This window comes from Nitrospira sp. Nam80, assembly GCF_965152575.1.
The window spans coordinates 686,013-797,996 of record NZ_OZ224216.1; the positions used below are offsets into that span (position 1 = coordinate 686,013).

Consider the following 111,984-nt stretch of genomic DNA (forward strand, 5'->3'; position numbering starts at 1 on the left):
TCACGGACCTGACGGACCTGGTGAAATCCTTCGGACTGCCCGCCGCATTTGAAATTGCAGGCGGGATTCCGTCGGATGCCATTTTAAGCTGCGCCCTGCGATCTCACTGCGATCTCATCGTGATGGGAACCCATGGCCGGCGGGGGCTATCGAGAATCCGGTTCGGCAGTGTGGCGGAAGCCGTGCTGCGGCGCGCGGCATGTCCCGTCCTGACGGTAAAAACGCCGAAGTTTGCGCCGGGCCATCGTCGTGTAGTGCCGGAATCGATAGCGGAATCGTAACAAGTCGGGGCAATGGCCTCGATATTTCGGGGCGGGAGACGGCGTTCAACGCCCGCTCGGCGAAGGAGTGAAGCCATGGAGCAGCGGGATATCTACATTACGGAATTCGATTTGAGCCGATTGAAGGAACTCGTGAATGTCGGCATTTCGTTCAAAGAGCGCGATCGGGATTATCTGGAGAGCCTGCGCAATGAACTGGACCGTGCCCATGTGGTCGAGCCGACGGCCATTCCCCACGATGTCGTCACCATGAATTCGCAAGTCCGGATTGAAGACATGGACACGGGTGAGCAAAATATCTATACGCTGGTCTTCCCCTCCGATGCCAGAATCGCCGAACGCAAAGTCTCCATCCTGGCGCCGATCGGGACGGCGATGCTTGGGTGTCGCGTAGGCGATACGGTGGACTGGCCGGTCCCGGCCGGCACCCGGAAGGTCCGCATCAAAGAAATCCCCTACCAGCCTGAGGCCGCAGGACACTACGACTTGTAGACGGGGTCATATAGCTGATGGCTTATGGCTAACAGCACGAGCAAAGAGACCTCGCGTTGCTCGTGCCACACGCTATTTGCATCTGCTCTCGTCCGCCTGTGGTGTCCTGCGACAGCCGACCTGTGAGTTCTGGGGTTATTGTCCTCACTATCGTTTGATTTGCCTCCCGCAGAACTTCCTGAAATGACCGACTTATGGAGAGTTACCGCCGCCGGATGATTCGGTCCGGTTGGCACAGTAGTCGCATCTCATATAGGCGAAGCAATGTGTGACGCGGACCGGCGGAAAGCGAGCATGAGATGCGGCGCGATGGCGCATGAAATCCCAGAAGCTGTGCGTTGGAGTCGCCATCCTTTGGGTGGTGATCGTGGCCCTCATCGGATGGTTCTTTGTCAAAGGCTGGACGGCGCAGAGTACGGACGGTCGGACGGAAATTCTCTTGTCGCCCTCGGAGCGCGACCTCATTTTGGCCGAAATGCGGGACCTGTTGAAAGCGGTCAGCGGAGTCGTACAGGGGGTTGGTGATTCATCGGAGGGACAAGCCGGTGTTGCAGCCCGCGCGGCCGGGATGCAGATGGCGGCGGATGTGAACCCGGTTCTCATGGCCAAGTTGCCGCTCGCATTCAAGCAACTCGGCATGTCGGTGCATCGCGACATGGACAGATTGGCGGATGCCGCCGCCGCCGGTGAGTCATCGCAACAGATTCTGAAACGCCTGGCTGCTATTACGGCTCGTTGCACGACTTGCCACGATATGTACCGATTTAGGGCAGAAAAGAGCCGGTAGGATTTAGCAGAGGAGGTGCGCCATGACGTGCAATGTTGGAGGGATCGAACGTCCGATTCGTATTCTTCTGGGATTGGCTTTGGTCGCTGTCGGAGCATCGGCTGAATTGCCAGTGGCGGGAATGGCTCTTGTCTTGCTTGCCGGTGCGATTGCACTGATAACAGGAGTGATCGGCTTCTGCCCGGCTTGGGCATTGCTCGGCGTGAACACCTGTCCGGCTTCATTGCACAACGGCTCTGCCGGCTAGCCCGCGAACCGGGCCGCTTTCCCGCATAGGCGGCTATCATGACCGGATCGCCATGCGGTCCGGTTCTGTTGCTTTATGCGCTTCCTTCGGCAGCGCCTTCCAATCCCATGTCCGGGCGAAAACTTTCCTTGTTTACAACTTTAAACCAGAGTACCTTGGCGGAACGTGTTGCGATTACGTACCGGCTGAAATACGAACTAATCCACGGACCGCATCGTTCGGGAGCGCGACTCTATGCAAGACTGCAATTCGAAAATGCACACATGGCGCAAGACATAGTCACGGAATCTGTTGCTACGCCTTCCGGGACGAGGCGGAAATTTTTTGCATGGATCACTGCGGCCGCTTCGGGGCTGATCGGGCTGGGTCTGGGCATTCCACTGGTGGGATATGTCCTTGGGCCGGCATTCAAGCGGAAGGAGCAGACGTGGGTCGATGTCGGAGAGGCGCAACACCTCACGGTAGAAGCACCGACACAGCTTAATTATGTAGCGACGGCCAGGGATGGATGGATGGAATCCAAGGTCGAAAAGGCCGTGTGGGCGGTCAAACAGCCGGGTGGGGACGTGACGGTCTTTTCTCCTATGTGCACCCATCTGGGCTGCGGCTATCGCTGGGATACAGAGCAGAAAAAGTTTCTTTGCCCTTGCCACGGAAGTGTCTTTGGGATCACGGGCGAGGTTCTGGGCGGTCCGGCGCCCCGGCCGCTTGATACCTTGCCGGTTAAAGTCGAAAACGGCCGGCTGTTGGTCAAATATAAGGAGTTCCGATCAGGGCTCTCGAAGAAAGTGGAACTCTAACAAGTGAATCTCTCATTCCTAATTCCTCATTCATCATTGTGTAACTATGCCTTCCCGTATCTATCAATGGCTTGACAGCCGATTGAATCTGAAGCCGGTGGAACGCACCCTGCTGGACGAGCCGATCCCAGGCGGCGCGAGCTGGATCTATGTGTTCGGCTCGGCGACCCTCTTCTTGTTCGTGACGCAAGCCGTGACCGGCATGTTCCTGGCGATCTATTACGCCCCGACTCCCGATCATGCTCACGATAGTGTCCGCTTCATCATGGAGGAGGTTCTCTTCGGCTCCTTCGTGCGGGGGCTGCACCATTGGGGCGCCTCCGCCATGGTCATCATGATCGGCCTTCATATGCTGCAGACGTTTCTCTATGGGGCATACAAGCCGCCGCGTGAAGTCATGTGGATGGTCGGGGTCGTCCTCTTTCTGATCGTGATGGCCTTCGCCTTTACCGGGTATCTCCTGCCGTGGGATCAAACCGCCTACTGGGCGACGCAGGTCGGGATCAACATGGTCGGGACCGTTCCGCTCATTGGCGACGATCTGGCGCGCATCCTGAGAGGGGGCGAGATGCTCGGCGCGCTGACGCTCTCCCGATTTTTTGCCGTGCACGTGCTGTTTTTGCCGGCCATTCTGGTGATCGGGATTGTGCTGCATCTGTTCATTTTGCGGCGGGTCGGGCCGGCCGGGCCTTGGACCGATGACCGGTCCGCTTTGAAGAGCGAGGCATTCTATCCCCGGCAAGTTTATATGGATGCCGTTGTGATGCTCGGTATCTTTGTCGCGCTCGCCGGACTGGCTGCAGGGGTTCCGATTCTTCTGGCGGACAAAGCCAACCCCTCGGATACCACCTTCGTGCCCGTCCCCGAATGGTATTTCCTGTTCTATTATGAACTGTTAAAGTACGTACATGGTCCGCTGGAACCGCTGGCGACTTGGGTGTTGCCGGGAATCGTCGTGGCCATGCTCCTGTTCTGGCCGTTCATCGACCGCAATCCCGCGAGAAATCCCATCCGCCGTCCTGCCGCGATCATCAGCGGCGGGCTATTTCTGCTGGTCGTGTTCTCATTGCTGGGCATTTCCTTGAAGAATATCTATGCCGTCCCGCGGGTTGATCCGGCGATCGCGCATGGCAAAGCCGTCTATACCCAATTCGGCTGTGCCGGGTGCCATCGTATTCATGGCGAAGGAAGTGCGGTGGCTCCTGATTTGTCTTACGTGGGCGACGAACGTCCCGATCGGGACTGGCACATGCGGCATTTCCGCAATCCCCAATCGGTTTCGCCCGGCTCTTTCATGCCGAAGTTCCCGCTCAGTGAGCAGCAGTTGCACGATCTCACGTCATACATGTTGAGCCTCAAGAAGATGGACGGGCAAAAAACCTGAATCTTTTTTCCCGGTGCCGGCTCTTAATGTACGTGCCGATTCTCCACCCATTTCAGCACAGAAGGAGGCTGACTATGTTCAACATCGGACAGCTGATGAGTGCGGTCCTGGTATCGGGATTCATGTCTGTCGGAATCATGTCGGTGACGGCGGCTGGTGCGGAACCCACCTCGCCGGCGACCGGATACGATATCCATGTCCAGGCTCCGCACATGATGCCGGATGGTACCCCGGGCGGGCCTTACCATCACTATTGCAAGGGCATATCCGATCAGATCCTGCAATGCCTCCTCTTCGAGTCCACCGACCCCAAGGCCGCGTTGGTGGGGATCGAATATTTTGTCGCCAAAGACCTCACCAGAAAACTTCCTCCCATCCAGTGGCATCGATATTTCCATGATCATAAGGTCGAAATTGCCACCGGGCGGGTTCAAGTGCTCGATATGCCGGCGGAGCAGGCGAAAGCGGTGGCCGAGGCCGCTTCCAAGACCGACGGAGTGATCTATCACCTCTGGCAGAAGGGGTTGGAGTTTCCCGACGGAAGCGTGAGTTTCCCGCAGTCGCTCGGTCATAAGTTTCCCGGACACGACGAAAAATAACCTGCAATGATGAAATCGGTGACGCCGGCGGTTCTCTTGCTGCTGGTGATCGGGGCGGCCCCAACCCAGGCGAGCGACGCGGAAGTGCTGCGACCGAGGGTTCCGTCCGATCTGCTCGAGGCGGCGCGCCGATGGAATAATCCGGTGGAGCCCACGCCGGAAAACATTGAGAAGGGAAAAGCTCTTTTTCAGGGAAAAGCCTTTTGTGCTACCTGCCATGGGAGAGACGGCCGCGGGCTGAGCGACGTCGCCGGCCTGCGGGGAAAACTGCCGAGGAACTTTACCGATCAAGCGTGGCAGGCAGCCAGAGCCGATGGCGAGCTGTTCTGGATTCTCAAGAACGGAAGTCCAGGGACCGACATGGCGCCCTTCATTCCCTTGATCCTGACGGAAGAAGAAGCATGGCAGGTGTTGCTCTATGTCAGGTCGTTCGGCAAACAATGAGCGATGTCGCGATGGCCGGGCGGATATCATCATGCGTTGAACCCAGCCATCGCGGCCGTTGTCGCATTCGTGACAGTTTGGTCGGTTATCTGCCCGCCGGCGAGGGCGGAATGGTCTGCGATCGCGGAGCAACGGACCAGTTACACCACCGATGCGTTTCAGTTTTCATCCGCTCGCCGCCTGGTTTTGAGCGAAGATCCGTCTCAGCCGACCGTTGTCCCTCTTGAAAAACCCGAGGATGTCATCTGGGAGCCGGCCGTCGAAGTCATTCGCTCCGGTATCAATGGCTTCGGACGTAATGAACTGTCGGTGAAGGCGCATGGGTATTTCTACACCGACAAGTCGATCTTCAATCACGGGGACTTTCGGATTCAGGATCGCCAATGGCTGAATCCCATGACATCGATTCTCCTTCGGTATCGCTATGTGCCGAATCTGTTTCTCGGACCCAATTTCGAGCGGCGGAGCGGAGACCGGTCGATTCAAGATGAACGGGTTACCTCTCATACCTGGAGAACGGAATTCGAGCGGCGTCTGAATAACGAGGTAACCGCGGCTTTTGTAGGCCGCTATGGCTTACGGCTATACAATGAGGCATTTGCGGAGCGGGACACGCACTTCTATTCAGTTGGGCCCCGGCTGGCGTATCGAGCCGCCTCCTGGGTGACCTTCACACTCGGCTACCTCTATGAACGAGGCCTTGCCGACGGCAGGCAAGAACCGCAGTTCATGGACGATGTCTCCTACTATCTCCATTTCCTCTCGTTCGACAGCGAGCTTCGATTTACATCCCGTCTCGCGCTTTCTTTAACCTATGTCTACGTCCGGAAAACATTCACGAGCGATCTCGTTGGAGACACGCATATGGGGCGGGAAGATGTCACTCATCAAGGAAGGGCGCAGTTGCGCTATCAGTTCACTACGGTCGCGGCCGCTACCCTCGCGTACCAGCGAACGCAGCGTTCTTCCACCAACAGCTTGAGGGACTTCAACGACAATATCGTGTCGATCGGCGGGGAGTATCGCTTCTGATCGGTCAGGATAACTTTCTGCAGCAGCACCGTCAGGTTCCTGAGGTGCTCAAAATCAGCGGATTTCTGAAGGTACTCTTTCATGCTCTGTAGAAGAATGCGACAGCTCCATCCCGGCGTGGTGGGGTTATTTATCTCCATGCTGGACAGCGAGTCGCCTCGGAGCGGCGGTGAATCGGCGGGAATCAGCGGCGATCTTCAAGAGACTTCGCTCGAAGAATTGGCACACAACTGGCAAGAGCAACCTACCATGAATTATGCCGCCGCGGCAGTCATGTTCATGGTCATCGCGCCGGGTGCGGGCTGCTTTCATTCCCCGAGCAAGAGCCGCTGGTCTCTGACCTTCGCAGGGGCTTGGACGCCGTCTTCACCTCTCCTTCGCTCGCAAGCATCCGGGCCACCAGGGTGGTGAACAGATTCGCTTGGGGCCGCCATTCATCAAAGCCAACATGCCGCGCACCAGAGGGTGGGGCTTGTCGGATGGCGAGGCGTAGGATGTGGCCGAGTATATGAATGCCCAGCCGCGTCCCGACTTTCGCGACAATTGCCCCCGGCCTAGAGACTCAACACTCAAAACTCAGAATTGATTAATGGCCCTTTCCGTCTCATATCGGTGCGGCAGCCGGTTCGATATCACCGCCGGCAACCATACCATCATCACCGACCAGCCGGTCGAAGACGGCGGCGCCGATGCAGGCATGAGCCCCGTAGAGCTGTTTGTCGGATCCCTCGCGAGTTGCGTCGCCTATTTTGTCGGACGCTTCTGCGCACGTCATGGAATTCCCCGGGAAGGACTGGCGGTTGAGGCGGAATGGGAAATGGCCGAGAAACCGCATCGGGTCGGGCGGATCGCCTTAGCGATCCACCTTCCGCACCCAGTAACGGTGGAACAAAGAGAGCGATTGTTGAAGGTCGCGCATGGTTGTACCGTGCATCAGTCGATCGCCGTGCCGGCGAAGGTGATCATCGAATTGACACCGGTGAGTCAAGCGGCGGATCGGGTATGAATGAAAGGAATCGGATGCTGGTCTCGAGGCGGTCGTTGTTCAGGATGGTGCTTCAAGGTCTCGGCATCGGTGCGGCGGCGCATTGCCCGATACGATTCGTTGGAGCCGGCCAGGACGACGGAACCGGAACTCCAGCCGGTCCGCTCATCGCGCATGTCTCGCGCCCCTTCAATGCGGAAACGCCCGTTCGAGAGTTCACCTCCTGGCTCACACCCAACGAACGATTCTTCGTCCGGAGTCATTTCGGTCCTCCGAACCCTGAACTAGTAGATCCCGTCTCCTGGCGCCTGAACGTCGCAGGATTGGTCGACCGTCCGCTGACTCTGCAACTGGGCGACTTGAAACAATTCCAGGCGGTGACGATCACGGCGGTACTGCAATGCAGCGGCAACGGCCGTTCTTTCCATCATCCCAAGGTCCCGGGTGTCCAATGGCGGCGCGGGGCGGCCGGCAATGCGGAATGGACCGGTGTGCGTCTGCGCGACGTCTTGCAACAAGCCGGAGTGCGGGAGCCGTGCCGGCATGTGCAATTCGAAGGAGCCGATCGTCCGGTTCTCCCGACTGTCCCCTTATTCGTGCGCAGCATTCCACTCATGAAAGCGATGCATCCGGATACGATCCTGGCATACGAAATGAACGGCCGGCCGCTGCCGGTGTTGCATGGCGCGCCGGTCCGCGCCATCACCCCGGGATGGATGGGAGAGGCGTGCACCAAATGGCTGACCGATATCACGCTGCAAGAAGAAGAAGGGCCGGGGTACTACATGCAGCAGGCCTATCGCATGCCGGCCGTTCCGATAGAACCGGGCGCCTCCCCCTCGGGAGCCATGATGGTGCCGGTTGAAGCGATGGTGGTGAAGTCCTTGATTGCCGCTCCGTCTGAAGGCGAGACCGTCAGGAAGGGGCCAGTGATGATTCAAGGGGTCGCCTGGGCCGGCGAAGCGGAGGTGGTCAAAGTGGAGGTCTCCTGTGATGACGGGCACACGTGGGAAGAGGGCCGCTTTGTCGGGGAGACGCGACCCTATGCCTGGAGGCAGTGGCAGCATATCTGGAACGCAAAAGCGCCGGGGCCTGCGGTCATTCGTTCTCGCGCCACTGATGCAGAGGGGGCCGTGCAACCGCCCGTGAGCCCATGGAATCCCAGCGGCTTTCTATGGAACGGATGGGACCGGGTGCCGATCATGGTGAGCGCGTGAAGAATCGCAAGCGGTTGCGCTTCGCCGGCATTTGTCTAGGACTGGTCGGTCTTGCGGCGGTCTCGATAGCGCAGGAAGATGATCGCTTCACCGTCGATCCAGGGATCGCCCGCCGGGCCGATGCGCTGATTCTTGCTCGGTGCTCTGTGTGCCACGCGCCGGATCTTATCTATCAGCAGCGGCTATCCCGGGATCGATGGACCGTCACGGTGGACAAGATGGTGCAGTGGGGAGCCGAGGTATCGCCTGATGAGGCGGACCTGCTCGTGCAATACCTGACGGCGCGATACCACCCGGGTGCCGCCGATCAATTGCCGTCCCTCGACAGCGAACTGGGGACGTCGGAACCGCTCATGCACGAACCGGCGATCGAGAGACCCATCACCGGCGTGGCCGCTAGAGGTTCGGCAATTTATGCGCACAATTGCCAGGCCTGCCATGGAGAAGGAGCAACGGGCGGAATGGGGCCGAAATTGGCGCGAAACGCCGTTCTCAAGAATGAAGGTGCGTTCTGGGACACCGTGCTGCATGGCCGGGGGCCCATGCCGGCCTGGGACGGCGCCCTCAGCGATCAGGAGATTGCGGATGTTCACGCCTGGCTTTTGAGTCTTAGCGCTGAGTTTTAAGTGATGAGCTCTGAGATTGGAAAAATGAGGTGTGGCCATAGCTGGAAAGAGTCGGTTAGCTGAAAGAGGAGATCGGATGATGCGCGAACGCCACGTGATGGTGATTGGAACGGTTATGGTCTTAGCGGTAGCGGCGGGTGTCTTTCCGCGAATGTTGTTTGGGAGCGATCAGGAACGAGCGAAGCAGTTGATTGAAGGTTCTTGCGCTCAATGCCATCGCTTCGAGGGGCAACCGGAGTCGCGATTCAAGCTCAAGGCGCCTGATCTCATGTGGGCCGGCAGTAAGTACCGGCGCGCCTGGCTGATCGACTGGCTTACCGGAAAGGAAGCCCCGCTGTATGCTAAAGGCTATCGCTGGGATGAACAGGAAGCGCCGGCGAAACACGTGGTCTTGTCGGACAGCGAGGCTGAGGCCGTGGCCGATTATCTCGAACGGCATTTTAAAGATCCTCGGGTGACAGCCGGCGCGTTTGATCTCACCAAAGTGTCACGAATGGACGTCGAGTTTGGGCGCGGGGCCTATAAAGCGCATGCCTGTATCGGGTGCCATGTCATTGAAGACGATGGCAACATCATCGGCGGGCCTCAGAGCGCCTCGCTGGTTGCGGCAGGCCGGCGCTACAACATCGACTGGCTCTATCGATTCGGCCAGAATCCTCAGGACTTCACGCCCCATAGCGGCGAATTTCTTGCCGACGCGACCGATCCCCAGCTGCGCGCAGTCATCGGCTATCTCGCGGTTCAGGGAGTGCAGGATTTCCCATACTACGAACCCTGGACCAGCCCGGAGTTTGGGACGGCCAGCGTGGATCGCGGCAAGGTCCTCTACAAAGAATATTGTTCGCAATGTCACGGCGCAACTGGACGGGGCGACGGACCGGCCGCGTCGGGATTGAATCCGAAACCGGCAATTCATGCCAATATCCCGTTCGATAAGCTGCCGAGCGACTATCTCTATAACGTGGTCTACCACGGTGGGCGCGCAGTGGGAAAATCGAGCAATATGCCCTACTGGGGATTGACCATCGGCCAGCAGGGGGTGGCCGATGTGATCGCCTATTTGAAAGCCACCTTCAAAGGTGTTCCTCAAACAGCCCATGTTCCGGCGGATGGTCAAGGCGTGACCGGTGTCTGCCCGCAACCACGAAAGACCGGAAAAGCACCGGAAGACTTTCTGCAGAAGAACAACCCATTGCCGGCGACGGCCGATTCGGTCAATGCCGGAAAGGCATTATTCCAGCAATCAGCCCAACCTGTGGCCTGCGCCATGTGCCATGGGAATAAGGGCGATGGACAAGGATTCATGGGGGCGGCGTTGATTCCGCCGCCGAGAAATTTCACGTGCGGGCAAATGATGAAAGATATTCCGGATGGGCAGCTTTTCTGGATCATCAAGAACGGGTCGCCTGGAACCGGCATGATGTCCTTTGCGGGAATGCCGGATGAGCAGGTGTGGCAGTTGATTCACTATATCAGGAGTCTGGGACGTTGAGCGAGACCCGGGAAAGCGCACGTCCCCGGGCAATGGGCGAAGCACCGGGGGCTGTGGCGGGTGTAAAAACATGCGCGGGGCGGGCGGGTGAGATCAGGAAAGCGCACGTCTCGGCGTGCGCGGGGCGGGCGGGTGAAATGGTGAGCTGTGAAGTGTGAGGTGTGAAAGATTCTTGACGACATATGCTTCACAAACGACGAAATACGAGCGGTGAGATACCAATCACGAAGGAGGTTGCAGTGGCGACGATGATTATTTCCGGCAGTCGGGAGACGGACGATCCGACCATGGCGACGTTACCCTTCATGGCGGCCAAGACGGCGAAGGAGCAGGGGCATGACGTGATTCTGTGGTTATGGAATGAGTCCGTGACGTTGGGAAGAAAAGGCACGGCCGATCATGTGACCGGTGTGAATCTGACTCCGCTCAAGGAGTTGCTGGCTTCCGTGCAAGCGGCCAATATCCCCATTTGGGTCTGCGGTGCCTGCGCCGTGGCTCGGCAGATCGGGCAAGGCGATCTAGTCTCCGGCGCCACCATCAAGGGCATGCCGGATTACATTAAGGCCGTGACGGAGCGGGATCGCACCGTGGCGTTCTAGCAAATTGGATGAGGAAACCATGCGCCGGAAAATGATGACATTGATGCTCGGATTGTGCGCCTGTATGGTGTCCCCTGTGCAAGCCGCTGAACGGCATCTGATGCAGCCGCACGTACCTGAAGACAAATTAGCCGAGGCTCGGGCCATCCAGAATCCCCTTCCGGACTCTCCCGATGTTCTGGAGAAGGGAAAAGGTTTGTACCACGGCAAGGGCACGTGTTTTAACTGCCACGGGAAGAATGGCGCAGGCGACGGCGTCGCGGCAATGGGATTGAATCCGGCGCCGAGAAATTTCCGGCACCACGGGTTTTGACGGCATCGCACAGAGGGTGAAATTTTCTGGGTAATCAAGAACGGCTCTCCCGGAACCGGAATGGTCGGCTTCGGGGCCGTGCTCACGGATGAGGAGATCTGGAGCATCATTCAATACGAGCGAAGCTTTGCCAGCGATCATGGCCCGAGGCGCGGGATGGGGCGCGAGGGAGGAATGGGCCATATGGGCCTACGTCGCGGCATGGGACGGGAACACATGGGCGAACATGGTCCGCGAGGCGAAAACAGACCGCGCGAGGCGCCATGCTGTGAGAATGAGGCCGACCAGGCGCAGTGAACAATCCTATCCTCGCAGGCCGAACGACGAGCAAATGGCCGATGTCATCCATTACATTCGGGCCCTCGCTCCATCCAGGATCATTTCGTAAGGCGCACGAGCGCGGCGGCGATGCCTTATCTTTCCATCATTCGAAGAGGAGAACACTATGGGACGCGTATTCTCTATCGTTGCGGTGTCGCTGGCGGTCACTGTGGCGGGTGGCTGTGCCGGATACCATAAGGGTAAACGGGACGACACTCTTCGGGCTAAGGCCGATATTACAGGGCCCGGCATCAATGGAAAGGCCACACTGTACGAGGAATATGAGGGTCGTGTCCGGATCAAACTGAAGCTCGAGGGGACGCCGGACAGCAAGTTAAAGCCGGGACTTCATGCGATGCACATCCATGAGACAGGCAGCTGCGAGCCGTTCTCAGCGGCCAAGGGACACTATGACGGGAATGTTGATGCGACAATGAACCCGGAGGCGAATGTCACGCCAGGGCTCGGGAACCATCCCTACCACCTCGGCGATTTGCAGAACCTCGCCGTGAACGACGACCGAAAGGCTCGCTCTACACGATCACGAGCCGTGTGACCTTGTCCGAGGGACTGAATACTTTATTTGACAAGGACGGCAGCGCGTTCATCATTCATGAGTTTCCGGACAAGTATTTGCCCGAGCCGCCGAACAAGGATGCTCCCGGCGGAACGTGAATCGCCTGTGGCGTGATTGTGAAGGAATGACACGACATCAGTTCGGAATAAACCGCCGAGAGAGGCGTTCCATCTTCTCGAACTCGTCGATGATGAAGAGCCGTGATCGAGCGTGGGCGAGATCAATTTGTGCCAACAGCTTTTCAAAGCCCGCAACATTCACTCCATAGCGGCCGACGCGGCTAGGTCCTGTGCAGTCGATGTGTGACAACACCACCATGTGGCGCCCGCAGAGCATCACGACTTGGAATCCTTCTGGGTTTCCCGGCGGGTCCGAATCTCTTCTGTATAAAACCCTCGTGGGTTGTATTTCGCCAACCGGTTTGCCAATCCACGAAGCAGGGTGGTCTTGCCTGTTCCCGGGAGCCCGGTAATCAGAATGTGTGGCGCCTCGCCGGCATGCGGAAATTATTGGCCTTACGGAACATGGTGAATAGAGATGTAGATTTAGCAACGCCTGTCACGATGATTGTTCATACTTCCGGCTTCATGGGCCGGAGGCGGCCATTGTAGCGTTTCGCATCTCCGCGGCAAAATACCGTCGCGTTCTGCTACAGGCTTTCCTGATTCTCATGCTTCTGCCGACTGTATTCTCGCGACGATACTTTGATGAAGTGAGGGCCCGGCGTTTGCAGAGTATTTGCCAGGGAAGGATTGTGATGCCGAAGGCCTTTCTTGGTGTTGTATGGAATGGAGGACATTATGAACCCTCGTTTAGCGGTGGGCTCCGTGTTGGCTCTGGTATTGGCTTCTTCCTGGGCAGTGGCTCAAACGGTACCGGGCAATCCCAAGAAGGGAGAAAGCATCTATCAGAAGAATTGTCTCCGGTGTCATGGTCAGTCCGGTGACGGCTTAGGCCCGGATGCGCCGGATCTCATCGTCGCTCCGGCGAATTTCCATACAATGAAGTCCCGGTCAAAAACCGACATGGAAATGTTGGTTATCATCTCACATGGGATCATTTTCAGTCCCATGCATGGGTGGCGTGATCGTTTGGCCGATCAGGATATCGTCGACGTCCTGAGCTATATCCGCACGCTGGCGCCGTTCAATCCGAGCACCTAGCAGAAGGTAGGGCCATGTGAGTTGCCCACGATGCCTCAGTGGTCGCTGTCGTGAGTCGGATTCAATGGTGAACATTTTTCCACCCTGGTGTTAGCGTCCGCAAGAGTGCAAGCCTTCCCTCAGTGAGAATGGGTTTCGCCTCATCAGTGCCCAGTTACATCCTTCGCCTTTTGTAGTCCCAACCGTCTATGCAGGAGGGGCCGGTAGGTTGCGTAACAGAGATAACCATAATAGCAGAAGGCGCATTCGGCATAGCGAAAGGCGGATCTTACAGCAGGATCGCCGCGATCCGCCTCCGCACTTGCCCGGTGAACTCTCAACCTCCGCCGATTTCGCCTTTAGTTTCTACAACGAGGAACTCTCCTTTCATATGAGTGTGGATGTCACACCAAAACGGGACTTGCATAGTTTCGCTACCACCAGTCATGGGATCCATGCGGGACTCTTTCTTGAAGAGCAACGTCATTGTTTGCCCGGGCTCTAAGTGATACGCACGAAAGCCTTTTCCCTTGGGACCTCGAATCTCCACACCGCTGCCTTGTTTTTCCACCACCCCTTCCTTGAAAAGTGGCGAGCTTATTCCGTGGGTCGTGGAACCCTCGTTACGGACGACGATCGCCGTCAACGAGCCTGGATTTGTATGGCCCTTCACATCGTATCCTTTGTCCGTAATTGTCACCTCAATTTTCATATCTGGGTCAGTTGCTTGCGATATCAGCGGTGGCGATAAGGCCCACACGCCGACACATGCCGCCATCATCAACAGTAGCCTGACTGTCTTAAGCGAAGTCCTCGCCGCTACCATATGAGCCTCCTATCGTGAATATTGTCCCAAAATTTCCAGCCAACCCTGAAAAAGTGGCGGCCGCCACTCTACCTCTAGCTGCATCTGATATCTGCAATCCTGGTTCCTTACATGCGTGACAACTAGCTCACGTTTTTTAGTAAGCACTTTCACTCGTAATTTCAGACTTTTCATCACGCAAAGAGCTGATCTTGGTAAAGCCCCATGCCACCGAGCCATCGTGATGTATGGTCGATTTGTCCCCCTTCGCCTCACTCTCGACAATAGTTCTGTGTCAATGTGCCACAACAAACACGTGTGCTACGAAGTCAGTAGTGGACGACTAGGGTGACAGAATCTATTGGCTGGATACCTGCCCGGATTGACCGATAGTCGAGGCCCGTGGTAGCTTTCCGCACGATGCGCCTCAAGCCGGATACGACGAATGGCCTAGGGAGAATGGTGCGGCGCTCGCTTCCGGTCTGGCTGTCTTTTTGGATGCTCGCCGTCCCGTTGGTCCATGTGCATCCGGATGCCGATCATCGCCACGGGACATCGGACCACCTGCATGGCGGGACCGTCCATACGGTCTTCTCAAAAGATCTGACCTGTGAATTTGCGGCCGACGACCATAGCTCAGTCACCGGCGCCGAATCTCACCATCCATTTCACCTTGTCGCATATCCCCGCCACGGATTGGAACATCCCGAAATCGATGTGGTGCTCGCCGCCTCCACCGAATCGCACAGCGGCAAGGGCACGCTGCTCGAGATTGCTGCTCATGTATTCCGGCCCGACGACCGCCTAAGTGGTCCGGTTAACTGGCGGACAGAGCCGATTCCTTTCCCGACCATTCTACTGTTGGCGACTGTTCATCCGTCCCGCGCGCCTCCCATCGCCTGATCATACGCGCTTTTCTTCCAATGCTGTGATAGGGCCCGTCGACGAGCGGTTTCGGCACAGGTCTGTCTTCTTGTGACGAAAGCCGGCCGCGGTCGCCGGCGGGGGGAAGGATTACTATGAAGCCTGCGCTTGCCGATAACATTTCGGTTGTGTTCGGCCTGCAACTCATTATGTGGGGGGTGGTGACAATAGGCCACCCCCCTGGTTACGCCGCCGAGCCTCACCAATCGGAATACACACTACATCAAGTCATCGAACTTGCGTTCCGGCACAACCCTGTCATGAACGGCGCCGAGGCGCTCGTGGAGCAGAGCGAGGGACAGCGCATGACGGCCGGCGCATACCTGAATCCCACGATCACGGGATCGGCCGGCCGCGGGTCGATTCGAGATCCAAGCACCGGGGTCTCCATCAACGAACGGACGATTACCGTGGAGCAACCACTGGAATGGCCGGGTAAGCGCGCGGCTCGTCAACGGGCCGCAGAGGCGGGAGTGGCCGGCGCGCTCGCCGGCATGGAAGAGACCAAGGTGCTGGTCAGAACCGATGTCAAAGGGGCGTTCTTCCAATTGCTCTTCGCGCAACAGGACGCGCAGCTTGCAAGGGACAATCTCAAAACCGTCGAGGATCTGGTGAAGGTGGTGAGTGCCCGTGTGGGTACGCAAGAGGCGCCCAAGTTCGAGCTGGTGAAGGCCACAGTGGAACTCCAAAAATCGCGGAAGGATCTAGCCAGGGCGGATAATGCGCTGCTTGTGGCGCGCGCCAAGCTCAACACCGTATCCGGGAAGTCCTTAGGCGAGCATTTTACGATTCAAGGAACTTTTGAAAGAATCCGAACCGGTTTGGATCTCCCTTCATTGATGGAACAGGGGCTGAGTCGCCATCCGACCGTCCGGCGGCAGCAGAAGGCGATCGAACAAGCACAATTCACGATCGAGCAGGAACGCGCCTCGCGCATTCCGAATGTCGCGGTCATCGGCCAGTATCATCGAGAAGCCGGCGATGAATCCCTCACGGCCGGCCTGAGCGTGCCGCTGCCGATTTGGTATCGGCGGCAGGGCGAAATCGGCACCGCCATGGGAGCGCATCGGCGTGCGCAAGCGGAACGCGACCGGGTGCGGCAGGAGTTGGAGCAGACGATCACGCAGCATTTTCAGGAAATGGAGACCGCGCGCGTGCAGATTGAAGTCCTCGAACAGGGGCTCTTGTATCAGGCCAAAGAAGCGCTCGACATCGCTCGGTTCAGTTTGCGACATGGCGCGACGAGTCTGCTCGAAGTGATCGATGCGCAAAGGGTCTACCGCCAGACATTGCTGGAGTATGCGCAGGCGCGGGCCGATCATTCCATCGCGCTGGCCCGGCTGGAGCGGGCGGTGGGAGGGCTTCCATGAAGATGGGGGTGATAATGCCGACGGCGATGCGTTCTCTGCCGCTGATCCTGCCCTTGTTGAGTCTCCTTGGCGGCGGGTCTTGCCGGGACCAGCAGGAGGAGTCGAAACAGCCGCCACCGGTAGCCGCCTCCACTCAAGCCGGCGTGATCGAATTGCGAGAAGGAAGCCCTACGCTGGCTCACATCCGGACCGATCAGGTCGCAGTGAGGCCCATCCGTGTGGTCCTGAAAGCCCAGGCGGGAAAGATCTTGGCCAATGAAAATCGGCTGGCGCATCTGAGCGCCCGGGTCCCCGGCCGCATTGTCGCCGTGTACGCCGATCTCGGACATCGGGTGGCGGAAGGCGACCGGCTGCTCTTACTCGACAGCCCCGCGTTTGGCGAAGCTCAACTGGAATACCGCAAAGCGAAGACGATGCTGGGCGTGACCGAGAAGGCGCTCGAACGGGCCAAAGCGTTGGTTGATCGCGGAGCGATCGGCGCAGGCGAATATCAGCGGCGAGACGCCGAACATCAGAACGCTCGAGCCGATCTCCATGAAGCGGAAGAAAAACTGCATTTGCTCGGCATGACGGAACGGGAAATCCAGCGGCTGGGGGCCAAGAAATTGCCCCACGCGGAAGTCGCGCAAGTCTCGCTCCGAGCCCCTTTTACCGGCGAGGTGATCGAGCGCAACGCGACCATCGGCGAAGTCATCGATCCCAATAAGACGCTGTTCACGGTCGCGGACCTTTCGACCGTCTGGGTGCGCGCCGATTTCCCGGAGCAGCAGGCCGGCCGGCTGAAGGAGGGTTTGACCATCGATGTGCGGGTCTCGGCGTATCCGGACCAAGTGTTTCGAGGTGCCATCACCTATGTCGGGGCGGTGATCGATCCCGCCACCAGGACCGTGACGGCGCGTGCGGACGTGTCCAATCCCGACCGCCGGCTGAGGCCGGAGATGTTTGCGGACGTGACGGTGATGACGGACGAGCAGTCGATGTTAAGCGTGCCCCGCGCTGCGGTCCAGCAGGTCGGGAACCGTCTCGTTGTCTTTGCCGTGCGGGGGCCACGACGGTTCGAATCCCGCACACTGACCATCGGAGAATCATCGGACGACTATGTCCAAGTGGAGGCCGGCCTCGCCGAAGGCGAGGAGGTGGTGACGCAAGGTAGCTACGCCCTCAAGTCCGAAATGCTCCGGGGACAGATTCCGATCGGGGGGCCGCTATGATTGAACGGCTGATTCGCGCCGTCATCGAGCAGCGATTCATTGTCTTGCTGGTCGTGAGTCTTCTCATCGTCGCCGGAGTCGCCGCATTCTTGCATCTGCCCATCGATGCGTTTCCCGATGTCACTCCCGTCCAAGTTCAAGTCATCACGCGCACACCGTCCCTCGCTCCTCCGGAAATCGAACGCCTCGTGACGTTTCCCCTAGAGATTGAGTTGACGAACCTACCGGGCAAGACCGAGCTGCGATCGGTGTCGCGGTTTGGGATCTCGGTCATTACGGTGGTGTTTGAGGATGGGATGGATGTGTATTTCGCCAGGCAACTCGTCTTGGAACGAGTGCTTCAGGCACGGTCTCGGCTCCCGCAAGGCGCGGAGCCGGTGCTTGGGCCGGTCAGCACGGGTTTGAGCGAAGTGTTCATGTATGTCGTCGAGGGGTCGGGACAGAGTCTGATGGATCTGCGGACGCTCCAAGATTGGGTCATTCGTCCGATGTTGCGGGCCGTGCCGGGGCTCGCGGACGTCGATACATTGGGCGGCCTTGCGAAGCGCTATGAAGTCCTGGTCGATCCCAATCGACTGACGAGTCTAGGTCTCACCTTGAGCCAAGTGCAAAGAGCCGTGGCGGACAATAATCAGAACGCCGGCGGCAGCTATATCGAGCAGGGCGGAGACAAATTGGTCGTGTATGGCGTGGGGCTGGCGCGCAACGCGGCAGACTTGGAGCGAATCGTGGTCACAGCGCACAAAGGAACACCGATCTATCTCCGGGACGTCGCGCAGGTCAGGCAAGGAATCGAGATCCGTCTGGGAGGCGTCACCCGTGACGGGAAAGGGGAGGTGCTCGAAGGGATTGCTGTCATGTTGCGCGGCGGCAACAGCCGGGAGATTGTCTCCGCGGTGAAGGAGAAGGTCGAGCTGATCAATCGGGTCTTGCCGGCGGGCGTGACAATAGGCCCGTTTTATGACCGTATCGAGCTGGTGACCAGGGCGTTGGCGACGGTTGAACGGGCGTTGATGGAAGGGGCGGGAGCCGTGATCCTCGTCCTCTACCTGTTCCTCCGGAATCTCCGCGGTGCGCTCGTCGTGGCCCTGACGTTGCCGTTGGCGACTTTGGCCACGTTCCTGATCATGCAACAGGTCGGCCTCTCGGCGAATCTCATGTCGCTGGGCGGCTTGGCCATCTCGCTGGGCATGATCGTCGATGCGGCGATCGTGCAGGTCGAGAACGTGGAACGTCATCTGAGCGAGGACGTCAAAGGCCGTGGCCGCGCACTCGCGGAGCGAGTGCCGATCGTTCTGCGCGCCGTTTTGGAAGTACGCCGGCCGAGTCTCTTCGGAGAATTGATCATCGCGTTGACCTTCATTCCGCTTCTGACTCTGCAGGGAATCGAAGGGAAGATGTTCATTCCGCTGGCCATGACGGTGGTGATTGCACTGCTGAGTTCTCTCGTGCTCTCGATTACCGTGATCCCGGTGCTTGCGGCGATGCTGATGAAGCCTCGTGACGCCACTGAGAGCAGAGGCTGGTCGGAGCAGGGGCGGCGACTGTATCGCCGTCTGTTGGAACGAACCATCCAATATCAGGGGGTGGTCACGCTGACCGCCGCCGGCTTGCTTGCCGGCGGAGCGGCGGTGATTCCATTCATCGGCCGGGAATTTATGCCGATCATGGATGAAGGATCGATCGTCGTGAACCTGGTGCGTCTTCCGAGCATCGGGCTGACCGAATCCCTGAAGATCTCGGGAGAGGTCGAGCGCCTCCTGTTGGACGTTCCGGACGTACACTCCGTGGTGACCAGGACAGGGGCCAACGAACTGGGGACCGACCCGATGGGAATGGAACTCAGCGACATGTATGTGTTGCTCAAGCCTGAGACGGAACGGCAGGCACGCTCTAAAGCCGAGATCGAGGAGCAGGTTCGTCATCGCCTGACGCAAGTGCCCGGCATCGCCTTCGGATTGTCCCAGCCGATTGCTATGCGGGTCGATGAGCTGGTGTCGGGCGTCCGGTCACAAGTCGCGGTCAAACTATTCGGCGATGATCTCGAGACATTGCGGACGAAAGCGGAAGAGATCGCCATGGTGCTCAGGCAGGTGAAAGGCCTGTCCGACCTCCGGGTCGAGCAGGTCTCGGGGCTCTATTATTTGAAGCTCGACATCGACCGCGCCAGGATCGCACGGCACGGGATCAACGTGGCCGAGATCACGGAAGTGATCGAGGCGGTCGGCGGCGGGATTGCCGCCGGGGAGGTCTTTGAAGGACAGTGGCGGTTCCCGATCGTGGTGCGATTCCCGGATGAGCGGCGCACCGATGTGGCGACGATCGGGGCGCTGTGGGTCACCGCGCCGGATGGTGCCCGCATTCCGCTTCGCGAGCTGGCCGACATTCGAGTGGTGGAAGGGCCGGCCCAGATCAGCCGGGAGCATGCAAGTCGCAGAATCGTTATTGAGGCGAACGTGGTGGGACGCGATCTGGTCGGCGCAGTGGAAGAGGCGCAGGCGGGGGTGGCGCGTCTGATCCAACTTCCGACCGGGTACTATCTCACCTGGGGCGGCCAGTTTGAAAATCAACGGCAAGCCATGGCGCGCCTCGCCGTTGTCGTGCCGCTGGTGATCGGACTGATTTTTCTGCTTCTGTTCTTCACATTCGGCAACGTCCGGCAGGCCGCGCTCATTCTGCTGGCGATCCCGTTTGCAATGGTCGGCGGACTGCTGGCGCTCTTGCTCGGCGGGCTCTATCTGTCGGTTCCCGCCTCGGTCGGCTTCATCGCCTTGTTCGGCGTGGCGGTGCTCAACGGAGTCGTGAAAATTTCCTACATCAACCAACTCCGCCGTCACGGGATGCCGCTGGATGAAGCGGTGCTGACCGGCATGGTGCTGCGACTGCGCCCCGTTCTTATGACGGCGACGGTCGCGATGATGGGCCTCATTCCCTTGCTCCTGGCCACAGGACCAGGCTCTGAGATCCAACGGCCGCTCGCCACGGTCGTCATCGGCGGGCTCTTTTCCTCGACGGCCTTGACCTTGCTCGTCCTGCCGGTGTTGTATCGTTGGATGGAACATCGGGCAGGGGACAAACCGTGAAAACCCCTATTCCGCATAATGTCTGGGCCGTCGGCTGGGTCAGCTTTTTCATGGACGTCAGTTCGGAGATGGTCTATCCGCTCGTGCCGTTATTTTTATCCAACCAGCTTGGGGCCAGCAAGTCGGTGGTAGGGCTCATTGAAGGCATCGCGGAAGCTACGGCGAGCCTGCTCAAGCTCGGCTCCGGCGCATTGGCCGACCGGTTCGGCAAGGACAAACTGCTCATGGGACTCGGCTACGGACTCTCGACCGTTTCGCGGCCGGTGATGGCGCTCGCCTCCGGATGGGGTACGGTGCTCGCCTCCCGTTGGATAGATCGGACTGGGAAGGGGATCCGGACGGCGCCACGGGATGCGATCATCGCCGCCTCGACGACAGCCGACCGGCTCGGTCTGTCCTTCGGCTTGCATCGCGCCATGGATTCAGCCGGAGCGGTGATTGGCCCGGCCGTTGCGCTGCTGATTCTCGTCATCCGGCCGGCGGACTACCGGCTGGTCTTCTGGCTCTCGATCATTCCCGGCGTGCTGGCGGTGGCTCTGATCATCGGTCTTGTCAAGGCAGACGGCCGGCCGCGGTCATCTCGAAAAGATCGGGTGTGGTCATTCAGAGGATTCAATGCGGATTTCGGTCGGTTCTTACTCGTCATCGGGCTGTTCTCTCTCGGAAATTCCAGCAACGTGTTCTTGATCCTCCGGGCGGAGAATATCGGATTGGCGCCGGCGTGGATCTCCGGCTGTTACTTATTGTTCAACGCCGTGTACGCCGTGATATCGCTGCCGGCGGGAATGCTGGCGGATCGCATCGGTAGGCCCGTGACGCTCGTGGCCGGATTCGTCCTATTTTCGGCGATCTATCTGGGGTTCGCTGTGGTGACGGCGGCCTGGCTGATCCCGGTCCTGTTCGTCATGTACGGTCTCTATATGGGGGTCACTGACGGCGTGCAGCGGGCCCACCTCGCGACTCTTCTTCCGGCTGCTCTCTCGGCAACAGGCTATGGTCTCTATCATATGGTGATCGGTCTGGCGATTCTTCCGGCGAGCTTTCTGGCCGGGTTGTTGTGGGATCAACTCGGCCCTTCGGCTCCATTCTGGTTCGGAGCGGCAACGTCACTCTCGGCTGCCGCACTGTTTGCCTCATTTGCACTGAGCCGTCCGGGGCCTGAGTAACTCCGATGCCTTCATAGCTCAGGCCGCGGAGAAACAGGTGTCTGTCCCTGATGACCAGCCGGGATGGCTGAACCAGGCATGATGTTCAGATCAGACAATTCTGAATGACGGGGTGGGAAATGGCGGCATCGCATGTTCTGTCGATCGCTCTATTCATCTTGGCCGGCATCTGTGAAATCGGCGGTGGCTATCTCGTGTGGCTCTGGCTCCGAGAGGGAAGACCGATCGGCTACGCAGCCGCCGGCGCTATTGTCTTAGTCTTATACGGCATCATTCCAACGTTCCAGCCGGCCCACTTTGGCCGCGTCTACGCGGCGTACGGAGGCATGTTTATCGTGTTGTCGCTCCTGTGGGGATGGGGCTTCGACGGCACGAGGCCGGACAGGTTCGATGCGATCGGGTGCCTCCTGTGCCTGGTGGGCGTGGCGGTCATCATGTATTGGCCGCGAGGGTAAAGAGGCTATGAATGAGTCGGTGTAGGGATGGAATTCTTCTCGATCGAGCGGTATCCTGAGCACAGCCATGGCGAAAACTGACAGAAATAAGCCGCCGCAATTCTCAGGAGAGAGTGAGCCATCGACGCGACCGAGCTCGCTTCAGGGTGAGATCTTCAATCGGCTGCTTAACTATGGACCGGAGTTTCGCGCGTTTCTTCGCCGCCGATTGAACGACGACACCGTGGCGGAAGATCTGCTTCAGCAGAGTCTGCTGCGGGCGGTCGAACAACAGCATACCCTGCACAACAAGGAGAGTATCATCGCGTGGTTCTATCGCGTGCTGCGTAATGCGGTGGTCGATTATTATCGGGCACGGGCCGTGGAGACAAGAAAAGCCGAAGGGCTCCACCAGGAACTCAACGCGAGGGGCGAACAGGCCGTTCCATCACTCGATGAGATCAAACCCACCGTCTGTGCCTGCCTGGAGCGGTTGTTGCCCGGGATCAGACCCGCCTATGCGGAACTGCTGCGGCGCATCGACCTCCAAGGCGAGTCGCCCGATACCGTTGCCAAAGATCTACAACTCACCAAAAACAACCTCACCGTCCGGCTCCATCGGGCTCGCCAAGCATTGCGCTCCGCGCTCGAAGCCTCTTGCGGCGTCTGCACCAAACACGGCTGCCTCAACTGCACGTGTGAATAACGACACGGCGCCGTGAGAACCCGGATAGTCTGGAGGCTTGCGTGATCCATCGTTGAGACGGTGCTGACGGCGTTTCTTGGACTCTGTTGGGCGCCAATATCATTGACAATCCGCTTCACGAACTCCCCGTTCCTCATTCGGTTAGACCCCTCCTGTAATAATCCGTCGCCTGCTCCGTCTGAAGAGGTGACAGAGGCCTCGCCATCACGAACATCGAACGAGGCCCTTCATCCAACCAAGGAGGCGGACCATGGAAAGACTAATCCTCGCGATTGACGGAATGAGCTGCGGCCATTGTGTGCGGCAAGTGCGTAACGCATTAGGGCGGCTGGACGGAGTGCAGATAGACGACGTAAGGGTCGGCGAAGCCGTTGTGGCGTACGACCCGGTGTCCATATCAGAAAAGGAGATCGAGCAGGCAATTCATGATCTTGGGTATCGAACCAAGACTGTCGAGAGGGCGGCATGAGCGCGATGGATTGGACGGTCATAGCCGGAGGCCTGGCCGCCATTGTCTGGATCAACTGGTACTTCTTGCTGTCGCAACGTCGTGCGGTCACGGCGGACCACCATGACGGCCGGAATGGACGCGGTGGATCCCCGAACAGGAAAAGCACCGAATTTCTGCCTTGAGTCGAAAAGAAACCAGGTTTCACACGTACCGGCCCATGCTCCGGCATGGGCCGGCATCATGCTGAATGAGGAGACTGAAATAATGCCAACCGAACAAGTGATCAGCATCGATCCCGTAGCACCGAGGCCGAGAGATACGGTATCGCCCCCATCTGCCAAGCTCGAGAAAGTCACCATCGCTGTGTCCGGTATGACCTGCGCAGCTTGTCAGGGCCGGGTGCAGCGAGCGCTGGAGAAGGAGGACGGTGTGGCCGCCGCTTCTGTCAATCTCATGTTGAAGAACGCGGTGATCACGTATGATCCCGCCGCCACGTCGCCTGATCGATTGGTCAGCGCGATTCGCCGGACCGGGTATGATGCGGCACCGGCAGCTTCCGGCCGGAATGCGTTTGATGAGCAGACGGACCAGGATGCCGCACAAGAAGGCGAGTATCGGAATCTGCGACGCAAAGCTGTGGTCGCCGGGATGGCGGGTCTCGCCGCGATGGTTCTCTCCATGCCGTTGATGGTCGCGGGCGAAGCCGGCTCTCATGAGCTTGGTTCCTTCATGGCATGGGCGATGCCGGCCACATCATGGTTGGGCTTTGCTCCACCGGCCGTCTGGTCCTATGTGTTGTTGTTCCTGACGGCTCTCATCATGGGATGGACTGGACGGCATTTCTATATCCGAGCCTGGTCCGCGTTCCGGCACAGGTCTGCCGACATGAATACGCTCATTGCTGTAGGGACGGGCGCCGCCTTTCTGTATTCGGTGCCGGCTACGCTGGTTCCGGATTTCTATGTGCAGCATGGTCTGAAGCCGGATGTCTATTACGAGGCGGTGATCATGATTATCGCGCTGATCCTGACGGGTCATGCATTGGAGGCGAGGGCGAAACGGCAGACCTCGGCCGCCTTGCGCCGGTTGGCTGCACTTCAACCGCCAACGGCTTGCGTCGTGCGGGACGGTATGGAAGCCGAGGTGCCTATCGAGACAGTGCGAAGCGGGGATATCGTCATGGCCCGGCCGGGGGAACGGATTGCGGTGGACGGCGACGTCTTGTCCGGCGCCGGTGTCGTGGATGAATCGATGTTGACCGGTGAAGCGATGCCCGTTGAAAAGCAGCCGGGCGCTCGGGTCATCGGCGGGACGATCAATAAGACGGGCGCTTTTCGGTATCGGGCGACTACCGTGGGATCAGACAGCGTCCTGGCTCATATCGTCAAGCTCATGCGGGACGCGCAGGGCGCACGGGCGCCGATTCAGAAGTTGGCCGATCGGGTCAGCGCCGTATTCGTCCCGATCGTCCTGTCGCTCGCCGTGGCGACGTTCACGGTCTGGTTTGTTGCGGCGGACCAGGCGCCCCTCGCCGGCGCCTTTGCAGCGGCGGTCGCGGTACTGATTATCGCATGCCCCTGCGCGATGGGGCTTGCCGTGCCGACGGCCTTGATGGTTGCAACGGGAAAAGGCGCCGAGCATGGCATCTTGATCAAAGGCGGAGAGGCCTTGCAGCGGGCGGGTGCGATATCGACGGTCGTGCTCGACAAAACCGGCACGATCACCGAAGGGCGGCCGGTTGTCACCGATGTACTCAGGGTTGCCGGCGCGCCTTGGTCCGAAGACGATCTGCTACGATTGGCTGCCTCGCTCGAGATCTTATCGGAACATCCGGTGGCGGAGGCCATTGTGACTATGGCCAAGGAGCGATTGATCGGCCTCACGGCAGCCGAGTCGTTTCAATCTCTCATCGGCCGGGGAGCGGCCGGGGTCGTCGAGGGCAAGACCATTGCGGTTGGGAACGAGGCCTTGATGGCGGAATATGAGGCGGCGCCGGCCGTTCTGCGCCAGCAGGCTGACGCGCTGGCGGAAAAAGGAAAGACGGCGGTGTATGTCGCGATCAACGGCCGGCTTGCCGGCCTCATCGCGGTGGCCGATCGGATCAAGCCGTCGTCCCGCGAGGCCATTCGCAGCCTCAAGCAGATGGGGCTCAAGGTGGTCATGCTGACCGGCGATCAGGAGAGGACGGCGCAGGCGGTGGCCGAACAGGTTGGAGTGGATCAGGTGGCGGCCGGTCTTCTGCCGGACGGCAAGGTGGAGGAAATCGAGCGATTGCGGCGGCAGGGCGAGATTGTCGCGATGGTGGGAGACGGCATCAATGATGCGCCGGCCCTTGCGCGAGCCGATGTCGGCATGGCCATCGGCACCGGGACCGATATTGCCGTCGAGGCGAGCGATGTCACGCTCATGCGGGGCGACCTCCGCAGCATCGTGTCCGCCATCCGACTGTCCCGAGCAACGATGCGAACCATGAAACAAAACCTGTTCTGGGCCTTCATCTATAATGTGGTCGGGGTTCCTGTGGCAGCCGGCGCACTGTACCCGGTGGCGGGATTGCTGCTGAGTCCGGTTTTGGCAAGCGCCGCCATGGCGTTCAGTTCGGTCAGCGTCGTCATGAACAGCCTGCGACTGCGGCGGGTGCGGGTGGTGTAGGAAGGGGCGAAAGCGATTCACGACCCCGAGTCGCCTCACTTGACGGAATTGGTATATTGGTAGAAACTGGCATCCGGCACTACACAATAGGCCAGTGCGACCTTTGGAAAGATCAATGATTCCACGAATGAATGCGCAGTCCATCGGGCTCGTAATCTTTTTCGTCCTCTGTCAGGTCATCGGCACGATGTGCATCTTGCCCGACATTTCCATTGCGGAACAGATGGTATCGCTTGTAGAAGATGTCATGACCTGCCCGATGGACGGAACCATCATGTGTCCACCATTGGCCACCTCGTCTCCTGAACGTCAGGGCAAGCCTGGATCTGTCCCTGATGTGGATACGATGGCCCTGCAACATTCCCTCGATCTTGCGACCAATTTCGCCTCGGTTCTCTGTCCCCGGAGCATCGCCTTATCCATTGTCCCTCTCTCCATAAGTTCTTCCTCGGTCCTTCGGATCTGATACCAGACCTCTCGTTCACTCGCCGCTCGACCACATAGGCTGAGCGGGCAATACATCATTCTCCTTTCTTTCTATCGACTTCCTTGGAGGTGCCGTCGTGACACGAGTATTCGGCCGTCATCAGGGGTATCTTTTCTTTGGTGGGCTGCTCTTCCTCCTCACTGGAGCACCCGTTGCCCAGGCAGTGGAAAATCAGAATGGTTCTGTCCGCGTAGGGCATAGTCAGAACTCGGGCGATCCACGGATCAGTCTTCCGAGCCTCATTGAAGAACTCGAAGCAGCGAATCCGGAAATCAAAGCGGCGCGGCAGCGCTGGGAAGCCGCGAAAGCCGTCGTGCCGCAGGCCCAAACCTTGCCTGATCCAAGGCTTCAACTCGGCTATCAACGGATGCCGATGGTCCCGCCGGTCGTCGAAGGCGCCATGTATGGATTTGGACAAGAGATTCCGTTTCCCGGGAAACTGAGTCTCAAAGGCGAGGTGGCGCAGCGTGACGCCGATCGGATCGAGCAGGAGTTTCATGCCACCAGGTTGCGGCTCATCGCGGGTCTCAAGGAGGCGTACTTCAGTCTGCACTTCGTGCACAAGAGCATCGAAATCGTGGGCCGGAACAAAGCCCTGTTGATGCAATTCGAAAAGACCGCCAAGGCGCGCTACACGGTCGGCCAAGCGGCGCAGCAGGATATCTTTCGTGCGCAGGTCGAAATTTCGCGAGTCTTGGACCGGCTGGCGGTACTGGATCAGCAGAAGGAGAGTCTCCATGCCGCCATCAATCGACTCATCAATCGACCCCCGGCAATGTCGCTCGGCACACCGGAAGAGATTCAGACATCGATTCTGACCATTCCCTTGCAGGACCTCAGTCGGCGGGCAGAGGAATTCTCTCCCGCCCTATTGGCTACGGCAAAAGGCATTGATCGGTCCGAACGATCGGTCTCGCTGGCCAAGCGCCAATACTATCCGGATTTCGATGTGAGCGCTCTGGGGTTGCGGAACGACAAGATCAACGACAACGGCTACCAGGTCATCGTCGGCATTAAAATCCCCCTCTTCTACGAAACGAAGCAGAAACAAGGGGTGCGGGAAGCCTTGGCCGGCCTCGAAGGGGCTCGGGAGGACTACGTCGCGACCAAGCAAGACCTGTTGTTCCAGGTGAAAGACGGCTTTGTGCAGGCACAGCGGGCGGAGCGGCTCATTACGATTTTGCGGGATGCCATCATCCCGCAGGCGACGTTGGCGCTGCAAGCGGCACAGGCAGGCTATGCCGTCGGCAAAGTCGATTTTCTCACGCTGCTGAACAGTCTTCTGACGTTACAGGACAGTCAATTGGAATTGCATGGCGAAATGGTGAACCACGAGCGAGCCCTCGCGAGGCTCGAAGCCGTCACCGGTGGACCACTAAGTAGTACCAAGTCTGAAAGGAAGTCGGGATCATGAGTCGATGGCGCATCGTCGGTATAGGAGCCGGTCTCATTGCGGCGGGTGCCGCTCTGTTCTGGATGGTGTCCAGGTCGGCTATCTTCTTACCGGCCGACTCACGGCAAGACAGCATGGCAGATATGCCGGGCATGAACATGCCTGGTATGGACATAAAAAAAGGTCAACCTGCCACGCGGTCCGGAGGAACAGGAGAGACCGACATGTCTGTCGATGCCGAAGGAACCTCCGGTACGGTTACCATCCCACCCGACCGCCTGCAAACGATCGGTGTGAAATATCAAGAGGTGGCCAGACGGCCGCTCGACAAAGTGATCCGAACAGTCGGGCGGGTTGCGGTCGATGAGCGCCGGCTCGCGAAGGTCACGATCAAATTCCACGGCTGGATCGAGGAGCTGTTCGTCAGTGCGACCGGCGACCACGTGAACAAAGGTCAGAGGCTGTTCACCATCTATAGCCCTGACCTGGTGGCGACGCAGGAAGAATACCTGCTGGCGCTCCAGAGTCGAAAACAATTGGGGGAAAGCGAAATCCCGGAAGTGGCGGCCGGGTCCAAGGATCTGCTGGAAGCGACTCGCCATCGCCTTCATCTGTGGGACATCGGCGACGAGCACATTCGCGACCTCGAACGGACGAGGCAGGTGACGAAGACCCTGCCGATCCATTCTCCGATCAGCGGCACGGTCATCCGCAAAGAAGTCGTGCAAGGGACTCATGTGGAGCCGGGGGAGGAATTGTACACGATCGCCGATCTGTCCCATGTGTGGATCCTGGCGGATATCTACGAGTATGAACTGTCATTCGTGAAGATCGGACAGCAGGCTACGGTGATGCTTTCCTACAATCCGGGAATAGTCCTGGCCGGACAGGTGGGCTTCATCTATCCCACATTAGATGAAAAGACCCGTACTGCAAAAGTCCGTTTCGAGCTCGACAACCGCGATGAAACGCTCAAACCGGACATGTATGCCAACGTCGAACTACGAATCAGCCTGGGAAGTCGTCTTGCGATTCCACGGGAAGCCGTCATCGAATCCGGTCAGAAGCAAGTTGTCTTCCTCCACCACGGCGGGGGCCGGCTGGAACCGAGGACCATCAAGGTCGGTGTGAAGACCGGTGAGTGGTCTGAAGTGCTGGAGGGATTGGTAGAGGGAGAGCATGTCGTGACCTCGGCCAACTTTTTGATCGACAGCGAGAGCCGGCTCAAATCCGTCGTGGACAGCATGAGCGGCATGGCGGGGATGAAGTAATGCTGAATTATGAATGCTGAATCATGAGTTTGGATTTCAACTCAGAACTCCTAACTCATAACTCCTAACTCCCCACGGTGCCCATGGTCGAATGGATCATCGAATACAGCGCGAGAAATCGCTTCATTGTCTTCCTGCTCGTCTTCTCGTTCGCAGCGGTCGGCTTGTGGGCGATGCGGCAGACGCCCATTGATGCCCTGCCGGATATTTCGGACACACAGGTCATCGTCTACACCACCTGGCCCGGCCGGTCTCCCGATCTTGTCGAAGACCAGATCACCTATCCGATCGTCACCGCCTTGCTCTCCGCGCCAAACGTCACGGTTGTTCGTGGCGCCTCCGACTTCGGCTATTCCTACGTCTACATTCTCTTCAAAGACAGGACGGACATCTACTGGGCCCGCTCGCGCGTCCTGGAACGGTTGAATCAACTATCCGGCCGCATGCCGGATGGCGTGACGCCGCAGCTCGGACCGGACGCGACCGGCGTAGGGTGGGTGTTCCAATATGCTCTGGTGGATGAATCGGGGCAGCAAGATCTGGCTTCGCTACGGAGTTTTCAGGATTGGTATCTACGATATTGGCTGCGCGCGGTGGAAGGCGTGGCCGAGGTGGCCAGCATCGGCGGTTTCGTCCGGCAATATCAGGTGAATCTGGACCCGACCAAGGTTTTGGGCTATCGCCTGTCCCTTTCCGCGATTGTAGAAACCATTCGACAAAGCAACAACGACGTGGGGGGCCGCGTCGTGGAATTCTCCGGAATCGAATATGTGGTCCGCGGTCGCGGGTACATCAAGAATGCCGAAGATATCGAGAAGATCGCCGTTGGTGTCAACGACAACGGCACGCCGATTCTGTTGCGCGATGTGGCGACTGTCCGGCTGGGACCCGACATGCGGCGAGGCTTGGTTGAGCTGGACGGTCAAGGAGAGGTCGCCGGAGGGATTGTGGTCATGCGGTTCGGCGAGAGTGCGATGACCGTGATTGAGCGGGTCAAAGCCAAGCTCAAGGAGATCGAACCCTCCATGCCGACAGGAGTGAAGGTGATCGGCACCTATGACCGAAGCGATCTGATCCGCGAGTCGATCGCGACGGCCAATGAAAGCCTTCTGGAAGAACTGATTGTGACCGGCGTGCTGATCATCGCCTTCTTGCTGCATGTCCGGTCTGCGGTCGTGCCGATCCTGACCCTTCCCATCGCGGTGCTGATCGCATTCATTCCCATGTACCTCATGGAGATCGGCATCAATATTATGTCGTTGGGCGGCATCATCGTGGCCATCGGAGATATGGTGGACGCAGCCATTGTCATGGTGGACAACGCCCATAAGCGTCTGGAGGAATGGGAGCGCGATGGGAAGATCGGCGATCGGCTGCAAGTCCTGATCAATTCGGCCAAGGAAGTCGGCCCGCCGATTTTTGCGTCAGTCCTCGTCATCGCTATCTCCTTCATCCCGATCTTTGCTCTCGAAGGTCAGGAAGGGCGGATGTTCAAGCCGCTGGCATGGACCAACAATCTCGCCATCGCCATGTGCGCCGTGCTGGCCATTACTCTCGTACCCGCCTGTCTCCCCACGTTCATTCGTGGGAAAATCTTTCCGGAGCAACGGCATCCGGTAAGCCGGAGCCTTCAAAGCCTCTATGCGCCGCTGTTGAAGTGGGCGCTGCTCCATCGCGGCGCCGTAGTGGTTCTGGCCACCAGTCTTCTAGTGAGCATTGTGCCGGTCTATCAGCGCATGGGCTCGGAGTTCATGCCGCCGCTCTACGAAGGCACAATGCTCTACATGCCGACGACCCTTCCCGGACTGTCGGTGACGGAAGCCGGCCGGCTTCTCCAGATCATGGACCGGAAACTGCGCTCCTTTCCTGAAGTCGAACAGGTCTTCGGTAAGGCGGGGCGGGCGGAGACCTCTACCGACCCGGCGCCCTTCAGCATGATGGAGGTGGTGGTGTCTCTGAAATCCAGAGATCAGTGGCGGCCTGGTCTGAGTTATGAGGGACTGGTCGATGAGATGGATAGGGCGCTGCAATTTCCCGGGGTGACCAATGCCTGGACCATGCCGATCAAAAACCGAATCGATATGCTGACCACCGGCATTCGGACTCCAGTCGGAATCAAGATTTTTGGGCCGGACCTGAAGCAAATCGAGACCATCGGCATTCATTTGGAGACGGTGTTGAAAGACGTGCCGGGCACGCGGAGCGTGTATGCCGAACGGGTGTCGAGCGGCTACTTCCTGGACTTCGATATCAATCGTGAGGAAATTGCGCGCTATGGTCTCAAATTGGCGGATGTCGGGAAGGTGATTGAGTCCGCCATCGGTGGGGAGAATATTGCGACCACGATCGAAGGGCGAGAACGGTATCCGATCAACGTGCGGTATCTAAGAGAGTTGCGCGATGATCCCCAGAAGCTCCAACGCGTGCTCGTCGATACGCCGACAGGGGTACAGGTTCCTCTTGCCCAGCTCACGACGCTGCGATTTGTGAACGGCCCACCGATGATCCGGGACGAAAACGGCATGCTGGCCGGCTACGTCTTCCTGGATATGGCGGGGCGCGACGTGGGCGGCTATGTCGATGATTTGAAACGAGCGGTCAAAGAAAACATCCAGTTGCCCGCGGGCTATACCATCGTCTGGTCCGGTCAATATGAGTTCATGGAGCGGGTAAAAGAACGGTTGAAGCTCGTCGTGCCGTTGACCCTCATCATCATTTTCATCACGTTCTACTTCGTGTTTCAGTCGGTGGCTAAGACGCTCATGGTGATGGTGGGCGTGCCGCTCTCGCTTGTGGGGGCTATCTGGTATTTGTCGATCCTCGATTACAACATGAGCATCGCGGTCTGGGTAGGGCTGATCACGGTCGTCGGCACGGCCGCTGAGACCAGTGCGGTGATGCTCGCCTATCTGGACGAGGCTTGCGGACGGAAAAAAGCGGCAGGCGGGCTGAAGACGCTGGAAGAGCTCATCCACACCGTGCAGCGTGGGGCGGGGGAACGTATCCGGCCCATGGCGATGATCGGGTTCGTCGATGTCATCGGGTTGTTTCCCGTGATGTGGGCGAGCGGCACCGGAGCCGATGTGATGAAACGGATTGCGGCCCCTCAAGTCGGCGGAGTCTTCTCCGCCATGCTCCTCACGCTGTTTGTGATTCCTCCCATTTATGTCATGTGGCGGTGGGAGAAGGAACGACGAGAGGGCCGGATAGGATCATCAGAAACGGAACAACTCGATGTGCAGGTGAGCCGGGAACCGTAGCGCATACAGCGGTCTGCGAAAGGCACCGACGTCATCATGGCCAAGGGCAATGGCATCACCGAATGGCATTGGCAGCTTCATGATGCAGCTGTGCGAGCGTATCCGCTTCCGCCGCCGCCTTGGAATAGTACTCAATGAAGAGTTGACAATGACGTATCAGGTCTGCACGAGATTCCTTCGGCGACAAGTGATTGCGTATGCGGTTCATGCTCCTCCTCCGTTGTCTCATTTGACGAGTCGAGAGTGCGATCCGCACCGGTAAAGTCTATGCGAATGGGAATGTCTCGACAAGAGACGAATCGGCCTGTCGTTTTTTTGCCTCAAGGTCTCTCATCGAGCCGGGTTAGTCAGCATGAACGGGCCATTAATGTGAGTCAGCTCAAGGAGGGAGTATCGGCATAAGCCTTGCTGACTCATAAGTAAGATAGACCAGCAACGTCGGCGCAATCACCAATGCAGTGAACTTGTTCACTGGTAAACAAGGGAGGGCTGTCATGTTCAACGAACGATGGGTTTCGATGCTATCCACGATCGGTCTGGTCTTACTGCTATACGGCTGCGCGGAAAATTCCACGCAACGGATGATCAGTGCGAACGACCATAACGGCCTGGCAGCCTATTACACTCAGCAGGCGCAGGAACTCAGGCAGAAAGCCAAGCAGTGGGAATTTACGGCCGAGTATTACGATAAACATGTAGAGTCCCAAGACAAGGCGGACTCCGCACAGCATGCCGCACATTGCCGCGCGATTGCGCAAAATTATCTTAAGGCGGCAGACGAAGCGGATGCGTTGGCACGAGAACATCGCGCGATGCGGCCACATGGCATGATGCAGTGAATAATGCCTTTCGAAGGATGGCGATCGCGCTGGAATGGCTCGGGCTCATGACTTATGGCGGTGTACGCGGCCAGCTGAAGTTGCGCCACCGATCAATGTATTACCCTGTCCTGTCCGACCTATCAAGAACTGCCGCTGCGCTTCGGTCTTTGTATTCAGCCGATGATCGGCGGGATGGTCAGCTCGACCGCTCTTCTTCCCGCTGTACAATCTGTACCCCGAAGGACTCCTTGGTGATGGTGCCAGCAGGTTCAGACGTTCAACGCGCCGCCAGAGGAAATAGAGGACCGGAATGACGATCAGCGTGAGTATCGCGGCGGTTGCGATTCATCAAGGCGCGCAGGCGTTGCGCTTCACGCTGCGCGAGATCAAGGAGTTGCTCGACCTTCGCGTTATGTCAATGGTTCGCTGTGGTAACGTGCAAAAAATGCTCGGGTGAAACTAGTGCAGGTGGAATCAAAAGTGGAGGCCTTACAGGCGCTGTCCCACGCGTTGAACGCTCTGATACGGCCTGCAAAGCTGGTCAGCCCACCGGGCGTTGTCCGATTTTGATGAGCCTCGAAGAAGAACCAAGAGACTCGAAAAAGAAAGAAGAGCGGAGGAAGAGTGATGCCAGAACAGGGCAATCTATTCGGAACGGCTCCGTCTGAACCCAGAGGTAACCGGCGGCTTGTTGCGCATGCGGCAAGCCGCCTATCGGGATGCGACGGTCGCGGCCAAATACAAGCTGCTGACCGCTATGGCTATCTCATCGCATTGCGTTGCGAGCCCTGCATCCGCGCGGATGTACAGATGGCACATGAAAAGGGTGTCACGCAAGAGGAACTCATCGAGTTCCTTGATGTGGCGATCACCATGCAAGGCTGTCCTGGAGAGGAGTGGGCCCTCAAGGCGTTCGCGGCCTTCAAGCAATGTGCGAACGGGCAGGCATCCCCGGAGACCGTCTGTTGTACCCACTAATCAACCAATGTCCGACGAGCTGGGACGGAATCTACCATGACCGCTGACATTTTAGTCCGGCTATCGGCATTTGTCGGCGTGCTGGGGTTGATGGCGATGTGGGAGCTCAAGGCTCCTCGGCGTCCACTGACCACAGCGAAGGTCCAACGTTGGGTGACCAATCTCTCAATTGTGGTGCTGGATTCGATCATCTTACGCCTGCTGTTGGCCGCCGGCGCAGTCGGCGTCGCCACGCTGGCAGCCGGGCGCAATTGGGGCGTTCTGAATCATGTGGATTGGCCAATCTGGCTGGAGATCGTGTTTGCGGTGGTCCTGTTGGACTTTGTGCTTTACCTGCAGCACGTCATGTTCCACGCCGTTCCTCTGTTCTGGCGATTCCATATGATGCACCACGCCGACCTGGATTGCGATGTCACCACCGGAGTTCGATTCCATCCTGTGGAAGTGGTGATTTCCATGGCCATCAAACTGGCGGCAGTCACCTTCCTGGGTGCCGCGCCGGCCGCGGTCCTGATTTTTGAAGTCTTGTTGAACGCTACGTCGATGTTCAATCACAGTAACGTGTGGATTCCTGCGGCCGTGGAGCGAGTCCTGCGGCGGATTCTCGTCACGCCGGACATGCACCGTATCCACCATTCGATCGTGCCTCACGAAACGAACTCGAACTTTGGTTTCAATGTACCTTGGTGGGATTGGATGTTTGGGACTTATCGTGAGGAGCCGGGCCAAGGACAGGTTGGGATGACGATCGGGCTGGACCAGTTTCGCGACCCTCGCCGGTTGAGCTTGGCCGGTATCCTTGCGTTGCCTTTCCGGACAGCGCCGGGACCCTATCCGGTGAGGCAAAGGAAATAAGCTTCCATCAGATTATCTAGCTGCCGGCCTGAAGATGAAGCTTGGGTTCACCTGTCTCCGGAAATCCGGCAAGCCGGTGTAATGTTCCGATCCCTCCAACGTCTGTAGTAATGACGGGACATCGACGACATTCCATAAGGAGGATTGTTATGAATTATGGTGCACAGGCTGCTCATCACCGACACCACAGTCCACATAGTCATCAGACGGTGGTGCCGTCGCTGAACCGGCTCGCTGTGGCCGCCACGCTCCATTGCTTGACCGGCTGCGCGATCGGGGAAGTGCTCGGCCTCGTCATTGCGATGTCATTGGGGTGGGGAAATGCCGGCTCCATCACGCTGGCCGTCCTGCTGGCCTTTGTCTTTGGATATGCATTTACGCTGATTCCATTGATAAGCGGCGGCATGACATTCGCCGGCGCGGCCTCAATCGCGGTGGCGGCGGACACGGTTTCCATCATTGTGATGGAGATCATGGATAACGCGATGATGCTCGCTATTCCAGGCGCCATGGATGCCGGAGTCACCGACGGGCTGTTTTGGAGCAGTCTTGCGCTATCGTTCATCGCGGCGTTCGTGGTGACCGTGCCGGTCAATCGCTGGCTCATCGCGCGGGGGCGCGGCCACGCGGTCGTGCATGCGCATCATTGATGCCGAAAAGAAACTAGGCATGCTGGATTTGCGCAATGCGATGTTGTGTCGGTGAGCGAGGAGCAATGATGAGTGAACGTCTCCGTCTTGAAACCCTTTTGGCGCCGGATGGTCCGGATGAAGCCGGGCGATGGGCAAGCTGGGCCGCTGCCTTATATCGACGTTCGATTCAGGACGCGGCCAACTATGCATCGCAGCCGGACTTTAAACTCCTGTTCGAAGAAAGTAGTCGCCAACTTGAAAGCTTTGCCAAGAATGGAGTCCTCCCGTGATTTCCAGACGTCTTCTCCTGAAACGTGCCGCGGCATTGGGGCTGGCGGCGGCCGCTGAGCAATTCCTGCTTCCCTGGATTGTGACCGGCCGGGGTGCCGAGTCTCATTCATCGGCAGTGCTGAGCGGAGAGGTCATTGATCTGACCATCAGCGAGACGCCGTTCACCGTGGATGGTCGGACTGCGATCGCTATGGCGATCAACGGCATGATCCCAGGTCCGATCATTCGCTTGAAGGAGGGACAAGACGTCACCCTGCGTGTCGCCAATCAACTCAAAGAAATGTCTTCGATTCACTGGCATGGAATTCTATTGCCTCCCGAAATGGACGGCGTGCCTGGCGTGAGCTTTGGCGGCATCAACCCCGGGACGAGTTTCACCTATCGTTTCCCAATCAAGCAGAGCGGTACGTACTGGTTTCACAGTCATTCGGGAGGACAAGAGCTGCAAGGCATGTACGCCCCAATAATCATTGACCCTATTCAGCCGGAACCGTTTCAGTACGACCGCGACTATGTCGTAATGCTGTCCGATTGGAGCTTCGAATCGCCCCATACGTTGCTGTCCAATCTGAAAAAGGAAGCAGGTTACTACAACTTTCAGAAACGGACCGTAGGTGAATTTGTCGCCGACGTGCGACGCCAGGGCTGGTGGGCGACGGTGCAGAATTATCTGGCCTGGGATCAGATGCGCATGGACCCGACGGACTTTGCGGACGTCACCGGCTATACCTTCACCTATCTGATGAACGGCTTGTCGCCGGCCGGTAATTGGACCGGGCTGTTTCGTCCCGGCGAGAAGCTTCGACTCCGATTCATTGATGCGGCGGCCATGACGTTCTACGACGTTCGCATCCCGGGCCTCAAGATGACGGTTGTACAAGCGGACGGGCAGAATGTTCAGCCGGTTGCGGTCGATGAGTTTCGCATCGGGCCGGCCGAAACCTATGACGTCATCGTCGAGCCTCTCGAGAATCGTGCCTATACCGTCTTTGCCGAGACAATGGATCGTAGCGGATATGCGCGTGGGACGCTCGCCCCGCGTGCGGGCATGACGGCCGAGATTCCAGCGCGCCGCCCCAGGCGTCTCCGCACGATGGCCGATATGGGGATGAAGATGGATCATGGCGACAAGAAGAATATGGAGATGCCGGGGATGAAGAAGAACACTCATGGCGGCGTGATGTCATCCGAAGAGCAGCCGAGCAGGGAACATGGCCAGCACGGTACAGAAATGAAACCTATGCCGGGCATGCAGCACATACCCGGCATGGTCTATGGCAGCGGTCGGTTGAATGGGCACCGGCAGCCCGATCCGGAAAGTCGCGCTATGCCGCCCATGCAAGGTGCCGATCCACACCGCTCCGATATCCCCGGCGTCGCACCCGTCAGGCATGGTCCTGATCACCACGGAACCGGCAATCAAATGGTGGCCGAGTACTCCTATAGTCGGATGCAGGTACCGGGAGCAGGGCTGGATCAGTCTGAACGACGCGTGCTGCTCTATACGGATTTGAAAAGCCTGGAGCCGTATCCGGACCAGCGGGAACCGGCACGGGATATCGAACTGCATCTCACTGGCCATATGGAACGGTACATGTGGTCATTTGACGGCAAAAAATATTCCGATACTCAAAGTCCGATCCAGTTTCGGTACGGCGAGCGGGTGCGCCTGACGTTTGTGAACGATACGATGATGGAACATCCGCTCCATCTCCACGGCATGTGGATGCAGCTTGAGAACGGGGCCGGGCAATACCTGCCTCGGAAGCATACCGTCATTGTCAAACCTGCCGAGCGGCTCTCGGTCGCGATCAGCGCCGATGCTCCAGGTCGCTGGGCATTTCACTGCCATCTGTTGCTCCACATGGAAGCAGGGATGTTCCGCGTCGTCGATGTGTCGGAATGACAGCAGAGGATATGCGGTGAGATGGTCGATGTCGGCTTTTCTTGTGACAGGTTTGCTGTCCCTATGGGGTCACAGCAGTACTGCAGAAATTCTATCGGAGAACGCGCCATATCGTGGCCTGTCTTTCGATGACCCTGCCCGGAAGGCGGAAGGATTAATATTTCCTTCCATGATTCGGGAAACAACGTTGCCGAACTTATCCCCGCAATCAGGCTGGCCGTCACCTGTCGATGATGCAGAGAAGCGCACCATGGTGCTCGTCGACGTATTGGAGTACCGTCCCAAAACAGGAGGTAGCGAGGGCGGATCCGACTATCGGTGGGACATTGAGGGTTGGTATGGCGGTGACTACAATCGGATCTGGTTCAAGAGCGAAGGACAGCGGGACACAGCGTTCAAAGCCGACTATGATGTGGATTTTCAGTTGCTGTATGGGCGATTCATCCAGAAATATTATGATTTGCAGGTCGGTGGTCGCGTGGAAACTCAGTCATTTCGCGGGCGCAACGTCACGCGCGGGCTGGCGGCAATCGGGATTGAGGGCCTGGTGCCATACAGCTATCAAATTGAGCCGACTCTCTTTATCGATCAGAACGGAGCAGTATCGGCTCGTCTGGCGACGACAAAAGACCTCTTGATGATGCAACGGCTCATCCTTCAACTTCGGTTCGAAACCAATGTGGCCATCCAGCGTGTGGAAGAATTTACCACTGGTTCCGGCCTCAATAATCTCGAGTTCGGTGTTCGGCTGCGGTACGAGATCAGGCGAGGATTCGCGCCGTATATCGGCGTCTCGCTGGACAGGAGTTTTGGCGAGACCGCCACGCTGGTTCGCCAAGAGGGCGGTTCACCAAGTCAGGTACGGTTCACCATGGGTCTTAGGATGTGGTTCTGATCCGCCCCGCGACCTACTTCCCCTATCGGCCCACTTCACTGGTACCCTCGGCCCTGTCGGGCGGATTTCGAAGCCGGCTGTGGCCTTTTGGGACGGTCTCATGGCGCGGCGGTTCTGGAATGCCTCAATCCTTTCGCCTTCATTCATCCCTTCGCCGTGCGCTTGACCGAATCATTCGATAAATCATTAGATTAGCGAGGGATGAATCAGACACCTTTGGCATGGCCTCTGCTTCAACATGGCTCGGGACCGTGAAAAGCGGATAGATGGGCTTGGTGCGAATCAGCGGCGGCTACGAGAGAAAGGAGAAAATATGGGATTCAATAGCAGGAATGAGGCTTGCGGTTCTTTTACGGTCGCATTCATCAGCGGCGTCGTATTGGGCGCAGTGGCCGCGCTCTTTTTGGCCCCGCAATCGGGAGAAACGACTCGCCGGGCCATCAGAAGCCATGCACGGCGGACGGAGGAAGAAGTCTTGGAAAAGGCCGGTGAAATTCGTTCCCAGATGAGTGATACGATCGAGGAGGGCAAGCGGTTTCTGAACGAGACAAAGGGCACGATTGCCTCGGCGTTCGAGGCGGCAAAGACGGCATTCAAAAAGGAGATGGCGAACAGAGGAAATGAATAGAAGCGAGGGAGGAAACGATGCCGGAATCGACCATCAGTCAGTATTTTGCCCAAGATCATGACCGGCTGGATGCGTTGTTCGCGTCATTCCGAGCCGACAAATATTCGGAATATGGAAAGGCGAAGGAGGCCTTCAGGGAATTCAAGGCGGGGCTGGAGCGCCATATTGTCTGGGAAGAACAGCTGTTGTTTCCGCTGTGGGAAGAAAAAACCGGCATGGCGGACAGCGGGCCGACGTTCGTGATGCGAGGCGAGCACCGTCACATCGGCGAGCGGCTCGAAGCGATTCTTCAGAAGGTTCAAAATGAGGACCCGGATACCGGAGTCGAGGAACAGGCGCTGCTCGTGTTGTTGTCTGCGCACAACATGAAGGAGGAGCGGGTGCTCTATCCCTCCATTGATAAATTGGTTGCCGATGACGAGCGCGAGAAGCTGTACGACAAGATGAAGGCCATGCCGGAAGATCAGTACAAAGTCTGCTGCTGGCATGAGCATGACTAGTGGTTCGCGATGGATGGTCGTCGCCGGCGCAACATTTGCGGCGGCGATGATATGGTGCGGGCGGGGATCCGTCGGTATATCGCAACCGGCAAACGCGATGGCGGATTCATCGTCTCCATCTCGAGTCGAGCAGCCGTCTGACTATCCGGACATCCCCAATCCCCATAGTGATTTGATCTTTCGGGCGACCGAGGCCACGTCGTGTCTTGATTGTCACCGGGCGAACAAGGCCGGCAGACCGAGCGCGCAGGTGCAGGACAATAAATTGGTGCGGGGCCTCAAGGCAAAAGCGAAGGGGATTCATGGGCCGGGGCGATTCGCAGACTGTCTGCGTTGCCATGCCGGCGGCGACAAGGGAGTGGAAAAATACAGAAACCGGTGAATGCTGAATGAAGAATTGTGAAAGAGGAATATAAAGCGCCTCACAAATTCCTAATGTCTCAAGTGCCATGGCGGCAGGGAGAAATGAGGAATGAGGAATGAGGAATGAGGAATGAGGAATGAGGAATGTCCCGACTGTAGAATGCGGCGCCGAGTTAGGGAGGGCTGATTATGATGGAGGCTCGATCGGGACGGATGATCGGACTGCTAATCGCGGCTGCAGCCGGCATAGCTGGAATTGCAAGCTGTTCTCCCTCTCGGCCGTCCATTACAAGCGAAGCCGAGATACGGCAGAGTAGTAGTCGAGATGAAATGTTGCATCACGCGACTAATCCAACGAAGGGCAAGATTCTGTACGATGCAAGTTGCATTGTCTGTCACGGAACTGACGCGACCGGCGGGGTCGGTCCGCGCTTGGCCGGCAATCCGGTTCTGTCCAACGACAAGCTGTTCTGGGATCGTGTCCTGAAAGGACAACATATCATGCCGCCTCTGGCTGGTTCTCTCACAGCGCAGCAAATCGCAGATATTCAGGCATGGCTGAAGAGTCTGCGGTGAAGCTGCCATCCATTGTTGCCGTTCCTGCCTACGTAGGTCGATTCTTCAGTCGTCCGATATCTCATTACACACCGCGTAGCTGTATCTGTTGACCCTCACCCATAATTTTATTAAGGACAAACCATAGTAAAGGTGATACCATGCACCCTGTTAATCACCTTTAATGGAGCCCGAGCTGAATGCGAGGCCTCGTATCGGTCGTTCTCCCTTTCGCGGCGGGCATGGCCTTTGCTGTGCCGGACTTTCTCATCTTTTCCCTCTTCATCAATCGCGCTGTTTCCACAAGTCGTGAAGTGGTAGGCCTCGGTCTCTTTGTACAAAACACATCCCCGCAAACGCTCATTATCAACAAGCGCCGGGGTACCCAGAGCCGGATCTATGATCGAGATTATTGATCGGAGGGTAACGTATGGCCATGTCTTCACGCTCGTTCATCGCGCCCGTCGCGATATGTACGTGGCTTTCTGCCGCCAGTGCGTTCGCCATTATGATTCCGGATCTGGCGTTCGATATTCCGGCCGAGCGGATCCAGGGGATTTTGAGCACGGGCCTCAATCATGATATCAGCGCGATCATCTCGTATGACATCGGGTTTACGAAACCCGCCGGATATACCATCAGCGTGACTCTGCAGCTGACGGGATTTGATCCCGGCCTGCCGGTGAAGCAGCTCTGGGAAACCGATACCGAACGCATTCGGACGGGGCGCGACGGTGTTGCCAAGCCGATCCTCTTCGACCTGCTATTTTCAAACCAGAATCCCAACCACATGGAAAAGCCGGGACCGGGTCGGGGTGCCGTCAACAAGTGGTCTGTCGGATGGCCGAGTGGCATCGGCAACCACAACCCCTGGGCTGATGAAGTCGGGCATTTTCTGGGGAATTACGATGAATATCCCGCTCACGCGGACAGTACCACGGGGGCCGGCACGTCGGTCTATGATTGGTACCACGGTTCCGGGGCGGATTGGGCGGCGAGTCATTCCGCCCCGGAACCGGCATCATTCATCCTCGTCGCGCTCGGCATGATCACAATGCTTCCGCTGCTTGCACATATCAAACGCAGGCTCCCGCGATAATGGCCTGCACGCTGCCGTACGCGCGGCTCATGGTTGTCATCCCGACATGGCGCCGGTGACTCGAATCCTCGCGTCGACGATCCGGCAACCCTGGCCCTTCGGCAGGGCGAACACCGGATTGCAATCCAACTCGGTGATCGCCGGAACCTCTTCCGCCAAGCGCGAAACCCGCAACAACGCGTCTTCAAGCCCAGCAATATCCGCGACCGGCTGTCCCCGGTATCCCTCTAAGAGACGATAGCCTTTGATGCCGGCGACCATATCCTCCGCATCTTGCTCCGTCAGCGGTGCAATGCGGAACTGCACGTCGCCCAAAATTTCGACATAAATGCCGCCGAGTCCGAACGCCACCAACGGTCCGAATTGGGGGTCCTGCGTGACGCCGATCATGACCTCCACTCCTCCGCGCAGCATCGGTTGAATCAAAACTCCTTCCATTTCCTCCAGAAGCCCGGCGCGCTCCAAGCGTGTTTGGATCGCCTTGAACGCGTCACGCACGCCCGAGGCGTCAGCCACGTCGAGGATCACGCCCCCGACGTCAGTCTTATGGACGACGGTCCGGGAGGCAAGCTTGATCGCTACGGGAAATCCGGCTTGTTCGGCGACATGGACCGCCTCCTCAACAGACTTGGCCAGACCTCCGGCAAGGAGCGGCAAACGGATGGCGGTCAATACCTGTCTGGTTTCGTCTGCTGTCAGCCAGCCGTCACCTCGCTCCCGAGCCGCGCTCGCGCAAATCTTCTGTGCCACGGACAAATCCATGTCCGGAAAATCGGGGATTCTTCCGGCCGGCCTGGTCTTCCATTCCTGATACGTCGCAGCTTTGCTCAGCACCCGAGCGGGAGTTTCCGGCAACGCATAGGAGGGAATGGTTTCTCCGCCGCTCATAAAGGATCGATCGCGGTCCCCTTCCGCCATCCAGGTGACATACACCGGCTTCTCAGTCACCCCGGCCTGACGAGCCGATCGAATACCGGAGAGGATACCGTCGGCGATGCCTTCCGTATCGGTTGGAGTCAGAGAAATATAGAGGATAATCAGCGCGTCAATTTCATCGGCGGCCAACAGCGTCATGATAGCCCGTGCATATTGATCGGGCGTAGCGGACGCGATGAGATCCACGGGATTCTTCACCGCGGCGGCCGGTGGCAGGAATGAAGCGAGCTGTTCATACGTGCGCGGCGACAGCTCCGGGACCGTCAGACCCTCGGCTTCGCAGGCATCGGTACAGAGGATGGCCGGCCCGCCCGCATTCGTGAGAATGCCGACTCTCCGGCCTTTGGGGCAGGATTGATTCGAGAGGCCGGCGGCCAGCGCAAGCATGTCGTCGAGCGTGTCGGCGCGGAGGAGTCCCGTCTGGTGAAACAGAGCCTCGACCGCCACGTTACTTGCGGCCAATGCAGCGGTGTGGGAGCCGGCCGCACGATGGCCCGCGCCGGAGCGTCCGGCCTTCACGGCGATGATCGGCTTTTGGCGGCCCACGCGGCGAGCGATCCGCGCAAAACGACGTGGATTGCCGAATGATTCCACGTACAGCATGACTACCTGCGTCGCCGGATCTGTTTCCCAATACTGTAAGAGATCGTTGACGGAGACGTCCGCCTTATTGCCGACACTCACGAATGTCGAGACACCGAGCTGGAGCCGGCGGGCCGCACTCAGCACAGCAATGCCCAATGCGCCGCTTTGAGACGACATGGCGATATGCCCCGCAGGCGGGAAAAAAGGTGCGAAGGTTGCGTTTAGACGGACCGCCGGGTCTGCATTGAGCAAGCCGAAGCAATTCGGTCCGACCATGCGCATGCCATGCCGGCGTACCAGTTCCACCAGGCGTTGTTCCAGTCGGCGGCCCTCGTCGCCGACCTCGGCAAAGCCGGCGGTAATGACGATGAGACCCCGGACCTGCTTCTCCGCACATTGTTCGACGACGCCGAGTACTGAATCGCGGGGTACGGCGATCACGGCCAAATCGACAGGACCGGGGACTGTCGTAATTCGGGGATAGGCCGGTAGGCCGGCAATCGAGCCCGCGCGAAGGTTAATAGGGTAGACCGGACCGGGAAAGCCGCTCTGCGAGAGAGCATCGACGAGTCGATAGCCGATGCTGGCCGGATCGGCCGACGCTCCGATGATCGCGACCGCCTGCGGATGAAAAAATGGCCGGATCGATGCGACCGTCGCCACTCGGTCCCGCCATTCGACCCGGCTGACCGTCTGTTCGGTCGGTGTAAGGGATAACTCCACTTCGATGTCGCCGCCTTCGACGTACTCGTGCCAGGTGAACCCGGATTCACGAAACACGTCGCGCATCGCCACATTGTCAGCATGGGTCACCGCCCAAAGATGCGTAAACCCATGCCTGACAGCAAGCAGGGCCAAATGTTCCACCAGAATGGTGCCGATTCCTTTGCCGTGAAACCGATCGTCCACCGCGAGCGACACCTCCGCCGCGGCGGCGTCGCGAGCCGTATAGGTCCCCGCGGCGATGATGGTTGCCCGGCCTTGCGACAGACGCAACGCGATTAAGGTGATCTGTGTATGCGGGTCCGAAGAATCGCAGAGCGACTGAACGAGGTCGGCAGGCGGCACGGTTGCTGAAAAAAACCGATGCCGCTTGGACTCAGGGGATAAGCCGTCGATGAACAAGCGAAGCGCCTCGGTGTCCGACGGAGACGAGATGCGCAGTTCCGCCGCCGTCCCATCTTTTAAAATAATGCGGCCCGGCTGGCGCAGCAGATCGCTCGACGGTGGAATAAAGAGTGTGCGAATAGGACGAGGAGAGCCATTCTGCTTCATTGAAAACCTCACATAATGCAATTCGGTCCCAGATGCGCTTAGGACAGAAGCTCGGGTTTGACCAACAGCATGAGCCCCAGCGCCGTCATCACCGTTCCGCTGATAAGCTTCAGCCAGCGGCCTTCGACTTGCTGCATCTTGCGACCGGATAATGTGATGATCGCGGCGCCGACCATGAGACTATCATCAAAAATATACGCCACATTGTACAGCGCCAGATACCCATAATATTCCCACCAGGACAGCTGCTGAAGGGTCAGGATCTGTGTGTACAACGCGGGGAGGCCGGCGGTGCAGAGCAGTTCAACGAGGTTCACCAGCGCAGCCAACGTCACCACGGCCAACAATGTCGCCGGAAGATGTTCGGCCTCCAGGATACGCCGCATGCGGGCGTAGAGCCCTGGCTTTGCCGATTCAGGAATGCTGCATGAGGGTCCGACGCCAAAGGCAAAAAAATCTTTGATATGGACCCCTCCGATCAGGACCGCGGTCACGCCGAGCGCAATCTGCACCGCCCGGGATAACCCGATGAACAAGAAGGCGCTTAACCAGGCCGCCATGAAGGCAAAATAGACCAAGCCGCTCACGGATACGAACGCCCCGGCAACGAGCGCCATTTTGCGGCGATCCCGAAGACTCACCAGGAGGGACAGAAGGAACAGCAAGACCCACATGGCGCAGGGATTGAACCCATCCAACAGGCCGATGATGATGGTAAAGGCCGGAAGGCCGATCTGCCGCACGCTCAGAGGGCCGAGCCAGGGCAGCTCGATGTGATCATTGCCGGTTCGAGCCGCGGGGGCCGCCGCCTCGCCACAGTCTACTGTCGGCCAGCAGGCCTCAGATAAAGGCTGGTCCGTCACGTCGGCTTTAGCGCGATCCAACAGAGCGATGATTCTTGCTCCGGTGGTGTCCGAACCGGCGTACCCGACGATCAATTGTTCGCCTACATAAAAGGCTGGAACGCCGATCTGCCGGATATTGAACCGACCGGCAAGGTCGATGAGACGGGTGAGAGCGCCTGAGTCGGCTCCGACGTCGTGGACGGTGATTCGAAGAACCGGGCGGTTGGTTTGGAGATCCGCCAGAAACGCCTTCGCTGCCTTGCAGTGAGGGCAGCCTTCCCTCACGAAGACTTCGACATCCGGCGGACGGTCCTTCGCGTAAGTCAAGCCGATTGGGGAAGCAAGAAAGACGCAGAGCGCAATGGCCACCCAAACCCGGCCGAGCGGACATCCGATTCGGTCAGGAGGGAGCCGAATGCTGAATGTTTCAATGCTGGGGGATGAATGTGAGGAACGTTGAAACCGCACTTATAACGCCGCATCTATCCGGCGGAACGAATTCAAGACGATGATTCGATTTCTCCCGCACTGTCCACTCAAAATCTCTCCTCCATGTGATTCCATTCTCGTTCCCATGCGTAATTCGGAATTCATCGCACCACCAGGACCGAGCACCGCGCCTTGTGGAGCAATGCTTGAGAGACGCTGCCTAAAAGAAAACGATCCAGGCCGCTTCGCGCATGGGATCCGGCGACCAGCAGATCAAACGGCTCGGCCGATCGGGCGATCTCTTCCGTGGGATTACCGGTGAGAACTTTCGTGGTGATGGACGCGCAGGACCCGGACAACGACAGGGCCGCGTGGTGTACGAGTTCTTCGGCATGCTGCTCGGCGTTATCCTGCCACGCCTCGATCGGCAACATGCCGAATTCATCGGCGTTCGGAATCGGCTGTATGACATGTGCCACGGTGACGGCGGGCTGCTGTCGAAAAGGAAACCGGCTGAGCCAGCCGATTATGCGGCCGGCGTCTTCTTGCTCTTGTACGGCGACCAGGATCCTGGACATGGTTTTGGATGGACGTTTGACGACGAGCGTCGCACAAGGGGCATGCAGCACGATTCGATGAGAGACGCTGCCCAAAAGCCATTCTGCGACTCGTCCGTGGCCGTGCGCGCCGATCGCAATCACGTCGGCCGATAATTTGACTGCAGTATCCAGTACCAGCGTCGCCGGCTTGGCGAATTCGCAGACCTGAGTGACGGAGGAAATATCTTTGGGCAGGATTGCGGCGTTGCGGGCCATGAGCTGGCGACCCCATTCCTTCATGGCCCGCTTGTAGTCGTCATAGCCCTGGACATTCCCGGCTTCCGCGACGACCGGGTTTCGAAACCAACCCAAATCCACCGCATGAACTAAGGCGACTTCCTCCGGCCGGTACAGAGACGTCGCGACCTGAACGGCAGCGAACGCGTGCTCAGACCAATCGACTCCGATGACCATCCGCATGAATCGCCCCTTTTCTCCGATTGTCTCCGAGAGGACCGTTACAAACAAGGAAGGGCCCCGTGGCGCAGGCTCCTTCCGCGCGCCGCTCTACGCGGCGGGGATTTCGAGCAGGAAGACCTCTCCCTTCATTTCCGGATGCAGGTCGCAGTGAAATGCGAGTCTCCCGCTGTGTTCCACCATCAGGCGGATGACCAGCGTCTTGCCTGGCTCGATATACAATCCCTCAATGCCCTTTCCATACGAGCCGATGCCTTCTCCGTCGATGCGGAGAAAGAGCTGGGGCAACGCCGGCGACGTAAAGCCATGCCGGACGATGTCTTGATTCCGTAAGATAATGACCGTCTCGCCGCCCAAGGCCACGGGTGATCGATGGACGACTTCGAAGTCATAATTGCGGATCAATACTTCCAATCGTTGCTCATCGGGAATGCCGGCCAAGGCCGTCTCGCCTGCTGCGGGGTGCGTACTCGTCTGAACAATCACCGCAACAGCCAGCATGGCGCAGAGGGCGGGAATTCGGAAGGGCATCGGTCGGGTTCCTTTCATGTCATACATGAGTACGGACGACCTTCTTTGCGTAGTCCGTCCCTCTCGCAGTTAACGGACCCATGTGACCCGGACAAAGTCTTCATCTTGGTTATACTGAAGATCAAGCTCGCCGTGGTACGCATGGTGAAGTGCTTCGCCGATCCGGCGCGGCAAATGGGTATCCGTCGTAGACACGATCAGATCCTCCTGCTGGACTTCAATACCCATAATCCGGGAGAGGGGATGCTGTTGCTTTTCTTGCGCCTCCGTATTGTGAATGACGCCCATGACTTGTTCCTTCTGTTCGTCCTTGAACGAGCCCTTCAAAGTAATCAGACCTTTCGGATATTTATCACGCACCCTCATGCAGGCCGGACAGACGATTTCATAGGCGGCTTCCGGCTTCGCCCCCCAGGTCCATCGACCCTTGTGAAACAGCGCTCCACATTCTGTGCAGACCGTCGGTTCCTTGAGCTTTCCGCGAAGCTTGTACGTGTCATGCTGATATTCCTGCACCATCCGATCACGTCGAGTCCCCCATCCCCCGGCATTCTGAGAAGATGACATGATGCTCCTCACTCCAACTGAATAGTCGGTCCTCTGTCGGCGCCGTCCAGGCCGCCGGACTGTCTCGTCGCGAGCGCTTCATTGGCCAGTTGAAGATAACGAAGGACGTCGCGATCTTCCACTTGCGTGAAATCCTCGTAAAAATTGCCCACCGCGTAGAAGGGCTCCGGCGTCAGCAAAACGACGAGCTTGTCTACCTCATGGGTCATTTCTCGTATCGTATCCGGCGGGCCGACCGGAATAGCGCCGATGACCATCCGCGGCTTCAGTTGTCTGATCGCGGCAACGGACGCGAAGAACGTGGCGCCGGTGGCGAGCCCATCGTCAACCAGGATGACCGTTCGATCAGTGACGGATCGCAATGGATGTCCTTGCCGGTATAAGCTGATCCGCCGGGCGATCTCTTCCTTCACCGCCTGAGCGGCCCGCTCTAGATCTTGTTGAGTCAAAGAGAAGGAGGCCACCGCATGCTGATTCCAAAACAGCGCGCCTGTCTCGCTGAGGGCCCCCAGCGCGTACTCCGGATTCCCGGGCGCACCGATCTTGCGCGTAATCAGCACGTCCAGCGGCGCGTGAAGCTCCACGCTCAGACGATATCCGACCGCCACGCCGCCGCGAGGCAACGCAAGAATCAGTCTGGATGGGTCGTCCCGATAGTCAGATAATGTCGCTGCGAGAAGCTGCCCTGCCTCCTCGCGATTTCTGAACATGCGACTCTCTTTCAATCGGCCCGCAGCACGTCACATCGTGGCGGTCGCGCGCACGCCGATGACGAAGATGGCGGCAGCAAGCAACAGTGCAATGAGCCACCAATGATGATGAGTGATCTCCGGCGCCCAATGGGTAATCCGCGGCATTCTTTTTGCTCCCTTTCTAACTTCCCTCCGTCCTACGAGACCTTCACTTCGATGGACTTGGGCTTCGGTTTCTCTGCCTTGGGCAAATGCACGTGCAGTACCCCATCCTTGTATTCAGCCGAGATTTTGGACTCGTCCGCGTCTTCAGGCAAGGTAAAACTGCGCATGAAACTGCCGTAAGAACGTTCGACGCGGTGGTATTTCTTGCCCTTTTCTTCCTTCTCGTACTTCCGATCGCCCGATATCGACACGACGCCGTCTTGCACGGAGATCTTTACATTCTCCTTCTTGACGTCGGGGAGTTCCGCCTTGATGAGATACTCTTTCTCGTCTTCGCTGATGTCGACCAGCGGCGCCCACTCAGCTACCGTCATGGCTTCCTTTCCTCCTTCCTCCTTTGCCGGAGGACGTCCCCACATACTGGACAGGCGTTTTTCCACCTCTTGCAGCTCCTTCCACGGATTCCACTGGGCGCGAAATGGTTCCCACCGTGACAAGTTCGACATGGCCGTGCTCCTTTCTTCTCGCTAAATCGCTGAGAGTGATAATGGTTCGTGACCATCGATTGTCGTTGTGCTTGGCCGTTAGCCCATGTACCGGACGGCCGGTCTGGCTTCTCTGCGCCCCTGACTTTTGCATCGCCGGTGCCATGCTTCTTGAAGAATCGGTTGTTACTGAAGCGTGAAATCACGCGAACTTACATTGATAAGTCGCGGGTGAGGTCCGCGAAAGTCTTCTGCCGTGAGGCGTAACGGGACAATGAGCGAAAGCACCTGTAGCCTATTACCTCATTGATTTCGACGGCTCTATGGATATTTCGATGATTGAAAGGAGGTGTTTCCCGGATAAACTTTCGCACCCGCCTTTGTGCAGTAAGTGAGAAAGATGTCGCCCTCTGAGATCGATATCGACACAAAGGCGGGAATCGTCATTTCAGGAATGCCATTCGTAGAGCGACCAAATATTCATCCAGGGCCTCATAATTGGGTTTGTGCGAGCAGGATGTAAGACGGCGAGCAGCCTCTGCCATCCAGTACTCTCCCCAGTCGATCACTTCGCCCGTCCGATAGCGTCCTTCTTTGATGCTGCGCACGATATCCCCAATCGGGGATCCGGCGATATTCAGGCAGAACGTACCCCGTTCCAATAATTCGCAGAGATGAAAAAGGATGCGGACGTAGGTGGCGGCATACTTGGCCGGCCGGCCGTCTTTCTTATCAAGCATCTTCTTACGCTGGTTCTCGCCGTACTGCAGGAACGCATCGTAGGCGGTTCGCGGCGACCAGACCGAAGGAAAGAGGGCCAGCAGTTTTTCTCCCCATTCGTCCATCAGCTCCACCGGCGCGACGAAGGTTTCCAGTACGAGCGGCTGGCACTGAACCGCCAGTTGAAGGAAATGGGCGACTTCCCAGGAGGTCTCGTCGGCTTCCTCCTTCATCATCCTGGTGCCCTGATATTTGAAGCCGAGCCGGAACATCTCGATCGTGGGCATCGCAAACACGCTGCGGAAATCCTTGTCGCTCTCCGGCCCGGCCAGACCGTGGGCATGGGAGCCGACCAGGACGCGCAGGATCGTATGGTTCACGGAGATAATCGACGCGGGCATCTCAGATGGGCGATGAAAGGTGATCGATGCAGCCTTGCAAGCTGCTGTATTTCGGATAGTCGGTTTCGGGGATCTCAATGCCCAGTTCCCGATGCAGCGCGATGATGAAGTTGAGGAAGTCCATCGAATCGATGTCGAGCTGATCGCGGAAGCTCAGCTCCGGCTTGAGCGCCTGGAGATCCGCTTCCGGCGCAATGTCGCCGAGGATTCGAATAACGGCTTGTCTGATTTCGTTCGCGCTGCGCGTGGGGTTCATCGTGCTCTCCCAAGAAGCGCTCAAGTCAGCTCGCCCGTTTCAGGCTTCACCGACAATGAAGAAGACCCTGCTAAAAGAGCGGATGAGGCGCCATGCCGAACATCCTTGGGCGAGGTTGTCCATCCGTGCTGCCGACAATACGCCATCCTCCTTTTTCCTTCACGAGATGATGTACCTCCTGGTGCCAACTATCGATGGGGACCCGATCCTTCGTGTTCTTCGATGTCGCCCATAAAGCGCCGGTACAGGTGATCTCGGCTTTCATCTGGCCCTGCAATTCAATTTTTCTGATTGCCGAAAAGATATGGATATTGGAAATGAGGTCGTAGTGAGAGAATAGCTCCTCCCAGATCTTGCGGATATCAGGTTTTTTGAGCCCATGATAGCGATATTGCTCGGAGTATAGCGCCATCAGCGAATCCAAATCGCGGGAGCGAATCGATTCCTCGGCGCGGTCGAAGGTACTGGTCAGTTCGAGAATGGTCTGTTGATCCGCCTCGATCTTCGCGTCCGGAGGAATCTGCGTCATGCCGTCCACCGGCACCGGTGCGACAAGGCCGGTGAACCCTAAAATGGTTATGATACCGAGCAATAACACGTTCATAATTGCCTCGGCTCCTGAAGGAGACGGTCAACCGCGGCCAAAAACAACCCTCCGCGGTGGCCGTCCGTCACACGATGATCTGCAGACAAGGTAGCGGTTACTAGAGGCCGGGCTGCCAGCCGGCCGTCTACAATCCATGGGCGGTCCACCATTTTCCCGAAACCGACGAGAGCGACCTGAGGGGGATAAATGACGCCGAAGACAGTTTCCACTCCCTGGTCGCCGAGGCTCGTGACCGTAATCGTCGGGTCGGAGAGCTCCGAGCTGCGTAGCGTCCCGGCTCTTGCCCGTTTCACCAAGTCCTGAAATGCCGCCATGAGCTCGCTCAGGCTGCGTTGATCGGCATGGTGCAGTGCCGGGGCAATCAAGCCCCCGTTTCTCAATGAGATCGCCACGCCGATATGCACATCTGGGCTAGACACTGTTTCGCCATCTTTCCAGATGGCATTCAACTCCGGGACTTGACGTAATGCCAATGCCACCGCCTTGATCAGCAGTACGCCGTACAGCAGGCGATCGGTCACCGTACGGCGACGATTTTCTTCGCTGAGCCAGGCGATGCCCGCATACATGTCGATGGTCGTGCCGAGGTAGTAATGGGGAATTTCGCGTTTGGATCGGGCCATGGCGGCTGCAATCGTCTGGCGCATCCTGGATTGGCGATCGCCGGCTTCGATCGGCGCCGGCGCTGGTGTTGTGACCGCGCGAGCCCGGGGCAGATCTTCCAATGTGATCGCGCCGCCGGGACCCGTTCCCCGCACACTGGATAGGTCCAATCCCAGTTCAGCCGCGCGTTTCTTCGCCGCGGGTGAAACACGAAGGCGAGCCGATTCAACGACGTCGGCCCCGGCCGAAAACAAGGGCGGGGACGCCGCCGCCTGGTCGGCCCGGCTCGCATCCGTCGGGGCCGGCATCGATGCAGCCGAGGCAATCGAGACCGGCTCTCCCTCGGCCTGGATGACCGCCATCACGGCACCGACCCTAACCGTATCGCCGGGGCTGATCAAGAACCGCTCAATGATCCCGCTGGTGAAGGATTCAATCTCGATTGCGGCCTTTTCGGTATCGACCTCGGCGATGATTTCTCCCTTGGCGACATGGTCGCCTTCTCGTTTCCGCCAGGCGATCAGGGTGCCTTTGGTCATGTCGGCGCCGAGCGTCGGCATCACGAATTCAGTCATGTAAAGCTCTCCGTTCCTCCTCCGTGGCCGATGTTTTCTTGCAGGGAAGGTTTCCGCTCGCGGTATCAAAGATGCCGTGCTGTGCCGTGATGTCGCGGAAGACCTGGCGTTTATTGATTCGCTGGCGTTCTCGCGAGCCCAGCAGATCCGCCAAGATCCTCACCGCGTCGAGAACGAACCTTCCCTTATTCAACATCACGCACTCGGCCCGTTGTCCGGTCGCGGCATCGGTGATCTCAGCCCGAGCGGGCACCCCGCTCTTAGCGAGGCCCTCCAAGACCTGAGTAGCCCAGATGACCGGCACGTGGGCCGCCTCGCAGAGACAGAGAATATTTTCCTGCACCAACGCCAGGTGCTCGAATCCCACTTCCACCGCCAGATCGCCGCGCGCAATCATCACGCCGAACTTCGGTAATTGCAATCCCGCCAATAATAATTGGGCCAGCCGGTGAATGGCCTCCCCGCCTCTGCGCCGCCTTGCGTTGAACCGTCTGGAACAGGCGGGTGACCCTCTGCTTGAGAGAACCGGTTTGCGTCTTTTTGGTTGTGGAGACGGGGGTCATGTCCGTCATCTGATTCGCTGCCGGATGCATCATGTAGCCCGAAGCAGTTGAGTAACAGTCTGCACGATTGTGCTGACTTGTGGAAGCGCCGCCTCCTCGAGATGCTTGGCATAGGGAATGGGGACCTCGGCGCTGCACAGCCGTCCGACGGGGCTATCGAGATCGTAGAACGCTCCTTCGACGATCTGGGCGCTGATCTCCGCGGCGAAGCTTCCGGTCCGCCAAGCCTCATCGATGATCAGGGCGCGATGGGTCTTGCGCACCGAGGCAAGGACCGTGTCATTATCGAGCGGCCGCAGCACGCGAAGATCGATCACCTCCGCCTCGATGCCTTCCCGCGCCAATTGGGCTGCAGCGTCAAGTGTTTTCCACAGACAGCCACCGAACGTGATGAGACTGATGTCGGTTCCCGTCCGACGAACGGCGGCCCGGGAAATATCGACTGCCGGAGGCCCTTCCTCCAGTTCGCCTTCCAGCGGATAGAGATAGGCATGCTCGAAAATAAAGACCGGGTCCGGCTCTCGAACCGCTGCCAGCACCATCCCTCGCGCGTCGGTCACCGTGGCAGGGGTCAAGACTTTGATCCCTGGAATATGAGCGTACCAGCCTTCGAGGCTGTGAGAATGTTGGGCGGCGACCTGACGTCCTGCGCCGGTGGCCATCCGCACCACCAATGGGATGCTGAACTGGCCTCCCGACATGTGCCGGAGAGTGGCCGCATTGTTGACGATCTGATCGAGCGCGAGCAGGCTGAAATTCACCGTCATGATCTCGACAATCGGCCGCATCCCGCCCAAGGCGGCGCCGATGCCCGCTCCGACAAACGTGCTCTCGGAAAGCGGCGTGTCCCTGATGCGCTCGGGGCCGAATTGATCGAGAAAACCTTTGCTGCAGGCATAGGTGCCTCCGTACTTGCCCACATCTTCTCCCATCAGGAATACACGCGGATCGTGTTCAAGCGCCTCGTGTAGCCCCGCGCGCACCGCTTCTCTATACGTCACCTTGTCCATGCCGATATCAGTTCTGAATTCTGAGTTGTGAATTACTGTGTTGGGTTTTATTCGTCGTTTTCCACCTGAGACCTCACGACTCACGCCTCGGCGTTTCCGTGTATACGTCTTTTGTCAGGTCTTCGACCGCCTCCCAAGGGCCCGCCTCGGCGTAGGCCACGGCCTCATCGAGTTCCGTGGTGATATCAGTTTCCACCTTTGCCACATCAGGGTCTGACAGGAGCCCCGCTATGCGAAGGGTCTGTTGGAACGTCGCGATCGGATCGCGCTCTTTCCAGCGGGCCACTTCATCTTTAGATCGGTAGAGCTCCGCGTCATACATCGAATGGGCGCGGAAACGGTATGTCAGACATTCGAGCAGATAGGGTCCCCGGCCTTGTCTCGCTGAGTTGACGGCCCGCTCCGTGGCGGCTGCCACGGCCAGGACGTCCATGCCGTCCACCGCCTCGGAGCGGACGCCATAAGCGTGGCCCTTGTAGGCGATGTCAGTCTGCGATTGATGGCGCGCGAGCGCCGTCCCCATCGCATAGAGGTTGTTTTCGCAAAGAAAGACAACGGGCAAGGACCATAGCGCGGCGAGATTCAATGATTCGTGGAATTCTCCTTCGGCCACCGCTCCGTCGCCGAAATAGCAGGCGGTCACCCGAGAGCGTTGTTGCATCTTGTCGGCCAGGGCCAGCCCCACAGCCACCGGCAAGCCGCCGGCCACGATGGCCAGGCCACCGAAAAACCGGCGCGAGGCGTCGAAGAAGTGCATCGATCCTCCGCGACCTCGCGCGCAGCCGTTCGCCTTTCCGTACAGTTCCGCCATGAGCGTGCCCATGGGGGTGCCGCGGACGAGGGCATGGCCATGCTCCCGATAGGTGGCGACGATGGCATCTTCCGGACCGAGAAACGGAATGGAGCCGACCGCGACCGCCTCCTCGCCGATATACAAATGAAGAAACCCACGGATCTTTCCGTGCTGATACAACTCAGCGCATTTCTCCTCAAATCGACGGATCCGAAGCATCTGCCGCAGCAGTTCCAGGCCTCGGTCTCGAGTGACGTGAACGCGATCGAATTCGCCTTGACCCGTCATGCGCGTACTTCTCCGCCTGACCGTTTACGCCTCCAACGTCGAGGTGTCCCCTTCCGGTAGACCCAGTTCTCGCGCTTTCAGCAAGCGGCGCATGATTTTACCGCTTCGCGTCTTGGGGAGCGAAGGCAAGAACTCGATTTCTTTCGGGGCCACGACCGCACCGAGGCGTGACCGAGCAAAACCCAGGAGCTCCCGTTTGAGCGCCTCACCGGGCTGAAATCCGTCCTTGAGCGACACAAACGCCTTGACGACTTCCATGGCCACCGGATCCGGTTTGCCGATGACCCCGGCCTCCGCCACGGCCTTGTGCTCGATCAACACGTTTTCCACTTCGAACGGGCCGATGAGGTGTCCGGACGTTTTAATAACGTCGTCGGCTCGTCCCACGAACCAGTAGTAGCCGTCCTGATCTCGTTTTGCCAGATCGCCTGTGAGGTACCAGCCGCTGATAAAGCACTTCTTGTACCGCTCCGGCTCGTTCCAGTAACCGCGGAACATCGAGGGCCAACCGGGCTTCAAGGCCAACTCGCCTTGTACGCCGGGCTCGCGGATTTCTTCAATTTCCCCGCTCTCAGTCTTCTTGACGATTCCCGCTTCAATGCCGGGGAGGGGCCGGCCCATGGAGCCGGGACGAACATCCATCGCAGCATAATTCGCGATCATGATGCCCCCGGTTTCAGTCTGCCACCAGTTATCGTGAAACGGACGCCCGAAAACTCCCTGGCTCCACACGACCGCTTCCGAATTCAAGGGTTCTCCCACGCTGGCGAGGAAACGAAGCTGGCGTAAATCGTATTTCTTCACCGGGTCAGCCCCGATCTTCATCATCATCCGAATGGCGGTCGGGGCGGTGTACCAGACAGTGATCCGCTGGTCCTGCAGAATTCGATACCAGCGCTCCGCGTCAAATTCCGCTTCATCGACGATACTGGTGATACCGTTCGTGAGCGGGGCCATAATGCCGTAGGATGTTCCGGTTACCCAGCCAGGGTCGGCCGTACACCAAAAGATATCGTCTTTGTGAAAGTCGAGGGCCAGTTTGCCGGTGGCGTGGTGGGCCACCACTGCCTCATGAACATGAACGGCGCCCTTAGGGGTACCGGTCGTTCCGCTGGTGAAATGCAGAAGCGCCATGTCTTCTGGATTGGTGGCGGCAATGGAATAGCGCGGGCTGGCGTGATCCATCCCTTCATCGTAGTCGAGCGTCCCAGCGATGGAAGTGCGGCGGCCTGTATCACTGATCAGCAACACCTGTTTAAGATCCGGCAGCGAAGCACGGATTCCGGCGATCTTGCGTTGATAAAGAGTCTCGGTGGTGATCAGGACCTTCGCCTGTCCGATTGTCAAGCGCGAACGAATGGGTTCCGGTCCGAATGCGGAGAAGAGCGGGCAGAACACACTTCTGTTCTTCAGGGTGCCCAAAGCGGACACATACAGTTCGGGAATGCGCCCCGCGAGCATGAATACGCGGTCGCCCTTCGTCACGCCGAGGCCGTCCAACATATTCGCAAAGCGGTTAGTCAGCTCGCGTAACCGCTGGTAGGTGTAATCTTCGATCCTCCCATTTTTTCCTAGCCAGCGTATGGCGAGCTGTTGGCCCTTTGGGCCATTTGCATGGCGATCCACCGCTTCATGCCCGATGTTCAAGCCCTGTCCATTGGGTAGCCCATCCAAGTCTTTTCGCGCCTCATCCCACGAGAAGCGGGCACGGACGGCTGCATAATCATGGAGATTCGGGATCGTGTCCCAATCTCGTCGAGATTTGATGATCGGCGGCCAGGGCATGGCAGGTTCCTCCAGACAGTGGGTGCAAGGCATGGACCATAGGCCGGGCTGGAATTGAGAGGTGAAGCCTATTCAGAACGAGGCAATTCTACAAGGAACGTCGCCAGGCATGGCAGGTATCGGCTGTGGCAGAACTCGACAGAGGGGAGGCAGGACGAGGGGATTTTCGCGCCACGCCGGAGAATGAATCCTTTCTTTCGCCACAGACTCTCATGAACGATAACAAGAGGCGGCTGCAAATCCTCAACACTGAGGTTCATATGGTGCTCGATTTTGCGAACATGGTATGGACTCGGACAGGCGCGGCGAGGATGGCTGGAGAAAGACGATGTGCTCAATACACGGTCACTCGCGGTGTTACGTTCCCTTGTTGAGACGGACGATGGGCAGCGCATAAAGGAGATCCCACACACCACGCGGACGCTATGCTTCAAATCGACGGATCGCTGCATTCCGGAAGCGGCACGATTGTCAGGCAGGCCGTCGCATTTGCTGCGCTCACGGGCCGTCCCATCCATGTGACCAATGCGCGCGTCCGACGGCCCCAGCCTGGATTGAGACATCAGCATATCCGTGTAGTGGAAGCCGTTCGTGATCTGGTGAATGGAACGGCCGAAGGTCTGGCGCCGGGGTCGCGGGAATTCTGGTTCAAGCCCGGCACAATGAAAACCGGCCGCCGCTATGTCTGGGACATCGGCACGGCCGGGTCGACGACGATGCTTGGTATCGCGCTCCTGCCGGTGCTCGCGTTCGCCTCGGCGCCCATTCATATTGAACTTCACGGCGGACTCTTCCAGGATTTCGCTCCCTCGCTTTTCCATGTCGAATCGGTCCTGGTCCCGCTGCTGAGGCGCATGGGATTGAAGGTCGATCTGTCGATGAACCGTCCCGGCTATGTGCCGAAGGGCGAAGGATCGTTTTCTCTCTCGGTTCAACCCCTGCGAGGACCATTGCGCGCCCAGCAATTGGATCGGCGGGGCGAATTACGCCGTATCTGGGGCGTGGCGCTTTCCTCTCATCTCGAACAACGCCGTGTCAGCGAACGAATGCGGGAGGCGGCTCAAAAGGTCCTCGGCGAGCGCGGCTATCGAGCCGAGGTCGAGATTCGCCACGACCGCGAGTCTCTCCAGCCGGGAGCCGCGTTTGCCTTGTTTGCGGATTCTGACGAAGGGGTCAGGCTTGGCGCAGACAGGGCCGGTGCGGTGCGGCGATCGGCTGAATCGATCGGCCGGCATGTTGCCAAGCAGCTTCTGGCTGATTGGGACAGCGGCGCCACGCTCGATCGGTTTGCAACGGACCAGATTGTGCCCTTTGCGGCGCTGGCCGAGGGGCGAAGCCGGTTTCGCATTCCGGACGTCACCGATCATCTCATGACTTGCGCCTGGCTGGCGAAACTCTTTCTTGGCGCCGAGGTCACGATCGACGGTCGCATGCTTACCATCGACGGCGTGGGCTATCGAAACGAGATGCAGGGGCAGGAATAACCCGACGGTAACCGAAGGGACTTGCGGATTGGAGAGACTTTAGGCTTCCCGCTCGACTCGGCGGGCCTGCTCACCACCTCTGCGCTTGACCTCGATGTCTTGAAGTGTTCCTCTCACCGAGGTCTCCGCTCTCGCTTCTTAGATAAGGCTTTTGATCCGCATGTCAACTCATGCCGTTCGGTTCTTACCATGTGCGAGGCGCCGATTCTCTTTATCCGGAAAGTTGGTGCCGCTTGCTCTTCTGCTTTAGCTTCAAGAGACGTCCGGCCTGCTGCTATTTCCCGCTCTTTTCCTGATCGTTGCTGAGAGACCGTTCTTGCAGGCGGTGAACGAGTTCCGCATAGGATGAGGTGTGCATGACGTTGCTGAACTGGCTCCGGTAGTTCTTCACTAGGCTCACGCCGTCGATAATGATATCGTAAGCATACCATTTGTCTGATTTCTTGATCAGCCGGTAGTCCATCGGCACATCGACTTTCTTCGATGTCAGTTTGGTTCGGACCTCCGCGTACTGTCCTTCGATTCGCTCGCTGAGATAGTGGACCTGTTCTCCGGCATAGTCTTCAATCCTGGCCGCATAACGATCCGAGAGGAAGGCTTTGAATAAGTCCACGAATTCGTCCCGCTGCTCCGCGGTGAGAGAGGCCCATTGGGAGGCGAGCGAGCGCTTTGACATCTCTGCATAATCGAACCGATCCGCGATGATCGTTTCAAGCAGTTTTCGCCGCGCCTGGCGTTGGCTTGGCTGCTTGAGTTGCTTGTCCTCAAGCGTGTGGATAACCTGTGTAATCGTGCCGCGGACCGCCTCCGTCGGAGATTCCGTCTGCGCGGATGCCGGGCAGGCGAATATCCATGTCAACCCGACCCAGAGAAGCGCCGCGGAACCCACGAGGAGCCGAAGATGATAGGGTTTACGATGATAGTCTGTGTGTGGTCCAGTGGTGAACCGCCGGCCTGAAGAAATTCGACCTGCCAGAAAGATAGAGTCAAGCATGGTGAGGCCTCCGTTTCCCGCCGCTCAAGGGTGTTCCTTTGGATTGGATGTGTCCTCATGAATAAGGGGCACGAATCGTACCAATTCCAACGTGCGGCGTTCATAACCCGTCTTAGTGCGGCGATAAAGAACCAGACTTTGAACGGACGTGCCCACCGGCAGAATCATTCGTCCTCCGATTGCGAGTTGGTCCAGCAGCGGTTGGGGCACATGGTCCGGCGCGGCAGTAACGATGATGGCATCAAAGGGGGCTTCCTCCGGCCACCCGTTGTATCCATCCCCCGTGCGAATGACGACATTGTCGTACCCAAGATCTGCCAGGGTTGCGGCGGCTCGGTTGGCCAACGGCTCTACGATCTCGATCGTGTAGACCTTGGGCACGATCTCAGCGAGAATGGCGGCCTGGTAGCCTGATCCCGTACCGATCTCCAAGACCTTTTCCTTGCCCGTTAACTGCAATGATTCCGTCATGGAGGCGACCAGGACCGGCTGACTGATGGTTTGCCCGTGGCCGATGGAGAGGGCGCTGTCCGCGTACGCGTCCCCGGAATAGGCGGCGGGAACAAAGCGATGGCGGGGAACGAGACGCATAGCCGCGATGACATTGGTGTCTCTGACGCCGCCAGAAATGATCTGCTCCTCCACCATCCTGTTTCGTTCCGATCGCCTGTCGTGGTCCGGCGAGGAATGCAACAATCCTTTGTCACGGTCATCGCAGCCATTCATGAGCATCACCATAAGGATGGCAATCGAAAAGAGAGTCAAGATGGTCCTCTCTCACCGCGCTCCGTCGTCGGTCTACTCTTTACATTAACATCCATGCCGCCAAGATTGTGAGTGAGCGAGCCTCTCCGCTGTCTTCGTGAGAAGCAAGGAGGAGGCCGCTCTGGCATTCTACGTGCAACAGGTATGAGCCTCGCTCGTAGCAGTTTTTCAAGGCGTCGGCTTTCACTACAATAGGAACTGGGAATGGTATTTCACCGTGCATCTTCACACGGGAGAAAAGAACTCGATGAATGAACCCATTATCATGCAATCTTCACGGCAGCCGCTGGCCGACCAGGCGATCGAAATTGTCGAACGGAAAGGGCTGGGCCACCCTGATACCATTTGCGACGCCGTGATGGAGCAGGTTGCCGTGGAATTATCGCAGGCCTATCTCAAGGCGTTTCGCCACGTGCTGCATTTCAATGCAGACAAGGCGTTGCTGGTGGCGGGGCAGGCGGCGTGCCGGTTTGGCGGTGGATCCGTGATCAGTCCGATGAGGCTGGTGATGGGAGACCGCGCTACGTTTGAATGGGCTAACAAACCGATCCTCGTGGCTGAAATCGTCGAGCGAGCCGCCTACCGGTGGTTTCGAAGCCATCTGCCGCTCGTGAAACCGGTCAAGGACGTGATCTGCCAGGTGGAGTTGAAACCTGCGTCTCCCGAGTTGCGTTCGGTGGCCGAGCGGGCGGGGGAACCGGTCGCGAACGATACTTCCGCCGTCGTCGGATACGCGCCGCTGACTCCGACGGAGCGGCTGGTGTTTCAGACCGAGCAGTATCTCAACAGCCCTTCCTTCAAGAAAGAATGGCCCGATACCGGACAAGATGTCAAAGTGCTTGCCGTGCGAAGGGGCAGTGAGGTTGATATGACGGTCGCGATGCCGCTCCTGGCTTCGCGGATTCGCCGTGAATCGGAGTATTTTTCGCGAAAGGCCGGCATTGCCGATCGCCTGCAGCGCTTCGTGCGGCAGAAGGCGGGCAAGGACTTATCCGTACGAGTCGGCTTGAATAGGCTGGATAGCCCGGGTGCGGGCATCGACGGCGTGTACCTGACCCTTCTCGGCACTTCTGCTGAGTCGGGCGATTCCGGCCAGGTGGGCAGGGGCAATCGCGTCTCCGGGGTGATTTCGCTGCAACGGCCGGCCAGTGGAGAAGCGGCGGCGGGAAAGAATCCGATGGCGCATGTGGGGAAAATCTACAATGTGTTGGCTCAGATCATGGCTGAGCAGTTGCATCACAAGATCAAAGGGCTCAGGGAAGTCACCGTGTGGTTGACGAGCCGGATCGGCGAGCCTGTGTCGCAGCCGCATTCGATCGTGATCGAGGTCTTTCTGCCTGAGCACATTTCACTCTCGTCGGTCGAGGGAGCGATCCGCACTGAAGTGCGCCGGACGTTGCGATCGATCAAACCCTTTTGCCAAGCTCTGGCTCGTGGCGTCTATTCGGTTTGCTGATGAAAGTCGGGGCGAAGACGCCGAGTACTCGGGCAGTTGGATGTTTACACCATAGGCCGAAGGGTCATCGATTGACAGAGAGAAGACGGCCGGCAGCATCGCCGTAACTTATCTTGATATAATGACAATTGTGAATGCTCTCGTGCCGACTAAGTATTGGGTGGGACCTGATATCCCCTGACGGGAAACACATCGGCCGGAATTGAGCGGCGGCTCCGGAATCCATGACGCGCGTACATAGGAGAATCCAATGAACACACGGAAGAACATGTCGAAGACTCGCGAAGGCGAAGAGAGCCGCGTGGTCTCCAGCCCATTAGGTCGGAAGGCTTCTGCGGTGAGGCGCCAACACAAAAAAGACGCCATTACGGCGGCGATGGATCAGTCGCAACGCCGGGGTGCGGCTGAGTCCGCCCTGCGCATCCCACCCGCCTTGGGTCGAGCGGTCGAGGCTGCCAAGCGCGGAAGAAAAAAGCTGGCCATCACCGACGCCTTGGTGGAATCGCAGCGAGAAACTGAAGCTTCAAGAAGGCCGGCATCGAACTCCTTAGAACGAAAGGTGGCGGCGGCAGAACGTCTCCATAAGAAGGGAGTGGTCACAGCGGCCTTAAAGGAATCTCAGCGCCGGACTGCTCCGCGAGAATCGTGAACGGTGAAATCTATGGTCGAACCTCAGCAGGGCAAGCAGAAGGTCGCGTTCGCCTGAAGGCAAACTCGTCCTGCTTCGATTGACAGAGTAAGAACATCGGACACCTTCATATAGGTGTTGTGGCTGTTGTGGGACCCATTGGTTGTGTCGCCTGGATTACTGTAGGGGCTGCGAAAAGTCCTTAGTGCAAAACCTCCGCGGATTTGCTATCGTTTTGGCCGATCTCGCTAAGAAACAACCCTGGTTGATCGTCCACCGGGATTCTGGGAGGTACTCCATGCAGACTCCTCAGCTCGAACCCAAGACGACCGCTGCGCCCACATCCGCCTGTTTCCACCAACGACTTATCGAGCGGATCCGGTCGGAAGATAAGGATGAGCCTTCCCGATTTCGGTGTCTTGAGTGTGGAGGCATCGTCGACAATCTGCAGCGCGCAGACAGAACGACATAGTCGCCGGCCTTCCTCAACCCGTCGTCCTTGGCGCTTCCCTCACGGCCAATATGTCGCGCGGGCTTTCACATAGCCAAAAATCACATCTCGCCGCGCGACGATGCCGATGGGTTTGCTTCCCCTCACGACCGATACTCTGATCAGGTGGCGCTCCTGAAGTAGGTGAATCAGGTCCATAAGGGGCGTATTCTCTGTAGTGGTAACGACCTCACGAGTCATGATCTCCATTGCCACGCACTTCGCGGAGATCTCTGCCCTGCTCGACAGTTTTCAGGAGATCGAATTCCGTCACCAGCCCGCGTAGTGTGCCGTCTGCTTCCATACGCTTCCGAAATTGTGCTCGCTCAAGAGCTCGCGCTCGCCTTCGGATCGACCTTAATGAGGCATCCTGATCATTTGGCGTACGACTAACGTTTTCGGATCACAGGCGTTGGCGCGCCTCTTCCAGAGTCGCGACGAACCGTCATGAATAATGCGGGCTAAGATCAGTTGCCTTTGATCCATCAATAGACAGTTTAAGCATGGCGGATGCCCGGTGACCGCATGGGGGGGTGCTCAGTAGGCAGGCAAAGCCCTCCTGTACATGAAGACGTCGCGCTGTAGATATATGCACCACATCCGGCTGCGGGTGTTGCGCTGTTACAGCGCGGCGGCTTTGGAGGGGGCGACCATGATGAGGTAGTCGACCAGCTCGTCCATGGCGATGCAGGGTAGCTCGCACGATAACCGATAGAATTCCTGTCCCCGGTCTCCCGCCGTAAATTCAATTGTGGCTGTCTTTCTGGTTTCACCATCCATGACCGGTGAGGTGATCTCGGTGTCCTTTGCAGTCAAGGTAAATTTGTGGGCGTTATGATTGGCATCGGCGTAATTCAGCACAAGGCGAACCCGCGTGCCCCGCGGAATGGTCATTCGTTTCTCTTCCATCACGACACCTGACGCGAGCAGGCCCTGTGCCGTAACCTTCATCGTAATCGTTAACGGCGTGGCCGCAGGTGCAGGCGGCACATGTCCGATCACCATCAGAAAGCAGACGATCAAGAAGGCGGTCTTGCTTCGCGTCATGGTTCCATGCTCCTTGGTTCTGTTCTCGAGCTATCCGATCACTGTGCTGGGAAGGACCTTGGGATATGCCGAACGCAAGGAATGGATGCAGGCCTCGTGACAGCGCGCGCCGACAAAGGATTTTTGATCACAGGCTTCGATGGAAAGTCGTTGTTTCTCGACATCCCAGGAAAGTGAGACCTTCGCGTCATTACCGGACGCCGGGCATTCTGTGCAGGCTTCCTCCGAAGGAGGAGATTGTGCTTGGACGGCAAATGTACTGATGAACAACATGGAGAAGAACGTCGCGACGGTTCCAAGTCCGACTATATCCATTGAAGAGCCTCCTTGCCATGCTAAAGGGATAATTACCTAATCGCTGTCCTTCTCTGATTCGATGTCGAGCAACCTGCGATAGCATTCTGCAATCGCGATGCCGATCAAACAAGCGGATTGGCAAGAGGCGCGGTCGCCTAAGTCCTTGTGATTGCGGCATGTCGAGCTTCTGAAGGCGGGCCGGCGCGGCCAAAAATGAGCAACAGTGCCGCGGAATTGTGCCACCTGTCACAGCGGTTTGTTCAGAGAAGCTCCTTCTCTCACGCGGATCCCGGCGGGGCGGAGAGCAGCCAGCCAGGCGGAAAGAGCTTTCCGTCCTTCTTCGACAATGAGAAGTCCGGATGCGCTCCACAAGAGAAGCCCCCATACCCACAGAGGTAGGGACTGTGTGCCGAGGATCCAATGTCCGAAAGGCGTATAGACCATCAAGAAGAGCAAGGCCGCTTCGACCATGACGCCAAGAAGGACCAACGGATTGCTGAAGAGACCCAGCCGAAATATCGACGAGCGATCCGATCGGCAGGCGAACACATTGGCGATCTGGGCCATCACGATCGCGCTGAGTGTGACGGTGGTGGCTTCCTTATAGAGGGAGGAAGACCAATCGAGCGGAGCATTCCAACTCCAACCGCTCGCCGAAAGGTAGAGAAAGAATCCGCCCATGGCGATCACGGCTTCGATCGCTCCAAGAAACGCGTAGGCTCTGAGAAGCAGGCGCCAACCGAGCAGTGTCTCGCTGCGCGGCCTCGGCCGTTCATCCATGATCCCGGCATGCGGGCGTTCCGCGCCCAAAGCGAGCGCCGGCAACAGATCTGTTCCGAGATCAACCGCCAGGATTTGTGGAATCGTCAGCGCCAGGGGCGCCGAAAAGATCCCGTAGGCCAGATACGGCACGACCTCCGGAACATTGCTCGCGAGCACATACGTGACGAACTTCCGGATATTCGCATAGACGGCCCGTCCCTCCTCGATGGCATTGACGATGGTGGCAAAACTGTCGTCCAGCAAAATCATATCGGCCGTTTCCTTCGCCACGTCCGTACCGGCGACGCCCATAGCGATGCCGATATCCGCTTTCTTCAGAGCAGGCGCGTCGTTTACCCCATCGCCGGTGACAGCCACGATCTCATCCATCTCCCTCAAGATCGAGACGATCCGCATTTTATGCCGGGGCGCCATGCGCGCGAAAATGGGATCCGGCTCGCCCGGTCGCGTGGGCGTGAGCAGCCGGCGGAGCTGCTCGTCGGACAGCAAATCGACGCGGGCTCCTTCGATCACCGGCACGAATCCGGCCGGCAGCGGCTGGATAGGGAGCAATCCAATCTTCCGTGCAATGGCCGCTGCAGTCGCGGGATGGTCTCCGGTGATCATGATCGTGCGCACTCCGGCGCGTCGACATTTTGCGATGGCATCAGGAACGTCCCGATGAGGCGGATCCATCATGGCGACCAGGCCGAGAAAGGTCAGATCCTGCTCCGTCGTCTCGACGTCCAAGCGAGCCATGCCTCCGTCAATATTCCGCGTTGCAAGCGCCAGCACACGGTAGGCTTGTGCTGCGAAGAGCTCGCTTTGCAGGAGAATCCTCCGCCGCTCATCCGCGGTCATGGCGATGTCTCGGTCTCCCCGCCGCATTCGACTGCAGAGAGGAAGAACCGATTCCGGCGCACCTTTCGTGAAGGCCACCAGGCGTCCTTCGACCCAGTGCAGGGTGCTCATCCGTTTGCGATCTGCGTCAAACGGCAGTTCGCTCATGCGAGGGGGCGGCGAACCGTGAGACAACCCGTGAGCGACGGCAAATTCCACCAGCGCCGTCTCCGTCGGATCGCCCGTGACTGCCATGCGGCCGTCCGGCCGGCGGATACGTCTCGCGTTGTTACAGTGAATCATGGCATCGAACAGGGGACGCCAGCGTTCCGCTTCGATTGAGCCGATTAAACGGCCCCGCGCGAACAGGCACCCTTCCCTGGCTTCCACGATGAGATCGTTTACATACAAGCACTCGACCGCCATGCGATTTTCGGTAATCGTGCCCGTTTTATCCGTGCAAATCACCGTGGTGCAGCCGAGGGTTTCGACCGACGGCAAATGCTTGATGAGCGCTCCGCGTTTTGCCATCCGCTGGCTGCCCATGGCGAGGGCCAGCGTCACCGTCGGCAGAAGCCCTTCCGGCACATTGGCGACAATGACGCCGATGCCGAAGATCGCGCTGATCCAGAAGCCCAATCCCATTCCGATTCCGACCGTGAAGAATAGTCCGCCCATCGCCAGGGCAAGGAGGCCGACGACGTGGGTAACCCGGGTGATCTCTTTCTGAAGGGGGCTCAATCCCGACTGAACGGAAGTGGTGAGACGCGCGATCTTACCGAACTCGGTTTGCATGCCGGTGGCGAAGACGGCGGCTTGCCCATGGCCGGACAAAACCGTCGTGCCGGCAAATACGAAATTCGCAATGTCGTGGAGGCTGCTGTCTGCAACGGATTCGGCTGTGCGTCGCTGGGCTTGCGATTCTCCGGTCAGGGATGAATTGTCCACCCGCATCCCGACCGCTTCCACAAGCCGTGCGTCCGCGGGAATCTGTTCTCCTTCTTCAAGAAGGAGCAGGTCGCCCGGCACTATTTCGGCCCGAGGAATCTGTTGATGCCGGCCGGTGCGCAGGACCCAGGCATGGGGCGGAAGCAGTTCTCGTAATGCTTGGACGGCCCGTTCCGCTTTGTACTCTTGAATAAATGCAAATATGGCATTGACGAGGATGACGCCGAGAATCGCCCAGCCAAGTACCGCCATCCCTTCTCCGGGATGGAGATATTCGACCAGAAAAGCGAGAGCTGCTGCTACCCACAGCAGGAACGCCAGAAAGTGGGTGAATTGGCGGAGAAAGCGGCCGGTGAGCGACTCGGCCCCGGCCTCGAGATTGTTGCGGCCATAGCGCGCGAGCCGCCGAGCCGCTTCATCCGCTGTGAGGCCGGACGGCGATGTCGCCAGCACGGCAAAGACTTCGCTGGCCGGTAAATCATGAATCGGCCGGCGGATCGTGTCAGGCACGTGGTCCTCGAACGATGAGCACCGAGCAGGCGGCATATTTCAGCAATGTCTCCGAGACACTGCCCAGCTGGAGCCGCTCCGCCGTACTCAATCCGCGGGATCCGGCGACCAATAGATCGGTGTTATTGCGAGCCGCCTGTTTCAGAATGCTGCCGGAGATGTGGTCTGTCGCGATCTCTGCCGTCACGGCATAGCCTGATCGGAGGAACAGGTCGCGATATCGGCCGACCAACTGCCTGGCCTTCTCCCGTTTCGGCTTCATGAGGACTTCCAATTGGGAAGCCGCGATATACTGTGCGGCCAATTCCGTTACCATCGGATCCACAATGGTCAGAACCGTCACATGAGCCGATTCCGGAAGGAGCTTTTCGTTCAAAAAGTCGGCAGCTATGCGAGAATGTTTGGACCCATCCACTGCGACAAGGACCTGAGCAAGTTGAGTCAGGGGTTTTTTGGTAATGAGGACGGAGCAAGGGGCGAGTGCGGAAACTTTGCGGGAGACGCTTCCGAGAAGAAACCCGCGTACGTCACTCAAGCCCCGGCTACCGAGAAGGACGAGATCGGCTTTGCGCCGTCGCGCTTCACGCGCAATCGTCGCCGCGACCGGGCCGTGGCATAACTGAATGCGAATTCTTGTGTGAGGCTTCGTGACCGCTTGTGCCAGACTGATTTTTGCCATTCCGGCCATCCGTTGAAGCATCTGCGTGCCGGCCTTGTCTAGGGCCGTTCTGAGCCGTTTCGCGACTGCCGTTTTGCCGGTGACGCCTTGTTTCATCGAAGATGTATCGATAACATGGACTAATGTGACTGTTTCGGGCGCCCGGCCGGCCAGGGCCTCAAGAGATTGCACCGCCCATTGTGAAAATTCCGATCCGTCTACCGCGCAAATGATATGCATGGATGTGTCTCCGGGTTGGAGTGCTCCTGGAACAAGGTCTGCATCGGATATGCCTTGGGTCCTATGAGGCAAATGGCCATTAGGCCATGCGTTTTCGATGACTTAGCCTGATCGTTCTCTACAATTCGTCATGCGGCATTGCGGCTTTTTGCAGCAGGACGAGAGCGGAACTGTGGTGATTGTCATCACTGCCCGACTCCTTGTTGGGGCCGTGGTTCTACAGGACAGCGGGAGAACGCGTGCGGAAACCAAAAGGGAGCAACCACAGATGAGGCCTGACGTGAATGAATGGCGGTGGCGTGTAAGTCTGGGGTTGGGGATAGCTCTTTTGTCGAGTCTCGCCATACCGGCCGACGCGGGCCCCACGGCTCGGATATCAGAATCCGGTCAGGTGTTGGAACTTGAGTACGAAGGGGCGGGGAGAATCTATACAGATACGATTCCGCTGTACCGTAGCGACAAGCTCCGGTACTTCAGTGCCGGTGTCGGAATCGAAGAACGATCGGCAACCTATCCCTCCTTCCCGCTCAAAATGGTTTTTACCGCCGGGGGCAAGCCATACGTTGCCGGCGTTTCCGTGACCGTACAGCAGAGCAATGGAGCGACCATTGCCAGCATTCCGCAGGAACACGTGACGGGCCCCTGGCTCTTTCTGGATGCGCCGGACGGGTTGTATCAGATCTCGGCGACGATGGGGAATCAAATTGAGTATCTCAACAATGTCCGAATCGACCGGGGCACACAAAAGACACTGTACGTGCGATGGCGTGAGCCATGAATGATCGCGATAAGCCGGGCCCCGTCCGGTGCACGAGGTGGACGCGCATGTGAAACAGCGGTGCGCGGGCACGGAACGCAGGAAACAAAGAGCGGGCAGATCACGCAAGGGCAGAGTAAATGTGCGTTCGGCCACCGGACTATTTCCGATCCGAGGAGGCACTATGACGAGTGAATATCGTGCGGGGAGTCCAGCGGTGGGACGGAATTTCGTTGATATGACGGTCGGCGAGATTATGGAGAAGAAGGTGCAATCGGCTCATCCCGACACCGGCGCCGATGTGGTGGCCTCATCAATGGTCGAGGGATTCGGCTCGCTTCCTATCGTGGACGAGCAGCAACGACTGATCGGTGTGGTAAGCGAACATGATCTGTTGACTGTCTTGGAGGGAGGCCGGCGATGGTCGGATCTAAAGGCGCAGGACGTCATGAGCCGCAATCCCTATTCGGTCAGAATGGAAACGACTGTGGCGACGCTGATTCATGTGCTGAAGGCAAGCGATTTGATCCGTGTGCCGGTCGTGGACGCGCAGAATCGCTTGATCGGCATCGTCGCGCGGAGGGATGTCGTGCGTGCTTGCCTGAATGAGGAGTCCGGCGCGAAGGCCTGAGCAAGGAGGAACCATGAGGCAGACGGAGTTTTTGCGAAAGGCGTGCGACCCCAGGACATTGACGGTGGGACAGTTGATGCAGGATGCGGTCTTTACCTGCGGTCCCCATACGGATTGCCTCACGGTCAGCCGTCTTATGACCCAACATCACTTCGGCAGCCTGCCCGTCGTCGATGGAGATCGAAACCTGCTCGGCTTGGTGACCGAATATGATCTTCTTCAACTGATGAGCGAAGGGCGGGAGTTAGGGAAGGTCGCCGTGAACGACATCATGAGCGGCCCTGTTCTCACGGTGACGGAGGACAAATCGTTGGTCGAGGTCGCAGATCTGTTTCGAGACCGATATGTGACCAGAGTGCCGGTTGTGCGGGGGAAAGTCCTGGTCGGCATCGTGGCACGACGGGACCTGTTGTTCGGCTACCTGAATGCGTCAGCCTACTGGTCATGAAGACCCGGGCAGGGCGCGTCCGGTGCTTGTTTTTCTCTATAGGCACGGTGACGGTAACCGCAATTCTTCCGGGAGCCTGGTTGTCTTGTCCAGGCAGGCCTCGTCTATTTGGCCTTGAGTAAGGCCGATAACCCCGGCCAGGTTTGATCCTCGCAGGTTGGCGCCTCGAAGGTTGGCGTCCTCGAGTTTCGCGCCGGTCAGGTCGGCGGCACGGAGGTCGGCTTCTTGCAGATTGGCGTGGGAGAGATTTGTTTGCAGAAGATCCGTTGCAGTGAGCTGTGCGCCGACCAGATTCGCCCCTTCCAAGAACGCGCCACGTAATTGTGCGCGATGTAGATTCGCCTTGGGCGCATAGACCTCCGTCAGGTCGCTCCCTTGGAGATTGGTTTCGGCCATGATCGAGTTGATCAGGACGGCCCGATGCAGCTTAGCTTTATGGAGGTCGGCGCCTTTAAGATTGGCTTTGTGCAGCACCGCCATCGTGAGATTGGCCGATCCCAGCTTCGCGCTGGTCAGATTCATTCCTTCCAGGTTGGCATTCCCCAGATCGGTTCGATCCAGACCGGCCGACTGAGCGTCGGCGTAGCGCAGGTCCGCGCCTCGCAAGATCGCATCCTGCAGTTCGGCTTTGGACAGATTGGCTTCGTCAAAATAGGCGCCGTCCAATTCACATTGAACCAAGGACGCGCCTTCAAGGTTGGCTCCGTCAAAGAGGGCGCCTTGTAAGTCCGCCTGTCGTAAATTCGCCTTTCGCAAATCAGCTCGTCGCAAATCCGCCCCGACGAGGTCTGCGGCGACCAGCTTCGCGTGAGATAGGCGTGCTCCATACAAATAGGCGTCCATGAGCGTGGCTCCGCTAAGATCGGCTGCGCTGAGATCGGCGTCCTCGAAGTGTGCGCGCTCCATCGTGGCCTCCCGCAAGCGTGCGCCTCGGAGATTCGCGCCATAGAAGACCGCCTCGTTTCCGATAGACTCGCCCAGATTCGCCTGGATCAACTCGGCATGGCGAAGATCCGCTCCCACGAGATTAGTCTCCCGGAGATCGGCCTCGGACAGATCGGCCTCAGCCAAGCGAGCTTGGACAAGGCTGGCGCGTTGGAAGTTCGCCCGGCGCAATATCGCCCCCTGTAAATGGATCCGCTCCAGATTACCCCCCATAAATGAGGCGCCGCGGAGGTCGGCGAGGCAGAGATCGGCTCGCCGGCCATTGTGATCAGCCCGGTTGATGAGCCATCGTTCGTGAGAGCTGAGCAGGTCGTGCAACATGTTGGGCGTGGGACGCTTTCCCTTGTATGGGCCCACGCAAGGCACCGGCTGAGTTTGCTGCCGAGAACCCACCGGCAATCCAGTTGCAGCCTCCGGACCGGCTATCAGAAACCAGCTCAGAGCGACCACCACCCATCCCGCGATACGTTTCATGTCTACCCCCTTGGCTCCAATCATATGTCCCGGTCCACGAGTCCGGCGAGTTCCTCCAGCGCCGTTGAAATGCGCACGTCGAAGGGCCGGCAGCTTTCGAGCCGGCGGTGAGCCTCGGGGAGAGATCGGAGATTCATCTCAGTTCGCTTCCGAATGTCCTCAAGCGGCGGGGATTCAGCAATCCGTCGCCCCCCCCGCATCGCCGGAGCCAGCAATGGTTCGGCCGGTTGCACATCATCGGCCAGCGTGACGACATCATGCGTCAGGCCTCCTCCGCCGGGATCTCGATATCGATAGACCTGTTTGCGGCCCGGCCATGTGCGCTTCCCCTCCGAACGCTTGCGACAGGGCCGACCGTCATACTCTTGAAGCTTGTAGGCGCAATCCAACCAAGGCGCGTCGGCGGATGTCGCCATGGCGGTTCCAACGGCGAAGCTATCGATCGGCGCGCCGCAGGCCGTCAGCTCCTGCAGGCGATCCTCATCGAGATTGCCGCTTGCCAAAATAGACGTCTGCGTCAGGCCCCCCTCATCTAGAATTCGCCTGACCCGCCGGGCATGATCCGCCAGATCTCCGCTGTCCAGACGCACGCCGTTCACGTGAATGCCCCGGCTGATAAGTTGGGGTGCCAAGGCGACGACTTTGCGGGCGGCGGCTTCGGTATCGTAAGTATCGATGAGGAGCACGACATGATTCGGCTGGGATTCGGCAAAATGCCGGAATGCCGTGGTCTCGTCACGATGGGCTTGAACGTACGAGTGAGCCATTGTTCCGTACGTCGGGATGTCGAATCGAGCGCCGGCCAGGAGGTTCGACGTGCCGGTGAATCCCGCGAGGTAGGCGGCACGGGCGGCAAAAAGTCCGGCCTCGGCTCCCTGGGCGCGACGGAGTCCAAAATCGATGAGAGGTTTACCGCCCGCGACCAGAACGGATCGGACGGCTTTAGATGCCACCATGGTCTGGAAGTTCATGATATTAATGAGGCGCGTCTCGATAAGTTGCGCCTGGGGCAGCGGGGCCGTGACACGAAGCATAGGTTCCTGAGGAAAGACGACGGTGCCTTCCTGCACAGCGTCCAGATCGCCGGTGAAGCGGAGTCGTTGCAAATAGTCCAGCAGCGCCGGCTTAAAATTCCCGGTGTGTTCCAGCCAGCTCAGTTCCTGCTCAGTGACGGAAAGATCCGTCAAAAAGTTCAGCACCTGCTCGAGCCCGGCCGCGAGCAGGAAATTGCGCCGGGACGGAAGTTTCCGAACAAAAAATTCAAAGACCGCCGCTCCTTCCATGCCATAGTCCAGATAGGCCTGCGCCATGGTGAGTTGATAAAGATCGGTCAAGAGAAAGCCGGCGGTCTGGTTCATGTGGCGAGTGCTTCCAGCGTGAGTGGGGTGGCGCCCAATCGCAGCATGTCGTCGGTCGCGCGCCGGCCGTCGCCCGGTCGGACGTTTACAGCACGGACTCCGTCCATGAGCAAACACACCTGATAGCCCAACGTTCGGGCGTCCTTCACCGTATGGATCACGCAATAATCGGTGGCCAAGCCTCCGACAAAAAGGCGGAGAATGCCGGCAGCCCGGAGATGGCGATCAAGGGCGGTGCCTTGAAAGGCGGAATAGGCTTCCTCGTCCCGATCGATCGCTTTATAAATCAGCACGGCGGAAGGAGGAGCGGGAAACGAGGCAGGAGGAAGGGCGCCTGCCGTTCCGGCAATACAATGCGGCGGCCATGGACCGCCCCGCCGGTGAAAGGAGCAGTGATCCGGGGGATGCCAATCGCGTGTCAGAAAGATCGGTAGCCGGCGCGACTCGAATTGACGCACATAGCCGCTCAGCACAGGCAGCACCGCGTCGGCTCCTTCAATACCCAAAGCGCCGCCGGGAAGGAAATCATTTTGGATGTCGGTGACAAGCAGGGCGTCGCCGCGCTGGAGCCTCCCTCTGTTTCGTACCGACAAATCCCCCGGCGTTCCCATGATCCGAGTTCCATCACCTTCAGATCTCCTAACACGTCCTGACAAAAAACCGAGGTTCAAAAAACCTCTTCCAGCGAGGCCGCAACATCTTGTCAGCGTCCCTGCTGGGACAGGAGGCGAATATAGGCCAAGACGTCTTGGATTTCGTTTTCCGTCAACTCTCCCTGCCATGCGTGCATCGGGCTGAAGACGACTCCATACTCGATGGTCCGCTGCAGTTCCTCGTCCGATTTCAAATAGGAACGGAAGAGGTGAAAGTTTGTGGGACGCACGGTCAGCGACCCGGCGTCAGGGCCGTCGCCCCATCCGCCGGTGCCGTGGCAACTTAGACAATGTCGTTCGTAGACCATCTTGCCGCGATCCACATCGGCGGGGAATTCCTGCGCATCGGCAAGCCGGAGACCGGCCATTGCAGGTACGAGAAGAAGAAAAACGCTGATCCGAGGAAAACGCATCTAACTTTTCTTGGTGGTGTGAGCGATAAAGGGCGAATACAGTTGTTGGACTTTTCGGCTGCCGCAGGCGGGACACTTCACCTCGCCTCGTTCATGCTCTTTCAAGGTCAGTACGACGAGGGATTCCTTGCCGCAATCTTGGCACTTATAATCATACATCGGCATGGGGCACCGATCCTGCGGTTAGATTGTTACCTTGGCCACCACCGGAATCGCTGGCACGGGATGCACGGCCGTCGCTTGCGGACCCTTGACGCCCGGCTCCGTGTCGAATACGACTTCCAGGCCGTCTTCGAGTTCCTCGAACAGGAGCCCCTGAAGCGCGTTCTTGTGGAAATAGACCTCACCGCCTCCCTCTTGAAGGATGAATCCGTATCCTTTTCTCGGATAGAGCTTCACGATCACGCCGCGTAGCGGAGGAATCGGCGGGGTTCGAACCTGAGTGCGGGACCGTTTCTCACTCAGTTTCCGTAGCGCGATGTCTATGGCACTGAATGCGGCACGAATGGCCTCTTCGAACGTCTTGGCCTCCTTCCGTGCCGTGATGGTTCTTCGCCGGGGAAGTGTGACCACAATCACCGCTTCCGCGACGTTCTTCAGTTTCTTGTGGTGCCGGTTCTTCGTCAACGTAACACGTCCGTGGACGAGATCGTCGCACCGTTCTTGCAGTCCGGCCATCCGTTCTTCGATTTCGGTTCTCCAGCGGGGTGTCATCGCGATGTTGCGGCTTTCGACCTGAAGTTCCATTCACCCTCCTTGGCCCGGTGATGTTCTTTTGTTCGCTTTACTAGGGAGCAAACGATATGCCTCGCCGGAAGAGGAAGGAGATTGCCGAATTATCAGGCTCCTTTCATTCAGACTGGCGCATTTCTCCTCAGTCGCAAGGCTCGCGGTGGAGCCCAATGCACCAATCAGACGTCACAAGCATTAGAATTCCCCGATTCGCCGTTGGAACGTGACTTGCGTGCCCTGATCGCATGCCGAGCCTCATGAAGCGAGAATTGGAGGACTATATCCGGAACCGGTTCGGGCCCGAGGCAGAACTCGAAAGCTATGGTCCGATCGGAAAAGAAACAGGAGGACCGAAATACAAACAGTATGGCTATGGCGCACCGGTCCGGCTCAATATCCGAATAGGGCGGCGACTTGTTCGAGTGGTGTTGGAAACGATGAGTCCCGGCCCGTTCGGGCATGAGCATATGGCGGATCGGGCCCAAGCCATTCTCTGGGATTACGATTCCTATGGCCGGCTGCCGCGCCATGTGCCGGCCCTGGATGTCGGAGCGTTCACGGCCAAGGGACTCATGTCCGTTGCGCGGGCGCGGGAATTTTTTGTTCTGACGCAATGGTCCGAAGGAGACGGATATCAGAGAGATCTGGAACGCCTCTCAAAGAATGGAGCGAGCCGCTCAATGGATCGACGGCGGGCAGGGGCGATGGCCGAGTATCTGGCGTCGATCCATGGGGTCAAGCGGTGTGATCCTGATCTGTATCGGCGGAGGCTCAGGGAACTGATCGGCCATGGTGAATGCATCATGGGCCTGACCGACAGCTATCCTAGCCGGTACGCCTTCATCACGGAAGAGCTGCTTCGTGCGATCGAGGAAGCCTGCAATCAATGGCGGTGGCGGCTGCGCGGGCGCGCCGAGCGACTCTCGCAAGTGCACGGCGATTTTCATCCATGGAACGTTCTGTTCCGTCGAGGGACGGACTTTACCGTGCTGGATCGTTCCCGAGGTGAATGGGGTGAACCGGCCGATGATGTCACGGCGATGACGATCAACTATCTGTTCTTCTCGCTCTGCAGGTGGGGTACGTTGAGAGGCCCCTTCGAGTCACTCTTTCGGAGCTTCTGGGAGACCTATCTGGAAAAGAGCAAGGACGAGGAGGTCTTGGAGACCGCCGCGCCGTTTTTTGCCTTTCGTGGATTGGTCATTGCCAGTCCTCTATGGTATCCACGGTTGTCGGTGCAAGTGCGGAGGAAAATCTTTCGCTTCGTCGAAAATGTCCTCGACGTTCCGCGGTTCGATCCGGCGGACGTGAATCGGTATTGTGGTGAGTGATGAATTGGCGATTTCACAGTCGATCATTAAAGCATTGTGGATTGCCGAGGATCTTCCGGTGGTGCAATGATGCAATGATTCAACGGCTTCGCGACCAATGAACCAATCACCGATCAATAAGGCCGCCTTCGCGATCTGGGTTACCGGTTTGCCGGCCTCGGGCAAGAGTACAATCGTCGCGCAACTTCTGCCGAAGCTGAAGCAGATGGGATTGCCGGTCGAAGTATTGGAGTCCGATAAGGTGCGCCGGATCCTGACGCCCGACGCTTCGTATAGCAAGGAAGAACGAGACGTGTTTTACCGGGCGCTCGCATTCACCGGGTCTCGATTGATGGCTCACGGCGTCACGGTGATATTCGACGCCACCGCCAGCCGCCGCGGCTATCGCGATTTTGCGCGGCAGCTGATCCCCCGATTTGCCGAAGTGGCGGTCGAGTGCCCTCTGGAGGTCTGTATGCAGCGGGACAAAAAAGGCACCTACCAGAAAGGACAGCGCGGGGAGGCGTCGACCGTGCCGGGCCTCCAGGCTCCCTATGAAGCCCCAAGCAATCCGGAGGTGACGATAAATACAAGAACCACCGTGCCGGAACATGCCGCGCGGCAGATTCTCACGTTCATCGAGAAGCGATTTCTATAGCAATCTTCATCACTCGAAAACAAGGACGGGACAACGGGTTTGATGCAGCACGGCATGGGACACGCTGCCGAGCATAAAGCGCGTCACGCCGGAGCGCCCGCGTGATCCCATCAGGATGAGATTAGGCCGCCGTTTCTCCGTTTCTTCGAGAATCGTGGCGACGGGGGAGCCGAGCACCGCCGTGCCTTTCGCTTGGTATCCAAGCGCACGCAGCCGCTCTGACGTGTCGTCGATGAAATCCTGGGCGGACTGCAGGGCTCGCTGTTCGAGTTCCTCCACCGCCGTGGCGCCGGCCGGCCAGAGAGGCCTTGTGGGCGGCAGTATTGTCAGCAGTGCGAGATCCGCGGGCTCGCGGAACGGATTGAGAGTCAAAAAACGAATTGCGGCATCCGCATCCGCTTGGCCTTGGAGCGGCAATAGGATTTGCCGCATGAATTGCACCGGTCCGTTCACGATGAACTTGGCGCAGGGAGCCATCGTCACGACTCGATGCGAAACACTGCCGAACAGTCGTTCCTTGACCGGTCCGATACCTCGCGCTCCCATGACGACCAGATCCATCTGCTCCGATTCCACCGCCTTCACGATCATCTCCGCCGGAGAGCCGACCGCCAATTGCTTGGTGACCGGCCCGCTGTTCATCGGCAGCAACGAGCGAATTCGATCGAGCAGCCGTTCTCCTTCCTCTTTCATCGTCTGCTCCAAATCGACATAGAGTTGGCGAGCCACCTCGGGCATCATCATCGGGTAAGCGGGCTTCGGGACGTCGAGGACATGCAGGACGGTCAGAGCTTTGGCTCTGGCAAAGAATTGCAGCGCCCGCGCCGCTTCATAGGAATGATCCGATCCATCTACTGCCAGCAGAATATTCATGAAAGCGACTCCTTTAATGGCGGGCGACGCTCGCCGTCCGAACGGAGCGGAAGAGAAAGATAGTGTAGGAACCATTGCAAGGCCCGGTCGGCTACCTGTTCAAGGGCGCCAGGTTCTTCGAAGAGATGCCCTGCCCCTGGGATAATCATCAGGTCCTTCGCACAGGTCAAGCGTACCAGCGCAGCCTGGTTCATCTCAATGACCGGCGTGTCTTTTCCTCCGACCAGCAGCAAGGTCGGGGCGGTCACATCCGAGAGGTACGCCTCGGCCAAGTCCGGCCGCCCGCCGCGAGACACGACGGCCCGCACATTCACAGGATCTCTTGCCGCGGCCTCCAACGCCGCTCCGGCTCCCGTGCTGGCCCCGAAGTAGCCTATCGATAACGTTCGGGTGTCGGGACTGCGAGCCAGCCAATTCTTTGCGAGCAGCAAGCGGTCCGCGAGGAGATGAATATCAAAAATCTTCCGCCGGTCATCGGATTCTGCCGGCATCAATAGGTCAAGAAGCAGCGTCGCCAAACCACCTCGTTGAAGAACCCGCGCGACGACGTTGTTGCGGGGGCTGAACCGCCCGCTGCCGCTGCCATGCGCGAAGAGCACGATGCCGATCGGCCGGCCGGGCAGCCCGAGGAGGCCTTCAAGGAAAAGCGAGTCGGTTTGGATACCGATTGGGCGCTCTTCTGATGAAGTCCTATCAGTCACTGAAAGCTTCCTCTGCGGAACGCAACCGGTTTCCTCAATGACAGGCCGTCGGGCAGAAAAAGACCAGATACAGCGCGAGGGCGACTCCTAGCAAGATTGCGCCCAACAACAGCCACCGACTTCGAGACATGATTTGTCTTCTGTATTGTGACGAATCCGAGCTGAGCAAGAGGGATGCCATAGTCAAGCGTGGAGCAAGACTCTCCTTAGACTGCCTCGCGCCGGCTTTTCCTACGACATATTTGTTGTATCCCTGAAATATGCGCTTCACGAACGTCCAGAACCTTCACGGCTGAATGTGGTGTTCCGCTACAAAAGATCGGTCGGGACTGTAGCAGGACACCCCTGATAGGAAGGAGCAAGGAGCTTAGAGCGGATGGCAGAGCAGGTTTTCCACTAAGCCAGACGCGAAATCCGTATGGGTCATACGCCGTTTGCCATGGACTCTTCGATCCTCGGAATATGGCACTAGCCTTGCTGAGCTAGGTTATGGGAAAGTGCAAAGTTGTTGTGAGGAGGAGATATGGCGGGTGTGTTGTTCAAGAAAATTCTGGTCCCGATTGATTTCTCGCCTTGCTCTGAAGAGGCGTTTCGGATCGCCGTCTCCTTGGCGAGGCTCTTCCAGGCCGACGTGGTGATGCTGCACGTGATCGATACCAAAAGCCTCGCAACCCTCAATCGCCTAGGCATGGCGTCGGCGAGCGAAGAGAAAACGCAGAAGAAGCGGCTGGGTCATCATGCCAGGCTCAATGCCCGTCGCCTGCTGCTTTCGGACGAAGCGAAGGGCGTCAACATCAAACGGATCGTGGTCGAGGGAGCGCCCTTTGTCGAGATAGCCCGGCAGACCCGCCTGGAAAAGGCGGATCTGGTAGTCATGGGAAGTTATGGCGGGCAGGTGGGCAGCGTCGATAAGATTTTCTTCGGCAGCACCGCGGAAAAAGTGGTGAGGACGGCCGGCTGCCCCGTGCTTACGGTTCCTTTGCCGGTCAAACGACAAGCGCGCGCCGGATCATCCGAGTGAGGCCTCGAAAGAACAACTACGGAGGAGGATCGTATGAGTGTCACCGTGGTTTCTCGCAGGATTGGAGAAGTTCTCATGGCCGGATGTTTGGTCGTCGGCCTTTTTGCCCACACCGGCGCCCAGTCCGAGCAACGAATCGACGTGACGATCCAGGACTATACGTTTGTATTGACCAAACAGATCCCGCTCCGCCTGGGCGTCTCGACGGTCATTTCGATCCGAAATGTCGATCGGGAACGGCACGACTTCGGGTCCTCCATGTTCGGCGGCATCTCCACCAAGGTGGAGAGCGGAGGCATCACTTCCTACGGGCGGGGAATCGAAGGCGTTTTTTTGGATCCGAAACGCGACGTCATGATTCGCTTTACGTTGGATCGCCCCGGACGGTATGAATTTAGATGCTCCATTCATCCGACCATGAAGGGTGAATTGTTGCTGTTGAACGTCGAAGCGGTGTGAGCCTATGAAGCCGCTGATCGCGCGGGTGCTCCTGACCACGGATTTCTCTCGATGCGCCGGCTTGGCCTTCGACTATGCCGTGGCGGTCGCCTCTTGGTGGAAGGCCGAATTGGATCTGTTTCATGTGCTGGAATTTCTGCCGGGAATGAATCCCGAGTACCCGGTCAACAGGATGTATCTGGATGAACTTCGCAAGGAGGGAATTCAGCATTTGAATGATCTCGAAACGCGCGCCGCTTCGGCGGGCCTTTCTGTGCGCAGAACGATCGATCTCGGTATCCCAAGCCAGCGCATCGAGGCGGTGGCGGGTGATCTGAAAACGGACTTGATTGTCATGGGCACGCATGGCCGGACGGGGCTTGAGCATGTCCTAATCGGGAGCACGGCGGAAAGGGTGGTGCGTATTGCCCCATGCCCGGTCTTATCGGTGAAAGCGGGACGCGAGGAGTCGCCGCAAGCCGCGGTGCCGGCCGGCTCTCTCAGAATCGGGCGCCTTGTGATCCCGGTTGATTTCTCGACGTCATCGCTTGATGCGCTGGAGTACGGCGTGCAGTTTGCCAAGCAGCTCGGAGCGAGCGTGACGATCCTCCATGTCCTTGAACCGGTGGCCTATGGCTTGGATTTTACCTTGGGCCGTTCAGCGGATCGGCGGGAACAGAAAAATCATTGGAAGGGCAGATTGGAAGTGTTGTGCGCGCTGTGCACATCGAACGGCGTAAAGGCCGAACCGGTATTGAAAGCCGGTCTTCCGGCCGATTCGATACGGGAGTATGTCGAGCGGGAGAAGCCTGACCTTGTTATCATGGGGACCCATGGACGGCGCGGCATTTCGCGTTTCTTAAGCGGCAGCGTGGCCGAAGGGATGCTGCGGCTGGCTTCTTGCCCGGTGCTGACCGTCCGCATGCCGTCTTTCGATCCCGAGCATCAACGTATCATGCCGGTCGGAAACAATAGTCCTGCAAGCTAACGAACCATGAGGTGACTATGAAGTCTGCGTTCCGCAAAGAATCCACGAGCACGGTCCAAAAGCCGGCGACAATTGTTTCGCCGAAGCCCGTCCAGCTTCCGGACGCCATGCGGGAACGCATTGCCCAACGGGCCTATGAACTATGGGAATTGAGAGGCCGGCGTCACGGGCATGCCTTGCAAGATTGGCTGGATGCCGAAATCCTGGTGTTGGACGAAATCCATGAAGCTCGCCAATGAACGTAGCACCGGAGTCTCGACGCCGGCTCCGCCTCAGTTGGAGACCCTGATCGGGCGTCTGGAACGGTTGTCGTTCGCCCCGCAATTTTCCATGCAACGTGAGGTGGGATTGGGGCGCGCCTTGCAAACATATCTGTCCGCGACAGTTCCCTTGGCGCCCCTGGCGCAGGAAGTTCACCTTGCCGAATTGTTTCTCTATGCCGATTTTTATCCGGAGGACGGGCAGTTGACGCTGATTGAACAGTTGCGCGACGTCATCACCGAGCACATTCCCGAGGACGAACGGCGTTGGCTCGATCCGCTCAAACATTCCTATATGGATCTGGTCGAGATCCTGTCTTCTTCGGATAACGGCTCGGCGGTGGTACTCCGGTCGCTCGGCGACGGCCGAATCTATCGGGTGCACCTCGATCAGCCCGATTGGGCGCGGCCGGTCGGGCAGGTGCTACTCACGCGACTGGTTCGACTCCCTGGTGACCCGGACACCGAAGAGGCTTCCATCGCCGGAAGCGCCTTGGTCTTATCAGCGGAAGATGCCAAGACCTTATATGAAACGACGGGCGAATACCGGAGAGAAATGGAAATTACCGGCGGCTCCTTCGAATTGGGCGACTGGCCGGAATTCGCCAAACGGTTCGGCCATATCCTGCTCTGGAACTTCGGCCATCTGCGGGTGGCGGCGCTGGTCGATGCCGTGGTGAGTATTCACTATGTCACCGGCGACAGCCAGCCATATCTCTACGCGATCGCTTTATATGAGCATCGCGAGTTTCCCTCTCTGCGCGACAGCCTCTCCGATCTCAGCGGGTTTCGGGCCCGGCAAGCGACAAATCCGGCGGCAACCGGCAAAGCAGATGAATCGGCCTGGATCTGGACTATGCCCGCTTCAGGACAATCCGACGAATCCCGCATTGGGGCAAGACTCACGCTCACCGCGACGCAACTGATGGTGGAGTGCGACTCCCGCGAGCGGCTCAATACCGTGAAACATGCCCTCGCCGCCGCGTACGGATTTTCGCTGCACTTTCGAGGCGAGACCGTTGCGCCTCCGAAAAAGCAAGTGACCGCTGAAGAATTGGCGGCCGAGCAAGCGTTGACCATCAGGATCACCGCCGAAGAGGATCGAGCGCTGCTCACCAGTTTTCTCGAAACGACCTATTTGGAGTGGGCCGATCAGGAATCTCCCGCCTTGGGCGGCGAAACGCCGCGTCATGCTGCCGCGTCGGAAGCAGGTCGGAAAAAGGTTGCGGCTGTCATTACCGGGATGGAGCGGGAAGATCTTGGATTGCGCCGAACCGGCACACGGGCATTCGACTATAACAAACTGCGGGCTCATGTCGGTCTGGAGGAGGTGGCCGGTGGATAGAGGGACGCCCGGCTTGGCGACCGTGCTCGAACAACACAAGCCGGTAGGGGGCGAGCCGCCGAATATTCTCCGGACGCTGCTCGCAGTTCAACAGACCGTTGGCTCTGTCTCCTCCGAAGCGATTCGGAGTATTGCGCAGGTCTTGGAAGTGACCGAGGCAGATGTCGCTGGCGTCCTCTCCTACTATCCTGATTTGCGGCGCGAGGCGCCTTCGCGCCATGTCATTCGCATCTGCATGGGCGAATCCTGCATCGCCAATCATTGCGACCGTCTCTTGCGAGGGTTGCGCGAGCGGTTGCGCATCGAAGTCGGAGAGACGGAGCCCGGCCGGCGCTTCCGGCTCGAGCAGGTCTGCTGCATGGGAAATTGTGCGGTCGGTCCGACCCTCGCAATCGACGGGGATCTGTACGGACGTGTGGCTGTGTCCCGGCTGGATCATCTGCTTGATCGCTATCGGTGATCGGGAGGAACATCAGTCCCGATCGGGCGTGAAATCGGCGGCACAATTCGGAGAGCGTACATGAGGAGATACGCCCGATGACTCTTCCATCGAAAGCCAGCGAACGTCGGCACCGAAGCGGAGTAAATCTTTCCTCGGGATCGCCGGTCCGCTTATATCTCCCGAATGACACGTCCTCCCGTGCCGCCGGTACTGCTCACTTGGCGGAAGCCTGGACCGACGATCCCGATCTCCAGCTGATACGGACCTCTTCACGCGGCGCGTTTTTCCTTGAACCAATGGTTGAACGGGAGACTTCCAACGGGCGCACGGCCTGGTTCGGCGTGACTGTGGAGGATTTGCCTCGGATCAAGTTGGGAATCGGAGGCACGCCGGTTGATACTATTCCATTTCTCAGTCGCCAGACCCGTTGCACCTTCGAAAATTTCGGCCTGACACAGCCGCTGGCGCTCGACGAGTATCAATCGCGGGGCGGGTTTAAGGGGCTTGAAACAGCCCTAGCCATGGCGCCCGCAGCCATCATCGAGGAGATCAGGGTGTCCCAGCTGCGTGGCCGCGGTGGGGCGGCCTTTCCCTCGTGGAATAAATGGCACATCGCGCGTGAGACTGAGGCGGATTACAAATATATCGTCGTCAATGCCGACGAAGGAGATGCCGGTACCTATTGCGACCGGATGATCATGGAAGGCGACCCTTTCCGGTTGCTGGAAGGAATTCTGATATGCGCGCGTGCGATCGGGGCGGACCGAGCCTTTGTCTACTGCCGTCATGAATATCCTGCCGCCACCTGGGCCATCCGCGCCGCCATCCAAAAAGCCGACCAAGCCGGCCTGTTAGACCTGGACGGCGAGCAGTTCCCCATTGAGGTCGTGAGCGGCGCGGGCGCGTATGTGTGCGGAGAAGAGACGGCGTTGCTCGAGTCGATTGAAGGCCGGCGCGGCGATGTGCGGGCCAAGCCTCCTTATCCGGCCGTGTCAGGCCTGTATGGCAGTCCCACCGTCGTGAGCAATGTGTTGACGTTCGCCATTGTGCCCGCCGTTCTTTCGCGCGGCGGCGCCTGGCACGCCTCGATGGGCACGGAACATTCACGTGGCACGGTGGTCCTACAGCTTGGCGGCCGAGTGAAGCAGCCGGGGATCGTTGAAGTTCCGTTCGGGCTGACGCTCCGGGAGGTGCTGGAGCGATTCGGCGGCGGGATGGCTCCCGGTTCGCGATTGAAGGCCGTGCAGGTCGGCGGGCCGCTTGGTAGCCTGTTTCCGGAATCCAAACTGGATATCCCGATCTGTTACGAGGCGTTTTCTAAGGCCGGCGCAATCCTCGGCCATGGCGGTATCGTGGTCTATGACCATGAGACGGACATATTGGACTTGGCCCATCATTTTATGGCCTTCGCCGCGACCGAGTCTTGCGGGAAATGTACGCCCTGTCGAGTCGGATCATTGCGGAGTCGTGAGTTGCTCGAACGGATTCAGATCGGCCGAGGCACGTCCGAGGATATCGAATTGCTGTTCGATCTCGGCGAAACGATGAAGATGGCCAGCCTCTGTGCCTTCGGCGGTCGCGCGCCCTATCCCGTGCTGACCGCCATCGAGCACTTTCCTGCTGAGTTTCGAACGCGAGGCCGGTGAAGGAATGCCGAATGATGATGACTCAACGTCCAGTTCACTCAGAACTCATAACTCGAACTCATAGTTGATATGCGGCTCACCATCAACAATCGTTCCGTGGCTGCGTCACCGGGCGACACGGTCTATCAAGCGGCGAAGAGGGCCGGCATTGCCATCCCGAGCCTCTGTGCTTCGGATCACCTCGCGCCGTTCGGGTCCTGCCGCCTCTGTCTCTGTGAAGTGGAGGGGCAATCGGGAACACCGGCCTCCTGTACGACGCCGGCGCGGAACGGGATGGTCGTTCGAACCGAGAGCGGGCAGCTCCGCCGCCATCGGCGGAACATCATCGAACTGTATCTCTCCGAACAGGGCAAAGAAGCCGAGATGCCGGACGTGCTCCGGAAGCTGGCGCTGGCATATGGCGTCAGTACAGTCCGATATCATCAATCTGCCCACCGGACCGCCTTTCGTGATGCCTCGAATCCGTTTTTCATCTTTGATAATGCCATCTGTATTTCCTGTGCCAGGTGCGTCCGGGCCTGCAACGAAATTCAGGGTACCTTCGCCCTGACCATGATTGGGCGGGGCTTTGATACGAGGCCGATCGCCGGATCGCGACCATTGATCGACGGTGGTCCGGGATTTTTCCAGTCGAATTGTGTGTCGTGCGGAGCCTGCGTCAAGGAATGTCCGACTGGTGCGCTGACCGAGAAGACTGTTCTTGAACAGGGAAGACCGACCGAGACCATCCGTACGACCTGCGCCTATTGCGGCGTGGGATGCGTGATGAACGCAGGTGTGCGGGACGGGCGAGTCGTTAGTATGATACCGGCGGACGAAGGCCCGTCGAACCATGGGCATGCTTGCATGAAAGGCCGGTTCGGCTGGACCTATATTTATGCAGAGGATCGGTTACGCCGACCTCTAATTCGGAACGGACAAGAATGGGAAAAGGTCTCCTGGCACGCCGCGTTGGATCGGATCGCCCGTGAATTGACCCGCATCGTTGCAAACCACGGACCTGATGCAGTGGCTACCATTTCCTCCAGCCGCGGTACGAACGAGGAAAATTATCTGTTCGGCAAGTTCATGCGCTGTGTCGTGGGCACCAATCATATCGACAACTGCGCGCGCGTCTGCCACAGCGCCACCGTGACCGGCATGATGGAAACGCTGGGAGCATCAGCCGCCACCAATTCCATCGAGGACTACGATCTGGCCGAGCTCATCATGATCGTCGGCGCCAATCCGACCGAGTCGCATCCTGTAATCGGCGCCCATATCAAGCGGGCGGCGCGCCGCGGCGTGCCGCTCATTGTGATCGATCCGCGCCGGACCGAGCTGGCGCGTCTGGCGGATCTTCACTTGCAGTTACGGCCCGGAACGAATGTGGCGCTGTTGAACGGCTTGGGGCATGTGATCGCCAAAGAAGGATTACTGGATGGACGGTTCATCGATGAGCGGACGGAAGGCGTCCAGGACTGGCTGGCATCAGTCCAACCGTGCACTCCTGAAGTCACCGAAGAAATCACCGGCGTGCCGGTTCAACTAATCAAGCAAGCCGCTCGCCGATACGCGACAAGCGGCGCGTCACTCTGCATGCACGGCCTCGGCGTGACGGAGCATCGATGGGGTAGCCATGGCGTCATGGCGATCTGCAACCTGGCTCTGGCCACGGGGAATGTCGGCCGGCCCGGCACCGGTGTCAATCCGCTGCGCGGGCAGAACAACGTGCAAGGCGCGTCGGATGTCGGCTGTCTTCCCACGTATTTCACTGGATATCAGCCGTTCAACGATCCGGTGCTTGGCGAGCTGCATCATCGAATTACGGGACGGCCTTTGCCCACCACGCGAGGCATGAAAATCCCGGACATGTGGGATGCGGCCTTGGAAGGGCGGCTCAAAGGCTTATGGATCGTTGGGTACGACGTGGCGCAAACCGACCCGAACCTCAAGAAGGTTCATCACGCACTGCGAAGTCTCGACTTTCTGGTGGTCCAGGATCTCTTCATGAGCGAGACGGCCAAGCATGCGCATGTGGTGATTCCCGGCGCATCGTTTTTGGAAAAGGACGGAACATTCACGAACTTGGAACGGCGCATTCAGCGGATCAGGAAGGTTATGGAGCCGCCCGACGGCATCCTGCCGGATTGGCAAGTGGTGTGCGAAGTGGCCGCCAGGATGGGCTATCCAATGGCCTATGCGCATCCGGCCGACATCATGATGGAGATTGCCCGGCTGACTCCGATGTGGGCCGGTGTATCCTATGAGCGGCTTGAACAGGCCGGCGGGTTGCAGTGGCCGGTGCCGACGGCTCTGCATCCCGGTACCGCCTTGATGCATGGCGACAAGTTTCCCAAAGGCAAGGCACGGTTCGTCGGTGTCGAATATCTGCCGCCCGGGGAAGTACCGGACCAGCAGTACCCTTTTGTTCTCATCACGGGCCGGGTGCTTCAACATTACAATTGTGGAGCGCAAACCAGACGGACGGAGATCATGCGACTCGTGGACGGCGATGTGCTGGAAATGCATCCGAAAGATATCGAGACAGTGGGCTGTCGAGAAGGAGAAGTGGTCCGCCTCGTCAGCAGGCGATCCGATGCGCTCTTGCCCGTCGTCATCAGCGAGCGGGTTCGGCAGGGAGAGCTCTTCACGAGTTTTCATTTTCCCGGCAGCCAGGTCAACCGGCTGTTGTCGTCGAGCGCGGACGAGAGTTCCAAGTGTCCCGAGTACAAGGTCTCGGCGGTGAGAGTCGAACGAACAGCGGCCGAACCGGTCGCGGCCGCTGAATCGGCGGATACGCGGGCGGTGCACGCGCGATTGATTACGTAGCAAGGGAAAGCCTCGATTCATCGCCATGCATCGTCTACCTGTGAAGAACCTGCGGGCTGGTCACATGCTATTCGGACCTCAGAGAGTCACCGATCGGCACAGCATGGATGCCCCTTCTCCTGCGAGCCAGGTTCCTCTGTTCGACGCCTATGCTCCCACGGAAGTGGCCGTCCGTGTTCGGGATGTCGGTGTAGTCAAGGCCCATGCTCCGCTGACGACTCTAATCGCCCTCGCGGTGCTGGCTGGAGCTTTTATTTCGCTGGGGGCGCTCTTTTATACCGTCGCGATGACCAACGGGCCCGGCGCCGGTTCGATGCCTTTCGGGCTCAGCCGCATTGCGGGAGGGATGGCATTCAGCCTCGGCCTCGTGCTGGTCGTCGTCGGCGGCGCCGAATTATTCACGGGAAACAATCTGCTGGCGATGGCCTGGGCTGCGAACCGAGTGACGACAGGCCAGCTGGTCCGTAACTGGTGGTGGGTTTATCTGGGCAACCTCGCCGGCTCCATCGGCACCGCACTATTGGTCTTTATGGCCGGAATTCATACATTGGGAGATGGAGCGGTGGGCGACACGATCGTGCGCATCGCACGCGGAAAGGTGTCGCTGGATTCCAGTGCCGCTATCGCGCGCGGCATGCTTTGCAATGTGCTGGTCTGTCTCGCCGTCTGGCTCTGCATGGCGGCCCGCGGGGTGGCGGACAAGATCCTGGCGATTCTGCTCCCGATCAGCGCCTTCGTCGCCTGTGGGTTCGAGCATTCGGTTGCCAACATGTTCCTGTTGCCCATGGGTATGATGCTGACTGCGACCAGCGCCGCCCCGATCGGCATGAGCCAGGTATTCTCCAATCTCTTTTTTGTTACGGTTGGCAATATCGCGGGTGGCACCCTCTTGGTGGCGCTCGTCTATTGGTTCGTGTATCTTCGCGGACGCAAACCGTAAGCAGCGGGGCCGATGATCTATACCGTCACACTCAATCCGGCACTCGATCATTTCCTGGATGTGCAGGATTTGTGGATCCACGATGCGAATCGCGTGACGTCGGAATGCCTGTATGCCGGCGGCAAGGGCATCGATGTGTCGCGTGCCATCCGTCGTTTAGGCAGCGACAGCATGGCGCTGGGATTTATCGGCGGACACAACGGGCAAATCATGCTCGATTTACTGAAAAAGGAAGGCGTCACCTGTTACTTCACGCCGATTTCGCAGGAGACCCGGCGGAATATCATTATCGGGGCGCTCAGCCGCGGGACCCAGACTATGCTCAATGCGCGAGGCCCGACGGTCACAAAGGACGAGTGGAACGCGTTTCTGACCCACTTGCGCCTACTTGATCTGCGGGATTCCTACGTGGTGCTAAGCGGCAGCTTGCCGCGGGGTGTTCCGGTCGAGGCCTATCGGCAGGTTATCACTCTCGTTCAGAACCAGGGCGCCAGAGCGGTGCTCGATACGGACGGACCGGCTCTGAAAGTCGGCCTGACGGCCCAGCCGTTCGCGATGAAGCCGAATGTCAATGAACTGCGCCGGTTGACCGGCCTGGCGCTACGGTCGGAGCGCGCGATCCTGACCGCGGCCACGCAACTTCATCGGGACGGGATCGAGATCGTCCTCGTATCCATGGGACCTCGAGGTCTGCTGATGGTGACCGGCGGCTGCCGTTGCCGGGTGGTGCCGCCGGCGGTCCGCGTACGGAGTACGGTTGGAGCCGGAGACTCGGCTGTGGCGGGCTTTGTCTGCACCCATGCGGGAGGGAAATCGTTGGAGGACTGTCTGCGCTTCGCCGCCGCCGCCGGCACGGCGGCGACACTGGCGCCCGGTAATCAACTCTGTCGATTGCGCGATGTGCAACGATTGGCACCGCGCGTTCGGCTTGAACACATCCGTTCACATGGAAAGGGTAATGCATGAATATTCTGGTGGGGCATGACGGATCAAAATATGGCAAGTGGGCGATGGAATGGTTGGGGCAACTGCCCCTGGCTACTCCGTCGGCCGTCACGATTCTGCACGTGGTCGATGTGGCCTCATTGCGGGCGCCGTTCATGGCACAACCGGTTGTGTGGGCCAACGAGCGGATCGTGCAGGAGGAGATTAAGCAGCTTGAGGCGCGGGCAAAGACTACCATGGCGGAAGCCAAGCAATTTATGAGTGTGATGAAATTGAAAGGCAGGGTGGTGAGGGCGCAGGGGCCAATCGGTCCGACTATCTTGGATAAAACGCCCAAGCGCGATGGTCTGGTCATGGTGGGAAGTCGGGGGTTGGACGCGCTGGACCGCTTCATGCTGGGCAGCACCTCCACGCAGGTGACTCTGCACGCGCCTTGTTCGGTCATGGTGGTCAAGGAAGAACCGCGCCCTCTGAATCGAATCGTGTTCGCGACGGACGGGTCGAAGGCGGCCGACAAAGGCCTGCAGTTTCTGCTGACGAAATTGAGGCCCGACGTGGCAAATCAATCGGGAAAGAATCCCATTGAGATCGTCCTGGTGCACGCGGTGCCGTACCTCAATTATCCGGAACTGAAGGAATCGGGCGGTCATCTGGTGGAACAGAATGCGGAAAAACTGATTAAAGCGGGGTATGTGGTGGACGGCGTGGTGCGCCTCGGGAAACCGGCCGATGAAGTGCTCAAGATCGCGGCGAAGAAGAAAGCGGATCTGATCGTCACCGGCGCGAAAGGCTTGGGCGCGATCGCGCGGTTTCTCCTGGGCAGTGTCTCGACCAGAATCGTGCAGCACAGCAAATGCTCCGTGCTGGTCGTGCGTTGAAGCATGAACGGGTGAGACGCCGGTCGTCTAAACTTTTTCCACGGACACCGCTACGGCCACGGGGATGGCGATTGCGTCATAGACGGGTGAGAACTTCGTCACTTCTTCCAATTGTTCCTTGCCATCATCGCTTTTCACCGTGAAGGTGGCTCGGACCTGCCGAAATCCTTTTCGAACGTCATTGGATAGTCCCAAAAATCCTTGTAGATCGAGATCCCCTTCCAGGCGCAATTCCAGCGATTCGATGTGAATGCCGCGCGCCGCTGCATGGTATACGAGCGAGGTGGTGAGGCAGGCGGCCAGGGCATGTAAGACAAATTCCGCCGGATTGGGCGCTTGGTCATCACCGAGCAGGACCGGCGGTTCCGCCGTCTCGACCACGAAAGGCGCGGTGCGCCCCTGTCCTCCTTGGTTGTGCTGATGGCGAATAATGCTCCGCAACAGGAACCGGTCTGCTGATCGACACAGGTCCGCCCAGTTCATGTCAGTACCCTTCCGCTTCGTCTGGATCAGATTGCATGAGCGAGCCGGAGCAAGCGATCGCGGACCGTATTGAAAGAAAGGTCCTCCGCGCCAGCGCGACCGACAAGGGCTCGACGCGATTCCACGGCGCCAATGAGAGAGCCCGGGCCAGCAGACAATAGCCGATCAGGACACGCGCCGAGGTGCCGATTAGCTGCACCAGATGAATCCACTGCAGCGGAGACCAAAGTCCAAGAGCCAGCAACAGTATGTATGTCGTCCTCACCTGCACGGGGAACGAACTGAGGCTGCCGGTGTGCATTCTGAAATGCACGATCTGAGTCGCGCAGAGCGCCATCGCGAACGGGACTCCCCAGGACCATCCAGCGAGGCCGGCGGCGAGCAATGCAACCGTCACCACCCAGTACCACCAGACGAGATCGCTTGTTGTTGTGTTCATGATCGCCCCTCCTTGGTTCCCGTTCGAATCATCTGACAACCGCTGTCTCAGCACGATTGATGCCGGCCACCCGGCGGCAATGAATTCTTTGATTACTCAAGAAGATAGTGTGGATGCGGTTCCGGCGCCGCGGCGACGGGCTCTTGATGAACAATGAGTTCGGAGAGGTGTGAGCAGCGATGCAGTGAATAGCGGGTCGGGAGAGTGAATCTGAATGGAGCCGGACTGTGAATTAGGATTCAGCTTTGGTGGGTTTTAAAATTCCGAGCGCTTTCATCCGGCTGCTTAGCGTGGAGGCGTTCATACCCAACAAGCGCGCCGCACCCTTATCGCCGGAGACCTTCCAGGCCGCCGACTGGAGGGCGCGCAGGATGTTCGTTCGCTCCAACTCTTCCAACTCTTTCGCCGTGCGGATGGAGCCATCCGGGGTCGGGGAATCTTCCGAGGAGACGGTGCGGGACGATGGCATGTCGGGAAGCGCACGATCAAAGTTCAGCCGGCCATCCGATGCCGTGATGACGGCTCGTTCAATGACATTCTCTAATTCGCGCACGTTCCCCGGCCAAGGATAGGCTTTGAGCCGCCTGATACAGTCCGAGGTCAGCGGCGCGATCCTCCGCCCCATTTGCTTGGCGAACCGGTGAGCGAATGCGGATGCCAGCGTGGCGATATCGTCGCTTCGTTCCCGCAGCGGCGGCAGCAGAATGGGGAACACGTTCAATCGATAAAACAGATCCTGGCGGAAATGTCCCTGCTGCGTCGCCGCGAGCAGGTCGCGGTTCGTTGCGGCCAGGACGCGAACGGCCACCTTCCTGGTCCGCGAGCTGCCCACCGGCTCGAATTCCCCTTGCTGGAGCACTCGCAACAATTTCCCTTGGAGATCAAGCGGCAACTCGCCGATCTCATCGAGAAAGATCGTGCCTTGGTCGGCCAGTGCAAAACGCCCCTCGCGTTTCTTGGTGGCGCCGGTAAAGGCGCCCGCCTCATGGCCGAAGAACTCGCTTTCGATCAAGGCCGCCGGAATCGCGGCGCAGTTCACGGTAATGAGCGGCCGATCACTGCGCCGGCTGGTAGCATGGAGGGCGCGGGCGACCAACTCCTTGCCGGTTCCGGTTTCCCCCATGATCAGAACGGTGGCGTCGGTTTGCGCCACTTTGGCGATGTCGAGCAGAACATGGCGCAGCGCCGGGCTGTCTCCAAGGATGGCGCCGTCGCCGTGGACCGCCTCAAGCGCTTCGCGCAGCAACGCGGTTTCATCGGTGAGCGATTGAATGCGTTGCTCCGCCTCCACGCGGTCCCGCACATTGCGCAGAATGACCGTGTAGAATTTTGCTCGGTGCATGTCAAAGCGGGACAGAGTCGCTTCCGCCGGAAAGGATTGCCCGCCTTGGCAGTGAGCGGTGAGGCCGCCCGGGATCCAGAGCGACCGTTGGCCTTCCGGCCGCTCGTTCAGTTCTGTAACCAAGGGTAGGAGTCGTGCGCCGTCTTCCGGGCTTAAGAAGAAGCGAAGATCCCGTCCGACCATTTCGCCGGCGGGACAGCGGAAGACCTTTTCGGTCGCCGGATTGACCCGGCTGATCCGAAAGTGCGCGTCCAACTCAATGATCGCATCCATCGCGCTGTTGAGTAGACGGCCGACCTTTTCTTCCCGTTCGCGCACGGCGGTTTCGGCGCGCAGCCGCTGGAGTTCCCCGGCCGCTCGGGCGGCGAAGATCTGAAAAATCGCATGGAGACAGGGCTCGTCCGGCATCGGGCGCCGGTCGACCACGGCCAAATGACCCAGGATATTGCCGTCTACATCCAGCAATGGAGCACCCATATAGCTGACGGCGCCCAACGCCTTCACATCCGGCTCATCCGGAAAGATGTCGATTAATCGATCGGGGAAATGGACCAGTCCTTTGCTGTCGATGACTTGTTCACAGGGAGATCCGGCGATGTCGACTTCATAGTCTTTGATCCATTGGCCATCCATCCAGAAGGCCAGTGCCCGCAACGTTCGTCGTTCAGGGAAATATTCGGTTACCCATGCGCCGTGGGTGTGCAACGCCTTGGCTAGATTCTGCACGAGCGCGGAAAAAAAGCCTTCGCCTGTCTCCATGGCGGTGCCCTGGAGAATGGCGCGAAGCGCCGCGTCTGTTTCGAGGCCGCGAAGGGGCAGCGGGATGTCGGTCGGACCGCCTGACATAGTCGAACGGGCGATGTGAGATGGCCGCCATTATGCGGGTCCTATGTGGATTCCGCAAGGGGAGGCCTCCGTGCGGAGCGGTCCATTGATTAGTGTAGGACGTCCCCTTACGCTGAATCGAACTGTGACTTCCTACAGAAACAACCGGAAAGGGGCATCATGGACGATCAAAGACCGCCGCACGGATTTTGGTATGGCGAGATAAACCGCCGGTCCATGCTCAAGCGATTGGGCCTCTGGGGGTCGATCCTCGCACTGCATCCGGGCCCTTTCAGTCACGCCATGGCGGAACGAGCGGAACGGGCTTCGGACGCCCACGAGGCGCCCCCAGCCAATGTCCGACCGGGCGCAGGAACTATTCCGCGTCGCGTATTGGGAAAAACCGGCGTGGAAGTATCGGCCTTGTGCTTCGGCGGCGCTCACTTGGCGAGAATAGAATCGGTAACGGAAGCGATCCGGGTCTTACACGAAGCGATTGACGAAGGCGTGACCTTTATGGATAACGCGTGGGAATACCATCAAGGACGCTCGGAAGAATGGATGGGAAAGGCGCTGCAAGGACGGCGGCAGCAGGTGTTCCTCATGACCAAGGTCTGCTCCCACGGGCGAGACAAGAACGTGGCCCTGCGGCAACTCGAAGAGTCGCTGCGTCGCTTGCGGACGGACTATCTGGATCTCTGGCAGATCCATGAGGTGGTCTATGAAGACGACCCCGATCGGCATTTTATGGCTGGCGGGGCCGCCGAAGCGCTGTTGGAGGCAAAGGAACAAGGCAAGGTTCGGTTTATCGGTTTCACAGGCCACAAGGATCCCGCGATTCATCTCAAGATGCTGGCGCATGACTTTCCGTTCGACACGTGCCAGATGCCGCTGAACGTGTTCGATGGGACCTATCGCAGTTTCGAACAGGACGTGTTGCCGATTCTGAATCAGCGAGGCATCGCCCCGATCGGTATGAAGTCGTTGAGCGGGAACGCAGAAAGCATAGAACAGGGAATCGTCTCGGTCGAGGAGGCGCTCCGATATGTCTTAAGCTTGCCGATCGCGACATTGGTAAGCGGGATTGATTCCAGAACGGTGCTGCGGCAGAACCTCGATATTGTGCGGCGGTTCACGCCGATGACGGTCGCCGACATGGAGGCCTTGCGCAGCCGCGTGGCGCCTTACGCGAAAAGCGGGAAGTTTGAATTGTTCAAATCGTCCAACCGTTATGACGGTCCGGTCGGGCGTGAGCAGCACGGGATCTCGTAGCTCGGTACGGATATTCGGATTGGGAGTGCCGAACTGGCCGCGCTTGGTCCGCCGGAACTATCTCGACATTTTCTGTTTGGGGCTAGTTGTATAGTAATGGCTAACTTGGCGAGACGCGATGCCCAGATTTTTATGCTCCTTGCGTGTTGATTTCGGGTGGGCAATGTATGTCAAACTTTAGGATGGGTCTATCTTGAGGTGTTACAGAAGGGACAAGGACTTTCTATCGTGGTGGCTGGATTCAGTCCTGAGAAACGATGAGGTCGCATGGCGAAATTGATCGAACGGCCCACGCGAGTTGAGGCGGCAGGCAATAAGCCGAAACTCATCGATGAGTTCATTGGCCTGGTGAACTCACGTACCGCGGACGTCAGCCTGGCTCGAATGCAAAGTCCATCCGGATGGGTCGAGCCGGGACAAGCTCCCGAGTTTGATGAGTACACGCTGGTGCTGCGCGGCGTGCTTCATGTGGAAACGAAATCGGGAAGCCTCGATGTCCATGCGGGGCAGGCGGTCATCGCGCCGCGAGGCGTATGGGTTCGATACAGCACGCCGGGGCCGGAGGGGGCTGAATACATTGCCGTCTGCCTCCCGGCCTTTTCCCCCAAAACGGTCCACCGCGATTCCTCGTAATGCGGCTTGATCTCTTCCATCCTTCAAACGCCAGTGGCTGCCATAGGGCTGTGCCTTCCATTCCCTGGACAAAGTGTCCCTCGACAGACAGTCCCTCTTAGCCCGCGGGGCGCGGCGTGACAGATTTCGATTGAGGATCGTTTACTTTAGAGTCCGCCTGTATCGAGGCCCATTGATTGCATCATTCCTTTCGGGGTTCTTGCCTGAGGGTGGCAGCCGCCTGCCTGTTGGACGAATGGGAGACCTGTATGGCGAAGCGGGAGCGGCAGTCGGGACAACTGGCCGACTGGCGCGCATTGCTCAAAAATCGCAATGTAGCGTGGTTGTGGACCGGTCAACTGATCTCGCAAACGGGGGAGGGCCTAAGTAAGGTCGCTCTACTCTGGTTCGTCTACAACATGACCGGATCGGCGCTCAAAATGACGACGATCGGCATCCTGCAGACTATTCCACCGCTGCTGTTCGGGCCCTTCGCCGGCGTCCTGCTCGATCGGATCCATAAACGTACGGCCATGATCGTCATCGACGTCGCAAGAGCCTGCCTGCTCGCAGTCATTCCTCTCCTGTACATGTGGGATCTGCTGACATTGTATTCGCTGTACGCTCTGGTGTTCATCACGGCCATGTTTTCCATGGCGTTCGGCCCGGCGCTGAGCTCCTCCGAACCGCTCATTGTGAAAAAGGAGCAATTGACGCAGATCAATGCTTTGGATCAGAGCACGATGACGATCGGCCAGCTCATCGGCCCCGCCATCAGCGGCATGCTGATCGCGATCATGGGGGCGCAGAATGTGTTATTCGTCAATGCCGGAACGTTTCTGATCTCCGCCTTGTGCAAGATCCCCTTGCGCATTCCACACAAAGTGGTCCCCTCAAACTTCAAGCATCTCTACCGCCAAGCTCTACATGACTTGAAGGAGGGATTCACCTTTATCTTCGTGCGACACCGGCTGTTGGTGGTGTTGATGGCCATTTCTTCTGTCTATACGTTGGGAGCGACGGGGTTCATTTATCTGTTGCCGGTGATCGGCAGGGAGTTGTTACGGGCCAATGCGCTCGAGATCGGATGGTTGTGGGCATCATTGAGCGCGGGGATTCTGATCACGACGATGTGGCTGCTGGCCAGCAAACCAATCGGATTGTGTCGCCGTGTCTGGATGATCGGGATCGCGGCGGGGTTCGCGGGAGGCGCGGCGCTGCTGCTCGCTTCCATCCGGTCGATTCCCCTTGCCGCGCTGTTCATCGCGATTATCGGGGCGAGCTCCGGGTTGGTGAATCCCTTCGTCTCTGTTTCGCTTCAAGAACGCTCGCCGAAACAACTTCTCGCCCGCATATTCAGTGTCTTCAATACCGGCTATTTGGCATTCGCCATGCTCGGCATGACCGTCTTCGGCTGGCTTGCCGACGCCTACGAACCGGTGCTCAGTGTCTTGACGGTAGGAGGCGTCAGTTTAGCCGCCGGCGCCTTTACCTTCGCGATGCTTCCCTGGTGCTATCGCTATGCCCGCGCGGAATCCGGCAAGCAGGCGCTGGCTGCCACCGGATAGCGGATCTCTCACCGCTCGATGATCCCCAAAATGTGACGAATTCGATCCGAAGACGGATTCTGCTCCTGTGTCAAGTCATGGAAGTCTCCGCGGATGATTTTCAACGCATACCGTTCGGTCTCGATTTCACTCGCCGTGCGGAAACCCAGTCGCCGAAACAGCTCGACCGGCGGGCACCAACCTTGGACGGCATGTTGCAAGAGAAACCCCGCAACGATCCCCGGCAGAATAAACCACCGGCGGCCGGCACACCATCCAAGACCCAAGCCGATCAATGATGCACCGGCCGCATTCGCCTCAAGCACCCGCTCCATGTCCCATTCGTACTCCAGTTCCATGAGACGATCATCAAGACGGGATCGACCCTCTCCGGCATAATAGTGAATGCTCTGCTCCGTCCGGCGGCGGATTGCCTGATTGATTGTTTCATCCGTATGTTCTTGCACGCGCGAGGTTGTCGAGGGGATCATCCGAGCCTCCTTGATTGTGCTGGAACGGCCTGGTTATCGCACTTTCTCGGATAACATGAAGGATCGAGCCCGGACGGCCGATGTTCGACCGGGCTCTTCAGGCAAGCAACTCTGCACTGCTGTAGGCACTATTCCAGCAAAGGCCGGCTAGTTGGGCAACTGGTAAGATCTCTAGCAGTCAGACGGGGGTGGCGGTCGGGGTCACATCTTGTGGACCGCGCATGGCGTCATTTGAGTTCGTATCCGATGCCGAAGATGAAGGCTTCATCGAGTTTTTGGCGTCCGGGCGCCGGTTGCGTGTTGAGCCTGAGATCGTATTCCAGATTGAAATAAAAGTCCTTATACACAAACACCCGGAGACCGGTATCCGCGTTGATGCGCATGCCGTTTCCATGGCTCAAGTCATAAAAGCCGTCATGCTTGTGAAAAATGGTGAGGCGGTCCGGAATCAGTTTGTGCTGGAAACGCACACCCCACCGTGAAGACGGGGTCTGGGTCTGAGGAGTTGTCGTAAAATGCTCGCTGACATAGCCGAGTCCGACCGAAGTCGACAAAGAGGTGAGACCGGTATCGAAAAACTGATAGCCGATGCCGGCGCCTAATGTATTGCGGAATTGCAAGTTCTGAAAGGTATCCTTTTCCCAGAGTCCGAATGCATCGAGAAAAACCTTCTTGCTGATGAAATAGTCATACTTCGCCTGAGCCATGGAATTTCTGGCCGTCAGCCGTCCGTCGGCATCGCCGTAATTGTATTTGGCTTCGACAAATAAGCGATGTCGATCCGCGCGTACCGTGAGACGGGCCGCGCCATTGACTGCCTTGGTGCTGGTATTGCCGGAAGTGCTGTTGCCGCCCAAGGTGAAATTGCCCTGATACTGGACGTATCCGATGTTGATGCCTCTGATATTGGCAAGGGGCACGGGATTATCCGGCGACAGGTCGTTCACCTCGATAAAGTCATAGCCGCCGATCAGAAAATCGGATACGATCCCGTTCGACTTGCCCGGCACTTTCAGCGTGATGGGTTTGTCCGATTTGAGGTTCCGCACCTCTCCCCATGTAATTTTGATTTCGCCTCCATAGTTCGTGCGAAGCGTAAGGACATCATCTTCCATTTTCATGATTTGCCCGGATAGACGATCGCCGTTGGAGAGCAGCACTTCGTCTGCGCGGGCGCATGTCCACCACAAAGCCCCGACACAACAACCAAGCAGACATACTATGCGCCCCACGGTGGTGCTCATCCTCGATCCGAGATTGATGGGATGTGAAGTTGAACGGCTTGTGGTCAATACGGAAGCTGACTCATACCATCTAAAGCTCCGAAGGTAAACATCATAGAAAAAAGTTGCAAGAGACAATCGTCTCTGCACGCGAGACAATGAACGCAGCAGACACCAATGCTCACTGAACGAGAGGGCGGGGGTGGTATAGTGCTGCCTGCGCTCATGGCGTAGCGCGGCGCGCTGACGGAAAGACAAGCCTTATAGTCGTCGCCGGTAACGTGAGGACGGACGATGTCTCAATTGAATGATCCGAGGGTGTTCTTTGCCGCCGAACGAACCCTGCTGGCCTGGAATCGGACCAGTCTGACGTTGATGGCATTCGGCTTCGTCATCGAACGCTCGGGATTGCTGCTGCGCGCGCTCACACCTCAACCGGGAATGCCGGGCATCGGCGGCTTATCATTTTGGATCGGAATCGGGTTCATCGTGCTCGGCGCGGTAACTGCGGTCGCAGCGATTGTCCAGTATCGGGCGGTACTGCGCACGCTGAAGCCGGTGGAGATTCCCGAGGGCTATCGAGCCACGATCGGGATTTACGTCAATGCCCTGGTGGCCCTGCTCGGGGCCGCGCTCACGGGGTATCTGCTCTACGGAATAGATGCCCGGTAACGGCAGGAAAGTCAGGTGAGCGACGGGACGGCCGTCAGCAGTTTTTTGACTTGCGCGTGCGCGAGCACGACGTCGGGCATCCGCTGGAGCGCTTCGTAATAGCTCCGTTCGAATCCGTCGCCCATCTCGGACGGCCGTAGTAAAGTCCGTGCTTCGTCGAGCAGACCGGACGCCTTGGCGACGCTGGCCTCGGCTTCCTCTTCGAGCATCTGATCGATCCGAACCAACAGGTTGGATAACGGATGCAGCCAGGCGAACCACGGATCTTTCATGACTAATTGGAGCAATTGGCCGGTGGATTCGATGCGCCCGTATATTCGCTCATAGGTGAGCTGTTCAGCCACGATCAGCGTTCTGTGGAGCCGGAGCAATCCCTGGCGCAGATCCAAAATGCTGTTGCGTACATGGGCTGGTATCGGGTCAACCGGTGTGCCGGGAGACAATGCCATGCTCCTATTGTAGCAGGTTTCTTCCATCGCGCTCCGGTTTCCAGTCCAGGAAGCAGCCGTCACGACGGAAGTTCGGCCAGCCGCAGCGTGTACAGATAATGGTAGAGGCCTTTTCCTTCCATGAGCGACGCATGAGTTCCTTCCTCCACGAGCCGTCCCTTATTGATGACGAGAATTCGGTCGGCGCGTTGAATCGTGGGGAGTCGATGGGCGACGACGAACGTCGTCCGATCCACCATCAGCCGATCGAGCGCCTCCTGTACGAGACGTTCCGATTCGGTATCCAATGAGGAGGTCGCCTCGTCGAGCAACAGGAGACGCGGGTTCTTGAGAATGGCGCGGGCGATCGCCAAGCGCTGCCGCTGCCCCCCGGACAGATTGATGCCCTTTTCGCCGACGATAGTGTCGTATCCATCCGGGAAGGCCGTAATGAATTCATGGGCATGGGCCGCCTTGCTTGCCTCAAAGACTTCCTCTTCGGTCGCCTCTTCCCGGCCATAGCGGATATTTTCGAGAATCGTGCCGCCGAACAGAACGGTTTCCTGCGGGACCAGGGCGATCTGGCGATACAAACTTTCCAATGTGACATGTCTTAAATCGTACCCGTCGAGCGTGATGGCGCCTTCAGTCGGGTCGTAAAATCGGTGGAGGAGGTTCAAGATTGTTGTTTTGCCGGCGCCGGTGGGCCCGACAATCGCGATCAATTCTCCCGGAGCCGCTTCAAAAGAGAGATCGCTCAGAACGGGATGCCGAGAATCATAGAAAAATCCGACTCCTGTGACCTGGATGGCGCCGGAGACGGGGGGAAGCTCAACGGCCGCCGGCGCATCGGCCACCTCGGGCTGCGTATCGAGAATTTCGAATACCCGCTGCATGGCACCCTGGGCTTCCTTGATCTGAGCGAACACTCGAGCCGCAGACCCGAACGGCCCGATCAAGATTCCGGCAAAGAGCACGAAGGCGAACAGATCGCCCGGCGTGACGGCCCCTTCAATGACCTGCCGGCCGCCGTACCAGAGGACCGCCGCCGCCGCCGCAAAGGTAAGCAGGGTGATGACCGGCACAAACACGGCCATGACGGCCGCCCGGCGAAGGGCCAAGCTCAATGCCGTCCGAATCTGGCCGACGAATCGGCGTTCCTCGCGCGCCGTCTGAACGAACGACTTCACGACTCTGATCCCGGCGATGACCTCCTCGACCAGCGTGCTGATGGACGCGGTGCGGTCCTGAATCGACGTGGAGAGCGCTTTCAGCCGCCTGCCGAAAAATTTTGCGACGAGGACCAGCAGTGGCAACAGCAACAGGATGAGCAGGCACAGTCGCCAATTCATCACCAGCAGGAACGCCACTCCTCCGACAAATGTTACCGATTGTTTGGCCGACTCGATCGGCGCCTCGGTCACCACGTTTTGAATTACCGTTACGTCGTTCATGAGCCGGGACATCAGCTCGCCGGTCCGGCGTTTGGCGAAGAAACTAACCGACAGGGTTTGAAGGTGGGCGAAGAGGTGAGTGCGAAAATCGGCGACCACATGCTGGGAGACCCATGCCGTCAGATAACTATGGCCGATGGAACAGAGACCTTGGACGACGACCAGGCCTAGAAAGATGGCGATGAATTCGGTCATGCGCTGCTGGTCGTGTTGAACGGTAATCACATCCCAAAGTGAGCCGGCCAGACGAATCAATGCGAGATTGACGGCCGCCACGGCCATGACGAACAAGGCCGCCACGATCATCCGCGGGATGTAGGGTCGAAGAAAAGGCAAAAACCGCCGGTACGAGGACATCATGACAGCCGGATACAGTTAGGAACGATCGATGGTGAGCCGAGGCGCTGCGCGTCAGGCCGGCAGCCAGAATTATGCGACCGGCCGGCGAGAGGGCGGACTACAGTTGGGCGATCGATTCGATTAGGTTCTTGTTGATCGCGACGAAGTCGGACCGATCCTTCTCATTGATCACGACATCGGTCAGACTGATAAACAGCCGCTGCTCTTCATTGATGGCATCGGACACGCGGTTCCGCATCGGAGGAATCAAGAAATCTCCCACGTAGGTGCAATTCACCGTTCGAACGCGGATGCGAACTTTCTTTCCTTCGGGCACGGATGCCTCCGTCCGTTATGTTGACATCAATCAGCTCTTGCGGCGCAAGAACTTCTGACGCCGGCGCAACTTTTTGTACTTGTGCTTGCGCATTTTTTTCCGGCGCTTCTTCAGAACGCTCGACATACGACCTCTCTTGTACGCGCGGGAGTCTAGAGTCTTTTATCCCAAAATGCAAGAACCTCCTCTCGCCTTGACGTGCCGGAAAGCGGATTCCTATACTGCAGCATGTTTCAACGGACGACGTGGCGGGCGCGGTTTCTCTGCTCCCTCGCCTTGTTCCTCCTATCGGCCTCGGCGATCGGGTGTGCGACCAAGTCGATCCAGTATAAGGAGGATCATGATCGCATCATCCGCATCGATGCCGCCGTTGAGGCGCTGCGCCGCGCGTATGCCGAGCGAGACCGCGGCGGCTTCGAGAGCCTGCTGTTGCCGTCCGGTCGTCTCGATCCGCTCCAACGCGACGTGCTGAACGACTTTGACGCGTATCATGACATCGTGCTGGAATTCGCCATTGACCGTATGCTGATCGACGGCGATACGGTGGATGTGTTCGTTCATTGGCAGGGGCAATGGAAACGGGACTCTTCCGATGCCGGCATCCGGCAGCGGGGTCATGCCCGCCTGCAGTGGACCGGTGTCCAGTCGATCTTGTTGCGGGACGTGGAAGGCGATCTGCCGTTCGGCATGCAAAGCCGGACAGCCGGCATCGAACCCGGTTTCTCTTCCCCTCAAAAGTAACGGGACGGCCATGCGCCGGGCAATGAATAAGACTGAAACGGATTTTCTCGTGATCGGAAGCGGCGTGGCCGGCCTCCGTGCCGCCATCGAACTCAGCAAGGCCGGCCGTGTCCTCGTGCTGACCAAGGGGCATCCCTATGAGAGCAGCTCCATGTTCGCGCAAGGCGGTGTGGCCGTGGCGTTGAGCGAAGAAGATGATGTCAGCATCCATCTGACGGATACGCTGAAGGCCGGCCATGGACTCTGCCGCGAAGAGGCCGTCCGCGTGCTGGTGGAGGAGGGGCCGGAGCGGATTCAGGAACTCATCGCGTGGGGCGCGAAGTTCGACAAGACCGGGCGAAAATTCGCATTTACCCGTGAAGCCGCCCACAGCCGGAGCCGGATTCTGCGGGCGCGCGGGGACGCCACCGGCAACGAAATGGTCCGGGCGCTGATGGCGCATGCGGCGCGGCAGGCCCGGATTCAGCGGGTCGATCGACACTTCACCGTCGATCTCGTGACCGTAGACGGTCGCTGTCGGGGCGCCGTCGTCCTCAACGAGTTGTCGGGTGAACGCTCCATTCTACCGGCCGGCGCGGTGGTGCTCTCGACCGGCGGCGCCGGTCAGATCTATGCCCGCACCACCAATCCGCCGAGCGCGACGGGAGATGGGGTCGCCATGGCGCTGCGTGCTGGGGCTGTCCTCGCCGACATGGAATTCGTCCAATTCCATCCCACCTCGCTGTACCTGCCGTCCAGTCCACCGTTTTTGCTGTCCGAAGCCATTCGCGGCGAAGGTGGCCGGTTGCGCAATATCAAAGGCGAGCTCTTCATGCATCGCTATCATCCGGACGGCCCATTGGCGCCCCGCGATGTGGTGGCTCGGGCGATCTGGTCGGAGATGGCCGCCACGAGGGCGCGTCACGTCTATCTCGACGTCACTCATCTGGGCGCGGCGTTTGTGAAGCGGAGGTTCCCGACGATTTACGCGACCTGTCTGCGGTACGACATCGACATGACGGAAGAATGGATTCCGGTTTCTCCGAGCGCTCACTACATGATGGGCGGCGTATGGACCGATCTCAATGGAGCGACCACGCTTCCCGGTCTCTATGCCGCCGGAGAGGTGGCCTGCAGCGGCGTTCATGGAGCCAATCGGCTTGCCAGCAACTCGTTGCTCGAAGGATTGGTCTTCGGGACGAGAGCGGCTCGCGCCGCGATCGAGCAGGCGGAAATTCAGGAGGCGGCCGTTCGGATGCCCGACTTGGAAGAGCTTGAAGCCGGTGAGGCGGCTGAACTGGAGGACCCGGAAAAGTTGCGCAGCTCCTTGCGTCGTCTGATGTGGGGCAAGGTCGGCCTGGTGCGGTCCCGTGATTCGTTGATCAGTGCATCCGCGCAGTTATCGCGTTGGAGCCGCATGCTTTCCAGATCGTTTACGACCAGGGTGGCATTGGAAGTCAAAAACATGGTGCAGGTGGGACGGTGTATCGCAGATGCGGCGCTGTGGCGGGAAAACAGCATCGGCGCCCATTATCGCTCCGATGTTCCACCGGGGAAGCGGCCGGGCTGGAAGCAACACAGCCATATTTCCATGGCCGATTCGATTGTCAGCGGGAAGCCGCGGAAGGAGCGAGGATCGTTGATCGAATTCCGGCGGCGCGCGACCGGGCCGGGGGTAAGGGCGTGATTCGCTCGTTCAGGAGAAAGGCGCGGTAGTAATACAAGACTTTCTTGACGTAGCGGCGGGTTTCTTCGAATGGCGGAAGGCTTTGATACCGGTCCACGGCGGTTTCTCCGGCATTATACGCGGCCAAGGCGAGAGGCAAATTTCCGTTGAAGCGATCGAGCAACTGCCGCAGGTATTTGGTGCCGCCTCCGATGTTCTGATCAGGATTATACATATCCTGCACGTCTAATTGCATCGCCGTTTGGGGCATCAATTGCATCAATCCGACGGCGCCGGCCCGCGAGATAGCCATCGGATCGAAGTCCGATTCCGCTTTAATGACGGCACGAATCAACGCCGGATGAAGGCCATGTCTTCTCGAATGGCGCGCAATGACCGGCTCAAGCTCGTGTCTCGATATCAATGTTCGCGGTCGTGGGGCCTCGCTGATGATCCGTTTATAGCGCGGGTCGTTCGGCACGTTCGTCAACGTGATGGTGCCGCTGGCATCGATGTATTGATAGATATCGGCATGAGCGGGTTGGAAGCCGGCTAGAACGGCGGCGAAGCACGTCATGACCGGAAGGGCGCAAGACTTCGGCGTCATCGAAAGAACTCTTCATGCGACCGACCGGGACATGGCATGGTTCAAAACTACCACCGGCCTTACAGGCTGTCAAAATAATACGTCGGGATGGCGAAAGGGGCGGCGATGAGGACCTGTAAAATGCGTGCGCTACGGGGCTAATCTGCCGGCTCCAGAAAACGCTCCCGATTCTGCGAGAAAAGTGTCCGCAGTCGCCGGGTGTACGGGCCTGGAGCACCATCTCCGACCGGCGCGCCGCCAATCCAGGTGACCGGCATGATTTCCATGCTGGTGTTGGTCAGAAAACATTCATTGGCATGGGCGAGGTCGAGCGGCGTATAGCGGCCTTCCCGCCGCTCCAGCCCCGCTTCGGCAGCGAGGAGCAGCACGATCTGACGAGTAATCCCGTCCAGGATCCCACATTCCAACGCCGGGGTACAGAGGATCTCCCCGTTGACAAAGAATAAATTGCTCACCGTGCATTCGGTCACTTCGTCCCGCCAGTTCAACAAAATACTGTCGAACACGCCTGCGGCGATCGCCTCCCGCTTGGCCAGAATATTATTCAGGAAGTTTGTGGCTTTGATATGGGGCGACAAGGCTTCGGGCAGATTCCGTTTGGTGCGGGCGATAGTCAACGCGATCCCGGCTTCATACTGACTTTCCGGCGGCGGCGCCAATTCTTTGGTCATGATCACCACCGTCGGACGCTTGCACAATGCGGGATCCAGTCCGATGTCGCCTTCACCCCTGGAAATGGTAATGCGAAGATAGGCGTCCGCCCGCTCATGTCCCACGTTGTTGCGAGTCATGGCTTCATGTAGCAGCGCTGGCCACTCGTGGCGCGGGATGGGAATGTCCAATCCGATCGCTTCGGCGGATCGATAGAGGCGGCTGAGATGCTGATCGAGCATAAAGATTCGGGCGCCGTACGAGCGGATTGTTTCATACACGCCGTCGCCATAGAGAAATCCATGGTCGAATACCGAGATGAGCGCCTGTTCCTTGCGTAGGAATCGATCATGCAGAAACACCCACATCAGTTCGACCTCCCGAGCGCTTTGAACAATGCGCCCGCCTTGTGCAGCGTCTCGTCGTACTCGCTGTCCGGATCGGAATCGGCGACGATTCCGGCGCCGACCTGCACATAGCCGCGGTGCTTCGTGAGGACGAGAGTTCGAATGAGAATGTTGAAGTCGAGGTCCCCGTTCCAGCCGAGATAGCCCAATGCCCCGGTATAGGGTCCGCGGCGCGTCGGCTCCAACTCTTCGATAATTTCCATGCAGCGAATCTTCGGGACGCCGGTAATGGTGCCTCCCGGGAACACGGCCCGAAGTAGATCCAGGCCAGTGAACCCGCTCCCCAGTGTCCCGGAGACATTCGACACGATATGGTTGACATGTGAATATTGCTCGACCGTCATGAAGTCATCGACTTGCACGGATCCGTATTCGCACACACGCCCCAAGTCATTGCGTTCCAGATCCACCAGCATCACATGCTCGGCCCGTTCCTTTGAACTGGCCAGGAGTTCAGTGACGAGGCGCCGATCCTCTTCGTCGCTTTTGCCGCGCGGCCTGGTCCCGGCGATCGGACGCGTTTCGACCCGCCGCCCGCTGAGGCGGATCAACCGCTCGGGGGAAGAACAGACGAGCGCGAGGTCGTCAAAGCGCAGGCATGCGGAGAACGGAGAGGGGTTGACCCGTCGCAGGCGGCCGTACTGTGCGAACGGCAGCGGATCACGCAAAAGCGAGGAAGCCCGGTGCTCGGTTTCGATCGTGAAGCGGTGAGAAATATTGGCCTGATAAATATCTCCGGCGGCGATGTAATCCTGGCAACGGCGCACGCGGTCGGTATAGTCTCGACGTGACTGATCGGGAATAAAATTCACCGCGTCCTGTCCCTCCGGCCGGTCGATGGAACCGATGGAGGCGGCCAGTCTGGCTTCCCATTCAGCGAGCCGATCACAGCCTTCACGATAGAGCTTCTCCCGCGGTTCCGAGCGGAAACGCGACAGCGGCGGGCAGTACATGAGATAAAGCCGATGGTCCGTATGGTCCACCGCCGCGACGAGATCGACAAGCCCAAAGTGAAGGAGCGGCAGTCCAAGATCGTCCTGTGCGACAGAGGGAATCGACTCGATGGTTCGGATCCAGTCGTAGCTCACATAGCCGATTGCCCCTCCAAAAAACGGCGGAAGTCCGGGACCTGATGCGATGTGGGAATCATGGACCAGCCCGAAGAGATGTTCGAGGCCCGATTCATTCAAAGAACAGGTGCGGCCGTTCGATTCCAAGACGGCGCCTGCTTCGGTGCCGGTCACCAGGGCATAGGGCTCATTGCCGAAAAAGGAGTATCGCGCGCTCTGGGTGAGAGAGGCTCCGCTTTCCAGGAGAAACGACGGGGTACCGGATCTGGCGACACGCTGATGGAGCTCAAAGACATCCGCCGCCGGTTCCGGCAAAATGAGGGCGAGCGGTTGCGGAGAACCACGGAGGTAATCGGCTCGTGAAGGGACCAGCATGACCGTCACGATGGGTGAGTAATGGATGACTATACCGTATTTAAATCGGGCGCGCACCGCGCTTCTTGACAAGTCCATGGGGATTCTGCTTGAATTGCGCGCCCGCCTAGGTGAACCCAGGTTTGTGCCAGGGACGCCCATCAAGTGTGGGTGCGTCATGCCCCCCTCCACCGATCCATTCTATGCGGGGCTCGGACAGGCCGTCCGCATAGGGACGGAACTGCTTGCTGCGTTGATTGTGGGAGGTGGATTGGGATGGGCCGTTGATACGTACCTCCTCGATTCTGGTCCATGGGGTTTGGTTGCGGGAATGTTTTTTGGCGCGGCCGCCGGAGTACGGAATGCCTATCGCGCCGCTCAACGGTGGCCGGGATCGCCGGGTGGTCCTGAACGATAAAGGATAGACGTGGAAGAAAGTCCTCTCCATCCATTTGAACTGCATAATTTTGTGCCGATCTCGCTTGGCGGCCTCGATATTTCGGTGAACAAGGCCGTCATCATGATGTGGGTCGTGGTCGGTTTGGTGGCACTGTTGATGATTATGGCATCCTCCGCCAGGAAACTGGTTCCATCCAAGCTCCAAAACCTGGCCGAACTGCTCGTGGAGTTCATCCGCAATATCATTCTCGACACCATGGGCCATCAGGGTATGAAATTTTTTCCCCTGATCGCCACGCTTTTTCTGTTCATCCTATTCTGTAACCTGCTCGGATTGATTCCCGGCACCTATACCGTGACGAGCCAGATCATTGTCACGGCGGTCTTTGCCGTGGCGGTGTACGGGCTCAGCGTCGTGCTCGGATTCGTCCTTCATGGAGCGAAGTTCCTGGGGATCCTGGTGCCGCCGGGGACGCCGGCCTGGTTATTGCCGCTGATGATTCCGATTGAACTGGTGAGTCAGCTTGCAAGGCCGATTTCTTTGGCGGTGCGGTTGTTCGCCAACATGACCGCCGGTCATACCATCCTCGGCGTCTTATTCGGCCTTGCCATCAGCGGTGGGTTGTTGATTGGATGGCTTCCATTCGCCTTTACGATCGCCATGAACGGATTGGAACTCGGCATCGCGTTTATTCAAGCCTATATCTTTACCGTGTTGAGTTGCGTCTATTTGGGAGACGCGATCACCCTGCACGGTCACAGTGAGCACGCGCATTAAGCGTGACTGTCTACTAAGGGAGGAAAGACAAACAATGGACGCAGCAGCAGCAGCATTGGTGGGAATGGGATTGGCGGCCGCCGGCTTTGCCGGAGCCGGCGTGGGGATCGGCTATATCTTCGGTAAGATGATCGAAGCCGTCGCTCGCCAGCCTGAAGCGGAGGGACGGGTCGGGAAGTACATGTGGATCGGATTCGCGTTGGTCGAAGCCATCGCCTTGTACGGGCTCGTGATCGCGTTCATCATCATGGGACTGCGCAAATAAGAGTTCTGGGTTCTGGGTTCTGAATTATGGGTACTGAGTTTAACAACTCAGAACTTCCAACTCAGAACTTCTAACTCCACGAAGGTGATTCATGCCTCAATTTGAGTCTCATTTCTTTTCGTCGTTGATCTTTTGGGAGATCCTGTCCTTCGGAATTCTCCTGTTCTTGCTTTACAAATATGCCTTTCCGGGTATCCTCGGGATTCTGGAGGAGCGGGAAAAGAAGATCAAAGACAGCTTGGACCAAGCAGAACGGCACCGCTCGGAAGCGGAGCGAAAGCTTAAGGAATATGAGGCCAAGCTCAATGCGGTCGCGAAAGAGGCGGACGCGATTCTGGGACAGGCGAAAGAGCGCGCGCAGCGTTTGTGGGACGAGAACGAGCAACGGATGAGCGCGGAGGCCGACCGGATCAAAGGCGACGTGACTCGGGAAATCGACCACGAACGGCGGAAGGCTGTCCAGGAGATTCGCAATCAGACCACTGAACTGGCTCTATTGGTAGCGGAAAAGGTGGTGGGGCGGGCGCTGACCGACGCGGACAACCGGCGGCTGGCCGATGAAGCCTTGGATGCGCTGGCAAAAACCCACACAAATTAGTTCTGAGGTATGAATGAGAAGTTCTGAGTTGATTCAAAAACCTTAACCCTAAACCGCAACTCAGAACTCAGAATTCCATTTATAACTCCTCACTTCTTATCAAGGTGACTCCTCCGAGCCGGTAGCCCTCCAAATCCAGTGTCACAAATCGATAGCCTAGCAGCTTCAGCCCGCGGCTCACTCGTTCGCCTCGGCCTTCCGTAAAGAGAAGCGGAAAATCTTCTGGCGTCAGCTCGATGCGCGCGATGTCGCCATGGTCTCGCACCCGCACATGCCGGAAGCCCTCGTCGGCCAATACCGCCTCGGCACGGTCGATTCGGTGGAGGGTTTCCTTCGTGATTGCCGTCCCGCGCGGGATGCGTGATGACAAGCAGGCTGCTGCCGGCTTGTCCCAGTTCGATAAATCCAACGCTTTGGCCAACTCCCGGATGTCCGCTTTCGTGAAGGCGGCCTCAAGCAGGGGACTTCGGACTCCCCACTCTCGCGCGGCGGCGATGCCGGGCCGATCATCACCCTGATCTTCGAGGTGTACCCCGTCTACGATCGCGCTACCCGCGTATTCTTCCCGGATGCGTCCCAAAGCAGAATACAGATCGGTTTTGCAATGGTAGCAGCGGCTGGCGTCATTGCGGACGAAATCCGGGATCTGGAGTTGATCGGTTTCGAGAATTCGATGAGCCGCGCCGATTTCCATCGCGACGCTGCGGGCTAGTTCCAGTTCTCGCTCAGGCAGTGTGGCCGACACCGCCGTGACGGCGATGGCCCGATCTCCCAGTTCGCCATGTGCGACCTTTAGAACCAAGGAGCTGTCGATGCCTCCGGAAAAAGCCACGACCACCGATTCCATGTCGCGGATGATCTGCCGCATGGTCCGTTGTTTTGATTCGAGCCTGGGATGGAGTTGGAGCATTGGTAAACCCTGCATGGGGCTGTGCAGCGAGGTTAAGGTTGTGGTTATTGTTTGACCTTGGCCTTCGCGATGGCGCCCACCACCACGAGCGCATAATGTTGGGGATCGAGATACTGCTTCGCAACGCGCAAGACGTCATCTTTCGTGACTTTCTCGATCGCCTTGGGGTACTGGGTGAAGTAGTCCAGTCCCAGATTGTAAAACTCCACTTGCGCCAACACCTGCGCCAATTTGGCGCTCGTGTCGATGCGCAATGGAAAGCTGCCCATGATGAACGACTTGGCATCGTTGAGTTCTTGGTCGGAGACGGGACTCTCGCGCATGCCTTTCATTTCTTGCAGGACGCCGGTAATCGCCTGGTTGGTGGCTTCGGTTCTGGTTTGGAGATTGACCATGAATGCGCCCGGCATCAATCTCGTGTCGAAATGGCTCATGACGCCATAGGCCAGTCCTTGCTTGTCCCGAATGCTGTCCATCAAGCGGGAAGAAAATCCTCCGGCTCCGAGGATGTAGTTCATCACGGTGATGGGATAGTAATCGGGACTGGTTCGGCTGATGCCCGCATGGCCGAGAATGATCGTCGACTGGGTCAGGTCCTTGTCGATCAACTGGACCATCTTGCGGTCAACCGGCGCGGGCTTCTTCTGGGAGAAAGTCGGCGGGGTCCCTTTCTTCCATGATCCGAAATGGGTCTGTATGAGGGCGGAGGCTTGATCCTGCGTCAAGTCGCCGACAACGGCCATGATGGTCTGGTTGGGAAGATATTCCCGCGCATGAAACTGCTGGACATCCGCCAGCGTAATCTTGTTGAGCGATTCTTCGCTGCCGTTGGCCGGCCAGCGATATGGATGTCCATGGAAGACCAGCTGATTGAAGGCCTTCAATGCGACATGGCCGGGATCGTCTTCGTCGCTCGCAATCTCGCCCACGATTTGGGCGCGAACCCGGTCGAACTCCTGCTTGTGAAACGCCGGATGCATCAGCACATCCGCCAGCAGCGAAATCCCGAGATCGGCATCCTTCTTGAGCACCCGGACGGACGCGGTAGTGAAGTCTTCCGAGGCCTTTGCCGCCAGCGCCCCTCCGACAAAATCGATTTCTTCGGCAATCTGCTTTGAACTACGCGTTGCCGTCCCCTCATCGAGCAGGCTGGCGACGAGATTCGCAAGTCCTGCTTTGTCGGAAGGATCCTGAGCCGATCCGACTTTGACGAGGGCATGCACTTCCACGGTCGGCAGATAGTGTTGTTCCAAGAACAGCACCGTGATCCCGTTCGGGGTCACGAAGCGGATCGGATTGATATCGGCGGCCGAGCTTGGCCCCGCCGGCGCCGCGAGCAGCCCGAGGAGCAGGACCGCAGCCGCACAGGCCTGGCCTACATGACGCAACAGAATGATCATTGACCGGCAAAAAGAGTCGCGAAAGGGTGAGCCATGCTGATTCATAGGTCGACCTTCCTAGTGCGGCGAGGTCGCATCCGGTGTGTTGGCGCGCGGAGGTTGCGGAATCAGCATCCCGATCGTCCTCGTGTCGTCGATGAGATATTTGTTCGCCACTCGTTGAACGTCTTGCGCCGTCACGGCATGGGTCCGCTCGATGAATTGGCTCACTTTCCGCCATCCGGCTCCGACCGTCTCCGCTTCGCCGAGCAGCATCGCGTGTCGAAAATTTGAATCCTGCTCGAAGATCCGCCCGGCTTCAATTTGATTCTTCGCCCGCTGCAGCTCAAGCTCGGTCGGCGGCTCGTTCTGCAGGCGCCGAATCTCCTTCACGAGGTTTTCCTCAACCGATTCGATTTTTTCGCCGGGCCGGACCAGCGCGTAAAAGTAAAACAAGCCGGGATCCGCCTGCATCAAGCTGTATTCCGCGCCGACTGCCAAGCCCAATTTTTGCTCGTATACCAGGCTCTGGTACAGGCGTGAGCTTTTCCCGTGCGACAGAATCGACTCCAGAATGTTGAGCGCGTACGAATCCTCGCTCGTGTAGTTCGGCACGCGGTAGCCCATCATGACGAACGGCACCTGGGCTTCCCGTTTCAAAAGAAATCGGCGCTCGCCGCGTTGTTCCGGCTCCATGGCGACCGTGGGCTTCGGCGTCGGCCCTTTGGG

122 protein-coding genes and 2 pseudogenes (2 of these 124 running past the window's edge) are annotated in these 111,984 nt (G+C 58.5%); 75 read left to right on the forward strand and 49 right to left on the reverse strand.

Translation table 11 applies throughout. The features are described from left to right. The 18 genes from ACWGXE_RS03280 to ACWGXE_RS03365 all read left to right on the forward strand — a co-directional run. Positions 1-281 carry the 3' portion of a universal stress protein gene (locus ACWGXE_RS03280; RefSeq protein WP_447601291.1) on the forward strand. It extends 679 nt beyond the left edge of the window, so the window shows 281 of its 960 coding nt (coding positions 680-960); its start codon lies beyond the left edge, outside the window; its stop codon occupies positions 279-281. 75 nt (positions 282-356) lie between these two features. Beyond that, a complete protein-coding gene (rnk, locus tag ACWGXE_RS03285; protein WP_447601292.1) occupies positions 357-773 on the forward strand; it encodes a nucleoside diphosphate kinase regulator in 417 nt (138 codons plus the stop codon). 316 nt (positions 774-1,089) lie between these two features. Then, the gene (locus tag ACWGXE_RS03290) at positions 1,090-1,560 is read left to right on the forward strand and encodes a hypothetical protein (protein ID WP_447601293.1); all 471 of its coding nucleotides are present in this window, start codon (positions 1,090-1,092) and stop codon (positions 1,558-1,560) included. A gap of 22 nt (positions 1,561-1,582) precedes the next feature. Beyond that, positions 1,583-1,807 (forward strand): YgaP family membrane protein, encoded by a 225-nt coding sequence (locus ACWGXE_RS03295; RefSeq protein ID WP_447601294.1) that lies wholly within the window; start codon positions 1,583-1,585, stop codon positions 1,805-1,807. A gap of 263 nt (positions 1,808-2,070) precedes the next feature. Next, positions 2,071-2,607: a QcrA and Rieske domain-containing protein gene (locus tag ACWGXE_RS03300; protein WP_447601295.1), complete on the forward strand. Its 537-nt coding sequence runs from the start codon at positions 2,071-2,073 to the stop codon at positions 2,605-2,607. Between the two features lie 46 nt (positions 2,608-2,653). Next, on the forward strand, positions 2,654-3,991 hold the full coding sequence (locus ACWGXE_RS03305; RefSeq protein ID WP_447601296.1) for a cytochrome b N-terminal domain-containing protein: 1,338 nt from the start codon (positions 2,654-2,656) through the stop codon (positions 3,989-3,991). A gap of 74 nt (positions 3,992-4,065) precedes the next feature. After that, complete coding sequence (locus ACWGXE_RS03310; protein ID WP_447601298.1) at positions 4,066-4,590, forward strand: DUF1264 domain-containing protein; 525 nt, start codon at positions 4,066-4,068, stop codon at positions 4,588-4,590. A 6-nt stretch (positions 4,591-4,596) separates the two neighbouring features. Further along, positions 4,597-5,034: a c-type cytochrome gene (locus tag ACWGXE_RS03315; protein WP_447601300.1), complete on the forward strand. Its 438-nt coding sequence runs from the start codon at positions 4,597-4,599 to the stop codon at positions 5,032-5,034. A gap of 3 nt (positions 5,035-5,037) precedes the next feature. Continuing rightward, the gene (locus tag ACWGXE_RS03320; protein WP_447601302.1) at positions 5,038-6,066 is read left to right on the forward strand and encodes a hypothetical protein; all 1,029 of its coding nucleotides are present in this window, start codon (positions 5,038-5,040) and stop codon (positions 6,064-6,066) included. Between the two features lie 96 nt (positions 6,067-6,162). Then, entirely contained in the window at positions 6,163-6,477 is a 315-nt protein-coding gene (locus ACWGXE_RS03325; protein WP_447601303.1) for a hypothetical protein, read from the forward strand. Between the two features lie 178 nt (positions 6,478-6,655). Continuing rightward, complete coding sequence (locus ACWGXE_RS03330) at positions 6,656-7,072, forward strand: OsmC family protein (RefSeq protein WP_447601305.1); 417 nt, start codon at positions 6,656-6,658, stop codon at positions 7,070-7,072. Then, entirely contained in the window at positions 7,069-8,268 is a 1,200-nt protein-coding gene (locus ACWGXE_RS03335) for a sulfite oxidase (protein ID WP_447601307.1), read from the forward strand. Before ACWGXE_RS03330 ends, ACWGXE_RS03335 begins: the two co-directional genes overlap by 4 nt. After that, positions 8,265-8,894: a c-type cytochrome gene (locus ACWGXE_RS03340; RefSeq protein WP_447601309.1), complete on the forward strand. Its 630-nt coding sequence runs from the start codon at positions 8,265-8,267 to the stop codon at positions 8,892-8,894. The genes ACWGXE_RS03335 and ACWGXE_RS03340 overlap by 4 nt, the downstream gene beginning before the upstream one ends. A gap of 76 nt (positions 8,895-8,970) precedes the next feature. Further along, positions 8,971-10,386 carry a c-type cytochrome gene (locus ACWGXE_RS03345; protein WP_447601311.1) on the forward strand — a complete coding sequence of 472 codons (1,416 nt, stop codon included), beginning with the start codon at positions 8,971-8,973 and terminating at the stop codon, positions 10,384-10,386. Between the two features lie 248 nt (positions 10,387-10,634). Next, positions 10,635-10,985: a DsrE family protein gene (locus ACWGXE_RS03350; RefSeq protein ID WP_447603860.1), complete on the forward strand. Its 351-nt coding sequence runs from the start codon at positions 10,635-10,637 to the stop codon at positions 10,983-10,985. 19 nt (positions 10,986-11,004) lie between these two features. Continuing rightward, positions 11,005-11,298, forward strand: coding sequence for a hypothetical protein (locus ACWGXE_RS03355; RefSeq protein WP_447601313.1), 294 nt, complete (start codon positions 11,005-11,007; stop codon positions 11,296-11,298). A 445-nt stretch (positions 11,299-11,743) separates the two neighbouring features. Beyond that, complete coding sequence (locus ACWGXE_RS03360; RefSeq protein WP_447601314.1) at positions 11,744-12,175, forward strand: superoxide dismutase family protein; 432 nt, start codon at positions 11,744-11,746, stop codon at positions 12,173-12,175. Then, positions 12,172-12,294, forward strand: coding sequence for a hypothetical protein (locus ACWGXE_RS03365; protein ID WP_447601315.1), 123 nt, complete (start codon positions 12,172-12,174; stop codon positions 12,292-12,294). The genes ACWGXE_RS03360 and ACWGXE_RS03365 overlap by 4 nt, the downstream gene beginning before the upstream one ends. 37 nt (positions 12,295-12,331) lie before the next feature. On the opposite strand, the gene ACWGXE_RS03370 is transcribed toward ACWGXE_RS03365, so the two are convergent. Together ACWGXE_RS03370 and ACWGXE_RS03375 are read right to left on the reverse strand one after the other, a co-directional pair. Next, positions 12,332-12,532 carry a nucleoside-triphosphatase gene (locus ACWGXE_RS03370; protein WP_447603861.1) on the reverse strand — a complete coding sequence of 67 codons (201 nt, stop codon included), beginning with the start codon at positions 12,530-12,532 and terminating at the stop codon, positions 12,332-12,334. Continuing rightward, the gene (locus ACWGXE_RS03375) at positions 12,532-12,675 is read right to left on the reverse strand and encodes a nucleoside-triphosphatase (RefSeq protein ID WP_447603863.1); all 144 of its coding nucleotides are present in this window, start codon (positions 12,673-12,675) and stop codon (positions 12,532-12,534) included. The genes ACWGXE_RS03370 and ACWGXE_RS03375 overlap by 1 nt, the downstream gene beginning before the upstream one ends. A 321-nt stretch (positions 12,676-12,996) precedes the next feature. Between ACWGXE_RS03375 and ACWGXE_RS03380 the strand changes: the two genes are divergently transcribed. After that, a complete protein-coding gene (locus ACWGXE_RS03380) occupies positions 12,997-13,359 on the forward strand; it encodes a c-type cytochrome (RefSeq protein WP_447601317.1) in 363 nt (120 codons plus the stop codon). Between the two features lie 316 nt (positions 13,360-13,675). Here the strand turns inward: ACWGXE_RS03380 and ACWGXE_RS03385 are convergent, their stop codons facing one another. Continuing rightward, the gene (locus ACWGXE_RS03385; RefSeq protein WP_447601319.1) at positions 13,676-14,164 is read right to left on the reverse strand and encodes a hypothetical protein; all 489 of its coding nucleotides are present in this window, start codon (positions 14,162-14,164) and stop codon (positions 13,676-13,678) included. Between the two features lie 381 nt (positions 14,165-14,545). On the opposite strand from ACWGXE_RS03385, the gene ACWGXE_RS03390 reads away from it, so the two are divergent. The 14 genes from ACWGXE_RS03390 to ACWGXE_RS03455 all read left to right on the forward strand — a co-directional run bounded on the left by ACWGXE_RS03390 (position 14,546) and on the right by ACWGXE_RS03455 (position 32,551). Beyond that, positions 14,546-15,046: a hypothetical protein gene (locus tag ACWGXE_RS03390; RefSeq protein ID WP_447601321.1), complete on the forward strand. Its 501-nt coding sequence runs from the start codon at positions 14,546-14,548 to the stop codon at positions 15,044-15,046. Between the two features lie 116 nt (positions 15,047-15,162). After that, a complete protein-coding gene (locus ACWGXE_RS03395) occupies positions 15,163-16,437 on the forward strand; it encodes a TolC family protein (RefSeq protein ID WP_447601323.1) in 1,275 nt (424 codons plus the stop codon). Continuing rightward, entirely contained in the window at positions 16,434-17,648 is a 1,215-nt protein-coding gene (locus tag ACWGXE_RS03400) for an efflux RND transporter periplasmic adaptor subunit (protein WP_447601324.1), read from the forward strand. Before ACWGXE_RS03395 ends, ACWGXE_RS03400 begins: the two co-directional genes overlap by 4 nt. Then, complete coding sequence (locus tag ACWGXE_RS03405; protein ID WP_447601325.1) at positions 17,645-20,731, forward strand: efflux RND transporter permease subunit; 3,087 nt, start codon at positions 17,645-17,647, stop codon at positions 20,729-20,731. The genes ACWGXE_RS03400 and ACWGXE_RS03405 overlap by 4 nt, the downstream gene beginning before the upstream one ends. Further along, on the forward strand, positions 20,728-21,897 hold the full coding sequence (locus ACWGXE_RS03410; RefSeq protein WP_447601326.1) for an MFS transporter: 1,170 nt from the start codon (positions 20,728-20,730) through the stop codon (positions 21,895-21,897). Before ACWGXE_RS03405 ends, ACWGXE_RS03410 begins: the two co-directional genes overlap by 4 nt. Before the next feature lie 104 nt (positions 21,898-22,001). Further along, positions 22,002-22,352 (forward strand): YnfA family protein, encoded by a 351-nt coding sequence (locus ACWGXE_RS03415; RefSeq protein WP_447601328.1) that lies wholly within the window; start codon positions 22,002-22,004, stop codon positions 22,350-22,352. A gap of 67 nt (positions 22,353-22,419) precedes the next feature. Then, a complete protein-coding gene (locus tag ACWGXE_RS03420) occupies positions 22,420-23,037 on the forward strand; it encodes an RNA polymerase sigma factor (RefSeq protein WP_447601330.1) in 618 nt (205 codons plus the stop codon). A gap of 250 nt (positions 23,038-23,287) precedes the next feature. After that, complete coding sequence (locus ACWGXE_RS03425) at positions 23,288-23,506, forward strand: heavy-metal-associated domain-containing protein (protein ID WP_447601332.1); 219 nt, start codon at positions 23,288-23,290, stop codon at positions 23,504-23,506. Next, positions 23,503-23,670, forward strand: coding sequence for a hypothetical protein (locus ACWGXE_RS03430; RefSeq protein WP_447601334.1), 168 nt, complete (start codon positions 23,503-23,505; stop codon positions 23,668-23,670). Before ACWGXE_RS03425 ends, ACWGXE_RS03430 begins: the two co-directional genes overlap by 4 nt. An 82-nt stretch (positions 23,671-23,752) precedes the next feature. After that, on the forward strand, positions 23,753-26,140 hold the full coding sequence (locus ACWGXE_RS03435; protein WP_447601335.1) for a heavy metal translocating P-type ATPase: 2,388 nt from the start codon (positions 23,753-23,755) through the stop codon (positions 26,138-26,140). Positions 26,141-26,255: 115 nt separating this feature from the next. Then, positions 26,256-26,606: a hypothetical protein gene (locus ACWGXE_RS03440; protein ID WP_447601337.1), complete on the forward strand. Its 351-nt coding sequence runs from the start codon at positions 26,256-26,258 to the stop codon at positions 26,604-26,606. Between the two features lie 97 nt (positions 26,607-26,703). Next, the gene (locus ACWGXE_RS03445; protein ID WP_447601339.1) at positions 26,704-28,041 is read left to right on the forward strand and encodes a TolC family protein; all 1,338 of its coding nucleotides are present in this window, start codon (positions 26,704-26,706) and stop codon (positions 28,039-28,041) included. Next, positions 28,038-29,291 carry an efflux RND transporter periplasmic adaptor subunit gene (locus tag ACWGXE_RS03450; protein WP_447601341.1) on the forward strand — a complete coding sequence of 418 codons (1,254 nt, stop codon included), beginning with the start codon at positions 28,038-28,040 and terminating at the stop codon, positions 29,289-29,291. The genes ACWGXE_RS03445 and ACWGXE_RS03450 overlap by 4 nt, the downstream gene beginning before the upstream one ends. Positions 29,292-29,374: 83 nt before the next feature. Then, entirely contained in the window at positions 29,375-32,551 is a 3,177-nt protein-coding gene (locus ACWGXE_RS03455; protein WP_447601343.1) for an efflux RND transporter permease subunit, read from the forward strand. A gap of 55 nt (positions 32,552-32,606) precedes the next feature. On the opposite strand, the gene ACWGXE_RS03460 is transcribed toward ACWGXE_RS03455, so the two are convergent. Further along, positions 32,607-32,759, reverse strand: a complete 153-nt coding sequence (locus ACWGXE_RS03460) for a hypothetical protein (protein ID WP_447601344.1) — start codon at positions 32,757-32,759, stop codon at positions 32,607-32,609. 286 nt (positions 32,760-33,045) lie between these two features. Between ACWGXE_RS03460 and ACWGXE_RS03465 the strand changes: the two genes are divergently transcribed. From ACWGXE_RS03465 to ACWGXE_RS03525, 13 genes are all read left to right on the forward strand, one after another. Further along, positions 33,046-33,390 carry a hypothetical protein gene (locus ACWGXE_RS03465; RefSeq protein ID WP_447601345.1) on the forward strand — a complete coding sequence of 115 codons (345 nt, stop codon included), beginning with the start codon at positions 33,046-33,048 and terminating at the stop codon, positions 33,388-33,390. A gap of 292 nt (positions 33,391-33,682) precedes the next feature. After that, positions 33,683-33,829, forward strand: a complete 147-nt coding sequence (locus tag ACWGXE_RS03470; protein WP_447601347.1) for a hypothetical protein — start codon at positions 33,683-33,685, stop codon at positions 33,827-33,829. A gap of 353 nt (positions 33,830-34,182) precedes the next feature. Beyond that, entirely contained in the window at positions 34,183-34,350 is a 168-nt protein-coding gene (locus ACWGXE_RS03475; protein WP_447601349.1) for a carboxymuconolactone decarboxylase family protein, read from the forward strand. A gap of 36 nt (positions 34,351-34,386) precedes the next feature. Further along, positions 34,387-35,205, forward strand: a complete 819-nt coding sequence (locus ACWGXE_RS03480; RefSeq protein WP_447601350.1) for a sterol desaturase family protein — start codon at positions 34,387-34,389, stop codon at positions 35,203-35,205. A gap of 149 nt (positions 35,206-35,354) precedes the next feature. Beyond that, positions 35,355-35,855, forward strand: a complete 501-nt coding sequence (locus ACWGXE_RS03485; RefSeq protein WP_447601352.1) for a DUF4396 domain-containing protein — start codon at positions 35,355-35,357, stop codon at positions 35,853-35,855. A 65-nt stretch (positions 35,856-35,920) separates the two neighbouring features. Beyond that, positions 35,921-36,127 (forward strand): hypothetical protein, encoded by a 207-nt coding sequence (locus ACWGXE_RS03490; protein ID WP_447601354.1) that lies wholly within the window; start codon positions 35,921-35,923, stop codon positions 36,125-36,127. Then, entirely contained in the window at positions 36,124-38,034 is a 1,911-nt protein-coding gene (locus ACWGXE_RS03495; RefSeq protein ID WP_447601355.1) for a copper resistance system multicopper oxidase, read from the forward strand. Before ACWGXE_RS03490 ends, ACWGXE_RS03495 begins: the two co-directional genes overlap by 4 nt. 169 nt (positions 38,035-38,203) lie before the next feature. Beyond that, positions 38,204-38,929 carry a copper resistance protein B gene (locus ACWGXE_RS03500; protein WP_447601356.1) on the forward strand — a complete coding sequence of 242 codons (726 nt, stop codon included), beginning with the start codon at positions 38,204-38,206 and terminating at the stop codon, positions 38,927-38,929. Between the two features lie 313 nt (positions 38,930-39,242). Continuing rightward, the gene (locus tag ACWGXE_RS03505; RefSeq protein ID WP_447601357.1) at positions 39,243-39,557 is read left to right on the forward strand and encodes a YtxH domain-containing protein; all 315 of its coding nucleotides are present in this window, start codon (positions 39,243-39,245) and stop codon (positions 39,555-39,557) included. Positions 39,558-39,574: 17 nt separating this feature from the next. After that, complete coding sequence (locus ACWGXE_RS03510) at positions 39,575-40,057, forward strand: hemerythrin domain-containing protein (protein ID WP_447601358.1); 483 nt, start codon at positions 39,575-39,577, stop codon at positions 40,055-40,057. Beyond that, a complete protein-coding gene (locus ACWGXE_RS03515; protein ID WP_447601359.1) occupies positions 40,044-40,439 on the forward strand; it encodes a hypothetical protein in 396 nt (131 codons plus the stop codon). Before ACWGXE_RS03510 ends, ACWGXE_RS03515 begins: the two co-directional genes overlap by 14 nt. 170 nt (positions 40,440-40,609) lie before the next feature. Then, positions 40,610-40,996 carry a c-type cytochrome gene (locus tag ACWGXE_RS03520; RefSeq protein ID WP_447601361.1) on the forward strand — a complete coding sequence of 129 codons (387 nt, stop codon included), beginning with the start codon at positions 40,610-40,612 and terminating at the stop codon, positions 40,994-40,996. 409 nt (positions 40,997-41,405) lie between these two features. Further along, entirely contained in the window at positions 41,406-42,074 is a 669-nt protein-coding gene (locus tag ACWGXE_RS03525) for a hypothetical protein (RefSeq protein WP_447601363.1), read from the forward strand. A gap of 36 nt (positions 42,075-42,110) precedes the next feature. On the opposite strand, the gene ACWGXE_RS03530 is transcribed toward ACWGXE_RS03525, so the two are convergent. The 15 genes and pseudogenes from ACWGXE_RS03530 to acsA form a co-directional block, all read right to left on the reverse strand. Then, complete coding sequence (locus ACWGXE_RS03530) at positions 42,111-44,870, reverse strand: bifunctional acetate--CoA ligase family protein/GNAT family N-acetyltransferase (RefSeq protein WP_447601365.1); 2,760 nt, start codon at positions 44,868-44,870, stop codon at positions 42,111-42,113. 38 nt (positions 44,871-44,908) lie between these two features. Next, a complete protein-coding gene (locus tag ACWGXE_RS03535; protein WP_447601367.1) occupies positions 44,909-46,084 on the reverse strand; it encodes a glutaredoxin family protein in 1,176 nt (391 codons plus the stop codon). Positions 46,085-46,305: 221 nt separating this feature from the next. Further along, positions 46,306-47,163: a universal stress protein gene (locus ACWGXE_RS03540; protein ID WP_447601369.1), complete on the reverse strand. Its 858-nt coding sequence runs from the start codon at positions 47,161-47,163 to the stop codon at positions 46,306-46,308. Between the two features lie 87 nt (positions 47,164-47,250). Further along, positions 47,251-47,691, reverse strand: coding sequence for a cupredoxin domain-containing protein (locus ACWGXE_RS03545; RefSeq protein WP_447601370.1), 441 nt, complete (start codon positions 47,689-47,691; stop codon positions 47,251-47,253). 69 nt (positions 47,692-47,760) lie between these two features. After that, positions 47,761-48,258: a BCAM0308 family protein gene (locus tag ACWGXE_RS03550; protein ID WP_447601372.1), complete on the reverse strand. Its 498-nt coding sequence runs from the start codon at positions 48,256-48,258 to the stop codon at positions 47,761-47,763. A gap of 8 nt (positions 48,259-48,266) precedes the next feature. Beyond that, entirely contained in the window at positions 48,267-48,968 is a 702-nt protein-coding gene (locus ACWGXE_RS03555) for a phosphoribosyltransferase (protein ID WP_447601374.1), read from the reverse strand. A gap of 179 nt (positions 48,969-49,147) precedes the next feature. Then, positions 49,148-49,621 carry an Hsp20/alpha crystallin family protein gene (locus tag ACWGXE_RS03560; RefSeq protein WP_447601376.1) on the reverse strand — a complete coding sequence of 158 codons (474 nt, stop codon included), beginning with the start codon at positions 49,619-49,621 and terminating at the stop codon, positions 49,148-49,150. A 422-nt stretch (positions 49,622-50,043) separates the two neighbouring features. Beyond that, entirely contained in the window at positions 50,044-50,700 is a 657-nt protein-coding gene (locus ACWGXE_RS03565) for a nucleotidyltransferase domain-containing protein (RefSeq protein ID WP_447601378.1), read from the reverse strand. Between the two features lie 22 nt (positions 50,701-50,722). Further along, complete coding sequence (locus tag ACWGXE_RS03570) at positions 50,723-50,977, reverse strand: acyl carrier protein (protein WP_447601379.1); 255 nt, start codon at positions 50,975-50,977, stop codon at positions 50,723-50,725. A gap of 70 nt (positions 50,978-51,047) precedes the next feature. Then, positions 51,048-51,581, reverse strand: coding sequence for a hypothetical protein (locus ACWGXE_RS03575; protein ID WP_447601381.1), 534 nt, complete (start codon positions 51,579-51,581; stop codon positions 51,048-51,050). Then, positions 51,578-52,762: a dihydrolipoamide acetyltransferase family protein gene (locus ACWGXE_RS03580; protein WP_447601382.1), complete on the reverse strand. Its 1,185-nt coding sequence runs from the start codon at positions 52,760-52,762 to the stop codon at positions 51,578-51,580. Before ACWGXE_RS03580 ends, ACWGXE_RS03575 begins: the two co-directional genes overlap by 4 nt. Continuing rightward, positions 52,755-53,222: pseudogene (locus tag ACWGXE_RS03585) on the reverse strand (pyruvate kinase); the annotation flags it as partial. The pseudogene ACWGXE_RS03585 and the gene ACWGXE_RS03580, both read right to left, overlap by 8 nt. A 132-nt stretch (positions 53,223-53,354) precedes the next feature. Next, positions 53,355-54,335 (reverse strand): alpha-ketoacid dehydrogenase subunit beta, encoded by a 981-nt coding sequence (locus ACWGXE_RS03590; protein WP_447601384.1) that lies wholly within the window; start codon positions 54,333-54,335, stop codon positions 53,355-53,357. A gap of 73 nt (positions 54,336-54,408) precedes the next feature. Beyond that, positions 54,409-55,416: a pyruvate dehydrogenase (acetyl-transferring) E1 component subunit alpha gene (pdhA, locus tag ACWGXE_RS03595; RefSeq protein WP_447601386.1), complete on the reverse strand. Its 1,008-nt coding sequence runs from the start codon at positions 55,414-55,416 to the stop codon at positions 54,409-54,411. Positions 55,417-55,440: 24 nt separating this feature from the next. Next, positions 55,441-57,201, reverse strand: a complete 1,761-nt coding sequence (gene acsA / locus ACWGXE_RS03600; RefSeq protein WP_447601388.1) for an acetate--CoA ligase — start codon at positions 57,199-57,201, stop codon at positions 55,441-55,443. 425 nt (positions 57,202-57,626) lie between these two features. On the opposite strand from acsA, the gene rtcA reads away from it, so the two are divergent. After that, positions 57,627-58,685, forward strand: coding sequence for an RNA 3'-terminal phosphate cyclase (gene rtcA / locus ACWGXE_RS03605; protein ID WP_447601389.1), 1,059 nt, complete (start codon positions 57,627-57,629; stop codon positions 58,683-58,685). A 274-nt stretch (positions 58,686-58,959) separates the two neighbouring features. Here rtcA and ACWGXE_RS03610 read toward each other — a convergent pair whose 3' ends face one another. Both ACWGXE_RS03610 and ACWGXE_RS03615 read right to left on the reverse strand, forming a co-directional pair. Further along, positions 58,960-59,679: an MlaC/ttg2D family ABC transporter substrate-binding protein gene (locus tag ACWGXE_RS03610; protein ID WP_447601391.1), complete on the reverse strand. Its 720-nt coding sequence runs from the start codon at positions 59,677-59,679 to the stop codon at positions 58,960-58,962. Positions 59,680-59,703: 24 nt separating this feature from the next. Next, entirely contained in the window at positions 59,704-60,444 is a 741-nt protein-coding gene (locus ACWGXE_RS03615) for a protein-L-isoaspartate(D-aspartate) O-methyltransferase (RefSeq protein ID WP_447601392.1), read from the reverse strand. Positions 60,445-60,691: 247 nt separating this feature from the next. Here ACWGXE_RS03615 and ACWGXE_RS03620 point away from each other — a divergent pair, with 247 nt between their 5' ends. After that, positions 60,692-61,900, forward strand: coding sequence for a methionine adenosyltransferase (locus ACWGXE_RS03620; protein WP_447601394.1), 1,209 nt, complete (start codon positions 60,692-60,694; stop codon positions 61,898-61,900). A gap of 250 nt (positions 61,901-62,150) precedes the next feature. Further along, positions 62,151-62,549, forward strand: a complete 399-nt coding sequence (locus ACWGXE_RS03625; protein WP_447601395.1) for a hypothetical protein — start codon at positions 62,151-62,153, stop codon at positions 62,547-62,549. 490 nt (positions 62,550-63,039) lie between these two features. On the opposite strand, the gene ACWGXE_RS03630 is transcribed toward ACWGXE_RS03625, so the two are convergent. From ACWGXE_RS03630 to ACWGXE_RS03650, 5 genes are all read right to left on the reverse strand, one after another. Next, positions 63,040-63,219 carry a CBS domain-containing protein gene (locus tag ACWGXE_RS03630; RefSeq protein WP_447601396.1) on the reverse strand — a complete coding sequence of 60 codons (180 nt, stop codon included), beginning with the start codon at positions 63,217-63,219 and terminating at the stop codon, positions 63,040-63,042. A 420-nt stretch (positions 63,220-63,639) separates the two neighbouring features. Further along, complete coding sequence (locus ACWGXE_RS03635) at positions 63,640-64,065, reverse strand: hypothetical protein (RefSeq protein ID WP_447601397.1); 426 nt, start codon at positions 64,063-64,065, stop codon at positions 63,640-63,642. 30 nt (positions 64,066-64,095) lie between these two features. Continuing rightward, entirely contained in the window at positions 64,096-64,380 is a 285-nt protein-coding gene (locus ACWGXE_RS03640; RefSeq protein WP_447601398.1) for a hypothetical protein, read from the reverse strand. A 228-nt stretch (positions 64,381-64,608) separates the two neighbouring features. Beyond that, entirely contained in the window at positions 64,609-67,422 is a 2,814-nt protein-coding gene (locus ACWGXE_RS03645; RefSeq protein WP_447601400.1) for a cation-translocating P-type ATPase, read from the reverse strand. After that, complete coding sequence (locus ACWGXE_RS03650) at positions 67,415-68,320, reverse strand: universal stress protein (RefSeq protein ID WP_447601401.1); 906 nt, start codon at positions 68,318-68,320, stop codon at positions 67,415-67,417. Before ACWGXE_RS03650 ends, ACWGXE_RS03645 begins: the two co-directional genes overlap by 8 nt. A gap of 280 nt (positions 68,321-68,600) precedes the next feature. On the opposite strand from ACWGXE_RS03650, the gene ACWGXE_RS03655 reads away from it, so the two are divergent. From ACWGXE_RS03655 to ACWGXE_RS03665, 3 genes are all read left to right on the forward strand, one after another. Then, a complete protein-coding gene (locus ACWGXE_RS03655; protein WP_447601403.1) occupies positions 68,601-69,098 on the forward strand; it encodes a hypothetical protein in 498 nt (165 codons plus the stop codon). Positions 69,099-69,261: 163 nt separating this feature from the next. Further along, the gene (locus ACWGXE_RS03660; protein ID WP_447601405.1) at positions 69,262-69,708 is read left to right on the forward strand and encodes a CBS domain-containing protein; all 447 of its coding nucleotides are present in this window, start codon (positions 69,262-69,264) and stop codon (positions 69,706-69,708) included. A gap of 13 nt (positions 69,709-69,721) precedes the next feature. Continuing rightward, entirely contained in the window at positions 69,722-70,156 is a 435-nt protein-coding gene (locus tag ACWGXE_RS03665) for a CBS domain-containing protein (protein ID WP_447601407.1), read from the forward strand. A 36-nt stretch (positions 70,157-70,192) separates the two neighbouring features. Here the strand turns inward: ACWGXE_RS03665 and ACWGXE_RS03670 are convergent, their stop codons facing one another. The 6 genes from ACWGXE_RS03670 to ACWGXE_RS03695 form a co-directional block, all read right to left on the reverse strand. Next, on the reverse strand, positions 70,193-71,575 hold the full coding sequence (locus ACWGXE_RS03670; protein ID WP_447601409.1) for a pentapeptide repeat-containing protein: 1,383 nt from the start codon (positions 71,573-71,575) through the stop codon (positions 70,193-70,195). 20 nt (positions 71,576-71,595) lie between these two features. Further along, a complete protein-coding gene (locus ACWGXE_RS03675) occupies positions 71,596-72,933 on the reverse strand; it encodes a nicotinate phosphoribosyltransferase (protein WP_447601411.1) in 1,338 nt (445 codons plus the stop codon). After that, positions 72,930-73,544 carry an isochorismatase family protein gene (locus ACWGXE_RS03680; protein WP_447601413.1) on the reverse strand — a complete coding sequence of 205 codons (615 nt, stop codon included), beginning with the start codon at positions 73,542-73,544 and terminating at the stop codon, positions 72,930-72,932. The genes ACWGXE_RS03675 and ACWGXE_RS03680 overlap by 4 nt, the downstream gene beginning before the upstream one ends. Positions 73,545-73,636: 92 nt before the next feature. Next, entirely contained in the window at positions 73,637-73,999 is a 363-nt protein-coding gene (locus tag ACWGXE_RS03685) for a c-type cytochrome (RefSeq protein WP_447601415.1), read from the reverse strand. After that, positions 74,000-74,164, reverse strand: coding sequence for an FmdB family zinc ribbon protein (locus ACWGXE_RS03690; RefSeq protein ID WP_447601416.1), 165 nt, complete (start codon positions 74,162-74,164; stop codon positions 74,000-74,002). It abuts the gene before it with no gap. 18 nt (positions 74,165-74,182) lie between these two features. Beyond that, positions 74,183-74,746 (reverse strand): cold shock domain-containing protein, encoded by a 564-nt coding sequence (locus ACWGXE_RS03695; protein ID WP_447601418.1) that lies wholly within the window; start codon positions 74,744-74,746, stop codon positions 74,183-74,185. Between the two features lie 242 nt (positions 74,747-74,988). Between ACWGXE_RS03695 and ACWGXE_RS03700 the strand changes: the two genes are divergently transcribed. Next, positions 74,989-76,062 (forward strand): phosphotransferase family protein, encoded by a 1,074-nt coding sequence (locus ACWGXE_RS03700; protein WP_447601419.1) that lies wholly within the window; start codon positions 74,989-74,991, stop codon positions 76,060-76,062. Positions 76,063-76,159: 97 nt separating this feature from the next. Beyond that, positions 76,160-76,699 carry an adenylyl-sulfate kinase gene (cysC, locus tag ACWGXE_RS03705; RefSeq protein WP_447601421.1) on the forward strand — a complete coding sequence of 180 codons (540 nt, stop codon included), beginning with the start codon at positions 76,160-76,162 and terminating at the stop codon, positions 76,697-76,699. Between the two features lie 9 nt (positions 76,700-76,708). On the opposite strand, the gene ACWGXE_RS03710 is transcribed toward cysC, so the two are convergent. Together ACWGXE_RS03710 and ACWGXE_RS03715 are read right to left on the reverse strand one after the other, a co-directional pair. Then, complete coding sequence (locus tag ACWGXE_RS03710; RefSeq protein ID WP_447601422.1) at positions 76,709-77,572, reverse strand: universal stress protein; 864 nt, start codon at positions 77,570-77,572, stop codon at positions 76,709-76,711. After that, a complete protein-coding gene (locus tag ACWGXE_RS03715) occupies positions 77,569-78,273 on the reverse strand; it encodes a dienelactone hydrolase family protein (RefSeq protein ID WP_447601423.1) in 705 nt (234 codons plus the stop codon). The genes ACWGXE_RS03710 and ACWGXE_RS03715 overlap by 4 nt, the downstream gene beginning before the upstream one ends. 523 nt (positions 78,274-78,796) lie before the next feature. Between ACWGXE_RS03715 and ACWGXE_RS03720 the strand changes: the two genes are divergently transcribed. From ACWGXE_RS03720 to ACWGXE_RS03770, 11 genes are all read left to right on the forward strand, one after another. Continuing rightward, entirely contained in the window at positions 78,797-79,294 is a 498-nt protein-coding gene (locus tag ACWGXE_RS03720; RefSeq protein WP_447601425.1) for a universal stress protein, read from the forward strand. 33 nt (positions 79,295-79,327) lie between these two features. Continuing rightward, complete coding sequence (locus tag ACWGXE_RS03725) at positions 79,328-79,753, forward strand: cupredoxin domain-containing protein (protein WP_447601427.1); 426 nt, start codon at positions 79,328-79,330, stop codon at positions 79,751-79,753. Between the two features lie 4 nt (positions 79,754-79,757). Next, on the forward strand, positions 79,758-80,720 hold the full coding sequence (locus ACWGXE_RS03730) for a universal stress protein (protein ID WP_447601429.1): 963 nt from the start codon (positions 79,758-79,760) through the stop codon (positions 80,718-80,720). A gap of 17 nt (positions 80,721-80,737) precedes the next feature. Then, complete coding sequence (locus ACWGXE_RS03735) at positions 80,738-80,959, forward strand: DUF2934 domain-containing protein (RefSeq protein WP_447601431.1); 222 nt, start codon at positions 80,738-80,740, stop codon at positions 80,957-80,959. Then, on the forward strand, positions 80,943-82,325 hold the full coding sequence (locus ACWGXE_RS03740; protein WP_447601433.1) for a hypothetical protein: 1,383 nt from the start codon (positions 80,943-80,945) through the stop codon (positions 82,323-82,325). The genes ACWGXE_RS03735 and ACWGXE_RS03740 overlap by 17 nt, the downstream gene beginning before the upstream one ends. Next, entirely contained in the window at positions 82,318-82,785 is a 468-nt protein-coding gene (locus ACWGXE_RS03745; protein ID WP_447601434.1) for an NADH-quinone oxidoreductase subunit NuoE family protein, read from the forward strand. The genes ACWGXE_RS03740 and ACWGXE_RS03745 overlap by 8 nt, the downstream gene beginning before the upstream one ends. Positions 82,786-82,862: 77 nt before the next feature. Continuing rightward, the gene (locus tag ACWGXE_RS03750) at positions 82,863-84,413 is read left to right on the forward strand and encodes an NADH-ubiquinone oxidoreductase-F iron-sulfur binding region domain-containing protein (protein WP_447601435.1); all 1,551 of its coding nucleotides are present in this window, start codon (positions 82,863-82,865) and stop codon (positions 84,411-84,413) included. A 69-nt stretch (positions 84,414-84,482) separates the two neighbouring features. Beyond that, on the forward strand, positions 84,483-87,224 hold the full coding sequence (fdhF, locus tag ACWGXE_RS03755) for a formate dehydrogenase subunit alpha (protein WP_447601436.1): 2,742 nt from the start codon (positions 84,483-84,485) through the stop codon (positions 87,222-87,224). 103 nt (positions 87,225-87,327) lie between these two features. After that, on the forward strand, positions 87,328-88,164 hold the full coding sequence (locus tag ACWGXE_RS03760; RefSeq protein ID WP_447603864.1) for a formate/nitrite transporter family protein: 837 nt from the start codon (positions 87,328-87,330) through the stop codon (positions 88,162-88,164). Positions 88,165-88,176: 12 nt separating this feature from the next. After that, complete coding sequence (pfkB, locus tag ACWGXE_RS03765; protein WP_447601438.1) at positions 88,177-89,130, forward strand: 1-phosphofructokinase; 954 nt, start codon at positions 88,177-88,179, stop codon at positions 89,128-89,130. Further along, positions 89,127-89,987 carry a universal stress protein gene (locus tag ACWGXE_RS03770; RefSeq protein WP_447601439.1) on the forward strand — a complete coding sequence of 287 codons (861 nt, stop codon included), beginning with the start codon at positions 89,127-89,129 and terminating at the stop codon, positions 89,985-89,987. Before pfkB ends, ACWGXE_RS03770 begins: the two co-directional genes overlap by 4 nt. Before the next feature lie 27 nt (positions 89,988-90,014). Here the strand turns inward: ACWGXE_RS03770 and ACWGXE_RS03775 are convergent, their stop codons facing one another. From ACWGXE_RS03775 to ACWGXE_RS03785, 3 genes are all read right to left on the reverse strand, one after another. Further along, positions 90,015-90,470 (reverse strand): OsmC family protein, encoded by a 456-nt coding sequence (locus tag ACWGXE_RS03775; protein WP_447601441.1) that lies wholly within the window; start codon positions 90,468-90,470, stop codon positions 90,015-90,017. A gap of 1 nt (position 90,471) precedes the next feature. Next, positions 90,472-90,909 (reverse strand): hypothetical protein, encoded by a 438-nt coding sequence (locus ACWGXE_RS03780; protein WP_447601443.1) that lies wholly within the window; start codon positions 90,907-90,909, stop codon positions 90,472-90,474. A gap of 232 nt (positions 90,910-91,141) precedes the next feature. Next, positions 91,142-93,097: a sigma-54 interaction domain-containing protein gene (locus tag ACWGXE_RS03785; protein ID WP_447601445.1), complete on the reverse strand. Its 1,956-nt coding sequence runs from the start codon at positions 93,095-93,097 to the stop codon at positions 91,142-91,144. A 159-nt stretch (positions 93,098-93,256) separates the two neighbouring features. Here ACWGXE_RS03785 and ACWGXE_RS03790 point away from each other — a divergent pair, with 159 nt between their 5' ends. The 3 genes from ACWGXE_RS03790 to ACWGXE_RS03800 all read left to right on the forward strand — a co-directional run bounded on the left by ACWGXE_RS03790 (position 93,257) and on the right by ACWGXE_RS03800 (position 96,528). Further along, a complete protein-coding gene (locus tag ACWGXE_RS03790; protein WP_447601447.1) occupies positions 93,257-94,348 on the forward strand; it encodes an aldo/keto reductase in 1,092 nt (363 codons plus the stop codon). Positions 94,349-94,615: 267 nt separating this feature from the next. Continuing rightward, positions 94,616-94,981: a cupin domain-containing protein gene (locus tag ACWGXE_RS03795; protein ID WP_447601448.1), complete on the forward strand. Its 366-nt coding sequence runs from the start codon at positions 94,616-94,618 to the stop codon at positions 94,979-94,981. A gap of 248 nt (positions 94,982-95,229) precedes the next feature. After that, the gene (locus ACWGXE_RS03800) at positions 95,230-96,528 is read left to right on the forward strand and encodes an MFS transporter (protein ID WP_447601449.1); all 1,299 of its coding nucleotides are present in this window, start codon (positions 95,230-95,232) and stop codon (positions 96,526-96,528) included. 8 nt (positions 96,529-96,536) lie between these two features. Here ACWGXE_RS03800 and ACWGXE_RS03805 read toward each other — a convergent pair whose 3' ends face one another. Then, positions 96,537-96,998 carry a hypothetical protein gene (locus ACWGXE_RS03805; protein WP_447601450.1) on the reverse strand — a complete coding sequence of 154 codons (462 nt, stop codon included), beginning with the start codon at positions 96,996-96,998 and terminating at the stop codon, positions 96,537-96,539. A 227-nt stretch (positions 96,999-97,225) separates the two neighbouring features. Next, entirely contained in the window at positions 97,226-98,230 is a 1,005-nt protein-coding gene (locus ACWGXE_RS03810) for a DUF481 domain-containing protein (protein WP_447601452.1), read from the reverse strand. Between the two features lie 285 nt (positions 98,231-98,515). Here ACWGXE_RS03810 and ACWGXE_RS03815 point away from each other — a divergent pair, with 285 nt between their 5' ends. Next, the gene (locus ACWGXE_RS03815; RefSeq protein WP_447601454.1) at positions 98,516-98,893 is read left to right on the forward strand and encodes a YidH family protein; all 378 of its coding nucleotides are present in this window, start codon (positions 98,516-98,518) and stop codon (positions 98,891-98,893) included. Between the two features lie 11 nt (positions 98,894-98,904). Here ACWGXE_RS03815 and ACWGXE_RS03820 read toward each other — a convergent pair whose 3' ends face one another. The 4 genes and pseudogenes from ACWGXE_RS03820 to ACWGXE_RS03835 all read right to left on the reverse strand — a co-directional run. After that, the gene (locus ACWGXE_RS03820; RefSeq protein WP_447601456.1) at positions 98,905-99,342 is read right to left on the reverse strand and encodes a hypothetical protein; all 438 of its coding nucleotides are present in this window, start codon (positions 99,340-99,342) and stop codon (positions 98,905-98,907) included. A 59-nt stretch (positions 99,343-99,401) separates the two neighbouring features. Beyond that, a complete protein-coding gene (locus ACWGXE_RS03825; protein WP_447601458.1) occupies positions 99,402-101,135 on the reverse strand; it encodes an ABC transporter ATP-binding protein in 1,734 nt (577 codons plus the stop codon). Between the two features lie 97 nt (positions 101,136-101,232). Next, positions 101,233-101,451 carry a DUF6812 domain-containing protein gene (locus ACWGXE_RS03830; RefSeq protein ID WP_447601460.1) on the reverse strand — a complete coding sequence of 73 codons (219 nt, stop codon included), beginning with the start codon at positions 101,449-101,451 and terminating at the stop codon, positions 101,233-101,235. A gap of 68 nt (positions 101,452-101,519) precedes the next feature. Continuing rightward, a pseudogene (locus ACWGXE_RS03835) lies at positions 101,520-101,577 on the reverse strand (AURKAIP1/COX24 domain-containing protein); the annotation flags it as partial. A gap of 102 nt (positions 101,578-101,679) precedes the next feature. Here ACWGXE_RS03835 and ACWGXE_RS03840 point away from each other — a divergent pair. Next, positions 101,680-102,192, forward strand: a complete 513-nt coding sequence (locus tag ACWGXE_RS03840) for a hypothetical protein (protein ID WP_447601461.1) — start codon at positions 101,680-101,682, stop codon at positions 102,190-102,192. A 22-nt stretch (positions 102,193-102,214) separates the two neighbouring features. Then, positions 102,215-103,858 carry an L-aspartate oxidase gene (nadB, locus tag ACWGXE_RS03845; RefSeq protein WP_447601462.1) on the forward strand — a complete coding sequence of 548 codons (1,644 nt, stop codon included), beginning with the start codon at positions 102,215-102,217 and terminating at the stop codon, positions 103,856-103,858. On the opposite strand, the gene ACWGXE_RS03850 is transcribed toward nadB, so the two are convergent. The 3 genes from ACWGXE_RS03850 to ACWGXE_RS03860 form a co-directional block, all read right to left on the reverse strand. Then, complete coding sequence (locus tag ACWGXE_RS03850; RefSeq protein WP_447601463.1) at positions 103,779-104,444, reverse strand: lytic transglycosylase domain-containing protein; 666 nt, start codon at positions 104,442-104,444, stop codon at positions 103,779-103,781. The genes nadB and ACWGXE_RS03850 overlap by 80 nt on opposite strands. Before the next feature lie 137 nt (positions 104,445-104,581). Then, positions 104,582-105,463, reverse strand: coding sequence for an aminotransferase class IV (locus ACWGXE_RS03855; RefSeq protein ID WP_447601464.1), 882 nt, complete (start codon positions 105,461-105,463; stop codon positions 104,582-104,584). Then, complete coding sequence (locus ACWGXE_RS03860; protein WP_447601466.1) at positions 105,463-107,025, reverse strand: anthranilate synthase component I family protein; 1,563 nt, start codon at positions 107,023-107,025, stop codon at positions 105,463-105,465. Before ACWGXE_RS03860 ends, ACWGXE_RS03855 begins: the two co-directional genes overlap by 1 nt. On the opposite strand from ACWGXE_RS03860, the gene ACWGXE_RS03865 reads away from it, so the two are divergent. The 4 genes from ACWGXE_RS03865 to atpF all read left to right on the forward strand — a co-directional run bounded on the left by ACWGXE_RS03865 (position 107,024) and on the right by atpF (position 108,966). Then, positions 107,024-107,344, forward strand: a complete 321-nt coding sequence (locus ACWGXE_RS03865; protein WP_447601468.1) for an AtpZ/AtpI family protein — start codon at positions 107,024-107,026, stop codon at positions 107,342-107,344. The genes ACWGXE_RS03860 and ACWGXE_RS03865 overlap by 2 nt on opposite strands. A 9-nt stretch (positions 107,345-107,353) precedes the next feature. After that, complete coding sequence (locus ACWGXE_RS03870; RefSeq protein WP_447601470.1) at positions 107,354-108,103, forward strand: F0F1 ATP synthase subunit A; 750 nt, start codon at positions 107,354-107,356, stop codon at positions 108,101-108,103. A gap of 34 nt (positions 108,104-108,137) precedes the next feature. Beyond that, positions 108,138-108,368, forward strand: coding sequence for an ATP synthase F0 subunit C (gene atpE, locus ACWGXE_RS03875; protein ID WP_013250231.1), 231 nt, complete (start codon positions 108,138-108,140; stop codon positions 108,366-108,368). A gap of 91 nt (positions 108,369-108,459) precedes the next feature. Beyond that, a complete protein-coding gene (gene atpF, locus ACWGXE_RS03880; RefSeq protein ID WP_447601472.1) occupies positions 108,460-108,966 on the forward strand; it encodes a F0F1 ATP synthase subunit B in 507 nt (168 codons plus the stop codon). Positions 108,967-109,045: 79 nt separating this feature from the next. Here the strand turns inward: atpF and larE are convergent, their stop codons facing one another. The 3 genes in view from larE to ACWGXE_RS03895 are tightly spaced (at most 44 nt apart) and all read right to left on the reverse strand, a layout consistent with a single transcriptional unit that may run on beyond the window. Then, positions 109,046-109,876, reverse strand: a complete 831-nt coding sequence (larE, locus tag ACWGXE_RS03885) for an ATP-dependent sacrificial sulfur transferase LarE (protein ID WP_447601474.1) — start codon at positions 109,874-109,876, stop codon at positions 109,046-109,048. Between the two features lie 44 nt (positions 109,877-109,920). Beyond that, a complete protein-coding gene (locus ACWGXE_RS03890) occupies positions 109,921-111,321 on the reverse strand; it encodes a M16 family metallopeptidase (protein WP_447601475.1) in 1,401 nt (466 codons plus the stop codon). A gap of 12 nt (positions 111,322-111,333) precedes the next feature. Then, positions 111,334-111,984: the 3' portion of a M16 family metallopeptidase gene (locus ACWGXE_RS03895; RefSeq protein ID WP_447601477.1), read on the reverse strand. Its footprint extends 729 nt past the window's final position; only the last 651 of its 1,380 coding nucleotides appear in the window; the start codon falls outside the window, past its right edge; it ends in the stop codon at positions 111,334-111,336.

Bases quoted from the DNA above. Each gene is read 5' to 3' on its own strand.
- rnk (WP_447601292.1), top strand. From the start codon at position 357: ATGGAGCAGCGGGATATCTACATTACGGAATTCGATTTGAGCCGATTG.
- ACWGXE_RS03290 (WP_447601293.1), top strand. From the start codon at position 1,090: ATGAAATCCCAGAAGCTGTGCGTTGGAGTCGCCATCCTTTGGGTGGTG.
- ACWGXE_RS03295 (WP_447601294.1), top strand. From the start codon at position 1,583: ATGACGTGCAATGTTGGAGGGATCGAACGTCCGATTCGTATTCTTCTG.
- ACWGXE_RS03300 (WP_447601295.1), top strand. From the start codon at position 2,071: ATGGCGCAAGACATAGTCACGGAATCTGTTGCTACGCCTTCCGGGACG.
- ACWGXE_RS03305 (WP_447601296.1), top strand. From the start codon at position 2,654: ATGCCTTCCCGTATCTATCAATGGCTTGACAGCCGATTGAATCTGAAG.
- ACWGXE_RS03310 (WP_447601298.1), top strand. From the start codon at position 4,066: ATGTTCAACATCGGACAGCTGATGAGTGCGGTCCTGGTATCGGGATTC.
- ACWGXE_RS03315 (WP_447601300.1), top strand. From the start codon at position 4,597: ATGATGAAATCGGTGACGCCGGCGGTTCTCTTGCTGCTGGTGATCGGG.
- ACWGXE_RS03320 (WP_447601302.1), top strand. From the start codon at position 5,038: ATGTCGCGATGGCCGGGCGGATATCATCATGCGTTGAACCCAGCCATC.
- ACWGXE_RS03325 (WP_447601303.1), top strand. From the start codon at position 6,163: ATGCGACAGCTCCATCCCGGCGTGGTGGGGTTATTTATCTCCATGCTG.
- ACWGXE_RS03330 (WP_447601305.1), top strand. From the start codon at position 6,656: ATGGCCCTTTCCGTCTCATATCGGTGCGGCAGCCGGTTCGATATCACC.
- ACWGXE_RS03335 (WP_447601307.1), top strand. From the start codon at position 7,069: ATGAATGAAAGGAATCGGATGCTGGTCTCGAGGCGGTCGTTGTTCAGG.
- ACWGXE_RS03345 (WP_447601311.1), top strand. From the start codon at position 8,971: ATGATGCGCGAACGCCACGTGATGGTGATTGGAACGGTTATGGTCTTA.
- ACWGXE_RS03350 (WP_447603860.1), top strand. From the start codon at position 10,635: ATGATTATTTCCGGCAGTCGGGAGACGGACGATCCGACCATGGCGACG.
- ACWGXE_RS03355 (WP_447601313.1), top strand. From the start codon at position 11,005: ATGCGCCGGAAAATGATGACATTGATGCTCGGATTGTGCGCCTGTATG.
- ACWGXE_RS03360 (WP_447601314.1), top strand. From the start codon at position 11,744: ATGGGACGCGTATTCTCTATCGTTGCGGTGTCGCTGGCGGTCACTGTG.
- ACWGXE_RS03370 (WP_447603861.1), bottom strand. From the start codon at position 12,532: ATGCTCTGCGGGCGCCACATGGTGGTGTTGTCACACATCGACTGCACA.
- ACWGXE_RS03380 (WP_447601317.1), top strand. From the start codon at position 12,997: ATGAACCCTCGTTTAGCGGTGGGCTCCGTGTTGGCTCTGGTATTGGCT.
- ACWGXE_RS03385 (WP_447601319.1), bottom strand. From the start codon at position 14,164: ATGGTAGCGGCGAGGACTTCGCTTAAGACAGTCAGGCTACTGTTGATG.
- ACWGXE_RS03395 (WP_447601323.1), top strand. From the start codon at position 15,163: ATGAAGCCTGCGCTTGCCGATAACATTTCGGTTGTGTTCGGCCTGCAA.
- ACWGXE_RS03400 (WP_447601324.1), top strand. From the start codon at position 16,434: ATGAAGATGGGGGTGATAATGCCGACGGCGATGCGTTCTCTGCCGCTG.
- ACWGXE_RS03405 (WP_447601325.1), top strand. From the start codon at position 17,645: ATGATTGAACGGCTGATTCGCGCCGTCATCGAGCAGCGATTCATTGTC.
- ACWGXE_RS03415 (WP_447601328.1), top strand. From the start codon at position 22,002: ATGACGGGGTGGGAAATGGCGGCATCGCATGTTCTGTCGATCGCTCTA.
- ACWGXE_RS03420 (WP_447601330.1), top strand. From the start codon at position 22,420: ATGGCGAAAACTGACAGAAATAAGCCGCCGCAATTCTCAGGAGAGAGT.
- ACWGXE_RS03425 (WP_447601332.1), top strand. From the start codon at position 23,288: ATGGAAAGACTAATCCTCGCGATTGACGGAATGAGCTGCGGCCATTGT.
- ACWGXE_RS03430 (WP_447601334.1), top strand. From the start codon at position 23,503: ATGAGCGCGATGGATTGGACGGTCATAGCCGGAGGCCTGGCCGCCATT.
- ACWGXE_RS03435 (WP_447601335.1), top strand. From the start codon at position 23,753: ATGCCAACCGAACAAGTGATCAGCATCGATCCCGTAGCACCGAGGCCG.
- ACWGXE_RS03440 (WP_447601337.1), top strand. From the start codon at position 26,256: ATGATTCCACGAATGAATGCGCAGTCCATCGGGCTCGTAATCTTTTTC.
- ACWGXE_RS03450 (WP_447601341.1), top strand. From the start codon at position 28,038: ATGAGTCGATGGCGCATCGTCGGTATAGGAGCCGGTCTCATTGCGGCG.
- ACWGXE_RS03455 (WP_447601343.1), top strand. From the start codon at position 29,375: ATGGTCGAATGGATCATCGAATACAGCGCGAGAAATCGCTTCATTGTC.
- ACWGXE_RS03460 (WP_447601344.1), bottom strand. From the start codon at position 32,759: ATGAACCGCATACGCAATCACTTGTCGCCGAAGGAATCTCGTGCAGAC.
- ACWGXE_RS03465 (WP_447601345.1), top strand. From the start codon at position 33,046: ATGTTCAACGAACGATGGGTTTCGATGCTATCCACGATCGGTCTGGTC.
- ACWGXE_RS03470 (WP_447601347.1), top strand. From the start codon at position 33,683: ATGACGATCAGCGTGAGTATCGCGGCGGTTGCGATTCATCAAGGCGCG.
- ACWGXE_RS03475 (WP_447601349.1), top strand. From the start codon at position 34,183: ATGGCACATGAAAAGGGTGTCACGCAAGAGGAACTCATCGAGTTCCTT.
- ACWGXE_RS03480 (WP_447601350.1), top strand. From the start codon at position 34,387: ATGACCGCTGACATTTTAGTCCGGCTATCGGCATTTGTCGGCGTGCTG.
- ACWGXE_RS03485 (WP_447601352.1), top strand. From the start codon at position 35,355: ATGAATTATGGTGCACAGGCTGCTCATCACCGACACCACAGTCCACAT.
- ACWGXE_RS03490 (WP_447601354.1), top strand. From the start codon at position 35,921: ATGATGAGTGAACGTCTCCGTCTTGAAACCCTTTTGGCGCCGGATGGT.
- ACWGXE_RS03500 (WP_447601356.1), top strand. From the start codon at position 38,204: ATGATTCGGGAAACAACGTTGCCGAACTTATCCCCGCAATCAGGCTGG.
- ACWGXE_RS03505 (WP_447601357.1), top strand. From the start codon at position 39,243: ATGGGATTCAATAGCAGGAATGAGGCTTGCGGTTCTTTTACGGTCGCA.
- ACWGXE_RS03510 (WP_447601358.1), top strand. From the start codon at position 39,575: ATGCCGGAATCGACCATCAGTCAGTATTTTGCCCAAGATCATGACCGG.
- ACWGXE_RS03515 (WP_447601359.1), top strand. From the start codon at position 40,044: ATGAGCATGACTAGTGGTTCGCGATGGATGGTCGTCGCCGGCGCAACA.
- ACWGXE_RS03520 (WP_447601361.1), top strand. From the start codon at position 40,610: ATGATGGAGGCTCGATCGGGACGGATGATCGGACTGCTAATCGCGGCT.
- ACWGXE_RS03525 (WP_447601363.1), top strand. From the start codon at position 41,406: ATGGCCATGTCTTCACGCTCGTTCATCGCGCCCGTCGCGATATGTACG.
- ACWGXE_RS03530 (WP_447601365.1), bottom strand. From the start codon at position 44,870: ATGAAGCAGAATGGCTCTCCTCGTCCTATTCGCACACTCTTTATTCCA.
- ACWGXE_RS03540 (WP_447601369.1), bottom strand. From the start codon at position 47,163: ATGCGGATGGTCATCGGAGTCGATTGGTCTGAGCACGCGTTCGCTGCC.
- ACWGXE_RS03545 (WP_447601370.1), bottom strand. From the start codon at position 47,691: ATGCCCTTCCGAATTCCCGCCCTCTGCGCCATGCTGGCTGTTGCGGTG.
- ACWGXE_RS03550 (WP_447601372.1), bottom strand. From the start codon at position 48,258: ATGTCATCTTCTCAGAATGCCGGGGGATGGGGGACTCGACGTGATCGG.
- ACWGXE_RS03555 (WP_447601374.1), bottom strand. From the start codon at position 48,968: ATGTTCAGAAATCGCGAGGAGGCAGGGCAGCTTCTCGCAGCGACATTA.
- ACWGXE_RS03560 (WP_447601376.1), bottom strand. From the start codon at position 49,621: ATGTCGAACTTGTCACGGTGGGAACCATTTCGCGCCCAGTGGAATCCG.
- ACWGXE_RS03570 (WP_447601379.1), bottom strand. From the start codon at position 50,977: ATGAACCCCACGCGCAGCGCGAACGAAATCAGACAAGCCGTTATTCGA.
- ACWGXE_RS03575 (WP_447601381.1), bottom strand. From the start codon at position 51,581: ATGAACGTGTTATTGCTCGGTATCATAACCATTTTAGGGTTCACCGGC.
- ACWGXE_RS03580 (WP_447601382.1), bottom strand. From the start codon at position 52,762: ATGACTGAATTCGTGATGCCGACGCTCGGCGCCGACATGACCAAAGGC.
- ACWGXE_RS03590 (WP_447601384.1), bottom strand. From the start codon at position 54,335: ATGGACAAGGTGACGTATAGAGAAGCGGTGCGCGCGGGGCTACACGAG.
- pdhA (WP_447601386.1), bottom strand. From the start codon at position 55,416: ATGACGGGTCAAGGCGAATTCGATCGCGTTCACGTCACTCGAGACCGA.
- acsA (WP_447601388.1), bottom strand. From the start codon at position 57,201: ATGCCCTGGCCGCCGATCATCAAATCTCGACGAGATTGGGACACGATC.
- rtcA (WP_447601389.1), top strand. From the start codon at position 57,627: ATGCTTCAAATCGACGGATCGCTGCATTCCGGAAGCGGCACGATTGTC.
- ACWGXE_RS03610 (WP_447601391.1), bottom strand. From the start codon at position 59,679: ATGCTTGACTCTATCTTTCTGGCAGGTCGAATTTCTTCAGGCCGGCGG.
- ACWGXE_RS03620 (WP_447601394.1), top strand. From the start codon at position 60,692: ATGAATGAACCCATTATCATGCAATCTTCACGGCAGCCGCTGGCCGAC.
- ACWGXE_RS03625 (WP_447601395.1), top strand. From the start codon at position 62,151: ATGAACACACGGAAGAACATGTCGAAGACTCGCGAAGGCGAAGAGAGC.
- ACWGXE_RS03630 (WP_447601396.1), bottom strand. From the start codon at position 63,219: ATGACTCGTGAGGTCGTTACCACTACAGAGAATACGCCCCTTATGGAC.
- ACWGXE_RS03635 (WP_447601397.1), bottom strand. From the start codon at position 64,065: ATGACGCGAAGCAAGACCGCCTTCTTGATCGTCTGCTTTCTGATGGTG.
- ACWGXE_RS03640 (WP_447601398.1), bottom strand. From the start codon at position 64,380: ATGGATATAGTCGGACTTGGAACCGTCGCGACGTTCTTCTCCATGTTG.
- ACWGXE_RS03650 (WP_447601401.1), bottom strand. From the start codon at position 68,320: ATGCATATCATTTGCGCGGTAGACGGATCGGAATTTTCACAATGGGCG.
- ACWGXE_RS03660 (WP_447601405.1), top strand. From the start codon at position 69,262: ATGACGAGTGAATATCGTGCGGGGAGTCCAGCGGTGGGACGGAATTTC.
- ACWGXE_RS03665 (WP_447601407.1), top strand. From the start codon at position 69,722: ATGAGGCAGACGGAGTTTTTGCGAAAGGCGTGCGACCCCAGGACATTG.
- ACWGXE_RS03670 (WP_447601409.1), bottom strand. From the start codon at position 71,575: ATGAAACGTATCGCGGGATGGGTGGTGGTCGCTCTGAGCTGGTTTCTG.
- ACWGXE_RS03675 (WP_447601411.1), bottom strand. From the start codon at position 72,933: ATGAACCAGACCGCCGGCTTTCTCTTGACCGATCTTTATCAACTCACC.
- ACWGXE_RS03680 (WP_447601413.1), bottom strand. From the start codon at position 73,544: ATGGGAACGCCGGGGGATTTGTCGGTACGAAACAGAGGGAGGCTCCAG.
- ACWGXE_RS03685 (WP_447601415.1), bottom strand. From the start codon at position 73,999: ATGCGTTTTCCTCGGATCAGCGTTTTTCTTCTTCTCGTACCTGCAATG.
- ACWGXE_RS03690 (WP_447601416.1), bottom strand. From the start codon at position 74,164: ATGCCGATGTATGATTATAAGTGCCAAGATTGCGGCAAGGAATCCCTC.
- ACWGXE_RS03695 (WP_447601418.1), bottom strand. From the start codon at position 74,746: ATGGAACTTCAGGTCGAAAGCCGCAACATCGCGATGACACCCCGCTGG.
- ACWGXE_RS03700 (WP_447601419.1), top strand. From the start codon at position 74,989: ATGAAGCGAGAATTGGAGGACTATATCCGGAACCGGTTCGGGCCCGAG.
- cysC (WP_447601421.1), top strand. From the start codon at position 76,160: ATGAACCAATCACCGATCAATAAGGCCGCCTTCGCGATCTGGGTTACC.
- ACWGXE_RS03710 (WP_447601422.1), bottom strand. From the start codon at position 77,572: ATGAATATTCTGCTGGCAGTAGATGGATCGGATCATTCCTATGAAGCG.
- ACWGXE_RS03720 (WP_447601425.1), top strand. From the start codon at position 78,797: ATGGCGGGTGTGTTGTTCAAGAAAATTCTGGTCCCGATTGATTTCTCG.
- ACWGXE_RS03725 (WP_447601427.1), top strand. From the start codon at position 79,328: ATGAGTGTCACCGTGGTTTCTCGCAGGATTGGAGAAGTTCTCATGGCC.
- ACWGXE_RS03730 (WP_447601429.1), top strand. From the start codon at position 79,758: ATGAAGCCGCTGATCGCGCGGGTGCTCCTGACCACGGATTTCTCTCGA.
- ACWGXE_RS03735 (WP_447601431.1), top strand. From the start codon at position 80,738: ATGAAGTCTGCGTTCCGCAAAGAATCCACGAGCACGGTCCAAAAGCCG.
- ACWGXE_RS03740 (WP_447601433.1), top strand. From the start codon at position 80,943: ATGAAGCTCGCCAATGAACGTAGCACCGGAGTCTCGACGCCGGCTCCG.
- ACWGXE_RS03750 (WP_447601435.1), top strand. From the start codon at position 82,863: ATGACTCTTCCATCGAAAGCCAGCGAACGTCGGCACCGAAGCGGAGTA.
- fdhF (WP_447601436.1), top strand. From the start codon at position 84,483: ATGCGGCTCACCATCAACAATCGTTCCGTGGCTGCGTCACCGGGCGAC.
- ACWGXE_RS03760 (WP_447603864.1), top strand. From the start codon at position 87,328: ATGGATGCCCCTTCTCCTGCGAGCCAGGTTCCTCTGTTCGACGCCTAT.
- pfkB (WP_447601438.1), top strand. From the start codon at position 88,177: ATGATCTATACCGTCACACTCAATCCGGCACTCGATCATTTCCTGGAT.
- ACWGXE_RS03770 (WP_447601439.1), top strand. From the start codon at position 89,127: ATGAATATTCTGGTGGGGCATGACGGATCAAAATATGGCAAGTGGGCG.
- ACWGXE_RS03775 (WP_447601441.1), bottom strand. From the start codon at position 90,470: ATGAACTGGGCGGACCTGTGTCGATCAGCAGACCGGTTCCTGTTGCGG.
- ACWGXE_RS03780 (WP_447601443.1), bottom strand. From the start codon at position 90,909: ATGAACACAACAACAAGCGATCTCGTCTGGTGGTACTGGGTGGTGACG.
- ACWGXE_RS03785 (WP_447601445.1), bottom strand. From the start codon at position 93,097: ATGTCAGGCGGTCCGACCGACATCCCGCTGCCCCTTCGCGGCCTCGAA.
- ACWGXE_RS03790 (WP_447601447.1), top strand. From the start codon at position 93,257: ATGGACGATCAAAGACCGCCGCACGGATTTTGGTATGGCGAGATAAAC.
- ACWGXE_RS03795 (WP_447601448.1), top strand. From the start codon at position 94,616: ATGGCGAAATTGATCGAACGGCCCACGCGAGTTGAGGCGGCAGGCAAT.
- ACWGXE_RS03800 (WP_447601449.1), top strand. From the start codon at position 95,230: ATGGCGAAGCGGGAGCGGCAGTCGGGACAACTGGCCGACTGGCGCGCA.
- ACWGXE_RS03805 (WP_447601450.1), bottom strand. From the start codon at position 96,998: ATGATCCCCTCGACAACCTCGCGCGTGCAAGAACATACGGATGAAACA.
- ACWGXE_RS03815 (WP_447601454.1), top strand. From the start codon at position 98,516: ATGTCTCAATTGAATGATCCGAGGGTGTTCTTTGCCGCCGAACGAACC.
- ACWGXE_RS03820 (WP_447601456.1), bottom strand. From the start codon at position 99,342: ATGGCATTGTCTCCCGGCACACCGGTTGACCCGATACCAGCCCATGTA.
- ACWGXE_RS03825 (WP_447601458.1), bottom strand. From the start codon at position 101,135: ATGATGTCCTCGTACCGGCGGTTTTTGCCTTTTCTTCGACCCTACATC.
- ACWGXE_RS03840 (WP_447601461.1), top strand. From the start codon at position 101,680: ATGTTTCAACGGACGACGTGGCGGGCGCGGTTTCTCTGCTCCCTCGCC.
- nadB (WP_447601462.1), top strand. From the start codon at position 102,215: ATGAATAAGACTGAAACGGATTTTCTCGTGATCGGAAGCGGCGTGGCC.
- ACWGXE_RS03850 (WP_447601463.1), bottom strand. From the start codon at position 104,444: ATGACGCCGAAGTCTTGCGCCCTTCCGGTCATGACGTGCTTCGCCGCC.
- ACWGXE_RS03855 (WP_447601464.1), bottom strand. From the start codon at position 105,463: ATGTGGGTGTTTCTGCATGATCGATTCCTACGCAAGGAACAGGCGCTC.
- ACWGXE_RS03865 (WP_447601468.1), top strand. From the start codon at position 107,024: ATGGGGATTCTGCTTGAATTGCGCGCCCGCCTAGGTGAACCCAGGTTT.
- ACWGXE_RS03860 (WP_447601466.1), bottom strand. From the start codon at position 107,025: ATGGACTTGTCAAGAAGCGCGGTGCGCGCCCGATTTAAATACGGTATA.
- atpE (WP_013250231.1), top strand. From the start codon at position 108,138: ATGGACGCAGCAGCAGCAGCATTGGTGGGAATGGGATTGGCGGCCGCC.
- atpF (WP_447601472.1), top strand. From the start codon at position 108,460: ATGCCTCAATTTGAGTCTCATTTCTTTTCGTCGTTGATCTTTTGGGAG.
- larE (WP_447601474.1), bottom strand. From the start codon at position 109,876: ATGCTCCAACTCCATCCCAGGCTCGAATCAAAACAACGGACCATGCGG.
- ACWGXE_RS03890 (WP_447601475.1), bottom strand. From the start codon at position 111,321: ATGAATCAGCATGGCTCACCCTTTCGCGACTCTTTTTGCCGGTCAATG.